This window comes from Pseudoxanthomonas sp. JBR18, assembly GCF_028198165.1.
In the GTDB taxonomy this organism is placed as follows: Bacteria; Pseudomonadota; Gammaproteobacteria; order Xanthomonadales; family Xanthomonadaceae; genus Pseudoxanthomonas_A.
Genome location: NZ_CP116339.1, coordinates 3375560 through 3484231 on the forward strand (window position 1 = coordinate 3375560; position 108672 = coordinate 3484231).

General features: G+C 66.7%; 115 protein-coding genes, 1 tRNA gene and 2 pseudogenes (1 of these 118 running past the window's edge). 65 read left to right on the plus strand and 53 right to left on the minus strand.

Annotated elements, in window-relative coordinates; genetic code table 11:
- Nucleotides 1-11 precede the first annotated feature (11 nt).
- Complete coding sequence (locus tag PJ250_RS15240) at nucleotides 12-1391, plus strand: formimidoylglutamate deiminase (RefSeq protein WP_271645409.1); 1380 nt, start codon at nucleotides 12-14, stop codon at nucleotides 1389-1391.
- Nucleotides 1391-2119 carry a histidine utilization transcriptional repressor HutC gene (gene hutC / locus PJ250_RS15245; protein WP_271645410.1) on the plus strand — a complete coding sequence of 243 codons (729 nt, stop codon included), beginning with the start codon at nucleotides 1391-1393 and terminating at the stop codon, nucleotides 2117-2119. Before PJ250_RS15240 ends, hutC begins: the two co-directional genes overlap by 1 nt.
- A 12-nt stretch (nucleotides 2120-2131) precedes the next feature.
- Here the strand turns inward: hutC and PJ250_RS15250 are convergent, their stop codons facing one another.
- From PJ250_RS15250 to PJ250_RS15260, 3 genes are all read right to left on the minus strand, one after another.
- A complete protein-coding gene (locus tag PJ250_RS15250; RefSeq protein WP_271645411.1) occupies nucleotides 2132-3109 on the minus strand; it encodes a restriction endonuclease in 978 nt (325 codons plus the stop codon).
- 223 nt (nucleotides 3110-3332) lie between these two features.
- Complete coding sequence (locus PJ250_RS15255; protein ID WP_271645412.1) at nucleotides 3333-3917, minus strand: phasin family protein; 585 nt, start codon at nucleotides 3915-3917, stop codon at nucleotides 3333-3335.
- A gap of 93 nt (nucleotides 3918-4010) precedes the next feature.
- On the minus strand, nucleotides 4011-4286 hold the full coding sequence (locus PJ250_RS15260; RefSeq protein ID WP_271648666.1) for a polyhydroxyalkanoic acid system family protein: 276 nt from the start codon (nucleotides 4284-4286) through the stop codon (nucleotides 4011-4013).
- A 95-nt stretch (nucleotides 4287-4381) separates the two neighbouring features.
- Here PJ250_RS15260 and PJ250_RS15265 point away from each other — a divergent pair, with 95 nt between their 5' ends.
- Nucleotides 4382-5176, plus strand: a complete 795-nt coding sequence (locus PJ250_RS15265; protein ID WP_271645413.1) for an FHA domain-containing protein — start codon at nucleotides 4382-4384, stop codon at nucleotides 5174-5176.
- Here the strand turns inward: PJ250_RS15265 and msrQ are convergent.
- On the minus strand, nucleotides 5058-5753 hold the full coding sequence (gene msrQ, locus PJ250_RS15270; protein WP_271648667.1) for a protein-methionine-sulfoxide reductase heme-binding subunit MsrQ: 696 nt from the start codon (nucleotides 5751-5753) through the stop codon (nucleotides 5058-5060). The genes PJ250_RS15265 and msrQ overlap by 119 nt on opposite strands.
- Nucleotides 5754-5815: 62 nt before the next feature.
- Nucleotides 5816-6784: a protein-methionine-sulfoxide reductase catalytic subunit MsrP gene (gene msrP, locus PJ250_RS15275; protein WP_271645414.1), complete on the minus strand. Its 969-nt coding sequence runs from the start codon at nucleotides 6782-6784 to the stop codon at nucleotides 5816-5818.
- 200 nt (nucleotides 6785-6984) lie between these two features.
- Between msrP and serC the strand changes: the two genes are divergently transcribed.
- Nucleotides 6985-8070, plus strand: coding sequence for a phosphoserine transaminase (serC, locus tag PJ250_RS15280; protein ID WP_271645415.1), 1086 nt, complete (start codon nucleotides 6985-6987; stop codon nucleotides 8068-8070).
- A 147-nt stretch (nucleotides 8071-8217) separates the two neighbouring features.
- Nucleotides 8218-9387 carry a prephenate dehydratase gene (gene pheA / locus PJ250_RS15285; protein ID WP_271645416.1) on the plus strand — a complete coding sequence of 390 codons (1170 nt, stop codon included), beginning with the start codon at nucleotides 8218-8220 and terminating at the stop codon, nucleotides 9385-9387.
- A gap of 134 nt (nucleotides 9388-9521) precedes the next feature.
- Here pheA and PJ250_RS15290 read toward each other — a convergent pair whose 3' ends face one another.
- Entirely contained in the window at nucleotides 9522-9851 is a 330-nt protein-coding gene (locus PJ250_RS15290) for a hypothetical protein (protein ID WP_271645417.1), read from the minus strand.
- 44 nt (nucleotides 9852-9895) lie between these two features.
- On the opposite strand from PJ250_RS15290, the gene aroA reads away from it, so the two are divergent.
- Nucleotides 9896-11203, plus strand: a complete 1308-nt coding sequence (gene aroA, locus PJ250_RS15295) for a 3-phosphoshikimate 1-carboxyvinyltransferase (protein ID WP_271645418.1) — start codon at nucleotides 9896-9898, stop codon at nucleotides 11201-11203.
- 178 nt (nucleotides 11204-11381) lie between these two features.
- On the opposite strand, the gene PJ250_RS15300 is transcribed toward aroA, so the two are convergent.
- Nucleotides 11382-11458 (minus strand) — tRNA-Pro (locus PJ250_RS15300).
- Between the two features lie 153 nt (nucleotides 11459-11611).
- On the opposite strand from PJ250_RS15300, the gene hisS reads away from it, so the two are divergent.
- On the plus strand, nucleotides 11612-12994 hold the full coding sequence (gene hisS / locus PJ250_RS15305) for a histidine--tRNA ligase (protein ID WP_271645419.1): 1383 nt from the start codon (nucleotides 11612-11614) through the stop codon (nucleotides 12992-12994).
- An 84-nt stretch (nucleotides 12995-13078) separates the two neighbouring features.
- Here hisS and PJ250_RS15310 read toward each other — a convergent pair whose 3' ends face one another.
- Nucleotides 13079-14191 carry a hypothetical protein gene (locus PJ250_RS15310; RefSeq protein WP_271645420.1) on the minus strand — a complete coding sequence of 371 codons (1113 nt, stop codon included), beginning with the start codon at nucleotides 14189-14191 and terminating at the stop codon, nucleotides 13079-13081.
- A gap of 62 nt (nucleotides 14192-14253) precedes the next feature.
- Nucleotides 14254-15534, minus strand: a complete 1281-nt coding sequence (locus tag PJ250_RS15315) for a hypothetical protein (RefSeq protein WP_271645421.1) — start codon at nucleotides 15532-15534, stop codon at nucleotides 14254-14256.
- A gap of 154 nt (nucleotides 15535-15688) precedes the next feature.
- On the opposite strand from PJ250_RS15315, the gene PJ250_RS15320 reads away from it, so the two are divergent.
- From PJ250_RS15320 to PJ250_RS15365, 10 genes are all read left to right on the plus strand, one after another.
- Complete coding sequence (locus PJ250_RS15320; RefSeq protein WP_271645422.1) at nucleotides 15689-16012, plus strand: YerC/YecD family TrpR-related protein; 324 nt, start codon at nucleotides 15689-15691, stop codon at nucleotides 16010-16012.
- Between the two features lie 11 nt (nucleotides 16013-16023).
- Nucleotides 16024-16938, plus strand: a complete 915-nt coding sequence (gene hisG, locus PJ250_RS15325; protein WP_271645423.1) for an ATP phosphoribosyltransferase — start codon at nucleotides 16024-16026, stop codon at nucleotides 16936-16938.
- On the plus strand, nucleotides 16935-18266 hold the full coding sequence (gene hisD / locus PJ250_RS15330; RefSeq protein WP_271645424.1) for a histidinol dehydrogenase: 1332 nt from the start codon (nucleotides 16935-16937) through the stop codon (nucleotides 18264-18266). The genes hisG and hisD overlap by 4 nt, the downstream gene beginning before the upstream one ends.
- On the plus strand, nucleotides 18263-19366 hold the full coding sequence (hisC, locus tag PJ250_RS15335; RefSeq protein ID WP_271645425.1) for a histidinol-phosphate transaminase: 1104 nt from the start codon (nucleotides 18263-18265) through the stop codon (nucleotides 19364-19366). The genes hisD and hisC overlap by 4 nt, the downstream gene beginning before the upstream one ends.
- A complete protein-coding gene (gene hisB, locus PJ250_RS15340; protein WP_271645426.1) occupies nucleotides 19363-20439 on the plus strand; it encodes a bifunctional histidinol-phosphatase/imidazoleglycerol-phosphate dehydratase HisB in 1077 nt (358 codons plus the stop codon). The genes hisC and hisB overlap by 4 nt, the downstream gene beginning before the upstream one ends.
- Nucleotides 20439-21038 (plus strand): imidazole glycerol phosphate synthase subunit HisH, encoded by a 600-nt coding sequence (hisH, locus tag PJ250_RS15345; RefSeq protein WP_271645427.1) that lies wholly within the window; start codon nucleotides 20439-20441, stop codon nucleotides 21036-21038. The genes hisB and hisH overlap by 1 nt, the downstream gene beginning before the upstream one ends.
- 22 nt (nucleotides 21039-21060) lie before the next feature.
- Nucleotides 21061-21819 carry a 1-(5-phosphoribosyl)-5-[(5-phosphoribosylamino)methylideneamino]imidazole-4-carboxamide isomerase gene (gene hisA, locus PJ250_RS15350; RefSeq protein WP_271645428.1) on the plus strand — a complete coding sequence of 253 codons (759 nt, stop codon included), beginning with the start codon at nucleotides 21061-21063 and terminating at the stop codon, nucleotides 21817-21819.
- On the plus strand, nucleotides 21813-22589 hold the full coding sequence (hisF, locus tag PJ250_RS15355; RefSeq protein ID WP_271645429.1) for an imidazole glycerol phosphate synthase subunit HisF: 777 nt from the start codon (nucleotides 21813-21815) through the stop codon (nucleotides 22587-22589). The genes hisA and hisF overlap by 7 nt, the downstream gene beginning before the upstream one ends.
- A 21-nt stretch (nucleotides 22590-22610) precedes the next feature.
- Nucleotides 22611-23294 carry a bifunctional phosphoribosyl-AMP cyclohydrolase/phosphoribosyl-ATP diphosphatase HisIE gene (gene hisIE / locus PJ250_RS15360; RefSeq protein ID WP_271645430.1) on the plus strand — a complete coding sequence of 228 codons (684 nt, stop codon included), beginning with the start codon at nucleotides 22611-22613 and terminating at the stop codon, nucleotides 23292-23294.
- Nucleotides 23295-23836: 542 nt separating this feature from the next.
- Nucleotides 23837-25168, plus strand: a complete 1332-nt coding sequence (locus PJ250_RS15365) for a carbohydrate-binding protein (protein WP_271645431.1) — start codon at nucleotides 23837-23839, stop codon at nucleotides 25166-25168.
- Between the two features lie 170 nt (nucleotides 25169-25338).
- On the opposite strand, the gene uraD is transcribed toward PJ250_RS15365, so the two are convergent.
- From uraD to PJ250_RS15390, 5 genes are all read right to left on the minus strand, one after another.
- Nucleotides 25339-25848 (minus strand): 2-oxo-4-hydroxy-4-carboxy-5-ureidoimidazoline decarboxylase, encoded by a 510-nt coding sequence (gene uraD / locus PJ250_RS15370; RefSeq protein ID WP_271645432.1) that lies wholly within the window; start codon nucleotides 25846-25848, stop codon nucleotides 25339-25341.
- Entirely contained in the window at nucleotides 25845-26780 is a 936-nt protein-coding gene (gene puuE, locus PJ250_RS15375; protein ID WP_271645433.1) for an allantoinase PuuE, read from the minus strand. The genes uraD and puuE overlap by 4 nt, the downstream gene beginning before the upstream one ends.
- A gap of 156 nt (nucleotides 26781-26936) precedes the next feature.
- Nucleotides 26937-29957, minus strand: a complete 3021-nt coding sequence (locus PJ250_RS15380) for a TonB-dependent receptor (protein WP_271645434.1) — start codon at nucleotides 29955-29957, stop codon at nucleotides 26937-26939.
- 413 nt (nucleotides 29958-30370) lie between these two features.
- Entirely contained in the window at nucleotides 30371-30853 is a 483-nt protein-coding gene (locus PJ250_RS15385) for a GNAT family N-acetyltransferase (RefSeq protein WP_271645435.1), read from the minus strand.
- A 22-nt stretch (nucleotides 30854-30875) separates the two neighbouring features.
- Nucleotides 30876-32234 (minus strand): nucleobase:cation symporter-2 family protein, encoded by a 1359-nt coding sequence (locus PJ250_RS15390; RefSeq protein ID WP_271645436.1) that lies wholly within the window; start codon nucleotides 32232-32234, stop codon nucleotides 30876-30878.
- A 419-nt stretch (nucleotides 32235-32653) separates the two neighbouring features.
- Here PJ250_RS15390 and PJ250_RS15395 point away from each other — a divergent pair, with 419 nt between their 5' ends.
- Both PJ250_RS15395 and PJ250_RS15400 read left to right on the plus strand, forming a co-directional pair.
- Nucleotides 32654-33151, plus strand: a complete 498-nt coding sequence (locus PJ250_RS15395; protein WP_271645437.1) for a hypothetical protein — start codon at nucleotides 32654-32656, stop codon at nucleotides 33149-33151.
- A 54-nt stretch (nucleotides 33152-33205) separates the two neighbouring features.
- The gene (locus PJ250_RS15400) at nucleotides 33206-33787 is read left to right on the plus strand and encodes a DUF4189 domain-containing protein (RefSeq protein ID WP_271645438.1); all 582 of its coding nucleotides are present in this window, start codon (nucleotides 33206-33208) and stop codon (nucleotides 33785-33787) included.
- 51 nt (nucleotides 33788-33838) lie between these two features.
- Here PJ250_RS15400 and PJ250_RS15405 read toward each other — a convergent pair whose 3' ends face one another.
- Nucleotides 33839-34399 carry a hypothetical protein gene (locus PJ250_RS15405; protein WP_271645439.1) on the minus strand — a complete coding sequence of 187 codons (561 nt, stop codon included), beginning with the start codon at nucleotides 34397-34399 and terminating at the stop codon, nucleotides 33839-33841.
- 328 nt (nucleotides 34400-34727) lie between these two features.
- Nucleotides 34728-35063, minus strand: a complete 336-nt coding sequence (locus tag PJ250_RS15410) for a solute carrier family 23 protein (protein ID WP_271645440.1) — start codon at nucleotides 35061-35063, stop codon at nucleotides 34728-34730.
- A 218-nt stretch (nucleotides 35064-35281) separates the two neighbouring features.
- On the opposite strand from PJ250_RS15410, the gene PJ250_RS15415 reads away from it, so the two are divergent.
- From PJ250_RS15415 to PJ250_RS15425, 3 genes are all read left to right on the plus strand, one after another.
- Nucleotides 35282-35815: a hypothetical protein gene (locus tag PJ250_RS15415; protein ID WP_271645441.1), complete on the plus strand. Its 534-nt coding sequence runs from the start codon at nucleotides 35282-35284 to the stop codon at nucleotides 35813-35815.
- Nucleotides 35816-35907: 92 nt separating this feature from the next.
- Complete coding sequence (locus PJ250_RS15420) at nucleotides 35908-37605, plus strand: Hsp70 family protein (RefSeq protein ID WP_271645442.1); 1698 nt, start codon at nucleotides 35908-35910, stop codon at nucleotides 37603-37605.
- Nucleotides 37602-38432 carry a J domain-containing protein gene (locus PJ250_RS15425; protein WP_271645443.1) on the plus strand — a complete coding sequence of 277 codons (831 nt, stop codon included), beginning with the start codon at nucleotides 37602-37604 and terminating at the stop codon, nucleotides 38430-38432. Before PJ250_RS15420 ends, PJ250_RS15425 begins: the two co-directional genes overlap by 4 nt.
- A 345-nt stretch (nucleotides 38433-38777) precedes the next feature.
- Here the strand turns inward: PJ250_RS15425 and PJ250_RS15430 are convergent, their stop codons facing one another.
- Entirely contained in the window at nucleotides 38778-39368 is a 591-nt protein-coding gene (locus tag PJ250_RS15430; RefSeq protein WP_271645444.1) for a LysR substrate-binding domain-containing protein, read from the minus strand.
- A gap of 291 nt (nucleotides 39369-39659) precedes the next feature.
- Here PJ250_RS15430 and PJ250_RS15435 point away from each other — a divergent pair.
- The 5 genes and pseudogenes from PJ250_RS15435 to PJ250_RS15455 form a co-directional block, all read left to right on the plus strand.
- Nucleotides 39660-40136 (plus strand): annotated as a pseudogene (locus PJ250_RS15435) (integrase core domain-containing protein); the annotation flags it as partial.
- A 304-nt stretch (nucleotides 40137-40440) separates the two neighbouring features.
- Nucleotides 40441-41433, plus strand: a complete 993-nt coding sequence (locus PJ250_RS15440; protein ID WP_271645445.1) for a pesticin C-terminus-like muramidase — start codon at nucleotides 40441-40443, stop codon at nucleotides 41431-41433.
- 29 nt (nucleotides 41434-41462) lie between these two features.
- Entirely contained in the window at nucleotides 41463-42086 is a 624-nt protein-coding gene (locus PJ250_RS15445; protein ID WP_271645446.1) for a hypothetical protein, read from the plus strand.
- A gap of 15 nt (nucleotides 42087-42101) precedes the next feature.
- Complete coding sequence (locus PJ250_RS15450) at nucleotides 42102-42872, plus strand: Stf0 family sulfotransferase (protein WP_271645447.1); 771 nt, start codon at nucleotides 42102-42104, stop codon at nucleotides 42870-42872.
- Between the two features lie 11 nt (nucleotides 42873-42883).
- Nucleotides 42884-43681 carry a Fic family protein gene (locus PJ250_RS15455; RefSeq protein WP_271645448.1) on the plus strand — a complete coding sequence of 266 codons (798 nt, stop codon included), beginning with the start codon at nucleotides 42884-42886 and terminating at the stop codon, nucleotides 43679-43681.
- A gap of 15 nt (nucleotides 43682-43696) precedes the next feature.
- Here the strand turns inward: PJ250_RS15455 and PJ250_RS15460 are convergent, their stop codons facing one another.
- Both PJ250_RS15460 and PJ250_RS15465 read right to left on the minus strand, forming a co-directional pair.
- Nucleotides 43697-44014 carry an IS30 family transposase gene (locus tag PJ250_RS15460; protein WP_271645449.1) on the minus strand — a complete coding sequence of 106 codons (318 nt, stop codon included), beginning with the start codon at nucleotides 44012-44014 and terminating at the stop codon, nucleotides 43697-43699.
- A gap of 349 nt (nucleotides 44015-44363) precedes the next feature.
- Nucleotides 44364-45323 (minus strand): LysR family transcriptional regulator, encoded by a 960-nt coding sequence (locus tag PJ250_RS15465; RefSeq protein ID WP_271645450.1) that lies wholly within the window; start codon nucleotides 45321-45323, stop codon nucleotides 44364-44366.
- A 126-nt stretch (nucleotides 45324-45449) separates the two neighbouring features.
- Between PJ250_RS15465 and PJ250_RS15470 the strand changes: the two genes are divergently transcribed.
- From PJ250_RS15470 to PJ250_RS15520, 11 genes are all read left to right on the plus strand, one after another.
- The gene (locus PJ250_RS15470; protein WP_271645451.1) at nucleotides 45450-46505 is read left to right on the plus strand and encodes a Rieske 2Fe-2S domain-containing protein; all 1056 of its coding nucleotides are present in this window, start codon (nucleotides 45450-45452) and stop codon (nucleotides 46503-46505) included.
- Nucleotides 46506-46528: 23 nt separating this feature from the next.
- Nucleotides 46529-47479, plus strand: a complete 951-nt coding sequence (locus PJ250_RS15475) for a PDR/VanB family oxidoreductase (RefSeq protein WP_271645452.1) — start codon at nucleotides 46529-46531, stop codon at nucleotides 47477-47479.
- 2 nt (nucleotides 47480-47481) lie between these two features.
- Entirely contained in the window at nucleotides 47482-48864 is a 1383-nt protein-coding gene (locus tag PJ250_RS15480) for an AtzE family amidohydrolase (RefSeq protein ID WP_271645453.1), read from the plus strand.
- Nucleotides 48864-50444, plus strand: a complete 1581-nt coding sequence (locus tag PJ250_RS15485) for a gamma-glutamyltransferase family protein (RefSeq protein ID WP_271645454.1) — start codon at nucleotides 48864-48866, stop codon at nucleotides 50442-50444. The genes PJ250_RS15480 and PJ250_RS15485 overlap by 1 nt, the downstream gene beginning before the upstream one ends.
- 53 nt (nucleotides 50445-50497) lie before the next feature.
- Nucleotides 50498-51538, plus strand: a complete 1041-nt coding sequence (locus tag PJ250_RS15490) for a nucleoside hydrolase (RefSeq protein ID WP_271645455.1) — start codon at nucleotides 50498-50500, stop codon at nucleotides 51536-51538.
- A gap of 44 nt (nucleotides 51539-51582) precedes the next feature.
- Entirely contained in the window at nucleotides 51583-52806 is a 1224-nt protein-coding gene (locus PJ250_RS15495) for an allantoate amidohydrolase (protein WP_271648668.1), read from the plus strand.
- Between the two features lie 37 nt (nucleotides 52807-52843).
- Entirely contained in the window at nucleotides 52844-54037 is a 1194-nt protein-coding gene (locus PJ250_RS15500) for a pyridoxal-phosphate-dependent aminotransferase family protein (protein WP_271648669.1), read from the plus strand.
- Nucleotides 54038-54042: 5 nt separating this feature from the next.
- Entirely contained in the window at nucleotides 54043-54432 is a 390-nt protein-coding gene (gene hpxZ, locus PJ250_RS15505) for an oxalurate catabolism protein HpxZ (protein WP_271648670.1), read from the plus strand.
- Nucleotides 54429-55850: an FAD/NAD(P)-binding protein gene (locus PJ250_RS15510; RefSeq protein WP_271645456.1), complete on the plus strand. Its 1422-nt coding sequence runs from the start codon at nucleotides 54429-54431 to the stop codon at nucleotides 55848-55850. The genes hpxZ and PJ250_RS15510 overlap by 4 nt, the downstream gene beginning before the upstream one ends.
- Complete coding sequence (gene uraH, locus PJ250_RS15515) at nucleotides 55847-56182, plus strand: hydroxyisourate hydrolase (RefSeq protein ID WP_271645457.1); 336 nt, start codon at nucleotides 55847-55849, stop codon at nucleotides 56180-56182. The genes PJ250_RS15510 and uraH overlap by 4 nt, the downstream gene beginning before the upstream one ends.
- Before the next feature lie 128 nt (nucleotides 56183-56310).
- Nucleotides 56311-56784, plus strand: coding sequence for a hypothetical protein (locus tag PJ250_RS15520; RefSeq protein ID WP_271645458.1), 474 nt, complete (start codon nucleotides 56311-56313; stop codon nucleotides 56782-56784).
- A 189-nt stretch (nucleotides 56785-56973) separates the two neighbouring features.
- On the opposite strand, the gene mtnC is transcribed toward PJ250_RS15520, so the two are convergent.
- From mtnC to PJ250_RS15540, 4 genes are all read right to left on the minus strand, one after another.
- A complete protein-coding gene (gene mtnC, locus PJ250_RS15525; protein WP_271645459.1) occupies nucleotides 56974-57681 on the minus strand; it encodes an acireductone synthase in 708 nt (235 codons plus the stop codon).
- Nucleotides 57681-58238 (minus strand): 1,2-dihydroxy-3-keto-5-methylthiopentene dioxygenase, encoded by a 558-nt coding sequence (locus PJ250_RS15530; RefSeq protein ID WP_271645460.1) that lies wholly within the window; start codon nucleotides 58236-58238, stop codon nucleotides 57681-57683. The genes mtnC and PJ250_RS15530 overlap by 1 nt, the downstream gene beginning before the upstream one ends.
- A gap of 96 nt (nucleotides 58239-58334) precedes the next feature.
- Nucleotides 58335-58976, minus strand: coding sequence for a methylthioribulose 1-phosphate dehydratase (locus PJ250_RS15535; RefSeq protein WP_271645461.1), 642 nt, complete (start codon nucleotides 58974-58976; stop codon nucleotides 58335-58337).
- Nucleotides 58977-59054: 78 nt separating this feature from the next.
- The gene (locus tag PJ250_RS15540; RefSeq protein WP_271645462.1) at nucleotides 59055-60602 is read right to left on the minus strand and encodes an amino acid permease; all 1548 of its coding nucleotides are present in this window, start codon (nucleotides 60600-60602) and stop codon (nucleotides 59055-59057) included.
- A 183-nt stretch (nucleotides 60603-60785) separates the two neighbouring features.
- On the opposite strand from PJ250_RS15540, the gene PJ250_RS15545 reads away from it, so the two are divergent.
- Nucleotides 60786-61343: an NUDIX hydrolase gene (locus PJ250_RS15545; RefSeq protein WP_271645463.1), complete on the plus strand. Its 558-nt coding sequence runs from the start codon at nucleotides 60786-60788 to the stop codon at nucleotides 61341-61343.
- A gap of 161 nt (nucleotides 61344-61504) precedes the next feature.
- On the opposite strand, the gene serA is transcribed toward PJ250_RS15545, so the two are convergent.
- Nucleotides 61505-62743 (minus strand): phosphoglycerate dehydrogenase, encoded by a 1239-nt coding sequence (gene serA / locus PJ250_RS15550; protein WP_271645464.1) that lies wholly within the window; start codon nucleotides 62741-62743, stop codon nucleotides 61505-61507.
- A 257-nt stretch (nucleotides 62744-63000) separates the two neighbouring features.
- Between serA and PJ250_RS15555 the strand changes: the two genes are divergently transcribed.
- Nucleotides 63001-63309: a DUF2388 domain-containing protein gene (locus tag PJ250_RS15555; RefSeq protein WP_271645465.1), complete on the plus strand. Its 309-nt coding sequence runs from the start codon at nucleotides 63001-63003 to the stop codon at nucleotides 63307-63309.
- A 35-nt stretch (nucleotides 63310-63344) separates the two neighbouring features.
- A complete protein-coding gene (locus PJ250_RS15560; RefSeq protein WP_271645466.1) occupies nucleotides 63345-65180 on the plus strand; it encodes a DUF7844 domain-containing protein in 1836 nt (611 codons plus the stop codon).
- 276 nt (nucleotides 65181-65456) lie between these two features.
- On the opposite strand, the gene yeiP is transcribed toward PJ250_RS15560, so the two are convergent.
- The 3 genes from yeiP to PJ250_RS15575 all read right to left on the minus strand — a co-directional run bounded on the left by yeiP (nucleotide 65457) and on the right by PJ250_RS15575 (nucleotide 67422).
- Nucleotides 65457-66023 (minus strand): elongation factor P-like protein YeiP, encoded by a 567-nt coding sequence (gene yeiP, locus PJ250_RS15565; RefSeq protein ID WP_271645467.1) that lies wholly within the window; start codon nucleotides 66021-66023, stop codon nucleotides 65457-65459.
- A gap of 48 nt (nucleotides 66024-66071) precedes the next feature.
- A complete protein-coding gene (locus tag PJ250_RS15570; RefSeq protein WP_271645469.1) occupies nucleotides 66072-66842 on the minus strand; it encodes an SDR family NAD(P)-dependent oxidoreductase in 771 nt (256 codons plus the stop codon).
- A 91-nt stretch (nucleotides 66843-66933) separates the two neighbouring features.
- Nucleotides 66934-67422 carry a GNAT family N-acetyltransferase gene (locus PJ250_RS15575; RefSeq protein ID WP_271645470.1) on the minus strand — a complete coding sequence of 163 codons (489 nt, stop codon included), beginning with the start codon at nucleotides 67420-67422 and terminating at the stop codon, nucleotides 66934-66936.
- Nucleotides 67423-67558: 136 nt separating this feature from the next.
- Between PJ250_RS15575 and PJ250_RS15580 the strand changes: the two genes are divergently transcribed.
- The 3 genes from PJ250_RS15580 to PJ250_RS15590 are packed head-to-tail and all read left to right on the plus strand — an operon-like array spanning nucleotide 67559 to nucleotide 69905.
- Nucleotides 67559-67804 (plus strand): FeoA family protein, encoded by a 246-nt coding sequence (locus PJ250_RS15580; protein WP_271645472.1) that lies wholly within the window; start codon nucleotides 67559-67561, stop codon nucleotides 67802-67804.
- Nucleotides 67801-69657 carry a ferrous iron transporter B gene (locus tag PJ250_RS15585; RefSeq protein ID WP_271645474.1) on the plus strand — a complete coding sequence of 619 codons (1857 nt, stop codon included), beginning with the start codon at nucleotides 67801-67803 and terminating at the stop codon, nucleotides 69655-69657. Before PJ250_RS15580 ends, PJ250_RS15585 begins: the two co-directional genes overlap by 4 nt.
- Entirely contained in the window at nucleotides 69657-69905 is a 249-nt protein-coding gene (locus PJ250_RS15590) for a DUF6587 family protein (RefSeq protein WP_271645476.1), read from the plus strand. Before PJ250_RS15585 ends, PJ250_RS15590 begins: the two co-directional genes overlap by 1 nt.
- A 134-nt stretch (nucleotides 69906-70039) precedes the next feature.
- Here PJ250_RS15590 and PJ250_RS15595 read toward each other — a convergent pair whose 3' ends face one another.
- The 5 genes from PJ250_RS15595 to PJ250_RS15615 all read right to left on the minus strand — a co-directional run bounded on the left by PJ250_RS15595 (nucleotide 70040) and on the right by PJ250_RS15615 (nucleotide 73447).
- Nucleotides 70040-70420, minus strand: a complete 381-nt coding sequence (locus PJ250_RS15595; RefSeq protein ID WP_271645477.1) for an FxLYD domain-containing protein — start codon at nucleotides 70418-70420, stop codon at nucleotides 70040-70042.
- Nucleotides 70417-70929: a bactofilin family protein gene (locus PJ250_RS15600; protein WP_271645478.1), complete on the minus strand. Its 513-nt coding sequence runs from the start codon at nucleotides 70927-70929 to the stop codon at nucleotides 70417-70419. The genes PJ250_RS15595 and PJ250_RS15600 overlap by 4 nt, the downstream gene beginning before the upstream one ends.
- Before the next feature lie 274 nt (nucleotides 70930-71203).
- Nucleotides 71204-71545, minus strand: a complete 342-nt coding sequence (locus tag PJ250_RS15605; protein ID WP_271645479.1) for a hypothetical protein — start codon at nucleotides 71543-71545, stop codon at nucleotides 71204-71206.
- A gap of 225 nt (nucleotides 71546-71770) precedes the next feature.
- Complete coding sequence (locus tag PJ250_RS15610) at nucleotides 71771-72121, minus strand: hypothetical protein (RefSeq protein ID WP_271645480.1); 351 nt, start codon at nucleotides 72119-72121, stop codon at nucleotides 71771-71773.
- A gap of 150 nt (nucleotides 72122-72271) precedes the next feature.
- A complete protein-coding gene (locus PJ250_RS15615; RefSeq protein WP_271645481.1) occupies nucleotides 72272-73447 on the minus strand; it encodes a thiolase family protein in 1176 nt (391 codons plus the stop codon).
- Between the two features lie 350 nt (nucleotides 73448-73797).
- On the opposite strand from PJ250_RS15615, the gene PJ250_RS15620 reads away from it, so the two are divergent.
- Nucleotides 73798-76548, plus strand: coding sequence for a S8 family serine peptidase (locus tag PJ250_RS15620; RefSeq protein WP_271648671.1), 2751 nt, complete (start codon nucleotides 73798-73800; stop codon nucleotides 76546-76548).
- Between the two features lie 86 nt (nucleotides 76549-76634).
- Here PJ250_RS15620 and PJ250_RS15625 read toward each other — a convergent pair whose 3' ends face one another.
- From PJ250_RS15625 to PJ250_RS15640, 4 genes are all read right to left on the minus strand, one after another.
- Nucleotides 76635-77735, minus strand: a complete 1101-nt coding sequence (locus PJ250_RS15625; protein ID WP_271645482.1) for a Glu/Leu/Phe/Val dehydrogenase dimerization domain-containing protein — start codon at nucleotides 77733-77735, stop codon at nucleotides 76635-76637.
- 232 nt (nucleotides 77736-77967) lie between these two features.
- Nucleotides 77968-78189, minus strand: coding sequence for a hypothetical protein (locus PJ250_RS15630; RefSeq protein ID WP_271645484.1), 222 nt, complete (start codon nucleotides 78187-78189; stop codon nucleotides 77968-77970).
- Nucleotides 78190-78557: 368 nt separating this feature from the next.
- Nucleotides 78558-79046, minus strand: a complete 489-nt coding sequence (locus PJ250_RS15635; protein ID WP_271645486.1) for a pyridoxamine 5'-phosphate oxidase family protein — start codon at nucleotides 79044-79046, stop codon at nucleotides 78558-78560.
- Nucleotides 79047-79182: 136 nt separating this feature from the next.
- Nucleotides 79183-80397 (minus strand): cation:proton antiporter, encoded by a 1215-nt coding sequence (locus tag PJ250_RS15640; RefSeq protein WP_271645487.1) that lies wholly within the window; start codon nucleotides 80395-80397, stop codon nucleotides 79183-79185.
- A 172-nt stretch (nucleotides 80398-80569) separates the two neighbouring features.
- On the opposite strand from PJ250_RS15640, the gene PJ250_RS15645 reads away from it, so the two are divergent.
- Together PJ250_RS15645 and PJ250_RS15650 are read left to right on the plus strand one after the other, a co-directional pair.
- Nucleotides 80570-81427, plus strand: a complete 858-nt coding sequence (locus PJ250_RS15645; RefSeq protein ID WP_271645488.1) for a PA4780 family RIO1-like protein kinase — start codon at nucleotides 80570-80572, stop codon at nucleotides 81425-81427.
- A gap of 159 nt (nucleotides 81428-81586) precedes the next feature.
- On the plus strand, nucleotides 81587-82288 hold the full coding sequence (locus PJ250_RS15650; RefSeq protein WP_271645489.1) for a phosphatase PAP2 family protein: 702 nt from the start codon (nucleotides 81587-81589) through the stop codon (nucleotides 82286-82288).
- On the opposite strand, the gene PJ250_RS15655 is transcribed toward PJ250_RS15650, so the two are convergent.
- Nucleotides 82282-83664 (minus strand): M28 family metallopeptidase, encoded by a 1383-nt coding sequence (locus tag PJ250_RS15655; RefSeq protein ID WP_271645490.1) that lies wholly within the window; start codon nucleotides 83662-83664, stop codon nucleotides 82282-82284. The genes PJ250_RS15650 and PJ250_RS15655 overlap by 7 nt on opposite strands.
- A 145-nt stretch (nucleotides 83665-83809) precedes the next feature.
- On the opposite strand from PJ250_RS15655, the gene PJ250_RS15660 reads away from it, so the two are divergent.
- Together PJ250_RS15660 and PJ250_RS15665 are read left to right on the plus strand one after the other, a co-directional pair.
- The gene (locus tag PJ250_RS15660) at nucleotides 83810-85579 is read left to right on the plus strand and encodes a M1 family metallopeptidase (protein ID WP_271645492.1); all 1770 of its coding nucleotides are present in this window, start codon (nucleotides 83810-83812) and stop codon (nucleotides 85577-85579) included.
- Between the two features lie 61 nt (nucleotides 85580-85640).
- On the plus strand, nucleotides 85641-86399 hold the full coding sequence (locus PJ250_RS15665) for an SGNH/GDSL hydrolase family protein (protein WP_271645493.1): 759 nt from the start codon (nucleotides 85641-85643) through the stop codon (nucleotides 86397-86399).
- An 18-nt stretch (nucleotides 86400-86417) separates the two neighbouring features.
- On the opposite strand, the gene PJ250_RS15670 is transcribed toward PJ250_RS15665, so the two are convergent.
- From PJ250_RS15670 to PJ250_RS15680, 3 genes are all read right to left on the minus strand, one after another.
- Nucleotides 86418-87077 carry a glutathione S-transferase family protein gene (locus PJ250_RS15670; RefSeq protein WP_333909528.1) on the minus strand — a complete coding sequence of 220 codons (660 nt, stop codon included), beginning with the start codon at nucleotides 87075-87077 and terminating at the stop codon, nucleotides 86418-86420.
- 98 nt (nucleotides 87078-87175) lie between these two features.
- Nucleotides 87176-87415, minus strand: a complete 240-nt coding sequence (locus PJ250_RS15675) for a DUF2789 domain-containing protein (RefSeq protein WP_271645495.1) — start codon at nucleotides 87413-87415, stop codon at nucleotides 87176-87178.
- A 54-nt stretch (nucleotides 87416-87469) separates the two neighbouring features.
- A complete protein-coding gene (locus PJ250_RS15680; protein WP_271645496.1) occupies nucleotides 87470-88471 on the minus strand; it encodes a cupin-like domain-containing protein in 1002 nt (333 codons plus the stop codon).
- A gap of 142 nt (nucleotides 88472-88613) precedes the next feature.
- Between PJ250_RS15680 and PJ250_RS15685 the strand changes: the two genes are divergently transcribed.
- Nucleotides 88614-88880: a DksA/TraR family C4-type zinc finger protein gene (locus PJ250_RS15685; RefSeq protein WP_271645497.1), complete on the plus strand. Its 267-nt coding sequence runs from the start codon at nucleotides 88614-88616 to the stop codon at nucleotides 88878-88880.
- Nucleotides 88881-88890: 10 nt separating this feature from the next.
- Here the strand turns inward: PJ250_RS15685 and PJ250_RS15690 are convergent, their stop codons facing one another.
- Nucleotides 88891-89463: a mechanosensitive ion channel family protein gene (locus PJ250_RS15690; protein WP_271645499.1), complete on the minus strand. Its 573-nt coding sequence runs from the start codon at nucleotides 89461-89463 to the stop codon at nucleotides 88891-88893.
- A gap of 95 nt (nucleotides 89464-89558) precedes the next feature.
- Nucleotides 89559-90089, minus strand: a complete 531-nt coding sequence (locus PJ250_RS15695; protein ID WP_271645500.1) for a DUF1993 domain-containing protein — start codon at nucleotides 90087-90089, stop codon at nucleotides 89559-89561.
- Nucleotides 90090-90218: 129 nt separating this feature from the next.
- Between PJ250_RS15695 and PJ250_RS15700 the strand changes: the two genes are divergently transcribed.
- Nucleotides 90219-90533: a hypothetical protein gene (locus PJ250_RS15700; RefSeq protein WP_271645501.1), complete on the plus strand. Its 315-nt coding sequence runs from the start codon at nucleotides 90219-90221 to the stop codon at nucleotides 90531-90533.
- Nucleotides 90534-90552: 19 nt separating this feature from the next.
- On the opposite strand, the gene PJ250_RS15705 is transcribed toward PJ250_RS15700, so the two are convergent.
- Together PJ250_RS15705 and sigJ are read right to left on the minus strand one after the other, a co-directional pair.
- Complete coding sequence (locus PJ250_RS15705) at nucleotides 90553-90999, minus strand: carboxymuconolactone decarboxylase family protein (protein ID WP_271645502.1); 447 nt, start codon at nucleotides 90997-90999, stop codon at nucleotides 90553-90555.
- 40 nt (nucleotides 91000-91039) lie between these two features.
- Nucleotides 91040-91927, minus strand: coding sequence for an RNA polymerase sigma factor SigJ (gene sigJ, locus PJ250_RS15710; protein WP_271645503.1), 888 nt, complete (start codon nucleotides 91925-91927; stop codon nucleotides 91040-91042).
- 105 nt (nucleotides 91928-92032) lie between these two features.
- On the opposite strand from sigJ, the gene PJ250_RS15715 reads away from it, so the two are divergent.
- From PJ250_RS15715 to PJ250_RS15730, 4 genes are all read left to right on the plus strand, one after another.
- Nucleotides 92033-93598: a fumarate hydratase gene (locus PJ250_RS15715; RefSeq protein WP_271645505.1), complete on the plus strand. Its 1566-nt coding sequence runs from the start codon at nucleotides 92033-92035 to the stop codon at nucleotides 93596-93598.
- An 83-nt stretch (nucleotides 93599-93681) separates the two neighbouring features.
- Nucleotides 93682-93957, plus strand: a complete 276-nt coding sequence (locus PJ250_RS15720; protein WP_271645507.1) for a hypothetical protein — start codon at nucleotides 93682-93684, stop codon at nucleotides 93955-93957.
- A 36-nt stretch (nucleotides 93958-93993) separates the two neighbouring features.
- Nucleotides 93994-94629, plus strand: coding sequence for a glutathione S-transferase family protein (locus PJ250_RS15725; RefSeq protein WP_271648672.1), 636 nt, complete (start codon nucleotides 93994-93996; stop codon nucleotides 94627-94629).
- Between the two features lie 30 nt (nucleotides 94630-94659).
- On the plus strand, nucleotides 94660-95022 hold the full coding sequence (locus PJ250_RS15730; protein ID WP_271645508.1) for a hypothetical protein: 363 nt from the start codon (nucleotides 94660-94662) through the stop codon (nucleotides 95020-95022).
- 3 nt (nucleotides 95023-95025) lie between these two features.
- On the opposite strand, the gene arsC is transcribed toward PJ250_RS15730, so the two are convergent.
- The 4 genes from arsC to PJ250_RS15750 all read right to left on the minus strand — a co-directional run bounded on the left by arsC (nucleotide 95026) and on the right by PJ250_RS15750 (nucleotide 98365).
- Entirely contained in the window at nucleotides 95026-95382 is a 357-nt protein-coding gene (gene arsC, locus PJ250_RS15735; protein ID WP_271645509.1) for an arsenate reductase (glutaredoxin), read from the minus strand.
- On the minus strand, nucleotides 95382-96548 hold the full coding sequence (locus tag PJ250_RS15740; RefSeq protein WP_271645510.1) for a phospholipase A: 1167 nt from the start codon (nucleotides 96546-96548) through the stop codon (nucleotides 95382-95384). The genes arsC and PJ250_RS15740 overlap by 1 nt, the downstream gene beginning before the upstream one ends.
- Complete coding sequence (locus tag PJ250_RS15745; protein ID WP_271645511.1) at nucleotides 96545-97810, minus strand: phospholipase D-like domain-containing protein; 1266 nt, start codon at nucleotides 97808-97810, stop codon at nucleotides 96545-96547. Before PJ250_RS15745 ends, PJ250_RS15740 begins: the two co-directional genes overlap by 4 nt.
- Nucleotides 97811-97918: 108 nt before the next feature.
- Nucleotides 97919-98365 (minus strand): DUF456 domain-containing protein, encoded by a 447-nt coding sequence (locus PJ250_RS15750; protein WP_271648673.1) that lies wholly within the window; start codon nucleotides 98363-98365, stop codon nucleotides 97919-97921.
- A gap of 273 nt (nucleotides 98366-98638) precedes the next feature.
- Between PJ250_RS15750 and PJ250_RS15755 the strand changes: the two genes are divergently transcribed.
- Complete coding sequence (locus PJ250_RS15755; RefSeq protein WP_271645512.1) at nucleotides 98639-98848, plus strand: cold-shock protein; 210 nt, start codon at nucleotides 98639-98641, stop codon at nucleotides 98846-98848.
- Nucleotides 98849-98947: 99 nt separating this feature from the next.
- On the opposite strand, the gene PJ250_RS15760 is transcribed toward PJ250_RS15755, so the two are convergent.
- Both PJ250_RS15760 and PJ250_RS15765 read right to left on the minus strand, forming a co-directional pair.
- Complete coding sequence (locus tag PJ250_RS15760) at nucleotides 98948-99430, minus strand: glycine zipper 2TM domain-containing protein (protein WP_271645513.1); 483 nt, start codon at nucleotides 99428-99430, stop codon at nucleotides 98948-98950.
- Nucleotides 99431-99608: 178 nt separating this feature from the next.
- Nucleotides 99609-100025: a hypothetical protein gene (locus tag PJ250_RS15765; RefSeq protein ID WP_271645515.1), complete on the minus strand. Its 417-nt coding sequence runs from the start codon at nucleotides 100023-100025 to the stop codon at nucleotides 99609-99611.
- An 86-nt stretch (nucleotides 100026-100111) separates the two neighbouring features.
- Between PJ250_RS15765 and PJ250_RS15770 the strand changes: the two genes are divergently transcribed.
- A complete protein-coding gene (locus PJ250_RS15770) occupies nucleotides 100112-100948 on the plus strand; it encodes a tRNA threonylcarbamoyladenosine dehydratase (RefSeq protein ID WP_271648674.1) in 837 nt (278 codons plus the stop codon).
- Here PJ250_RS15770 and PJ250_RS15775 read toward each other — a convergent pair.
- Both PJ250_RS15775 and PJ250_RS15780 read right to left on the minus strand, forming a co-directional pair.
- On the minus strand, nucleotides 100937-101701 hold the full coding sequence (locus tag PJ250_RS15775) for a TatD family hydrolase (protein ID WP_271645516.1): 765 nt from the start codon (nucleotides 101699-101701) through the stop codon (nucleotides 100937-100939). The two genes, PJ250_RS15770 and PJ250_RS15775, sit on opposite strands and share 12 nt — an antisense overlap.
- A gap of 3 nt (nucleotides 101702-101704) precedes the next feature.
- Nucleotides 101705-101929 (minus strand): DUF6116 family protein, encoded by a 225-nt coding sequence (locus tag PJ250_RS15780; RefSeq protein WP_271645518.1) that lies wholly within the window; start codon nucleotides 101927-101929, stop codon nucleotides 101705-101707.
- Between the two features lie 179 nt (nucleotides 101930-102108).
- Between PJ250_RS15780 and PJ250_RS15785 the strand changes: the two genes are divergently transcribed.
- From PJ250_RS15785 to PJ250_RS15795, 3 genes are all read left to right on the plus strand, one after another.
- A complete protein-coding gene (locus PJ250_RS15785; RefSeq protein ID WP_271645520.1) occupies nucleotides 102109-102927 on the plus strand; it encodes a glycine zipper 2TM domain-containing protein in 819 nt (272 codons plus the stop codon).
- Between the two features lie 184 nt (nucleotides 102928-103111).
- Complete coding sequence (locus tag PJ250_RS15790; RefSeq protein WP_271645521.1) at nucleotides 103112-103660, plus strand: GNAT family N-acetyltransferase; 549 nt, start codon at nucleotides 103112-103114, stop codon at nucleotides 103658-103660.
- A complete protein-coding gene (locus PJ250_RS15795; protein WP_271645522.1) occupies nucleotides 103657-104283 on the plus strand; it encodes a glutathione S-transferase family protein in 627 nt (208 codons plus the stop codon). Before PJ250_RS15790 ends, PJ250_RS15795 begins: the two co-directional genes overlap by 4 nt.
- An 8-nt stretch (nucleotides 104284-104291) precedes the next feature.
- Here the strand turns inward: PJ250_RS15795 and PJ250_RS15800 are convergent, their stop codons facing one another.
- Nucleotides 104292-105158 carry a CAF17-like 4Fe-4S cluster assembly/insertion protein YgfZ gene (locus tag PJ250_RS15800; RefSeq protein ID WP_271645523.1) on the minus strand — a complete coding sequence of 289 codons (867 nt, stop codon included), beginning with the start codon at nucleotides 105156-105158 and terminating at the stop codon, nucleotides 104292-104294.
- A 111-nt stretch (nucleotides 105159-105269) separates the two neighbouring features.
- Between PJ250_RS15800 and PJ250_RS20620 the strand changes: the two are divergent.
- The 5 genes and pseudogenes from PJ250_RS20620 to PJ250_RS15825 form a co-directional block, all read left to right on the plus strand.
- Nucleotides 105270-105350, plus strand: a pseudogene (locus PJ250_RS20620) (DUF1674 domain-containing protein); the annotation flags it as partial.
- A 72-nt stretch (nucleotides 105351-105422) separates the two neighbouring features.
- Nucleotides 105423-105818 carry a succinate dehydrogenase, cytochrome b556 subunit gene (gene sdhC / locus PJ250_RS15810; protein ID WP_271645525.1) on the plus strand — a complete coding sequence of 132 codons (396 nt, stop codon included), beginning with the start codon at nucleotides 105423-105425 and terminating at the stop codon, nucleotides 105816-105818.
- On the plus strand, nucleotides 105815-106198 hold the full coding sequence (gene sdhD / locus PJ250_RS15815) for a succinate dehydrogenase, hydrophobic membrane anchor protein (protein ID WP_271645526.1): 384 nt from the start codon (nucleotides 105815-105817) through the stop codon (nucleotides 106196-106198). The genes sdhC and sdhD overlap by 4 nt, the downstream gene beginning before the upstream one ends.
- Nucleotides 106199-106204: 6 nt before the next feature.
- Nucleotides 106205-107998 carry a succinate dehydrogenase flavoprotein subunit gene (gene sdhA, locus PJ250_RS15820; protein WP_271645527.1) on the plus strand — a complete coding sequence of 598 codons (1794 nt, stop codon included), beginning with the start codon at nucleotides 106205-106207 and terminating at the stop codon, nucleotides 107996-107998.
- Nucleotides 107999-108064: 66 nt separating this feature from the next.
- Nucleotides 108065-108672: the 5' portion of a succinate dehydrogenase iron-sulfur subunit gene (locus PJ250_RS15825; RefSeq protein WP_271645529.1), read on the plus strand. The gene runs 172 nt beyond the window's last position; 608 of the gene's 780 nt are visible here — the first part of the coding sequence; the start codon lies at nucleotides 108065-108067; its stop codon lies beyond the right edge, outside the window.

Sequence of the window (108672 nt, forward strand, 5' to 3'; positions counted from 1 at the left end):
AGGACGAACCGGTGACGACAGGCTTCCAGCACTTCTGGATCGACCATGCCCTGCTGCCCGACGGCTGGGCCCGGCAGGTTCGCCTGGCGGCCCGCGACGGCCGCATCGTGGAGGTGACGCCGGGACAGCGGCCTGGTCCGGAGGACATCCGCGTCGAGGTCGCCGTGCCGGGGCTGGGCAACCTGCACAGCCATGCCTTCCAGCGCGCCATGGCCGGCCTGACCGAGGCGACATCGGCCGGCGCGGTGGCTGCGGGGGGCGACAGCTTCTGGAGCTGGCGCGAGCTGATGTACCGCTTTCAGGACCGGCTGGACCCGGACAGCTTCCAGGCCATCGCCGAGCAGGCCTACGTGGAAATGCTGGAGGTGGGCTTCACCCGGGTGGGGGAATTCCACTACCTGCACCACGCGCCCGATGGCCGGCCCTACGCCGACCCGGCCGAGATGTGCGCCCGCGTGGCGGCCGCCGCGCAGGCCAGCGGGATCGGCCTGACCCTGCTCCCGGTGTTCTATGCCCATGCCGACTTCGGCGGCGTGCCGCCCAGTCCGGCACAGCGCCGGATGCTGCATGACCTCGACGGGTTCACCCGGTTGCTGGAGCGTGCGGGCGATGCGTTGGCGCCACTGGGCGATGCGGTCCTCGGCGTGGCGCCGCACAGCCTGCGCGCGGTGACGCCCGGGGAGCTGGCCGCGTTGCTGCCGCTGACCGAGGGACCGATCCATCTGCACATCGCCGAACAGCTGCGCGAGGTGCAGGCCTGCCTGGACTGGTCCGGCCAGCGCCCGGTGCAATGGCTGCTCGAGCACGCCCCAGTCGATGCGCGCTGGTGCCTGGTGCACGCCACGCACGTCGAGCCGGCCGAGTTGCAGGGCATCGTCGAGGCGGGCGCGGTGGTCGGGCTGTGTCCGATCACCGAGGCCAACCTGGGCGACGGGATCTTCCCCATGCGCGACTTCGCCCGGGCCGGCGGCCGGTTTGGCGTCGGCTCAGACTCGAATGTGCTGATCGACGCGGCCGAAGAACTGCGCCTGCTCGAATATGGTCAGCGCCTGGTGTCGCGCGGTCGCAACGTGCTGGCGCAGGGCGAGGGCGTGTCGAGCGGACGCTGGCTGTTCGACGGAGCGCTGCGCGGTGCAGTGCAGGCGCTGGGCGTCGCCGGTGGGCTGCAGGCCGGCGCCTCGGCCGATCTGGTGGCCCTGGATCTGCGGCATCCGGCCCTGCAGGCGCGCGAGGGCGACGCCTGGCTGGATGGCTGGATCTTCGCCGCGCGGCAGGGAGCGGTGCGCGATGTCTGGCGGCAGGGAAGGCACGTGGTGCGCGACGGCCAGCATCTCCAACGCGCGGGCGTGGCCAAGCGTTACGCCGCCGCGCTGGCGCATCTGCTGTCGTGATGAGCGAGGCCAGGCCGCCAAGCCTCCACCAGCGCATCCGGGGCGACATCGAGGGGCGGATCCGCAGCGGTGAGTGGCCACCGGGGCACCGGATCCCCTCCGAGCATGCCTTGATGGCGAGCTACGGCTGCTCGCGCATGACCGTCAGCAAGGTGCTGGCGCTGCTGGCGGACGCCGGGATGATCGAACGCCGCCGCCGCGCCGGTTCCTTCGTCGCGCGGCCGCATCCGCACATCGAGCAGGTGGCCCTGTCCATCCCGGATATTCCTTTCGAGGTCGCTGCGCGCGGCCACGTCTACCGGTTCGAACTGCTGGCGCGGCAGCGACGTCGACCACGACGGGGTGCGTCCGACGAGGCGGCGCTGGCTGGCGATGGCTGGGTCCTGGCGCTGCACTGTCTGCACCTGGCCGACGGGCGACCTTTCGCCGTTGAAGAGCGCTTGATCAATCCCGCGGCGGCGCCGGAGGCGATGGACGTGGATTTCAGCCAGGTCGTGCCGGGCAGCTGGCTGCTCCAGCACGTGCACTGGACCCGCGCCGAACATCGCATCAGCGCGATCGGCGCCGATGATGCGCAGGCGGGATGGCTGCAGGTTGCGGTCGGGACGCCGTGCCTGGTGATCGATCGCCAGACCTGGTGCGGCGAGCAGCCGGTGACCCGTGTGAGCCAGGCGTTCCTGGGGGATTCCTACGACCTGGTGGCCCGGTTCTCGCCCGGAACGCGCTGAGCGACCCCGGGTTCAGCGCGTAGCGGGCGTGTACAGCGGCTTGGCCTCGCACTGGCGCCAGCGCACGCGGGCGTCGCTGCCTGGGGCCGGGTTGAGCTGGATGCGCGACAGCGCCAGGTCCGGGTACTTGGCCAGTTCCGCGCACACCGTCGGCATCACCATGTCCTCTCCGGCCAGCATGTCCACCGACAGGGTCGAGCTGGAGATCCACACTGGCTGGCGCAGGCCGCCCGCCTTGGCCAGCGCCTTGGTGACCGCCACGCGCTGCAGGGCGACCTGTTCCTCGCTGGAGGGCGCGGCAGGCGGGGGCGCTGCCGGTGCCGGATTGTTCGGCATCGTCGTGGTGGCCGGGGCACTGGCGGGTGCGGGGGCCACCGCTGGCGCCGCCGTCTCCGGGGCCCCGGCGTGCAGCAGGCTGCTCACCAGCACGCCCAGCAGCAGGGCCAGGATCCAGCACAGGCCGATGTGCCGGCGCGCGCGCAGGTTGGCCTGTGTGGTGATGCGCTGAACGATGGCGCTGTCCAGCATCGGCTTGACCTGCAGCCAGAGCTTGCCACCGTCGAGCAGTTCCACGCTGGCGCGTTCGGCCTTCTCGCGCCCGGTGGCGTCCACCACGCCTTCGGTGGCCAGGATGCCGCGATGGGCGCCGCGCAGCCGCGCCTCGGACGCCAGTTCTTCCACTGCGACTGAGCTGATCCGGTAAGCCGAGCCATGCTTGCAGCTCAGCAGCCAATGCTTGCCTTCGGTATCGGCCAGTAGAAAGCTGGGATGTTGGTTGCGCACGTCTTCGGGCTCGAAGGACACCCGCTGCAGTCCGCGCAGTTGCAGGGACGTCAGCACCAGACTGGAGAAATCCCGCCAACGCAGGCCGGCCAGGGCCAGCAGCCCGGCTGAGATCTCATCGTCGCGACGACGGAAGGTCCAGAGATAAATGGTCGCAGCGAGACCAAGCACCAGGGCGAGGATTGCCCCGATCAGCCAGGAAGCCATGTTCAAGTCGTCCGGTGGATCAATGGAAGGAGTTTAAGGACAACGCCTTCTGACGCACACGGGGGAACGCGGCCAGGCACGAAGAGGCCCGCCAGGCTGGAATTCGTAAGGGGAGGGGAGCGAACGAATCGAGCCGGCCTGACGGGCCGACCCCGATTCTGCACACGGCTTGTGCTGCTTTGCAACAAGACCAGGCCTGGCAGGGCCGAGCGGGCGCCGGCGATCAAGGGGTGTCCGACCGGTCGGCCGGTGGAGCCCCGGGCGGAGGAGCAGCGGAGGCCGAACGCGTGCGTGGTGCCGTCTTGCGCGCGCGCTTGCGGGCAGTCGGGGCATCGGCGTCGGCGCCTGCCGCAGCGTTGCGCGGCGCCTTCGAGGCGCGCGCCTTGGGCGTTGGCGTCGCCTGGGCCGCGTCGTTATGCCGGCGCAGTTGCGCATTCAACGCATCGATGCGGTCGATCAGCGCGCCGAGTTCGCGCCGGGTCGGGGCTTCCAGGAACTTCAACGCATCGCCGACCCGCCCGGCTGCGCCGCTTGCCCGCTCGCGCGCTTCATTGAGGCCGGCCTCGACGGCATCGCGCATCTGCCGCGCGCCGGCGCCGGCGCGCTGCTCGAAACGGCCGCCTTCCTTGACCAGGGTGTCGAACAGGCGGCTGCCTTCGTTCTGTGCGCGCCCAAACGCGCCCACCCCGGCCAGCCAGATCTGCTGGGCCGATTCACCCAGGGCTTGCTGGAGCAGCTCGGCCTGCGCCTGGAGGCTGGGGCCGGCGGTGTCCTGTGTACGCTTGCGCGAGGTCTTCTTGGTGGTCATGGAAAGCCTCCTGTGATCGGCGCGCCCGCAACAGGCGCATCTCACAGTTTCCGCGCGGTCAGGTGATCGTCACGTCACCGCGAACGCGGAACGTCACGCGAAGCGCTCATCCAGGACGCGACGGATTTCCGCTTCGATCGGCGTCTTCATGGCCGACAGCAGGAATCCCAGTTCTGCGGTGACATGCAGCGCATCGGGCAGCATCGCGATCCTGCCGTCCACACCGCCGCCATTGAACGCCAGTTCGTCGCCTTCCCAGTGATGGCTCACCCCGAAGCGGCTGGCCAGCTTGGCGGCCACCTCCTCCAGTGCCACCCGGGTCTGCTCCGGGCTCTTGGTGTTGGGGTGGAGGATGTCGATGCTGGGCATGGTGTTGGCGAAGAGGCTGCAGGAAAGAAGCGACATTGTGCGCGGCCCGCGCGCGGTGCGCCAAGCGCGTGTGCTGCATGCTAGGCTCGCGCCGCGTGCAGAACCTCAGCCTCCATTTTCCGCAGGGACGTATCCCGGACCGTGCCCTTGGCACCGGTGTGCATCGCGTCGTGCGCGAAGCCAGCGGCACCATCGGGGTGGGGGACGCCGTGCCAGGGGCCTTGCTGGTGCAGTTCTGCCTGGATCGGCGAGGCCTGTGGCTGCAGGTTCCCTCCGGCATGCGCGGCATCCACGTCAATGGCAGGCCGGTGCGACGCATGGCCATGCTGCGACCCGGCGATGCGGTCTACGCCGACGGCGTCGAGGTGCTCGTACGTGGCCAGGTCGGCGAGGCGGCGCCCTATGCCACGCCGCGTGCCGGCGAAGAGGCCGACCCCCGCGTGGTTCTGCGCGGGATCGGCGGGCGTCACCATGGTCGCGCCTTTCCGGTCGGCAGCGGGTGCGTGGTCGGCGCCGGGCCGGAGGTGCAGATTCACCTGGATGCGGCCCATATCGGGGTCCAGCATGCGCGCCTGAGTCTGCAGGGCCAGGGCCTGCTGCTCCGCCACTACAGTGGCGCGGCCACCAGCGTGGTCAATGGCCTGCCCGTGCACGAAGCCCTGCTGGTGGCCGGCGACCAGGTCGCATTCGATCCGCAGGCACGCTTTGTGGTCGAGATCCCGTGGGGACGCCCCGAACGCCATGAATCCGGCATGCCGGAGGATGGCGTCATCACTCAGGCGAGCGCGCCGCCTCAGGAGGCTTCGCTGAAGCGCTGGCCGTGGCTGCTGCTGGCGGCCGCGGCGCTGGCCGGGCTGCTTTCGGCGCTGCTGCTGTTCGGCGCCGGCTGACCGCCTTCCAGGCGCGCCATCCCAGCAGGACCGCAAGAATGCCGGCGTAGAGTGCGGGCTCGCGGATGTCGGACTTCACCAGCCACCAGAAATGCAGCACGGCCAGCACGCCGATGGCGTAGATGGCCTTGTGCAGCCGGCCCCAGTTGCGGCCCAGCCGGCGGATCCAGCCGGTGGTAGAGGTGATCGCCAGCGGGACCAGCAGCAGCCAGGCGGCGAAGCCCACGGTGATGTAGGGTCGCTTGACGATCTCGGCAAAGATCTGGGTCCAGTAGCCACGCAGGTCCAGGCCCAGGTAGGCCGCCAGGTGGAAACACGCGTAGACGAAGGCGTACAGGCCCAGCATCCGCCGGAAACGGATCAGCACCGACTGGCCAGTGAGCTGGCGCAACGGGGTGATCGCCAGGGTGAACATCAGCAGCCGCAGCGCCCACAGCCCGGTGAAATGCTCCACCTCGGCGATGGGGTCGGCCCCCAGCGCGTCCGATCCGGTCTTCCAGACCTCCCAGAACCGCCAGCCCAGCACGGCCAGCGGCGCCAGGCATAGCAAGTGCACGACCACCTTGGCTGCGATCACGCCAGGCGGGGTCTTGGGTTTGGGACGGGCCGGGCGGGCCCGGCCTGTCGGGGCGGCGTCGCTCAGAACCACTTGCGCAGATCCATCCCGGCGTACATCGAGGCCACCTGGTCGGCATAGCCGTTGAACATGCGGGTCTGGATGCGCTCGGCGAACAGCTTGCTGGCGTTGCCGGCGATGCGGCGCTCGGTCTTCTGGCTCCAGCGCGGGTGGTCGACCTGCGGATTGACGTTGGAGAAGAACCCGTATTCGTTGGGCTGCAGGTCATGCCAGGCCGTCTCGGGCATCTTCTCGACGAACTTGATCTCCACGATCGACTTGATGCTCTTGAAGCCGTACTTCCACGGCACCACCAGACGCAGCGGCGCGCCGTTCTGCTGCGGCACCGGCTTGCCGTACAGGCCGGTGGCCAGGAAGGTCAGCGGGTGCATCGCCTCGTCCATGCGCAGGCCTTCGCGATAGGGCCAGTTGATGGAGCGATAGCGGATGCCGGGCATCTGCTGCGGATCGGCCAGGGTGGTGAAGGCCACGTACTTGGCCTTGGAGGTCGGTGCGAAGCCCTTGAGCACCGCCGCCAACGGGATGCCGGTCCACGGGATCACCATCGACCAGCCTTCCACGCAGCGATGGCGGTAGATGCGCTCTTCCGGCGAGGCCGCCTTGAGCAGATCCTCCAGGGCGATGGTGCCGGGCTTTTCGCATTCACCCGACACCTTGACCGACCACGGCGAGGTCTTCAGCGTCTTCGGCGCTTGCGAGGGGTCGGTCTTGTCGGTGCCGAACTCGTAGAAGTTGTTGTACGTGGTGACGTCGGCGTACTTGGTCAGCTCCTCATCGGTGCGAAAGCCCGACTTGGCCTGCTCGGGGGTAATGCTGGTCTTGGGCGCGTCGGGCGGATCGGCGTCGGCACAGCCAGCCAGGGCCAGCGCCGGGATCGCGGCGGCCAGCTTGAACAGGTCGCGACGGCCGCGATAGACGGCTTCGTCGGTGACCTGGTGGTCTTTGAGGGTCAGGGCATCGCGGAGGGACACGGGTTTCTCCTGCTTGAAAGTCACATTGGCAACCAATAAGACGCGCGACAGGACCAAAAATTCCAGGGATTGGTGCGCCTGTCCATGCTCATTGCGCCGGGTTTCATGCTCCTTACGCAGATCGCGTCAACGTGGATGCATGGTGGGGCACTTGCTGATTCAGCCTGCGGCATACTATGCGCCCCCAGGAAGAGGCTGCCATGTCCCGCGTCCACAACTTCAGCGCCGGCCCTGCGGCACTGCCCGAAGCCGTCCTGCGCCACGCGCAGTCCGAAATGCTGGAATGGAACGGCGTGGGCGCCTCGATCGTGGAGATCAGCCACCGCAGCGCCGAGTTCATGGAGGTCGCCGCGCGCGCCGAGGCCGATCTTCGCAGCCTGCTCAGCATCCCCGACGATTACGGCGTGCTGTTCCTGGCCGGTGGCGCCACGACCCAGCAGGCGCTGCTGGCGCTGAACTTCGCTGCGCCTGGCCAGACCGTGGACTACGTGGTCAGTGGCCACTGGGGCAAGACCGCGATCAAGCAGGTCAAGGACTACGTCAACGTGCATGTGGCCGCCACCAGCGAGGCCAGCGGCTTCACTGACATCCCGCCGCGTCGTGACTGGCAGCTCTCGAACGATGCGGCCTATGTCCACATCACCGCCAACGAGACCATCCACGGCGTGGAGTTCCGCGAGACGCCGGAGGTGGGCGCCGTGCCGCTGTTCGCCGACTTCTCCTCCTCGATCGCCTCCGAGCCGATCGAGGTGTCGAAGTACGGGGTGGTCTACGCCGGCGCGCAGAAGAACCTGGGCCCGGTCGGTGTAGCCGTGGTCATCGTGCGCCGCGACCTGCTGGAGCGCGCCGGCCAGCCGCGCGCGGACATCTTCAACTACGCCTCGCACCTGGCGCGCGACTCGATGCTCAACACGCCGCCGACCTGGAACTGGTACCTGACCGGGCTGATGTTCCGCTGGATGCTCGACCAGGGCGGCGTGGCTGAATTCGCCCGTCGCAGTGCGGCCAAGTCGCAGCTGGTCTATGACGCCATCGACGGCTCTGGCGGCTTCTACCGTAACGCGGTGGTGCCGGCGGCGCGCTCGCGCATGAACATTCCCTTCTTTGTGCCCGACGAGACGCTGACCGCGCGCTTCGTGGCCGAGTCCAAGGCGGCCGGGCTGATGGGCCTGAAGGGCCACAAGGCCGTCGGTGGACTGCGGGCCTCGCTGTACAACGCATTGCCGGTGGAAGGCGCGCAGGCGCTGGTGGACTTCATGCGCGACTTCCAGCAGCGCAACGGTTGAACCTCCATGCTCTGTAGCGCCGAGCTCGCTCGGCGGTCGCTCTCCCGGTGAGGGCCCTGGCCGAGCAAGCTCGGCTCTACGGAGGCAGGGGACATCGCCGCCATGGCGGCTCCCACGATAGAAACATCGCTTCATGGATCTTCGCGAATGACCAAGAAAACTCCCAAGCCGGCAGCAGCCAAGTCCGTGTCGGTCGCCAAGCCGGCCAAGGGCAAGGCCGCCAAGCCGACCGCGCCGCCGCTGGTGCTGTCGGACGTGCGCGCCAAGATCGACGGCATCGACCGCCAGATCCAGTCGCTGATCGCCGAGCGCGCCGGCTTCGCCCTGCAGGTCGGCAAGGCCAAGGGCAAGCTGGCCGCAGCGGTGGATTACTACCGCCCCGAGCGCGAGGCGCAGGTGCTGCGCATGGTGGTGGACCGCAACGAAGGCCCGCTCTCCGACGAGGTGCTGGTGCATGTCTTCCGCGAGATCATGTCCGCCTGCTTGGCCCAGCAGGAGCCGCTCAAGATCGGCTATCTCGGCCCGGAGGGCACCTTCAGCCAGCAGGCCGTGCTCAAGCACTTCGGCCGCTCGGCGCTGGGCGTGCCGATGGCGAGCATCGAGGAGGTCTTCCAGGAAGTGGAAAGCGGCAACGCCGACTTCGGCGTGGTGCCGGTGGAGAACTCCGGGCAGGGCACGATCCAGATCACGCTGGATATGTTCCTGACCTCCAACCTGAAGATCTGCGGTGAGGTCGAGCTGCGCGTGCAGCAGTTCCTGATGTCGCGCAGTGGGCGCCTGGAGGACATCGAGCGCATCTACGCCCATCCGCAGTCGTTCATGCAGACCGCTGGCTGGTTGCGCTCCAACCTGCCCAAGGCTGAGAAGGTGCCGGTGTCCAGCAACGCCGAAGGCGCGCGCCGTGCGCGCAACAGCGACGATGCCGCGGCGATCGGTGGCGAAAGCGCGGTCCACGCCTACAGCCTGAAAAAGGTCGTGACCGGGCCGATCCAGGACGACAAGGACAACACCACGCGCTTCTTGGTGGTGGGCCGCAAGATCTTCCCGCCGTCCGGTCACGACCGCACCTCGGTGCTGGTGTTCATTCACGACAAGCCCGGCGCGCTGTTCGATGTGCTCAGCCCGTTCGCGCGCCACGGCATCAGCATGAACCGCATCGAGTCGCGGCCTTCGCACCATGCCAAGTGGGAGTACGGGTTCTTCATCGACCTGGCCGGGCATGTGGAGGACGAGTCGATGAAGGCGGCGCTGGCGGAGCTGGAAGCGCACTCGGCGCAGATCAAGGTGCTGGGGTCGTATCCGGTGGCGGTGCCTTAGTTGTTTTTCCTTCTCCCTCCGGGAGAAGGTGCCCCGGAGGGGCGGATGAGGGTTCGGTACGCACATGACTCCTCCTTCCCCCGCATGCGGGGGAAGGATGCCCGGAGGTCAGGAAGGGGGGCTTTTGCTTGCTTCTAAACAAAAGCAGCGAAGCTTTCGCGCTTCTTCGAAGCATGAGTCACTTTTCTTTGCTTGTGCAAAGAAAAGTGACCAAAAGAAACACACCCGTCCTCGTGCCCTCCGCTGCGCTCCGGGTTCGCAACGCTGGCGGGAATGTCCGGACGCGGCTTCCATGCCGCGACCGGACACGACGTGCATCCATGCACGTCGCCCTGCGGGTTTGACCCGCCAGCGCCGCCGCTGCGGATGGGGCAGGGAAAGCCAATAAGCAGCAGCGACAAGCAAGAGCAACAGCGGAAAGCAAAAGCAACAGCAGCAACAACAACCAAATCAAGATCAACCACGCATTCGATGCACAACGCGGCAGGGCCGCTGGATGGACAACACGATGACTTCGCAATCCTGGATCGCTCACACTGGCTCGGCGCTGCAGGGCGCGCTGGCCATCCCCGGAGACAAGTCGGTGTCGCACCGCTCGGTGATGTTCGCCGCGCTGGCGGACGGCACCTCGCGCATCGAGGGCTTTCTGGAAGGCGAGGACACGCGCGCGACCGCGGCGATCTTCTCCCAGTTGGGCGTGCGGATCGAAACGCCGTCGCCGTCCACGCGCATCGTGCGCGGCGTGGGGGTGGATGGGCTGAAGGCGCCGAGTGCCGCGTTGGACTGCGGCAATGCCGGCACCGGCATGCGCCTGCTGGCCGGCCTGCTTGCGGCGCAGCCTTTCGACAGCACGCTGATTGGCGATGCGTCGCTGTCCAAGCGGCCGATGCGGCGGGTGACCGGGCCGCTGGCGCAGATGGGCGCGAAGATCGACACGTGCGATGACGGCACCCCGCCGCTGCGCATCCACGGCGGGCAGGCGCTGACCGGAATCGACTTCACCTCGCCGGTGGCCAGCGCGCAGGTCAAGTCCTGCCTGCTGCTGGCCGGCCTGTACGCGCAGGGCGAGACCACCGTGCGCGAACCGCATCCGACCCGCGACTACACCGAGCGCATGCTCTCGGCGTTTGGCGTGGAAATCGACTTCTCGCCCGGCTACGCCAAGCTGCGCGGTGGCCAGCGCCTGCGTGCGACCGACATCGCGGTGCCGGCGGATTTTTCCTCGGCGGCGTTCTTCATCGTCGCGGCCAGCCTCATCCCCGGCTCGGACGTCACCCTGAAGGCGGTGGGCCTCAACCCGCGTCGCACCGGCCTGCTCGAAGCGCTGCGCCTCATGGGCGCGGACATTGAGGTGCTCAACCCGGCCGAGCACGGCGGCGAGCCGGTGGCCGACCTGCGCGTGCGCCATGCCGTGCTCAAGGGTGCGCGCATCCCCGAAAGCGTGGTGCCGGACATGATCGACGAGTTCCCGGCGCTGTTCGTTGCCGCCGCTGCCGCGCAGGGCCAGACCATCGTCAGTGGCGCGGCCGAACTGCGGGTCAAGGAATCCGATCGCCTGGCCGCCATGGCCACCGGCCTGCGCAGCTTGGGCGTGCAGGTGGACGAGACCCCGGACGGAGCCACCATCCACGGCGGTCCGATCGGCGGCGGCATCATCGAAAGCCACGGTGACCATCGCATCGCCATGGCCTTCTGCATCGCCGGGCAACTGTCCACCGGGGAGGTGGTGGTGCTCGATATCGCCAACGTGGCGACCTCGTTCCCGGGCTTCGACACGCTGGCGCGTGGCGCAGGCTTCGGTCTGCGCGAAGGTTGACCAAGCCCCGGCGCAGGCCGGGCGTGCTGCAAAGCCGGTGCCTGCAGGGGCGCCGGCTTTGTCGCATCTGGGCGTGGAAGGGCAGGCGCGTGGCCGCGACGGCGTGGATCGTCTGGCGTGCGGACACAAAAAAACCGGCCAATGGCCGGTTTTTTCAGTCCCGACCAGCTTGAAAAGCTGGTCGGGGAGACAGGATTCGAACCTGCGACCTCTACGTCCCGAACGTAGCGCTCTACCAGACTGAGCTACACCCCGAAGGAGCCGCGCATTTTAGGGAACGCAGACGGGGAGGGCAAGAAGAATTTTCACTTTTCCTGCCGCGCCCCGGCCGAGCCTGGCCGGCCGGGCGCCGCAGCCCGCGCCAACGCTAGAATATGCGCCCCCCTTTGCATGTCTGGAGTCACCCGCTTGATCAAGCCGCGCACCCCACCGGGGGTCATGGAGCTGCTGCCCCGTGACCAGATCGCCTTCCAGCGCATGCTGGACACGATCCGCCGCAACTACGAGCGGTTCGGCTTCCTGCCGGTGGAAACGCCGGTGTTCGAGCTGTCCGAGGTGCTGCTGACCAAGTCCGGCGGCGAGACCGAGCGCCAGGTGTATTTCGCCCAGTCCACCGGCGCCCTGCAGCAGGACAACGAGGGCCTGCCCGAGCTGGCGCTGCGCTTCGACCTGACCGTGCCGCTGGCGCGCTACGTGGCCGAGCACGAACACGCGCTGGCCTTCCCGTTCCGTCGTTACCAGATGCAGCGCGTGTACCGCGGTGAGCGCGCCCAGCGTGGTCGCTTCCGCGAGTTCTACCAGTGCGACATCGATGTGATCGGCAAGGACGGCCTGAGCATCCGCTTCGACGCGGAGATCCTGGCGGTGATCCACGCGGTGTTCTCCGAGCTGCAGATCGGTGCGTTCACCGTGCAGCTCAACAATCGCAAGCTGATGCGCGGGTTCTTCGAGAATCTGGGCGTGGCCGACGGCGAGCAACAGATGCTGGTGCTGCGCGAGGTCGACAAGCTCGACAAGCGCGGCCCGGACTACGTGCGCGAGACGCTGACCGGCGAAGGCTTCGGCCTGTCTGCCGGCGTGGTGGAGCAGATTCTGGCCTTCGTTGCGGTGCGTTCCAGCGGCCATGCAGATGCGCTGGCCCAGCTGGACAGGTTGGGGCAGGGCAGCGAGGGCTTCAACGAAGGCATCGCCGAGCTGCGCGAGGTGCTGACTCTGGTCCAAGCCCTGGGTGTGCCGGAAAGCGCCTACTGCCTGAACTTCTCCATCGCCCGTGGCCTGGACTACTACACCGGCACGGTCTACGAGACCCAACTCAACGACTACCCGCAGATCGGCTCGATCTGTTCGGGTGGCCGCTACGAGAACCTGGCCAGCCACTACAGCAAGTCCAAGCTGCCGGGCGTGGGCATCTCCATCGGCCTGACCCGGCTGTTCTGGCAGCTGCGCGAGGCCGGCCTGCTGGTCGATGCCGAGGTCAGCAGCGTGCAGGCGCTGGTGGCCCTGATGGACGAATCCCAGCTGCCCGAGTCGCTGGACATCGCCCAGCGCCTGCGCGCCGGTGGCATCAACACCGAAGTGCAGATGGAGCCGAAGAAGCTCGGCAAGCAGTTCCAGTACGCCTCGCGTGCCGGCATCCGCTTCGTCGCCCTGGCCGGCGAGGACGAACTGGCGCGCGGCGTGGTCACGGTCAAGGACCTGATGCGCGAACAGCAGTTCGAAGTGCCGCGCGACGAACTGGCCACCACGCTGCGCGTGGAGCTGGCGCAGGTCAGCGCGCTGGCGGGGCGCTAGCTTGGACTGACGTTGAGAAACAAGAGGGCGCCGATGGGCGCCCTCTTTGTTCTGGCTGCCACAAGGTGTGCGTCGCGCGGACGTTCAAGGCAAGTCATGACGCTGCAGGAGGGCGGTCAGGGCTTCGGCGGCATCTGGCCAATGCTGCGCCTGCTCCAGCACCTCGCCGTTTTCGATCACCAGCAGGATGGGGTGATACCAGTCGTTCAGCGACAGGTCGGAGCGGTCTCCGATCGGCCATGCAGGCGTCCTGGGATGACGCAGATCCCAGGGCGCGCGTGCATCGAGGGGCTCGCCGCCAAGCGGCAACGTCAGCCAGCCGCCGAAGTGTCGGAGTGCCGGCTGCCATTGCGGCGCGTGCAGCATCAGCGCGAGCGCTTCGGCCTCTGCGGAAGAGGTAATGGCCGCACAGATCCACCACCGGCGCGCAGCCAGGTCGAGGTTTTCGCGCTGCAATATCTGTTCACCCGCCTCGACGATGGGCCTCCAGGCGCTGGGAGCCCGATGCGCTGTGCGTGCATCGCGCAGGCGCGGGAGGATAGGGAGCCCGGCCTTAGGGTGTCGCGCACTCAGCTCCCGGGCCTGCTCTGCGCAGCCAGCGCGCAGGAGGGCGCATTGGGCCATGCGCAGGCGCGCAGGCGTGGCCATGCGGCGTGCTTCGATCGCGGCCAGCGCATTGAACAGCAGCGGGCGTCGATCGCCACCGGTGAAAACGCAGTCCATCTCCATGTGGCAGGCGGCGACGAAGGCCGCCAGCAGATTCTCCTTGTGCAACTGGCGCAGCGTCTGCATGTCCCAGGGCGACGCCTGGACGCCGTCGATGATGAGGTTGTCGAGCGGGCCTGCCGGCTCAGGCCCGTCGTTCGGTGCTTCCCGGGTGAAGAGGAAGGATCCGCGGGTCTGGCTGGCATGGCGATGAGGGCGGGTGGACTGCTCGGCGAGCGTCTGTTCCAAGGTTGAATGCTGTTCCACGGGTGTCACCGAAAAGAGGATCTGCCGGAGCAGGTCCTGCATCGCGGCTTCGGGCAGCACATGGTGCAGTTCATCCAGGCTGAAGCCTGCGAGCTGGTCGCCCTCGAACTGCAGCTGCATGAGGAAGCGTTGCTGCGCGGCCGGACGCAGGCGCGAGAAGGCCTCGGCGGCCATCGGGAAATTTGCGAGCCAGCGTTGGCAGCGGGCGACGTGGTGCTCATCCATGGCGTGACGCTCCTTGTCCGTGTGACGGGCGGCGGCTCGGGCGCCGCCGCACGGCACCAAGGTCAGGGTTCCTGCGTGGCCTGTTTGTCCCCGGTGGTCATCAGGCCGTGGCGGCGGAGCATCTTTACCAGCGCCACGCGATTCTCCGGCGCGGCACGAAAAGACCCGCCAGTCTGGTCTACCACCTTGCCGTCTTTGACGATGGCATAGGTCGGCATGTCCCAATCGGGGAACATGTCCCAGTCGCTCTGCTTGGTGATCAGATGCATCGGCGTGTTCGGGAACTTCGTATTCCATTCTTTCCACACGCCAATGCTTTCGATGCCCGGGGGTTGGCCGAGCCAATGCGCATGCGCCGCAAACACGGGGCCAAGATCGGGATCGGCTTCGATGTCCTGCGCCGCGTCCACGGAAAAGTGACAACCCGCGAGGACCAGGATCTGCGTCTGGGACAAATCCGGAGACTCGGCGGTCATGCTCGCCTCGTCATCGGACAGGCGCCACCAGCCGGGCCCATCCGCGAGCTGTGAAACAGGCGTGGTCACGGCGGGAATGGCTTCAAGTTCGATCGAGGGATGCTTTGCTGCCAGTGCGCGAGCGTCGTCCATTCGACCGCTGGTCAGCAGCGCGCGTTGCGCGTCCTGTATCAATTCTCGACTCTCCAGACCGCGCTGCTCAAGTTGCGGAATCAGCGTGAAGAGATCCTGGGTCGAGGCTTCGCTACTGCTGCCAGTGGCTGCGTTGGCCGATGCGCGCGCAAGGATCAGCAGGTCCGGTTTCGAAAGTTCGTCGGCACGTGCGATCAGCGTCTCGGGGAACTGCTTTCGATAGATTTCGCCGATGTGTCGCGCGCGACGCAGGAAATCTTCTCTGCGGGTCTGATCGACAAGGGCGTTGTACTTGGTATAGCGCTGGTCGATCTCGCTGGGATGTTCCTTGTCGCCACGCCAGTCGAGGGGCGCAGGCTCGGTTCTGAGCCGCGTGGCGATTGGGTCATCGCCGAGGCCGATCAGATCGAAGACGGCCTTGGCCTGCTGTTGATCCAGCTCCCAGACCAGGTCCTCGGGTGCAACCGAGAAAATGCCACGTTCGGTGAATGTCAGGCCGCCCAGGAATCTTTCCCTGCCGCCGGCGGTGAAAGCATCGAATGGGGCGGCTTTGTCGGGGTTGGCCCTGAGCCAGGCTTCAAACCTGGAGCGACTGTCCAGCGGCGGCTGTGACGATGTTGGCGCGCTGGATGAAGGGGGCTGTTCGGATGCGTAAGTGTGGGCCGCAGCGCCCTGGCTGAGTAACACCCCCGCCAGCAGCGCGGACGAAAGCACGGTAGGACGGAAAGCACGCATTGACAGACTCCTTGTCGCAGATGGGCCGGCGGCGCCGGTGCCTCGGGCGATCCTAGCGCGGACCGGGCCGGGATTCATCCGGCGTGTCGGTCCGCAGTTGTCCGCGGCGTCGGCTTGTGCTAATGTGATAGCGCGTTAATACATTGAGACATCCATGAAGCGCCGCCCCGAGATCGATGAGAAGACCGCCAGCTTGGCCCAGCAGTCGCTGGCCCGCGCGCTGGCGGGCCTGTCCAAGCCGGAGGAGGTGCGTGCGTTCCTGGTGGACTTGTGCACGCCTGCCGAGCTGGAGGCCATGGCCGACCGCTGGCGCGTGGTGCCCCTGCTGCTGAAGGGCGTGCCATATCGCGAAATCCACGAGCTGACCGAGGTCAGCGTCACCACCATCGGGCGCGTCGCGCGCACGCTGGAGACCGGTACCGGTGGCTATGCCGCCGCCCTGCGCCGCCAGCAGACACGTACCGCCGCCTCTCACTGAAGTTTCCTGCCATGCCTCCCATCGTTGCCAACGCGACGCGTGATCGTCTGCGTATCGCCATCCAGAAATCCGGCCGTTTGGCCGAACCGGCGCGCAGCCTGCTCGCCGCGTGTGGCCTGAGTTGGCGCGAGAGTCGCGACAAGCTGTTCTGTTATGGCGAATCGCTGCCGGTGGATCTGCTGCTGGTCCGCGATGACGACATCCCCGGCCTGATCGCCGACGGCGTATGCGATTACGGCATCGTCGGGCGCAACGAGCTGGACGAACAGGCCAACGCGCGCGCCGAGATCGGCCTGCCGCAGGCCTACCGCGAAGTGCGCGCCATGGGCTTTGGCGGCTGCCGGCTGATGCTGGCCATCCCGGAGAGCTGGGAGTGGAGCGGCCCGCAGCAGCTGCAGGGCCTGCGCATCGCCACCAGCTATCCGGCGATCCTGCGCCAGTGGCTCACCGCGCAGGGCGTGGACGCCTCGGTGGTGGAGCTCTCCGGCTCGGTGGAGATCGCGCCCAAGCTCGACACCGCCGACCTGATCTGCGACCTGGTGTCCAGCGGCGCCACGCTGCGCGCCAACCAGCTCAAGCCAGTGGAAACCCTGCTGGAGAGCCAGGCGGTGCTGGCCGGGCCGACGCGCAAGTTCGACGATGCCCGCGCCGACCTGTCGGCCATGCTGCTGCGGCGCATGGACGGGGTGCTCAAGCTCAAGGACAGCAAGCTGCTGATGTTCCGCGCCGCGCCGGACACCGTGCCGGCCTTGACCCGCCTGCTGGCCGATGCCGAGCCGCTGGTGCAGCTGCCGGGCGAGCACGCCGAGGGCATCTCGCTGCAGACCATGTGCCACACCGCCATAAGCTGGCAGCAGTTGGAGGAACTGGAACGCGCCGGCGCACGCGGTCTGATGGTCCTGTCCGTGGAGCGCTCGCTGGCATGAACGCCTCGCTCAAATCCGAATCCCTCAGCGTCCAGCGCATCGTCTGGGCCGCACTGGATGCGCAAGCACAAACCCAGACGCTGGAGCGCCCGGCGCAGACGGTCGCGGCCGAGACGCGCCGCACCGTCGCCGCGTTGATCGACGAGGTCCGCAGCGGTGGCCTGGAAGCGCTGCGCGCCATCACCGCGCGCTTCGATGGCGCCGCGCCCGAGTCCTTCGAAGTGGGCGAGGCCGAATTCGCCGCCGCCGAACGCGCCATCGACCCGGCGCTCAGGCAGGCCATGGTCGAGGCCGCCGCGCGCATCACCGCCTTCCACAAGGCCGGCATGGCCCAGCCTTATGCGGTGGAAACCGCCGCCGGCGTGGTCTGCGAACGCATCATTCGCCCCATCGGCCGCGTTGGCCTGTACGTGCCGGCCGGCAGCGCGCCGCTGCCGTCGACCGCGTTGATGCTCGGCGTGCCGGCTGGGCTGGCCGGCTGCCGCGAGGTGGTGCTGTGCACGCCGCCGCGCAAGGACGGCACTGCCGATCCCGCGGTGCTGGTCGCCGCGCGCCTGACCGGGGTGGACCGCGTGTTCGTCCTCGGCGGTGCGCAGGCGATCGCCGCGATGGCGTATGGCGCCGGCCCGGTGCCGGCCTGCGACAAGCTCTTCGGCCCGGGCAACAGCTACGTGACCGAAGCCAAGCAGCAGGTCGCGCAGAGCGGCGCGGCGGCCATTGACATGCCCGCCGGTCCGTCCGAAGTGCTGGTGATCGCCGATGCCGGCGCCAACGCGGACTTCGTCGCCGCCGACCTGCTGTCGCAGGCCGAGCACGGCCCGGATTCGCAGGTGCTGCTGCTGTCTGACGATGCCGGCCTGCTGGACCGTGTGGAAGCCGCGCTCGAGGCGCAGCTGGCCGTGCTGCCGCGCGCGGACATCGCGCGCAGGGCGCTGAGCGCCTCGCGCCTGGTGCTGACCACGTCGCTGGACGAAGCCTTCGCCATCAGCAACCGCTATGCGCCCGAGCACCTGATCCTGGCCCTGCGCGAGGCGCGCCGGTGGCTGGACAAGGTGGAGGCGGCCGGCTCGGTGTTCCTGGGCGACTACACGCCCGAGGCGCTGGGCGACTACTGCAGCGGCACCAACCACGTGCTGCCCACCAGCGGCGCGGCGCGCGCCTACAGCGGCGTGTCGGTGGCCAGCTTCCAGAATTTCGTCAGCGTGCAGTCGGCCAGTGCGGCCGGCATCCTGGCCATCGGGCCGTCGGCGGTGACCCTGGCCGAGGCCGAAAGCCTGGAGGCCCACGCCAACGCCGTGCGCCTGCGTCTGCAGGAGGCCGCCCGATGAGCGCCCCCGATCTGAAACCACGTGACCTGCTCGACCTGGTCCGCCCGGACCTGCGCGGCTTTGGCGGCTATAAGTCGGCCCGCACCGAGGCCATGCGCGGCGATGTCTGGCTCAACGCCAACGAAAGTGCGTGGAGCAATGCTGCCGATGCCAACGCGACCTCGCGCCGCTATCCCGATCCGCAGCCCGCCGCGCTGAAGACCGCGCTGTCGGGCCTGTACGGCTGCGCGCCGGAGGAACTGCTGATCGGTCGCGGCAGCGACGAAGCCATCGACTTGTTGGTGCGCACCCTGTGCGTGGGCGGGCGCGATGCGGTGGTCGCCACGCCGCCGGTGTTCGGCATGTACGCGGTCAGTGCGCGCCTGCAGGATGCGCGGCTGATCGAAGCGCCACTGGTCGATGGGCCGGAGGGGTTTGCGCCGGATTTCGATGCGATTGCGAAGGCCGTGCTGGAGCAGGGCGCCAAGCTGGTGTTCCTGTGCTCGCCGGCAAACCCGACCGGCGCGTCGATTCCGCTGGCGCAGATCGAAGCCCTGCTGCAGACGCTGCAGGGCAGTGCGCTGGTGGTGGTGGACGAGGCCTACGGCGAGTTTTCCGACACGCCTTCTGCGCTGAGCCTGCGCGCTCGCTATCCGGAAGTCGCGGTGCTGCGCACACTGTCCAAGGCGCACGCGCTGGCCGCGGCCCGGGTGGGCGTGGTGATCGCCGATCCGCGCCTCATCTCGGTGCTGCGCGCCTGCCAGGCGCCGTACCCGGTGCCCACGCCGTGCGCGGAGCTGGCCGTGGCTGGCTTGTCCGCATCCGCCCTGGCGGCCACGCAGGCGCGGATCGCCATCGTGATCGAAGAGCGCGCACGGCTGGCCGCCGCGCTCTCGGCGCTGCCCGGCGTGCGCCGTGTTTACCGCTCCGACGCCAACTTCCTGCTGGTGCGCTTCGCCGATGCCGAACGCGCATTTCGTGCGCTGCTGGCTGCCGGCGTGGTCGTACGCGACCAGCGCGCCGCGCCGCAGCTGGACGACGCGCTGCGCATCACCATCGGCACGCCCGAGCAGAACGCCCGCGTGCTGGCGGCCCTGAGCGCACAGGCGGAGGCCGCATGAGCCAGAAGATCCTGTTCGTCGACCGCGACGGCACCCTCATCGAGGAGCCGGCCGATTTCCAGATCGACGCCTACGAGAAGCTGCGCTTCGTCAAGGGCGTCATCCCGGCGATGCTCAAGCTGCGCGATGCCGGCTTCCAGTTCGTCATCGTCACCAACCAGGACGGGCTGGGCACCGAAGGCTATCCGCGCGAGAGTTTCGACGGCCCCAATGACCTGATGCTGCAAATCTTCGAAAGCCAGGGCATCAGCTTCCGCGAGGTGCTGGTGGACTGCAGCTGGCCTGCCGACAAGGCGCCGACCCGCAAGCCTGAGCTGGGCTTGGTAATGCACTACCTGCGCGATCGCGGCATCGACCTGGATCATTCGGCGATGGTCGGCGACCGCGAGACCGACATCCGCTTCGCCGAGAACCTGGGCATCCGCGGGTTCCAGTTGAAGACCGCGCAGTTCGGCGGCGGATGGGACTGGGCTGGCATCGCCCATGCCCTGGCCGATGCGCCGCGCACGGCGAGCGTACGTCGTAAAACCAAGGAAACCGACATCCGCGTCGAGGTCGACCTGGACCGGGTCGCCGATCCCAAAGTCAGCACCGGCCTGCCATTCTACGACCACATGCTGGAGCAGATCGGCAAGCATGGCGGCTTCGCACTGGAGATCCAGACCACCGGCGACCTGCACATCGATGAGCACCACACCATCGAGGACACCGCCCTGGCGCTGGGCGAGGCCCTGAAACAGGCGCTGGGCGACAAGCGTGGCATCGGCCGCTATGGCTTCACCCTGCCCATGGACGAGACGCTCGCGCAGGTCGCGCTGGACTTCTCGGGCCGGCCATACTTGGTGTTCGACGGCAGCTTCCAGCGCGAGCGCGTGGGCGATATGCCGACCGAGCTGGTCGAGCACTTCTTCCGCTCGCTGTGCGATTCGGCTGGGGTGAACATCAACGTGCAGGTGCGCGGCGACAACGACCACCACAAGATCGAAGGCAGCTTCAAGGCGCTGGCCCGCGCCCTGCGCCAGGCGATCAAGCGCGAGGGCTCCGAGCTGCCCTCGACCAAGGGCGCGCTGTGATGCGCCTGGCGATGATCGATGCCGGTGGCGCGAATATCGGCTCGGTGCGCTATGCGCTGGGCCGCCTGGGCGTGGAAGCGGAACTGACCACCGATGCCGAGGTGATCCGCAGCGCGGACCGGGTGATCCTGCCGGGCGTGGGCGCGGCCGCGCAGGTGATGGGCCGGCTGCGCGAGCTGCAGCTCATCGAGACGATCAAGGCGTTGCAGGCGCCGCTGTTGGGCGTGTGTGTCGGCATGCAGGTCCTGTTCGAGCACTCCGAGGAAGACGGCACGCCGTGCCTGGGTCTGCTGTCGGGCAAGGTCGCCAAGCTGCCTGTCAGCCCCGGCATCCGCGTGCCGCACATGGGCTGGAACACGCTGAGTGCCCGGCGTGAGGCTTCGCTCACTGCCGGGATCGGCGCGCAGGACCAGGCCTATTTCGTGCACAGCTACGCCGCGCCGGTGAGTGAGGACTGCCTGAGCAGCGCCACGCACGGGCAGGAATTTTCCGCGGTGATCCAGCGCGGCCGGGTGGCGGGTGCGCAGTTCCATCCTGAGCGCTCGGCCGCGGTCGGCGCCCGCCTGCTGCAGAACTTCATTGAACACGGCCTGGCCTGAGGCCACCCCCGTAGGACGCCTGATGTCTTCCAAGCCTTCCTTCCAACTCTTTCCGGCCATCGACGTGCGCGGCGGACGCGTGGTGCGCCTGGCGCAGGGCGATTACGACCGCGAAACCACTTACGGCGACGATCCGCTGGCCGCCGCACAGGCCTATGCCGCGCAGGGCGCAAATTGGCTGCACCTGGTCGACCTGGATGCCGCGCGGGCCGGCGGCTACACGCTGGCGCCGCTGTTGCAGCAGTTGCGTGCGACCACGGGCCTGCAGGTGCAGACCGGCGGTGGCGTGCGCAGCCGCGATGACGTGGTCGCACTGCTGGAGGCTGGCGCCTCGCGCGTGGTGGTCGGCTCGCTGTCGGTGCGTGCGCCCGAGCAGGTGCTGGGCTGGCTGGCCGAGTTCGGCGCCGAGCGCATCACCGTGGCGCTGGATGCGCGCCAGGACGAGGCCGGTATCTGGCAGCTGCCGATCCACGGCTGGACCGAAGGCTCCGGCGTGGCCCTGGATGCCTTGGCCAGCCGCTATGCGCAGGCCGGCATGACCCACCTGCTGTGCACCGACATCGCCCGCGACGGCATGCTGACCGGGCCGAACTTCGCGCTGTATCGCCATCTGGTCGCGCTGCTGCCGCAGGTGCAGGTGCAGGCGTCCGGCGGCGTGCATGCGGTGACCGACGTCAGTGCCGCCAAGACCGCCGGCTGCGGCGGCATCGTGCTGGGTCGTGCATTGCTGGAAGGGCGCTTCACCCTGGAACAGGCCTTCGCGGAGGCCGCCTCATGCTGAGCCGGCGCATCGTGCCTTGCCTGGATGTGCGCGGCGGTCGCGTGGTCAAGGGCGTCAAATTCCGCGACCACATCGATATGGGCGATATCGCCGAGCTGGCGCTGCGCTATCGCGATGCCGGCGCCGACGAGCTGGTGTTCTACGACATCGGCGCCAGCCCGGAAGGGCGCTCGGTCGACTACGGCTGGGTGGAGAAGGTCTCGCGCCTGCTGGACATCCCGTTCTGCGTGGCCGGTGGCATCCGCAGCGTGGAGACCGCGCGTGCGGTGCTGCACGCCGGCGCGGACAAGGTCTCGATCAACACACCGGCGCTGGAACGCCCCGCCTTGATCGGCGAGCTGGCCCAGGCCTTCGGCGTGCAGTGCGTGGTGGTGGGCATCGATTCGGTGCGCGAGGACGATGGCCAATGGCGCGTGCGCAGCTATACCGGTGATCCATCAAAGACCCGTGCCGAAACGTTGCGCACCCTGGATTGGATCGAGCAGGCGCAGGCGCTGGGTGCCGGCGAAATCGTGCTGAACTGCATGGACAGCGACGGCGTGCGTCGCGGCTACGACATCGAGCAGCTCAAGGCCGCGCGGGCGCTGTGCCATGTGCCGCTGGTGGCCTCCGGCGGCGCGGGCCTACCGGAGCATTTCACCGCGGCGTTCAAGGACGCCGACGTGGACGCGGCGCTGGCCGCCAGCGTCTTCCACAGTGGTGCCATCGCCATTCCCGATCTCAAGCGCACACTGGCCCAGGCCGGCATCGCCGTGCGCCAGGCCGCCTGAGCGGTCGCAACAGGAACCGACATGAGTCAGATCGAAGCACTGGACTGGGCCAAGGGCGATGGGCTGCTGCCCGCCGTGGTGCAGGACGCCGACACCCTGCGCGTGCTGATGCTGGGTTACATGAATGCAGAAGCGCTGCAGGTCACGCGCGAGTGCGGCCATGTGACCTTCTTCAGCCGCAGCAAGCAGCGCCTGTGGACCAAGGGAGAGACCTCCGGGCATTTCCTGGATCTGGTCGACATCCAGGTCGACTGCGACGCCGACACCCTGCTGGTGCTGGCGCGTCCGAATGGGTACACCTGCCACCTGCAGCGACCCAGCTGCTTTCCCGAGGCGCCGGGCGTGGTGGGAGCCGCCATGGCGGCAAAGGACCCTTCCCAGGAAAGCCCAATCGCCGCCATGGCGGGTCCCACGGAAGGCATCGCCTTCCTGGGTGAACTCGACGCCCTGATCGCGCAGCGTCACGCACAGCGTCCGGAAGGCAGCTACACCACCCGATTGTTCGAGGGTGGGATCCGCCGCATCGCACAGAAGGTGGGCGAGGAGGGCGTAGAGACCGCCCTGGCCGCTGTCGCGCAGGACGATGCGGAACTGCTCGGCGAGAGCGCGGATCTGCTCTATCACCTCACCGTGCTGTTGCGCGCGCGCGGCCTGTCGTTGGGTGATGCCGTTCAGCTGCTCTCGGAGCGTCATCGGCCAGCCTGAGGCCGTGGCGACGACCCTCGTTTCTTCCCGTCGGAGCTGAAGCGCTGTCCGCCGCGGTGTCCCATCCCGGACATCCCGTGCACGACAGTGCCCCCCACACGGCGTTCCTTGCGCCGCGGCTGGAGTCGCGGCTGACCCTGGGCCAGCGCCCTCACTGGGCGCTGCAACAGGGAAGCGGTTTCTGTCTTGCGCCAGGACCGATGCGCGCATCGCGTGTCGGTGGAAGAGCGCATTGGTGGGTCTCGATCGCGCCATTTGAAGACCTGCATCGCCTTGTCTGCAGCGCGTTGTGGGTCAATCGCTTGGGTCGACCGACGCCTTTGTGGTCTTGCGCGTGGTCATTGGGACCGTGCACTCAGTTTCAGTTTCTCTCCGTTGACAACGTTGTCTTCGCTCGTGGACGGTGCAGTGGCGGTCGTCGACACGCGTCGGCCATCGCAGCCACGCAGTCCGGATGTCTGCTGGAGCCTCGACGGGAGCGGCAGGCCAACTACGTCACGGCATGGGGCATGCGCCACCGTGCCACCCAATGGAGAGAGACGATGACCCTCAGGAAATCCACCTTGTGGTCCGTAGTCACCGCAGGCACATGCACCAGCCTGATCGGCAGTCTGGCCACCGCAGCCGCGCTTTCGGTCCTACCCATCGCCCCGGCCCATGCCCAGACCGCCTGCGCGCCGGCCTGGAGTGCGGGCACGGTCTATACCGGTGGCAACACCGCCAGCGAAAACGGCATCAACTATCTGGCCAACTGGTGGACCCAGGGCGACGAGCCAGCTACCCACAACGGAGGTGCCGGCTCCGGCCAGCCCTGGACGTCGCAGGGCAGCTGTTCCGGCGGCGGCGATGATGGTGGCGGCGACACGGGCGGCGGGGACGACGACGGCGGCAATGGCGGCACGCCGACCAATCCGAGCTACGAGAGCTTCGTTTTCAGCCCGTACAAGGACATCACCATCAACCTCAACTGGAACAACAACGTGATGCAGACCAAGGTGACCGGCAGCGCCATTCCGGTCGCCGGTGCCGGCAGCCTGCTGTCGACCCAGTTGAGCAATCTGGACACGCTGACCCTGGCGTTCGCCACTGGCGAATGCGGCAGCGAAAGCTGGGGCGGGGTCTCGGCCAACGCCTTCGCCAATGCCAACATCCCCACGCTGGACAGCAGCGGGGTGAACTACATCATCTCCACCGGCGGCGCCTCGGGGACCTTCACCTGCGGCAGTGCGGCGGGCATGAACGCGTTCTTGTCACGCTACGCCTCACCGCACCTGGTCGGGGTGGATTTCGACATCGAAGGCGGGCAGACGCCTGCGCAGACCGATTCGCTGATCGCCGCGGTCAAGGCGGTCGAATCGCAGTATCCGAACCTGCGCTTCTCGTTCACCCTGGCGACCCTGGCCGCTTCCGATGGCAGCTACGGCGGCGTGAATGCCCTTGGCGATCGTGTGATCCGGGCGGTCCAGGCCTCTGGGCTGCAGCACTACACCATCAACCTGATGGTCATGGACTTCGGCCGGGCGCAGGCGTCCAACTGCGTGCTGGGGAGTTCGGGGCTGTGCGAGATGGGGCAGTCGGCCATCCAGGCGGTGCAGAACCTGCAGCACACCTACGGCATCAGCGCCGACCACATCGAGCTGACCCCGATGATCGGGCGCAATGACACGGCCGATGAGATCTTCACGCTCAACGACGTGGACATCGTCTCGCTCTACGCCGCGCAGAACGGCCTGGCCGGCGTGCACTACTGGTCGCTGGATCGCGACACCCCGTGCGCGACCCCGTCGGACTACGCCTCGCCGATCTGCAATTCCTATAGCGGCCCTGCCGCGCTGGAGTACACGCAACGCTTCCTCAACGATCTGGGCTACTGAGTGGGCTTGGCTGCCAGGGAAGGCGGCCCTTGTTGAGCGAAACGGCGCGCAGCGATGCGCGCCGTTGTCGTGTCTCTTGTTGTTGGAGTCGCCATGGCGGCGATGAGGTTTTACGCGGGAAAGCCCGATCGCCGCCATGGCAGCTCCCACACACAATCGAAGTGCGAGCGCTATTCGGCGATCAGGTCGCACAGCCGCAGCAGGGCGATGCGCTCGATCTGCGCCAAGCAGGTGGCAACTTCCTCGCCGCGCTCGTGCGTCAGGCGGGCGCGCAGGGCGGCGATGACGCTCGCGCGGGTATGACCGCGCACGGCCAGGATGAAGGGGAATCCGAAACGTTCCCGATAAGCGGCGTTGAGGTCCAGCAGCTCGGTGTATTCGGTCGGGCTGCACTGGTCCAGGCCGGCGCCGCGCTGTTCGCTGGCCGAGGAAGCGGTGAGTTCACCGGCAATGGCGGCCTTGCCGGCCAGTTCGGGATGGGCACGGATCAGGGCCAGTTGCGCGGGCTCGCCGGCGTTGGCCACCACCTCGCACATCGCTGAGTGCAGGGCGGCGACATCGGCGTAGGGGCGACCCGCCGCCGCGCCTTCGGCCACCCATGGCGAATGCTCGAAGATGCCGCCCAGCGCGGTGATGAAGTCCGTCTCCGGCAGGGCGTTGAGTTCGGTCAGTGTAGTCATGCGGATTCTGCCTTGAACGGATGGCGCTGCTGCCAGTGCCGGGCGATGTCGATGCGCCGGCACACCCAGACCTTGTCGTGCCGGGCGAGATGGTCGAGGAAGCGCTGCAGGGCGACAAAGCGCCCCGGTCGCCCGAGCAGGCGGCAGTGCATGCCGATCGAGAGCATCTTCGGTGTGTCCTCGCCCTCGGCGTAGAGCACGTCGAAACTATCGCGCAGGTAGGTGAAGAAGTGATCGGCGGTGTTGAAGCCCTGCGGCGTGGCAAAGCGCATGTCGTTGCTGTCCAGCGTGTAGGGCACCACCAGGTGCGGCTTGTGTTCGCCGCCCGAGGTTTCTACCTGCGTCCAGAACGGCAGGTCGTCGCCGTAATAGTCCGCGTCGTAGGCAAAACCGCCGTGCTCGACCACCAGCCGCCGCGTGTTGGGACTGTCGCGGCCGGTGTACCAGCCCAGCGGCGCGCTGCCGGTCAGGCGGGTATGCAGGTCGATGGCGCGCGCCAGGTGTGCGCGTTCGGTGGCCTCGTCCATGTCCTGGTAATGGATCCAGCGCCAACCGTGGCTGGCGATCTCGTGACCCAGTTCGACGAAGGCGGCGGTCGCCTCCGGGTTGCGCTCCAGCGCCATGGCCACGCCGAACACCGTCAGCGGCAGGCCACGCCGCTCGAACTCGCGCAGAATGCGCCACACGCCCACGCGCGATCCGTATTCGTAGATCGACTCCATGCTCATGTGCCGCGCCGGGTAACTGGCCGCACCGACGATCTCGGAGAGGAACTGCTCGGAGCCGGCATCGCCATGCAGCACGTTGTTCTCGCCACCTTCCTCGTAGTTGAGGACGAACTGCACCGCGATCCGCGCGCCACCGGGCCAGTCGGCGTGCGGTGGATTGCGGCCATAGCCGGTGAGGTCGCGGGGGTAGGGCGTGGAGAGCATCGGCAAGCGCCACCATGGGGATGCGGACCACTCTAGAAACAAGTCCGCGCCTTGGAAAGCATCCCGTGCACGCATCCGCGACAAATGAAAACGCCTGGCGGGTGAGCGCCAGGCGTCTTGGTCCACATCAGGCCGTCGGGGCCGTGGGGGTGTGGCTTACCACTCGTACATCAGCTGCAGCCGGGCGTAGCGCGGCTCCTGGTAGTACTGACCCAGGCCATAGGTGGCGTAGTGGGTGGTGCCGTTCTGCTGGACCGACTCGTAGTGCTGGTACACCTGCAGCGGCTTGTCGTTGTTGAACAGGTTGAGGATCGACAGCTGCGCGGTCAGGCCCTTGATGGCCGCCGGCTTGTAGACCAGGTTGGGGCTGAGCTCGAAGGTCCACGGGGTGCGGCCCTGCGTGCCTTCGTCACTGATCTCGCCGTTGCAGTAGTGGAACTGGCCGGTGTAGCCGTATTCGGTCCCCAGGGTGCCGTAGCCACCGCCGAAGCAGCTGATCGGCGCTCCGGACTGGACCTGCAGATTGGCACCGACCTGCCACTCATCGCTGAACTTGTACGCACCGTACAGCTTGAAGCTGTGCATGTGGTCGTTGGGCAGGAAGCCATAGGCGCCTTCCATGATCTGCGCGAAGTCGAAGTCCGCCGTGGTGCCGGTGTCGTCCTGGCCGTTGTTGGACTTGACCAGTCCCTCGTAATTGCCCTTGCTCTGCGACCAGGTGTAGCTGGCGTTGACGTACCACTTGTCGGTGCCCTTCTGCGCGCTCAGGGTCAGCGCCTTGTAGGTGCGCTTGGCCTTCGGGCCCAGGGAGTCGGCCGACATGGTGATCGTGTCGGGATTGCCGTCGCCGTCCACGTCCACCGCGATGGTCGAGGAGCTGCCCGGGTTGTACAGCCAGCAGCCCGAAGACCCGTCCGGCGTGACCCACGGAGACGGATTGCCATCGCTGTCCAGGCCGGACCAGCCATAGCCATCAGCCGTGGCCGCGTCGTACAGCGCCTGCGAGGAGCAGCTGTCGTCGATGGCGTTGTGGATCTCGCGGTAGGTGCCCTTGGCGCCCAGCACCCAGCCATCCATGAAGGCATTGTCGCTGGTCAGACGGTGCTCGAAGCCCAAGATCGCTTCATCCTGCGTATAAGGCTTGAGCCCCTTGCTGGCGGCCGAGGACGCCGACGGCGTGGTGCCGTTTTCGCCGTTGAAGTACACCGTATCGCCCAGGGCCACCGGATCGATCGGCGAACCATCGGCGGTCACCCCGCTGTAGCTGTAGGCGGTTTCCGAATAGATCGAAGCGCTGGCCCCACGCAGGGCGACGTTGGCCGCGATCGGCAGCGCATAGCGGCCCAGGTTGCCGTACAGGCGGCTGGTGCCGTCGCCGAACATGTCCCAGGAGAAGCCCACGCGCGGCTGCCAGATGTTGTCCTGCTTGACGAACACGCCGCCGGAGGTGTTGTAGTTCTTGAACGAGTCGTTGCGCACGCCCAACGACAACAGGAAGTCGTCGGTCACGTGCCAATGGTCCTGCACGTACCAGGAGTTCTGCTTGATCTCCACCGCGCCGCCGGTGGCGTAGATGTCGTCGTACACGAGCTGGTTGCCATCGCTGTCGGTGGTGTAGTCGTAGTGATGCCCACCCGAGTACGACTCGCCCTGCTTGGCGTTGAAGTCGTTGTAGTCGTAGCCAAAGCTCAGATCATGGTCGCCCAGCGTCCAGTCGAAGTCGGCACGGTAGTCCTGGCGCTGGCTATAGCCGTTGCTCACGCCCAGCGTGGAGTCCAGGAAGCAGCTGTTCTGCGCGCCGACATAGTCGGATTCGTACGACACGTAGGGGCAACCGGTGGCCGGCGCGTTGATGTTGCCGGCGTAGGTGGAGCGCGAACCGTCCGGCGACACCGCGACCTGTTCGCTGACCGTCTTCATCTTGCCGTACTGCAGCGACATGGTGAAGTTGTCGGCCAGGTTGCTGGTCCACTTCAGGATGCCGGTCGGGCCACCGCTCTTGGAGATGAGCTGCCCGTTGTAGCTGTCCTTGTAGGCCTTGTTGGCCTCGAAGCCGATGTTGCTGTAGTCGTAGGTGGTGCGGCTGCTGTTGTTGAAGCCGGTGAATTCCAGATGGTTGTTGTCGTTGAGGAACCAGTCCAACTTGACCAGTTCGTAGGGCTTGCTCTCGTTGTAGTCGTTCTGGCTGGCGGTGGTGCCGGAGGGAGAGGAACGACCGTCCCAGGTGCTGCCGGTGGTCTTGTTGTATTGGGCGATGGCAAAGACGAACAGCTTGTCCTTGATCAGCGGACCGCCTTCCCACAGGGCCCAGGTGTTGCTGTTGGAGCGGTTCTTGCTGAGCGGGCGATAGAGGCTGCCGTCGCCGAAGTATTCGTTGTCGGTATGCGCGGCCAGCGCGTCCGGGGCCGAATCCCAGCTGATGCCGCCGTGCCATTCGTTGGTGCCGCGCTTGACGTTGACGCTGGTGACGCCGCCGGTGGAGAAGCCGTACTTGGCGCCGTAGCCGCCAGTCTGCACGTCCAACTGGTCGATCGCCTGCCAAGGCACCTCGCTGAAGGACAGGTTGTCGTAGGAGTCGGTGATGTTCATGCCGTTGACGTAGTAGCTGTTCTCCGCCACCGACGCGCCGCCAAACGAGTTGAGGCTGCCAAAGTAGCCGCTGCCGGTGGCGGTGCCCGGGGTCAGCTCGGCCACGGCATTGACGTCGCGCGGCACCGGCAGCTCATTGAGCTGGCCGGCGGTGAAGGTGGTGCGCGACTCGACGCTGCTGGTGTCGATGTCGTTCATCACCATCGGGCGCTTGACCATCACCGTGGTCAGCGTGGTGGCATCGCTGCCATCGCCGAGGTTGACCTGCGCGGTCTGACCGGCCAGCACAGTGGCGCTGCCGGTGGAGACGGTGCTGCCGTCTTCGACCAGGGTGACCTGATAGTGGCCGGTGGGCAGGGCCGGCACGCGGAAGCGGCCATCGCTGCCCAACGCCACGGTGCGGCTGATGCCGGAGCTCGGGTCTTTGATCTGGATCTGCGCGCCGGCCGCGTAGGGCGCGGTGCCGACGATATCGCCGGAGGTGGCCTGCGCGAACGCGCTGGGGGCCTGGGAAAAGCACAGGCCCAGGAGCGCTGCGGCCAGCGCGTTGCGCTTGAGGGAGCGGGAAGAGGAGGGAGCGTGGCGCATGAGATGCCTTCAGGTTCTTCGACAAAAGCCCACCCGCACGGATCGCATTGGATCCGCGTTGTGATGCGAGCGGTGGTCACCGGTGGCCGGTCCTGACATGCGACCGTGACAGCGGCTTGGCGCGTATTTAACGATTCGATTACACCGGGAATTTTTCATCCGGCACGCGACGTTGACCAAAACTGACAAACAAGACAGCTTGCCAAACGGGCCGTAGGACGCCTCTGCATCCCACGTTGCTGCCGCAGCGAGGCTCGGGAACACGCAGGCGGCATTCAGCGGCTTCCCACTGGAGCGCCACATGCCGGCACATGGCGTTCAGGCTCGCGGCGCGCGACGGATTCCTGGACAGCCACGCTTCATGAAGCTCAAGGGGCAGGCGTGCGGATCTTCCCCAGCGCCCCTGTCATTCGCTAGGACGTGCCCAGCCGACGCAGGAAGAAACGTGAGTCCACCGCCATGACCGGGAAGCTGCCCGGCAGCGCCTCGCGCGGCAGTTCGGTGAAGCCATGCTTGGCGTAGAAGCGGTGCGCGGCCAGGAAGCGCTCGGTGGTCCCCAGGTAGATGGCCCGCAGCCCGCGCGCGATCGCGTGGGCGAGCAAGGTCTCCAGCAGGGTGGCGGCCACGCCGCGCCCGCCGCCTCGGTGCGAGGCCGTCACGAACATCTTGCGCAGGGCCGCCTCGCCCTGGCCGATGTCGCGCAGGCCGATGCAGCCGACGATGGCGCCATCGTCCTGCGCCACCCAGAACCCGCCATCGCCATGGAAGTAGAAGTCATCGACCGCCACCAGATCCGGCTGCGTGGCCAGATCGATGTCCAGGCCGTATTCGCCGCGCTGGATGCCCAGGATCAGTGCGCTCACCGCCTCGCGGTCGGCCGGGCGCCAGGGTCGCACCCTCAACGTCTCCATGCGCCGCTCAGCCCGGCGGGGGTTCGGCACCCAGCGGTTCGGATGCATCGCCGCGTGCTGTGCCAATGCCGTTGAACCACAGGTTCAAGGCCACGCAGGCCAGCGTCGCCAGCAGAATCCCGCTATGCAGCAGCGGCGCCAGCGTCTTGGGCAACTGGTCGAAGACCGTGGGCGCCACCACCGGCGCCATCGCCAGGCCCACGCCCACCGCGACGATCAGCAGGTTGTGCCGACGCCCATGGAAGTCCACCAGCGACAGCACGCGGATGCCGTTGGCCGTGACCATGCCGAACATCACCAGCCCCGCGCCGCCCAGCACCGCCGGCGGGATGGCCGCCACCAGCACCGCCAGCTTGGGCACCAGCCCCAGCGCGATCAGGATCGCCCCGGCCAGCACGCACACCCAGCGGCTGCGCACCCCGGTGATGCTGACCAGGCCGATGTTCTGCGAGTAGGAAGTATCAGGGAAAGCGTTGAACACCCCGCCCAGCAGCGTGGCCAGCCCGTCCACGCGCAGCCCGCGCACCAGGGCGGGGCGCTCCACCGGGCGCTCGACGATGTCGCCCAGCGCCAGGAACATGCCGGTGGACTCCACGAACACGATGAACAGCACCACGCACATGGTCACGATGGACCACGGCTCGAAGCGCGGCAGTCCGAAGTGGAAGGGCATCACCGGCGCCAGCCACGCCGCGGCGCCCAGCCCGCTGAAGTCCACTCGCCCCAGCAGCGCCGCCAGCACCGTGCCAGCCGCCAGCCCCAGCAACACGCCGATGTTGGCAATGAAGCCGCGCCCGTGGCGCAGCAGCGTCAGCACGCCCAGCAGCACCACCGCCGCAATCGCCAGGTTGGCCGGCGCGCCGTAGTCGGCCGCGCCCAGGCCGCCGGCGGCCCAGTTCACCGCCACGCCCACCAAGGTCAGGCCGATCACCGTGATCACCGTACCGGTCACCACTGGCGGGAATAGCCGCAGCAGCCGCCCGATCAGCGGCGCGGCCAGGATGCCGATCACGCCGGCAGCGATGTTCGCGCCAAACACGTAAGGCAGGCCCAGCGCCGGGTTGCCGCCGATGGCGATCATCGGCCCCACGCAGGCGAAGGTCGCCGCCATCACCACCGGCAGGCGGATGCCAAAGCCCCCGATGCCCAGCGACTGCACCAGCGTGGCCAGCCCGCAGCAGAACAAATCGGCACTGACCAAAAAGGCGGTATCGGTCCGGGAAAGATGCAGCGCCCCGGCCACGATCAGCGGCACCGCCACCGCCCCGGCATACATCACCAGCACATGCTGCACGGCCAGCAGCAGCCACGGCCCGGCCGGCGGCACCGCATCGATGGGCGAAGGCGAGGGCAGGGCGCGTGACATCGGCAGGCTCGGCAGGGGCGAGCGTTGAACTTAGCCGGAGGTTGGTGCGGCGCACAATGCCTGCGTGCCGGTGCTAAGAAGGCGATTGCCCTGCGATGGCCGATAAAGGCGGCGGCCTGGAAAGGCAATGCGGCTTCGAGCTATCTGCTTCTTCTTGAAGGAATGATGGATCTTTGATGGCCGCCCTAGCCAAGGGGCGACGAAGGCAATACAACGATGTCGGAAGAGCCAGATCTCGCGTAGGCTTCGGTCAGCATCATTTCCAATCTTCTTTGCTTTTTGGAGAAACTGGCTCACAAGAGGGCGCCATGCGGGATTATTCACTCTCACTTCTCGTGCTGGGCACGCTCTCCCTCTCTGCCTGTGCCCAAACCATTAAAGCGCCTGTCCAACCGTCGTCTACACGCAAGGAGCCCCAGATGACCGCGATGAACCATCAGACCGCCCAGACAGAAGCAGGCAAGCTCATCTCTGGGTTGCTGGCGCTGATCAATAGCAGCAGATCCATCTCCGATTTCACTGCGGAGCGTCTTGGCAACGCAATGGATGGCGAGGTCAAGTCGTTCGGTCCCGGGCATTTCGGATACGGCGGCAAGCTGACGGAACAGTGGGCGTATGCGCTTGAAGTTATGCAGGAGAGCATGCATGGGCCCAGGCTCGATCTTGAATTCATGAATCAAAGCCCCTCGAAAGATGCCAGTGCGACCGGGATCTGCGAGGTGGATTTCGATCAGGTTTCCAGAGATCTCCAGGCCCACGGATTTTCGCAGGAGCCGGCATACGGCGAGCATGGGAATATCATTGCCTACGACTTCGACCGCCCCGGCTTGAGTGTCACCACCGTGGTGATTGGTGAGGCTTCCGACCCCATCGAGAAGATCAGCCACCAGTGCGTTCGCGCCATGACCATCCAGTGATAAGGACATCAAGAGTGGGAACCGATGCTGCAAGTGAAATAGAAGGAACTCGGGATGAACTGGATAAAAAGACTGATGTGCGGGTTGCTACTAGTGGCGATTGCGGGTGACGCATTGGGGCAGCAGCGCCCTGGTGGAAATGGACCGTTGCCGGGCGACCCTGGATATGGGAGGGGCGGGAATCAGCCAGAAGTCCCGATGCCGCCGCTAAAGATGCTCAGTCCTGAAGAAGAAGCATCTCTGGAAAATGAGATCGTCAGCGGGTATGCGGCGGCGATGGGTACCGGCAGTGGTGGTCTTCCTTCCTTCGGTGCCATCGCCATTGAAAGGCGTGGGACTCACTACGGCACCATGGTCAAGCAAATCACGAAGGATTCTGCCGAATACGGGGCTCTCCAGTATTGTCAAAGCGCTGACAGCAAGAAATGCAAGGTTGTACTTTCCTTCCGGGATAGCTGCGGCGCCCTGGTTGCGGGCTTCGAGCCGAAGGGCGCAGCCGATGACGTAAGACAGTGGTTCCCCAAGATCGGGACGACCCTTGATGCGGCGCGTTCAGCCGCCATGGCTGACTGCCAGGCCACGGGCAACAACTATGAGTGCGTGGAAGTCACAAAGGTGTGCTCAGCCAGCGGCTGAGGCCCGGGCGTCAGGAAGACCTGCCGGGGATAGGTGGATCTTGGATGTGCGCTAGGGCGATTTCGTGCTGGTCGAGGGCTTGTCGCAGGCAGATTTTTCCGGCGGAGGCGGCGGTTGGAGCACGGTCCGGCCGGCCACGAACGGGCCGGGGAAGGCGGAGTCGAGCGGGGTCCGCGTATAGAGGTGGCGGATGACTGGCGCGATCAAGAAGGAACGCAGGTTGCTGCGCTTGTCCTGGGGGTCATAGAAGCCCTCCAGGTCGATGATTGAGCCGTCGGCCTGCACCAGCTCCATGGTGGGGCCGGCGTCATGGGTTGCGATCAGGTAGTGATGGCCCACGACGAGGTTCACCGCGCCGCACCACGCAGTGGGGAACTGGATGCGGGCGTACTGGTTGCCGTCGCCCTTCAAGGTCTGGAGGGGTCGAATCTTGCCTTCGACCCAATCCGTGTAAGCAAGGCGACCAAGCGGCTGCTTGATATAGCGCGCCTCCACCAGCTGGAACACGAAAACATTGCTCGCCGCGTCCAGCGCCTCGCGAAAGGTTGGCGGTGGCGGGTACTGGCAGGCCTGGGCCGTCAGGCCGGTCGGTAGCATCAAGGCCAGGGTCAAGGCCAAGCGGGAAAGAAGGTTCAAGTGCGTACTCCTTGCGGGGTGCTTGCCCTAGCTTTGCGGCTCTAGCTTGCGTCAGTGCTCAAGCTGGTTGGGGCGTCTAAGTGGACCTGACCCCGTCACCGTTTACTGAGTGAGCGACTCGTGGCGTCTTCCCGGCTCGGCTGTTACGGCGTCACGGCGTACTGCCAGTTTTAACGGAGGGTATGCCTTCATGTCGATGATCGCGCGGTCAACCAGCACCAGCGAGAGGGGCAAGCACGCGTCATAAGTGGTGCGATGTGCCTGCCGTGGCCTGTGTGAGGCGTCTGGCTGATTCGGGCTTCGGTCAAATGAACGGGAACCTGATGCCGTTACCGTCAAGCGAGTTAGGGCGGCTAAGCGAACCCAACCCGTTACTGGCCGGCATCACCACCGGCAGGCGGAGGCCGAGGCCCTCGATGCCCAGCGACTGCACCAGGGTGACCAGCCCGCGGCCGAACAGATCGGAACTGACCAAAAGGGCGGTATCGGCCCGCGACAGATGCAACGCCCCGGCCACGATCAGCGGCACCGCCACCGCCCCGGCATACATCACCAGCACATGCTGCACGGCCAGCAGCAGCCACGGCCCGGCCGGCGGCACCGCATCGATGGGCGAAGGCGAGGGCAGGGCGCGTGACATCGGCAGGCTCGGCAGGGGCGAGCCTTGGACTTAGCCGGAGGCTTGTGCGACGCGCAATCCTCCGGGACGAGACTCTCAGGCGGCCAAAGACAAGCGCACGTCAGAGACGCTTGTTGCTCAGGTGAAACCGCGTTGTGTCTGACGCTGACGTCTGCGGCCAAAGCCTGCTTCGGATTACACTGCGATCCGTCAAGGAAAATTGGATCGCACGGATCAGCATGTCTACGCGCTCGCTTATCTCTCGCCCGGCACGCATTGCCCTTTCCTGGCTGCTCGCGATTCCCGTGTCGATTTGCGCGAACACAACGCAACAGAGCACGCCTGAGGCCGTGACAGCGGATGTCCACGCGTTCTGGGGGCAGCTGCGCCAGGCCCTTCTGGATGCCGATGCGATCGCGAGACCGTCAGGCGGGCACTTGGTCACCTTCCACTTCGACGTGGTGGATATCGAGCGCCCGTGTGAGCGCAAGGCGCTTGAGGCCCATCTGCGCAGGCTGTTGGATTGGCAACTTGCCTCAGGCAAGACCTGGCGGACTTTCCTCAAGGAACATCCAACACTGAACCTTCGGTCAGGCTCGTGCATCTACTGGAATACGGCGGACGAGGTGCCCGTCGCGCTGCAGGTGCGCTTTGATCAGCTCGGGCCGGATGGGCAGTGGCAGGTCACTGACCTGCTGCACGACGGGGATGATCTATTCCGATACTCCGCCCAGGCTGGAGGCCCCTCCGACTGTGGGCCGGGCGCCGGCTGAGGCTTTTCAGCGCCCCGGGTGCGCTCAAAGGCGTATCAATGAATCGATCTTGGGAAACTTCAACGCTACGAAAAATGGTAGGGGGGGGATGGATGATCGTAGGTATTGATCTAGGGACAACAAACTCGCTCATCGGAATCTACGAGGATCACGGCGTACGACTGATCCCTAATGTACTGGGCGCGTTCCTGACGCCATCTGTTGTGAGCCTTTCGGGGGAAGGCATGCTGCTTGTAGGACAAGCGGCCAAAGACCGCCTTGTCAGCCATCCGCATGAAAGCGTTGCCAGTTTCAAGCGCTGGATGGGGACAAAGCGCGAGATCCGATTAGGCAAGCGTGTCTTCCTGCCAGAAGAGCTTTCTGCGCTGGTGATCCGGGCATTGCTTGACGATGCTGAGGCCGCCCTTGGCGGTAGACCTAATGAGGCAGTGATCAGCGTTCCAGCCTACTTCAGCGACGCTCAACGGCGCGCAACGAAAAGAGCTGGAGAGCTCGCTGGACTGCGCGTGGAACGCCTGATCAACGAGCCGACCGCAGCCGCACTCGCCTACGGTCTGACTGAAAGACTCGACGACGCACAGGTCATGGTCCTCGATTTGGGAGGAGGGACTTTCGATGTCTCCATTCTGGAGTTATTCAGTGGCGTCGTTAAAGTTCATGCCAGTGCCGGAGATAACTATCTTGGTGGCGACGATTTTACCATTGCGCTTGAGGAGTATTGGATACGTGCCAATACGATCAATCGCGAAGCGCTCAAGCCCGAAGAAGTCGGCCAACTGCGCAGGCGAGCAGAAGCAGCTAAGCGCGAGCTGGCCTCTGGTCGGGGCGCCAATCTTATAGCCAGCATCGGCCAAACGGAGTATGTCGCTCACATCGATCAAGATGAATTCGAGGCGTTGTCGGACCATCTGATTCAGCGCATGCGCCGTCCGATTGAGCAGGCTTTGCGGGACGCTCGATTGAGAGGAAGCGAGCTTTCCGAGGTGGTGCTGGTTGGCGGGGGCTCACGACTGCCCCAGGTAGCCAAGCTGGCAGCGCGAGTGCTGGGTCGTCTGCCTCTGCGGCACATGGCGCCTGACGAGGCCGTAGCTCAGGGTGCATGCGTGGCTGCGGGCCTCAAAGCTCGTCACGTCTCGCTGCAGGAGGTGGTTCTTGCGGATGTTTGCCCTCACTCAATGGGGGTTGAGGTGAGCATGGGCATCGGAGGCGGTGAGCGCAGTAGCGGGCATTTCGATCCGATCATCGAGCGAAATAGTACTGTTCCGGTTAGCCGCATGCGTGAGTATTTTCCCGTACATGAGCGCCAGACGTTCATGGAGTTGCAAATATTTCAAGGGGAAAGTCCATTCACGCGTAACAACATCTTGCTCGGCTCACTTAAGTTTCCGATCTTGTCTGGGAATAAAAGGGATCCCGGAGTCGAAGTGCGATTTACTTACGACATAAATGGGGTTTTGCAGGTTGAGGCAAAGGGTCTGGCTAGTGGTCTCCGCCAGGAGTTAATTTTCATCCAGGAGGGCAGTGACATCAGTGAGGCGGAAGCAAGGCGGCGAATGATCGAGCTGGCGAATCTGAAAACGCACCCGCGCGATGACCAGCAAAGTATTGCGGCGATCGCACGTGCAGAGCGGCTGTACTCTGAAGCGTTGGCAGAAGATCGCCAGATACTGCAGCAAATGTTGATCAAATTTCAAAGCGTACTGAGTACGCAGGATAGAGACCTCGTCGCTGCCCACCTGGAAGCATTCTCGAAAGCGCTCGACGAATTTGAGGAGGTCAGGTTCCGATGAATGGGACCCCGTGGGATGTCCTGGGAATCACGCGTACTGCCGATGCGAAAGTCATCCGCAGGGCGTACGCAGCCGCGGTAAAGAAAGCACGGCCTGACGAAGATGCCGAGGGATTTCAACGTTTGACCGATGCTTTTGAGTGGGCAATCGAGCAAGCCCGCCAAGCGGTCGACGCGCACGAGCAGATCCATGAATGCAAGGCGATGACTTCCAGATCAATGGGTCCCGGCGTTGAACCGAACGGACCCTGCAACTCAGAGCTGGATCAAATTCAGCCAAGGCCGGAGAACGAGCCCGAAAGAAGCATGAGCGGGACAAATACGGACGCGGATCACTCACAGAATTTTGAGTTCAAATTTTTTTTTAAACAGCTGGTGGAGCAGGTGCAAAGGCGAAGTCCGCCAGCCCTCAGGAAGTGGTTGCAGGAGCATCCGGATCTTTATTCAGCTGAGCTCAAGTGGTCGCTGATTGTTCCTCTCTTCAGCGCACTGGCCAATGAGGCTCCCACGATCGGTCCGCAACGTGGTCATATCAACGTCCTCATTGAATTTTTCGAAGTGGACATAAGATCGCGCAAGGATCCCAATTTGGGGCCCATCCTTGACTATTTGGAAAGCGGTCATTGGCGGAGCCAGTTTCACACGTCATTGTCTTCAGAGCCGAAGATGTCAGGTGGCTGGGGTGATCTAGGCGGCCTCGTCCCAGATCAACCGCGCACGAATCGCCTGAAATTCACCAGATTCCAGCGTTTCAAGCAAAAGGCGCTCGAGATTTTGCTTCTCGCTCTAGCGGTCACCCTGTTGTTTTGGTACGCGCTTAGCAGGTAGGCCGGCTTGCGTCTGCGCAGGACCGCTGTAGGGAGTGATAGATGGCGCCCGCGCACGCAAGGTGTGCGTGGGCCCAGTGCATCACCCAGGCACCTCTGCAATACATCACTGGCGCGCATGGCTCGCAGTCCTTCTTGGGGTTTAGTCACCTTGAAGACTGCGCCATGCGCGCACTGCTTTCCATTCGATCAGGCCGCAACTGACTGATCCATCTCGGGAAAACATGGGGATACTTCGGATACTTCAGGGTCAGAGTGCAGTTTCCTCGTCTATCTCCAGGGACTAGTCAATGCCTCTGGATTCCCGAGCGCGCGGAATGACGAACGGAGAGGGAACTGGCAGCTTTCAGCTGCTTCGCGTCCTTCGGGCACCGACCTTCTTCGGCTGCCTCCCCACCAACCGCTCCGGCAGCCCCAGCAACGCCGCCACCATCCGCGCCAGCACCAACTGCGCCGCACGACTCGGCTGACGCCTGGGCGCGGTACACACCGCCAGCTGCAGCGGCCGGGCCTGCCAGCCGTGCAGGGGGACGAAGGCGAGCTGGCCTTTTTCCACGTCATGCGCCACGTCGACCAGGCTCAGGATGCCGACGCCGCCGCCATCGCGGATGAGTGAGCGGATCAGGCGGGTGTCGTTGCAGGTGGTGACGCGGCGCGGGTCGACGCCGTGGCGGACGTACAGGCTGCGGGTGCGTTCCTCGATCACCAGCGGGGCGGCGGGCACCAGCAAGCGTTCGTCCAGCAGGCGACTCATGGCCAGGGTGGTTTCGCCAGCCAGGGCGTGGCCGGGCAGCAGCACGGCGCCGACGGGGATGTCGATGGCCGCGCGGACCTCCAGGTTGCCGTGTTCCACCGGGTCCAGCAGCAACCCGAAGTCGACCTCGGCCGCGGCGACCTGCTCGCTGGCGTAGCGGTTGCCCACCACGCGCAGGTCCACCTAAGTGAACCTGACCCCGTTATCGCACCGCCACCGCCCCGGCATACATCACCAGCACATGCTGCACGCCAGCAGCAACCACGGCCCAGCTGGGGGCACCGCATCGATGGGCGAAGGCGAGGGCAGGGCGCGTGACGTCGGCAGGCTCGGGAGGGGCGAGCGTTGAAGTTAGCCGGAGGGTGGTGCGGCGCACAATGTTCGAGATGGTTGCTGTGCGTGGCTCGATGCCGCTGCACCAGCTCACAGAGCGAAGTGCTTCATCAAAAAACCGCACTCTGACCCCTGTTTTCGGACTTCATGTCCGATGCACTGTGGTCTGGGCATCGCTTTCGCACTTTCAACATCAACGATGACTTCAATCGCGAATCGACGAAGATCGAAATCGACACCAGCCTGCCCTCGGCACGGGTCATCCGCGCATTGGACGAGTTGGTCGAGCTGCGTGGTGCCCCAAGGCGACTGCGCCTAGACAACGGCCCGGAGTTTATCAGCGCCGCGCTCAGGCAGTGGGCACAGCAGCACGGCGTCACCCTGATCCACATCCAGCCCGGCAAGCACACCCAGAACGCCTACATCGAACGCTTCAACCGCACCTTCCGCACCGAAGTGCTGGACCGCTTCATGTTCACCACGCTCGATGAAGTGCGTCGCATGGCCGAGGACTGGCGCCATCGATACAACCACCAGCGACCACATCGGTCGCTCGGCGGGTTGCCGCCCATGCGATTGGCAATGGCACAATCAACAACTACCTCTGCTTCTGAGTGACTCGAAGGAACGAGGGCGCTTCAAGTTCAAGTTATTTTTGAGACACCACACTAGGTGCGACTGGAACGCGGATTTGGGCATGTCCCAAGCGGTCGAGATGTCAAAATTCCCAGGGCACAAGCGCGCTTTGAACTCAGCCGGCGCAACTACGACCATCATCGTCATAGACGCTTACCCCATTGCATTTATTGCTCGATGTGTTGCACCGCGCCACATCGAGGCAACGCAAGGAAAAGAAAGCACATTACAAAAATGTCAGGGAGGATCCGGTTGAGCTCGCTCAACTCAGACAAAGGAGTTGTTAATGGATAGGCGAAAATTATCAGTAGCAATACTGATAGCTATTGCAGGTTTTATTGAAGCATCATCCTCAGAAGCTTCTCAATCTGAAATAAAGCAAAATATTCCAAGCACGAACGTCGCTCAAAACACTACGAGCGACCAAGTATCTTTAGACCCCGAAACCTCAGCGCTCGGGACCGAGATGCGTCCCCTGACCGTGGAGGAGGTCGAGCTTATAATGGGGGCTAACGATACGTCGGATCTTCCCCCGGTTGTCGTGACGACTGCGCCACCTGGTGGCGATCCAGGCGGGCCGAGTGGCCCTGGAGATGGTAGTGGTAACCCGGGAAGTGGTGGTGGTGGTTCCTTTGACCCCGATCACTGTTATACGCCGCTCGCCAGTGCCATCAGAACAGATTCTTCCTACATCTTCGCAAATGAAGGCGGGGTTAAAACCGACGGCTATACTCTATCGGTGACTGACTACCCCAATTCGGGTGTCACCATTGGCGCCGGCGTTGACTTGGGGCAACAAAGCGCCGCTGGACTAACAGCCTTGAATGTCCCGCAAAACATCATCAACACCTTGACGCCTTTTTTTGGATTGAAAGGACAAGATGCGGTCAACGCAATCGCCGCAAATGGCGGCCCTCCTGTGCTTACGACTCCAGACGCAACGACGCTGTCGAACATCCTAATGGCCTCCACAACAACAACTGTATCAACCAACTTTGATGCAGCGACCTCTGGAATGACTTTCGGACAGCTTCCCGAGCCGGCTCAAACAGTGATTGTGGACGCTTCGTATCCAAGCGGACCCAATCTAGCGTCATCCGCTCCAAATTTTTGGGGAGAAATAACATCTGGAAGGTGGGCCGATGCTGAGAATGAGCTCAACCATTGGTATTCCAATGGCACCACGGATCCGCGCCACGCCGGTGATGCAACCAAGCTTGGCAGCGCGATTACTGCAAAATCATTGCCTAGTGATTCCATCAACGGCCAGTGCCCCTGAAACACGACCAATAGTCGGAGATAGCGATAATGAATAAGCTCAGGATAGCTTCCACTTCTCTCATAGTACTCATGGGCCTGTCATCTCACCCTGCCATTTCTGGGCAGGCGCAGGTCAACAGCAAAGTCGACAACACAAAATGGGCAAGCGATGGAACCCGACAGGACCTGTTGAACAACTCAGAGAATTTCTTCTGGGGCAAGAAAGGCAAGATTAATACTTCAAGCCAGATCCAATCCACTAGCAAGAACGCCAATATTAGCGCGTCAGATGACGTATCTCAGCAGTTCAAAAAAGTGTTCGCTGGCGTACCTGGTGCCGAATATTCGGTATCGAACGGCCAGAGGATTTATAGCGGTTGCGAACCACACAATTGCGCAGCGAATAAAGCCTTTGCTGTGACAGACGCGACCGGTGCCAACATCCTTGCCGCGGGATTTTTGGCAGTCAGGTGTGGCGAAACGAAAGAATCTGATGGCACAACCACCTCAGCCAACTATTGCGACAACTTACCGACGCTCACGATATTCTATCGTGACTCGAAGTCCAAAACATCGGCAACGTCGGTGGGCGCGCTCAAGTGGGCCAATAGCGTGATCTCGGCCGATCACCATTACACAAAATTCAAGATTGAAGAGAAATACGTTAACTAAAGATCAACTATACGCATGTCATCGCATAAAAGCCATCTCGCCAACTTGTACTATGACGAGCAAATGGATTTGGGTGAGGCTACAAGAGCAGACAAGCGATATATGCTCGCAACAGTGCCACGCTCAGGGAGCACATACTGCGCACTAAGGATGTGGCGTTCAGGTGCCCTGGGCGCGCCTATGGAGTATTTGAACTTTAGAGCATCGGGCCGGCTTTTGAAGCGACTTGGCTATGGAGGCGATATTGGTGGGACAGACTTATCTTCTTATTGGGAGAAGGTCATGAGCTTGCGGACAACAGCGAACGGCGTTTTTGGATTCAAGATGTTCACGTCGAACTACGTTGATATCGCAAAGCGTGCCCCACTTTTTTTATCCACTTTGAAACCGAACTATGTCATTTATCTCACTAGGGAGGATGAGCTTGGTCAAGTAATTTCATATTCAAAAGCCATTCGATCAAAAGTTTGGTTCGCAGATGTTCCCAATACGCCGATTGTCGAGTACGACTACGAGCACATCTGCTGGTGCATGCGCTTGATCAAACAGCAGAAGTTGGCATGGGAACGGGCATTTGCCGTGACAGGCGTCCTGCCGCTAAGAGTGACATACGAATCCTTCCTTTCGTCCGAGCAGAGCGTACTGAGCGCGATCAAGTCTTATCTCGATATTTCTAGGCGCCAGTTTAAAGCGATCAATATCCCGCTTATATCTCGCCAAGCCGATCATTCCTCCATCGATTGGCGTGAACAATTCATTAGGGATGCCAGGCTGCTAGGTTCCTAGGGCTTCCGGACATGGACATCAAGGCCAAATTAATTGTGTTCCCCGCGATTGAAGCATTGCCACCTGAAGTATTGATTGAAGCTGACTTTTTAGAAGCACACTTCCGTAATGCCGACCATGCCTGCATGGAGCGCGCTGCTCATTGGGTGAGCTTAGACGCTCGACAGCGCATTGAAACAGGACTATTTTCGAAGGCGGAGCTCGCTCATCGACTATCTCCCTTCGTTGCATCCAACAAAACGGAATTCAAAGATGATTCTAGAACGCAACTAGAATATTCGTTCTTGAACAGCAACGTATTTCCCAGAGCGGCGACCTTATCTGCCGATGTCCCTCTTGGGTTTATGGAATTCTGCCTGTGGTTGCGCGCAAGCCTAGGTGATCTTGAGGATGGCTTTCGAACTCGGTCAGTGACTACACTCCCGGACCGAATTGGCTCCAAGATCGTGTACCCGGACGCTGGTTCAATTGCAGCCTCTCTTGAGGAAGTTGCCGCTACTTGGTCCAGAATCAACGAAGTCAGCGCGGGACTGGCAGCTGCCTATTGTCTTGTGGCGCTAATGACGGTGCACCCATTTCTTGACGGCAATGGGCGGTTGGCAAGGGTATTTTTCAACTGGCATCTGAATGACGCCAGGGTAAACAAAGTCTACCTGCCCATCTACGAGACCAGCGCCATCTCCGATGGTGGCTATATTTTGAGGGTCAGGGAGGCTCAGTACCACAACAACTGGCTTCCTTTACTGCGGTATCTGAACCTGATCTCGGAAAGGTTCTTTTCGACAGAAAGGCAAGGTAGTCGGTCCTGAAGAACCCCGGCGGATTCAACCTTGAAGTGCAACGCGTTGGTGATTGAAGAAGACCTCGGCCGGGGTCAGATATTTCAATCGCTTCCGAGGCCGGTTGTTGAGCAGGTTTTCCACGCGCTGGATTTCATCCGGCTCGATCGCACTGAAGTCGCGCGAGCGCGGGAAGTATTGCCGAAGCAGCCCATTGAGATGCTCATTGCGCGCCCGCTGCCAGGGGGCGTGCGGGTCGGCCATGTACATCGCCGCACCCAACATCCGCTCGATGAAGGCGCCTTCGGCAAACTCGCTGCCACGATCACTGGTCAGGGTCTGGACCTGCTGCGCCAGCGGCACGTCCGCAAGGGCTCCAGCCCAGCCGTAGCAGGCCGCCGACCCGCTCGTTCATGGTCACCAGCACCCCGCCGCTGACCCACCCCCGGAAAACCGGGACTCTAAAAAGCCCCGCTACTGAAGGCGGGGGGGACGTCGCAGCCAGCCTACGGCGCCTGGCCCACTTCGGTCATGGGAAATTGCACTTCAAAGGTGAATCTGCCCCCCCCCCCCCCCCCCCCCAAAAAAAAAAAAAAAGTTGGTTGGCGAAACATGGGGCAAACTGCACTTTCCTCATCTATCTCTGTGGCTAGTTACAGTCGCTGGATTCCCGCCTTCGCGGGAATGACGAACGGAGCGGGCGCTGGCGCTTTCAGCTGCTTCGCGTCTTTCTGACACCGATCTTCTTCGTTGGCTTCCCCACGAGGCGCCCCGGCAACCCCTGCAACGCCCCCACCATCTGCGCCAGTACCAACTGCGCCGCGCGGCTCGGCTGACGCCTGGGCGCGGTACACACCGCCAGCTGTAGCGGCCGCGCCTGCCAGCCATGCAGGGGGACGAAGGCGAGCTGGCCTTGTTCCACGTCATGCGCCACGTCGACCAGGCTCAGGATGCCGACGCCGCCGCCGTCGCGGATCAATGAGCGGATCAGGCGGGTGTCGTTGCAGGTGGTGACGCGGCGCGGGTCGACGCCGTGGCGGACGTACAGGCTGCGGGTGCGCTCCTCGATGACCAGCGGGGCGGCGGGCACCAGCAGGCGTTCGTCCAGCAGGCGGCTCATGGCGATAGTGGTTTCGCGGGCCAAGGCGTGGCCGGGCGGCAGCACGGCGCCGACAGGGATGTCGATGGCCGCGCGAACCTCCAGGTTGCCGTGCTCCACCGGGTCGAGCAGCAGGCCGAAGTCGACCTCGGCCGCGGCGACCTGCTCGCTGGCGTAGCGGTTGCCCACCACGCGCAGGTCGAAGGAGAAGCCGGGGTACTCGCGGGTCAGCTCGGCCAGCAGCTGGGGCACGAAGCCTTCGCTCAGGGCGTCGATCAGGGCGATGCTGACGTGGCCGCGGCGCAGGCCGCGCAGGTCGCCCACGCGCTCCAGGGTGCGGGTGTGCTCCTTGCGCCAGCGGCGCAGGTCGCCCAGCAGCAGCTCGCCGGCGGCGGTGAGCTTCATGCCGGTGGGCAGGCGCTCGAACAGCTCCACCTCCAGCTGCTGCTCGGCGCCCTGGATCTGTCGGTGGATGGCCGAAGGCGAGACATGCAGCACCTCGGCGGCCTTGCGCAGGTTGCCCAGGCGGGCGACCTCGATGAAGTAGCTGGCGAAGCGGGAGAAGGGCAGCACGGGGTTGGCCTGTTCTGTTTTTTGCAACGCATGATTGAAAAATCTTGAATGGACTGCAACAAGCGCCGCGTCGCAAGGTAGGGCCGCAACCCCGCACTCCCGCGTTTTTCGCCAGGTCGCCGCGCCATGTCCGCCGTTCCCCATCCCGCCAATCCGCACAGCCCGTTGCCGCCGGGCAGCACCTTCACGCCAGGCGACTGGCAGCTGCTGGCCCGCCAGTGGCACCCGGTGGCCAACGCCAGCAAGATCACTGGCGCGCCGTCCAAGGCCACGCTGCTGGACGAGGCGCTGGTGGTGTACCGGGTCAAGGGCGAGGTGGTGGTGGCGCGCGATGTGTGCCCGCACCGCGGCGTGCCGCTGAGCATGGGCAGTCACGACGAAGAAGGCGTGGTGTGCCCGTACCATGGCCTGCGTTTTGGCGCGGGCGGGCGCTGCAACCGCATTCCCTCCAGCCCCAATCAGGCGATCCCGGCCAAGTTGAACCTGGCCACGTATCCGGCGGTGGAGCGCTACGGCCTGGTCTGGGTGTGCCTGGCGCCAGACGCCGACAGCCCGGCGCCGTTGCCGGTGATGCCGCACTGGGACGATGCCGGCTTCCAGCAGATCAACTGCCCGGGCTTCGACATCAACGGCTTTGCCGGCCGCCAGGTGGAAGGCTTCCTGGATGTGGCGCACTTCGCCTGGATCCACACCGACACCTTCGCCGATCCGGACAACCAATTGGTGCCCGATTACACCACGGTGGAGACCGAGCACGGCTTCCGCGCCGACTACATCAGCAGCGTGAGCAACTACAGCGAAGGTTTCCGCCACCTGGCGCCGGCCGACTTCGCCTGGCTGCGGCGGTTCGAGACGCACCTGCCGTTCACCGCCTCGCTGACCATCCATTTCCCGGGCGAGCAGCGGCTGGTGATCCTCAACTGCGCCTCGCCGGTGTCGGCGCGCAAGACACGGCTGTTCGTGCCGATCGCGCGCAACTTCAACCTGGAGCAGCCGGTGGAAGAGGTGCACGCGTTCAACCTGTGCATCTTCGAGGAGGATCGGGCGATGGTGGAGTTGCAGCGGCCCGAGCGCCTGCCGCTGGACATGGCGCTGGAAGCGCACATCCCCGCCGACCGCAGTTCCATCGCCTACCGTCGCGGCCTGAAGAAGATGGGCTTCGGCGAGTTCTTCCTGGTCTGATGGCGATGGAGGCGCTGGAGGTCGTGATCGACGCCATGAGCCGCCAGGGCGCGGGCAACGTGGCGGTGGAACTGATGCGCGCCGATGGCGCGGCGCTGCCGGCGTTCGAGGCCGGCGCGCACGTGGACGTGCATCTGCCGGGCGGATTGATCCGCCAGTATTCGATCGCCAGCCCGCCAGCCGACCGCTCGCGCTACGTGTTGTGCGTGCGCCGGGAGCCGGCCTCGCGCGGGGGTTCGGCCAGCGTGCACGAGCGCCTGCGCGTGGGCCAGGCGCTGACCATTTCCACACCGCGCAACCTGTTCGCGCTGATGCCCGGCGGCCACCACGTGCTGGTGGCCGGCGGCATCGGCATCACCCCGCTGCTGGCGATGGCCCACCAGCTGCTGGCGGGCGGGGCATCCTTCGAACTGCATTACTACGTGCGCAGCCGACAGGAGATCGCCTTCCTGCGCCAGCTGCAGGGCGAGCTGGGCGATCGCGTGCACCTGCACAGCGCCGAGGAAGGCCGCGACGCGCGCCAGGTGCTGCCCGGGGCGCTGGACGGGGCAGGGAACGACCATCAGCTCTACCTGTGCGGGCCGGCGGCCTTCATGGACCACATCACCGCCGCCGCGCAGGCGCGGGGGTGGGACGCGTCGCGCATCCACAGCGAGGCCTTCGCCCCAGTGGTGCCGGTGCCGTCGGCCGATGCGGCCGCGCAGGATGCGGCGTTCGAGGTGCAGCTGGCGTCCTCCGGGCAGGTTTACTGCGTGCCGGCCGATCGCACCATCGCCCAGGTGCTGGGGGAGGCCGGTGTGCCGCTGAGCCTGTCGTGCGAGATGGGGATCTGCGGCGCCTGCCTGACCGACGTGGTCGAAGGCATGCCGGACCATCGCGACTCGGTGCAGAGCGAGACGGAGAAGGCGGGCAACCGCCAGATCACCGTGTGCTGCTCGCGCAGCCGCAGCCCGCGTCTTACATTGGCCCTGTGAACATGACAGACCCTTCGACGCGCCCCGGCGTGTCCCAGAACCTTGAATTGCTGGCCGGCTACGTGGACGCGCTGGCCAGCTTTGATTTCTCACCGGTGCCGGCGGCGGGCGATGTGGCCGCCGACCAGCGCGTGGAGTTGCCCGGGCTGGTCGCCACGCTGCACGCGCGCAACCCGGAACTGGTGGCCTTTACCCGCATCTTCGAGGCCGGCAGTACCTCCAATGCGAGTACCGAGGCGCCGCTGGCCGGCGTGCCGTTCGCGGTCAAGGACCTGTTCGACGTGGCCCGTCTGACCACCACCGCCGGCGCGGCGATGCGGATCGACGCGGCGCCTGCCACGCGCGATGCCGAAGTCGTGCGCCGACTCAAGCAGGCCGGCGCGGTGCTGGTGGGCACGACCAACATGGACGAATTCGCCTATGGCTTCGCCACGGTCAACGCGCACTTCGGCACCACGCGCAATCCGCATGATGTGCAGCGGCTGGCGGGTGGCTCGTCGGGTGGTTCTGCGGCGGCAGTGGCAGCGGGGCTGGTGCCGTTCGCGCTGGGCTCGGACACCAACGGCTCGATCCGCGTGCCGGCCGCGCTGTGTGGCGTCTATGGCTTGCGCAGCACGCATGGGCAGGTGCCGCTGGAGGGGGTGTTTCCGTTCGTGGATGCGCTGGACGTGGCCGGGCCATTCGCGCGCTCGCTGGACGTGCTGCAGACCGTGCATGAAGTGATGGCCGAGGCGGCGCTGGCGCCGGTCGAGGTGGCGGGCCTGCGCATCGCGCGGCTGGGCGGTTGGTTCGACGCGAACCTGGATCCGGACCTGCGTGCCGGGCTGGATGCCATCGCGGCGGCGTTGAATGTTCAGGACACGCTCGAACTGCCAGAGGCGAGGCACTCACGCATGGCGGCCTTCGTCATGACCGCGATCGAGGGCGCGTGGCTGCATCGACAGGCGCTGCAGGATCATCCGGATGGCTTCGATCCGGCCGTGCGTGACCGGCTGCTGGCGGGAATGTTGCAGCCCGCCCCGGTGCTGGCGCAGGTCCAGCACTTCGCGGCGTGGTTCCGCGCGGCGATGGCGCGGCTGTGGGACCAGGTGGATGTGCTGATCGCCCCGGCCGTGCCCTGCGTGGCGCCACGCATCGACCAGGCCACCATCGAGATCGACGGCCAGCCGGTGTCGGCACGCGCGAACCTGGGCATCTTCACCCAGCCGCTGGGCCTGGCCGGATGCCCGGTGCTGGCCGCGCCGCTGTGGCGCCCCGGGCAGCTGCCGCTGGGCGTGCAGCTGATTGCCGCGCCCGGGTGCGAGGACCGGCTGTTCGCCGTGGCCCGCACGCTGGAGGCCCGCGGCCTCACCGGCGTGCATGCCCCGGCCGGAGGGATCGCCTGATGCTGCACACCTTGCGTGCCCGTCGCGGCATGGCCGTGGCCCCGCACCATCTGGCCGCGCAGGCCGGACGCGATGTGCTGCGCGACGGCGGCACCGCGGTCGAAGCCTGCGTGGCCATCGCCGCGACGCTGGCGGTGGTGTATCCGCACATGACCGGGCTGGGCGGCGATGGCTTCTGGCTGGTCCGCGAAGCCGATGGCCGCATGCACGCCATCGATGCCTGCGGGCGCAGCGCACAGGCGGCAAGGCTGGCGTTCTATGCCGGCCAGGAGACGATCCCCTGGCGCGGCCCGGGCGCGGCCAACACCGTGGCCGGCACGGTCTCTGGCTGGGCCAAGGCGCTGGAAGGCGAGGGCAACCGCCTGCCGCTGGCGCGCCTGCTGGAAGATGCCATCCACCACGCCCAGGCCGGCGTGCCGGTCACCGCCGGCGGCGCGCAGATCGCGGCGAGCAAGGGCGCTGAACTGCGCGTGCAGCCCGGCGCCTACGCGGCCACCTTCGAACCTGAAGGCCGCCCGCTGCGCGAAGGCGAGCTGCTGCGCCAGCCCGCGCTGGCCTCCACGCTGCAACAGCTGGCGGGCGCAGGCCTGGACGATTTCTACCGTGGTGCGCTGGGCGAAGATCTCGCCACCGACTTGCAGGCGCTGGGCAGCCCGCTCACGCTGGACGACCTCAAAACGCATCGCGCAGAAGCCAGCGTGCCGCTGCAGGTCCGCCTGCGCGCGGCCACGCTCTACAACCACGCGCCACCGACGCAGGGCCTGGCCTCGCTGCTGATCCTGGCGCTGTTCGAGCGGCTGGACGTGGCCGAAGGCGAGGGCTTCGCGCACCTGCACGGGCTGGTCGAGGCGACCAAGCAAGCGTTCCTGATCCGCGATCAACATGTTGGCGATCCGGCGTGGATGACGCTGGATGCGCAGGCGCTGCTCGACGATGCAGCCGCGCTCGATGCGCTGGCCGCGCGCATCGATCCGCGCCAGGCGCTGCCATGGCCGCAGCCCTCGCAGGCCGGCGACACCTGCTGGTTCGGCGCCATCGATGCGCGCGGGCAGGCGGTGAGCTGCATCCAGTCCACCTATTTCGAATTCGGCTCCGGACTGGTGCTGCCGGGCAGCGGCATCACCTGGCAGAACCGTGGCTGCAGCTTCCGTTTGGCGCCCGATGGCTGGAACGCGCTCAAACCCGGACGCAAGCCGTTCCACACGCTCAATCCCGCGCTGGCGGTGTTCGACGATGGCCGGGTGATGAGCTACGGCACGATGGGCGGGGAAGGCCAGCCGCAGACGCAGGCGGCGGTGTTCAGCCGCTACGCGCGCTTCGGCATGCCACTGCAGCAGGCGGTCAGCGCGCCGCGCTGGCTGCTGGGCCGTACCTGGGGCGAGGACAGCACCTCACTGAAGCTGGAGGACCGCTTCGATCCGGCCGTGGTCGAAGCGCTGCGCGCCGCCGGCCACCACGTCGAACTGCTGCCGGCCTATACCTCGGTCATGGGCCATGCCGGCGCGTTGGTGCGCGAAGCGGACGGCACACTGAGCGGCGCGAGCGATCCGCGCAGCGATGGTGCGGTGGCCGGATGGTGAGCCTGACGCCCGCAGCGCATCATGGCCGGCCCGCCGTTTCCTCGATGCAATCCATGTCCTTGAATTCCTTTCGTTCCAACTCCGGTATGCGCAACGTGCGACCGCGCCGTGGCCTGCAAGCGCTCGCCCTTGCGGCTGTCCTGCTGCTGCATACAAGCTTGGCCTGCGCGGCCGAGGCGGCGAAGCCCGCGCCGATCCCGGTGATTGTGGATAACGACTTCGGCACCGACATCGATGACGGCTTCGCGCTGTCGCTGGTGCTGGCCTCGCCACGCCTCAAGCCGTTGCTAGTCACCACCACCTACGGCGACACGCAGACCCGCGCGCAGTTGATCGCCCAGCTGCTGCATGACACCGGGCATGCGGATGTCCCGTTGGCCGCTGGCCCGGCCATCGGCACGCGCGAAGGCGAGATCGGGCAGGCCGGCTGGCTGCGCAGCCCCGCGCCGCAGGTGCGCAGCGATGGCGTCGATGCCCTGCTGGCGACCCTCAAGCGCGCCCCTGCCGGCACGGTGACCCTGCTGGCGCTGGGACCGCTGACCACCGTCGATGCCGCGCTGAAGCAGGACCCGCGGACCTTCGCGCGCCTCAAGCAAGTGATCCTGATGGGCGGCTCGATCCATCGTGGCTACGGCCCGCAGGCGGGCACCAACTCGGACACGCCCAGCGCCGAATACAACATCAAGCTGGCGCCGCAGGCCCTGCGCGACCTGCTGGCCAGCGGAGTGAAGGTGGAAGTGCAGCCGCTGGACTCGACCGAGATCGCGCTGCCGGCGCCGCTGCAGGCGCGGATCTTCGCCGCGCACACGCCGTATGCCGCGCCGCTGTCGGCGCTGTACGCGCTGTGGGCCGAGCGCAGCCCGTGGGGCACCACGCCCACGCTGTTCGACGTGGTCCCGGTCGCGCGCCTGCTGGCGCCGTCGGTGTGCAAGCCGGTGCCGCTGCATATCACCGTGGAGGATGACGGCATGACCCGCGTCGGCGCCGGTGCACCGAACGCCACCGCCTGCCTGGACGTGGACAAGGCTGGTGTGCTCAAGCTGGTGGAAGCCGCCCTGGCACCCGCTGCGGTGCCGAAGCAGGCGCAGCCATGAGTGCCGCGCCCGCCCTGACGCACGCCGAGGCCGGCGCGCGCGCCATCGCCCGCTGCGATGCGCTGGGCGTGGCGCCGTTCACCGATTCGGACACCGGGCTGTATCGGGCCTGGCTCACGCCGGCCCATCGCGCCGCGCAGGCCCGAGTGGCCGAATGGATGCGTGAGGCCGGCATGGCCGTGCGCATGGACGCGGCCAGCAACCTGATCGGCCGCTACGAAGGCGATACGCCACACGCGCCGGCGCTGCTGATCGGCAGTCACCTGGACAGCGTGCGTGACGCCGGCCGCTATGACGGGCCGCTGGGCATCGTGCTCGGCATCGAGTGCGTGGCCTGGCTGCAGGCCGAAGGCATTCGTCTGCCGTTCGCCATCGAGGTGATCGCCTTCGGCGACGAGGAAGGCTCGCGCTTTCCCGCCTCCATGTTCACCAGCCGCGCGGTGGCCGGCACGCTCGCGCCAGATGCCATCGACGGGGTGGCCGACGCGGCCGGCGTGTCGGTCGCGCAGGCGCTGCGGGCCTGGGAGCTCGACCCGACCCAACTCGGGCAGGCCGCGCGCCGCAGCGATGAGGTGATCGGCTATCTCGAGGCGCATATTGAACAGGGCCCGGTGCTGGAGGCCGAAGGCCTGGCCCTGGGCGTGGTCACCGGGATCGCCGCGCAGCTGCGCTTCGAAGTGAGCGTGCGTGGGCGCGCTGGCCATGCCGGCACCTCGCCGATGCCGCTGCGCTTGGACGCGCTCACCGCCGCCGCTGAGTGCGTGTTGGCGGTCGAGGCGGTGGCGCGCGAGGCGGACAGCGACCTGGTCGCCACCGTCGGCCGCCTGCAGGTGTTGCCGGGCGCGACCAATGTGGTGCCAGGACGGGTGACGTTTTCGCTGGACGTGCGCACGGGGGACAACGCCACGCGTGATGCCGGCGCGGCAGACATCCTGCGCCGCTTCGAGGCCATCGCCGCTGCGCGCGGTATCCAGGTCGAAGCCACGCAGGTGCAGGACCTGGCCGCCAGCCCCTGCGATGTGCATCTGATCGAGCTGCTGGCGCAGGCGGTGCAGGCGCAGGACATCGCGCCGCGCCGGCTGGTGTCCGGTGCGGGGCACGACGCGATGGTGATGCGCGCCCTGTGCCCGACCGCGATGCTGTTCATCCGCTGCGACGGCGGCATCTCACACAACCCGGCCGAGCGCGCGCGCGCGGCCGACGCCGGCGCGGCCGTGGCGGCCATGCTGGATTTCATCGAACGATTGGGAGCAACCCGTGGCAACTGACGTTTTTGGCGAGATCGATCCCCCCCAGCGCCTGCTGATGGGCCCTGGCCCGGTCAACGCCCACCCGCGCGTGCTGCGCGCCATGTCCGCCGACCTGCTGGGGCAGTTCGATCCGGAGATGACCGCGTACATGAACGAGGTCATGGCGCTGTACCGTCCGATCTTCGGCACGCGCAACGCACAGACCTTCCTGATCGACGGCACCGCGCGCGCCGGCATCGAGGCGGCGCTGGTCTCGCTGGTGGCGCCGGGCGACACCGTGCTGGTGGTGAACTTCGGCCGCTTCGGCCTGCTGCTGGGGGAGATCCTGGGCCGCATCGGCGCGAAGATCGAAACCGTCGAAGCGCGCTGGGGCGAGGTGGTGCCGCTGGACGTCATCGAGGACGCGCTCAAGCGCGTGCGGCCCAAAGTCGTGGCGACCATCCATGGCGATACCTCCACCACCATGGCCCAGCCGCTGGAGGGCTTCGGCGCGCTGTGCAGGCAGTACGGCGCGCTGTCCTACGTGGATGCCACCGCGACCATCGGTGGCATGGAGATCGCGGCCGATCGCTGGGAGGTCGACGTGGTCAGCGGCGGTCTGCAGAAGTGCCTGGGCGGACCGTCGGGCTCGGCGCCGATCACCGTGTCCGAGGCGGCCGCTGCGCACATCTTCGCGCGGCGTCATGTCGAGCGCGGCATCGCGCGCGATGACATCGACGATGGCGATGGCCCGCGCATCCTGTCCAACTATTTTGACCTGGCGATGGTCATGGACTACTGGTCGGACAAGCGCCTGAACCACCACACCGAGGCTACCAGCATGCTCTACGGCGCCCGCGAGTGCGCGCGCGTGGTGCTGCAGGAAGGCCTGGAACGCCGCTACACGCGCCATCGCGCCGCCGGTGCGGCGGTCACCGCGGGCGCGCGGGCGCTGGGGCTGGAGGTGTTCGGCGACGATGCCCATCGCATGACCAACGTCACCGGCCTGGTGATCCCCACCGGCGTGGATGGCGAAGCGGTGCGCAAGCGCATGCGCGAGGATTTCGAGATCGAGATCGGCACCGCCTTCGGTCCGCTGCAGGGCAAGGTCTGGCGCATCGGCGCGATGGGCTACAACGCGGCCAAGCACAAGGTGCTGATCACCCTGGGCGCGCTGGAGACCGTGCTGCGCATGGAGGGCTTCACCTGCCCGCCGGGCGCCGGCGTGGAAGCCGCCTTGGCCGCCTGGAACGCGGAACTGGCCGCATGAGTGCAATGGGCGAGCCCACGATCAATGACCCGGCCATCGTGGCCGAGGTCCGCGCCGCCTTCGACGCCTACGAGCAGGCGCTGATGGCCGACGACATCGCCGCGATGGACCGCCTGTTCCATGCCGCGCCGACCACGGTGCGCTACGGGGTGGGCGAGGTGCTGTACGGCATCGAGGAGATCCGCGCGTTCCGCGTCGGGCGCGGCGGCTCGCCTCAGCGCAGGCTCGGACGGGTAGAGATCGCCACGTTCGGGCGCGACTTCGCCACCGCCAACGCGGAGTTCTTCCGCGAAGGCGCCACCCGGCGCGGCCGCCAGAGCCAGAGTTGGGTGCGCTTTGCCGAGGGCTGGAAGGTCGTGTCCGCGCACGTCTCGCTGGAGGGCACGCACGCGTGAGCCTGGCCGAGCTGGAACGCCGTGTCGCCCATGACCTGGCCTGCCTGGACCACGGCAAGCCCGACTGGACGCGTCCGCGCGCCAGCGACGCGGGCCATGTCTTCGACGTGGTCATCGTCGGCGGTGGACAGAGCGGGCTGGGCGCCGCGTTCGCGCTGATGCGCGAGCGGGTCTCCAACCTGCTGGTCATCGACGAGTGTCCGGAAGGCCGCGAAGGCCCCTGGGTTAGCTACGCGCGCATGGTCACCCTGCGCACGCCCAAGCAGATCACCTCGATCGACCTGGGGATTCCATCGCTGACCTTCCGCAGCTGGTGGGAGGCCCAGCACGGCGCCGCCGGCTGGGAGGCGCTGGACAAGATCCCGCGCGAGGACTGGATGGCCTACCTGCGCTGGTATCGGCGCGTTCTGGAGCTCCCGGTGCGCAACGACACGCGGCTGGTCCGCGTCGAGCCGCTGCCCGAATCCGGCCTGCATCGCCTGCACCTGGACGGTGGCGGCGTGCTGCTGGCGCGCAAGGTGATCCTGGCCACCGGCATCCAGGGCGGCGGGCAATGGGTGGTGCCCAGGTTCGTGTCGGACAACCTGCCGCCCACGCTGTACGCCCACACTTCCGGTCCGCTGGACTACGACAGGCTGGCCGGCAAGCGCATCGGCATCCTCGGCGGGGGCGCGTCCTCGTTCGACAACGCGCAGTACGCGCTGCAGCGGGGTGTCGCGCAGGCGCATGTGTTCGTGCGTCGCGCGCAGCTGCCGCGGGTCAATCCGATCCGGCACATGGAACAGGCCGGCATCATCGCGCGCTTCCCCGCGCTGCCCGATGCCGACAAGTACGCGCTGATGGCGAGCTTCTTCGCCCGCAACCAGCCGCCGACCAACGACACCTACGCCCGCGCGGTGGCGATGCCAGGCTTCCACCTGCACCTGGGCGCGCCGTGGCTGTCGGTTGCAGAACGCGACGGCAAGGCCGTGGTAACCACGCCGCAGGGCGAGCAGGTATTCGATTTCCTGGCCATCGCCACCGGACTGGTGACCGATCCGGATCTGCGTCCGGAGCTGGCCGAACTGGCGCCGGGCATCGCCCGCTGGCGCGACCGCTACACGCCGCCAGCGGAGCTCGCCAACCCGCTGCTCGATGCGCATCCCTATCTGGGACCTGGCTTCGAGCTGCAGCCGCGCGAGGCGCAGGCCGCGGCGCACTTGCATGGCCTGTTCGCGTTCAACTATTCGGCGCTGATCAACCTGGGGTTGTCGGCTGCGGCGTTGTCGGGCCTGAAGTACGCGCTGCCGCGGCTGGCGCAGGCGGTGGCCAACCAGTTGTTCGTCGATGATCGCCAGGCTGTGGTGCATGACTTCCTGGCCTTCGACGAGGAAGAATTCACCGGCCAGTGGCCGCCCCTTCAGGAGTCCGCGGCATGACCTCGCTTTCCACCCATGTGCTGGACACCAGTCGCGGAGGCCCGGCGGCGGGGGTGGCCGTGCAGTTGCTGGATGGCGCCGGCACCGCGCTGTGGCAGGGCGTGACCGACGCCGATGGCCGCTGCCCGGCGCTGCGCGAGCATGTCCTGGCGGCGGGGCGCTACCGGCTGGTGTTCGCGGTGGCCGACTATTTCCGCAGCGCAGGCGCCACACTGCCGGAGCCGCCGTTTCTCGACGTCATCGCGCTGGATTTCGGCATCACCGGGGAGGGCCACTACCACGTGCCGCTGCTGGTGTCGCCGTTCGGCTATTCGACCTATCGCGGCGGTTGAGGGCAAGGCCGCGCGGGCCGTCGAGGTGGCGGCCCGCTAAACTGATGCCACGCCTGACCGTGCGCTCGCGCCGACGGTGGTGATGTCCTTCCCGTGTTCGCGATGCCCCTGTCTTCGAAGTCCTGCCCATGGCCATTGGCCTGACCGTCCTTGCCACGCTGCTCGCATTCGCGCTGCTGGCGTGGTTCGCGCTGCGCTGGCGCCGTGGCCGTCGGACCTGGGCACTGCCGATGATCGCCGTGGGCCTGGTCGCCGTCGTGTTCGTATGGGAAATCGCAGCGCCGCAGGACGCGCCAGTCCCGACAGCGCAGCCGATGGCGGCCAAGTCCTTGACGCCGGAGCAGCAGGCGGTGATGTCGATCGTGGTGCAGCACTGCCAGGCCTGCCATTCCAGCCACGCCATGCAGATGGTCTATGCATCCTGGGTGCTGAAGCTGGACACCTTCCAGCAGGTCCAGGACAACGCGGAGCGGATCAACCGTCAGGTGGTGGAGCTGCGCAACATGCCGATGGGCAATGCCACGCAGATGACCCCGGACGAGCGCGAAGTGATCGCCCGCTGGTATGCCGGGCGCCCGCACCGGGCGAGGCGACCGCAATGACGGGGCAGTAAATGCGAAACGCCCCTTGCGGGGCGTTCGAAGCGGTCGGCTGGCTGGCTGAAGCTGGCGGGCGGTGACCGGTGCGCGTCCTCGCTGGCAGGCTGCTGGCGGAGGACGCGGTGCGCAGTCTAGGCCATCACATCGATCGATGAAGAAACGCGAATCGTTCTCGAAAAGCGGTGGTCCGCTTTATTCCAAGGCCGGTGCGATATGGCTGAAATCGGTGACCCGGGGATGCCCGCCGGTGGCCTCGCCGGTGCGCGGCTGCGCGTAGTCCTCGAGGCGGTCGACCAGGACGGTCTGCAGCCCCGCCTGGCGCGCGGCGTCCAGCTCCTCGACCACGTCGGACAGGAACAGGATCTCCTCCGGCGCATCGCCGATGGCCTGTGCGATCGCACGGTAGCTGGCGGTGTCGCGCTTGGGCCCGGTCGTGGTGTCGAAGAAGCCGGAGAACAGTGGGGTCAGGTCGCCGGCGTCGCTGTAGCCGAACAGCAGCTTCTGCGCGGCGATCGAGCCGGAGGAATACACGTACAGCGCCACGCCTTCGGCATACCAGCGCTGCAGGGCCTCGACCGCGTCCGGGTACATGTGCGAGGTGAACTCGGCCTCGCGATAGCCGGCCTCCCAGATCATCCCCTGCAAGGTCTTGAGCACGGTGTGCTTGCGGTCCTCGTCGATCCAGGTCTGCAGCAGTGCCACGCGTGCCGCGTCATCGGCGGCCTCGGGCACTTCTTCGGTCAGGGCATCGAGCAGGGCGCGAACGTCGGGTTCCTCGGCGTTGCGTGCCACGAAGTCGGGGAGCGCCTGGCGCGCATAGGGAAACAGCACGTCCTTGACGAAGGTGATGCTGCTGGTCGTGCCTTCGATGTCGGTGACGACGGCCTGGATCGTTGTCATCAGCGCGAAGACTCCGGTACGTAGCGGGGGAAGCGTGCGGCGATGGTCTCGCCGGTGAAGTGGCCCACCCAGCCATCCGGCTCGGTGAAGAAGCGGATCGCCACGAAACTCGGCGACTCGCCCATGTCGAACCAGTGCCTGGTGCCGTCGGGCACGGCGATCAGATCGTTCTTCACGCATTCGATCTCGTAGACCTTGTCCTCCACGTGCAGGGTGAACAGGCCCGAGCCGGCGACGAAGAAGCGGACCTCGTCTTCCTTGTGGAAGTGCTCGTCCAGGAACTTGGTGCGCATCTCGGCGCGCGCCGGATGGTCGGGGGCGATGCTGACCACGTCGACGGACTTAAAGCCGCGTTCGGTCACCAACCGGTCGATGTCGGCGCGATAGGCGTCCATCACCTCCTGCGGCGAGGCACCGGGCTCGATCGGCTTGGACGCCTGCCAGCGCTCGAACAGCACCCCGATCTTCTCCAGCTCGGTGGCGATGAAGTCCGGGTCGTAGCTGGCGAAAAGCGGGGTTTCCGGCTGCGCGTGATCAAAGATGCGAAGGCGGCTCATGGGGGACTCCAGGCGGAAAGGGAGCAGGGCGCGAAGCGTAGCAAGCCGGCCCGACGGGCGGCGTGGTGCAATGCAGAACGCAGTGATCGGGTGTCGTCAGCTGCGACAGCCGAGCTTGCGCAGCTCCAGCTCGCAGTGGAACAGGAATTCGAACGCCTCCAGGTGGCGCCGCGCCTCGGCCATGGTCCGGCCCCAGGCATACAGGCCGTGGCCATCGATCAGGTAGCCCCACAGCGGGCGCTCGTCCAGCAGCGCGTCCACCTGCGCGGCCAGCACCTGCATGTTCTGGGTGTTGGCGAACACCGGCACGTCCACGGCCATCTCATGGGTGCTGTTGCCGTGGAAGGCCTTGAGCAGCTCGTAGCCTTCCAGGCGAAGGTGGCCGGCGCCGGCATACAGGCGCGAGGCGATGGTCTGCACCGGCGAGTGGGTGTGCAGCACGCAGCCCACCTCGGGGAAGCGCTTGTACAGCTGGGTGTGCAGCAGGGTCTCGGCCGAAGGGCGCTTGTCGGTCGCCACCGGCGCACCTTCGAAATCCACCACCATGATGTGCTCGCGGCCCATGCGGCCCTTGTCCGCGCCGGAGACGGTGATCGCCGCATGGCGATCGTCCAGGCGTTCGGAGAAGTTGCTGCTGGTGGCCGGGGTCCAACCCAGGCGCGCCAGCTCGGCGACGTTGGCGGTGATCTCGTCGGCCAGCACGTCCAGGCGCGCGGCATCGTAGGGCAGGGCGTTCATGCGCGGAATTTTACCCGCATGTGGAAACGGCGCGGGTGACCGCGCCGTTTCCATTCATGCGTTGCCGCGTTGGACCGATCAGGCCTGGGGGCCTTCGTGGAACTTGGGCTCCGGGGGCATCGACTCGCCGTCGTCCGGCGGCTCGTTGCCCGGGATCATGTGGCTGCGGCGATAGCCGTACAGGTAGTACACGACCAGGCCGATGACCGCCCAGCCGAAGAACAGCGCGATGGTGTAGCCGGAGAGGTTGACGAACAGCAGCAGGCAGCCGGCGATGGCCAGGATGCAGATCGGCCACGCCAGCGGCGTCTTGAACGGACGCGGGCGGTTGGGCTGCTTCACGCGCAGCACCAGCACGCCCACGGCCACCATGATGAAGGCGAACAGCGTGCCGGAGTTGGAGATGTCCGCCAGGATGCCGACCGGGAACATCGCCCCGAACAACGCCACGAAGATGCCGGTGATCAGGGTGATGCGGTGCGGGGTGTGGAACTTGGGATGCACCTTGGCCAGCCACTGCGGCAGCAGGCCGTCGCGGGACATGGTGAAGAAGATGCGGGTCTGGCCGAAGATCATCATCAGGATGACCGTCGGCAGGGCGAGGGCGGCGACGATGCCGATGGCGTTGCCCAGGCCGGCGAAACCCAGCACGCGCAACACGTGGGCCAGCGGCTCATGGCTGCAGACCAGGGCTTCAGCGTGCTCGGGCAGGGCGCAGGCGGCGGCGAACTCGGTGCTGCCCGGGGCCAGGGCGGCGCCGGTCGCGTCCATCAGCGGCTGCGCGCCCATCGAACCGACCGCGCCGTAGCCGACCAACAGGTAGAACAGGGTGCAGATCACCAGCGAGCCGATCAGGCCGATGGGGATGTTGCGGTTGGGGTTCTTGGTTTCCTCAGCGGCGGTGGAAACCGCATCGAAGCCCACGTAGGCGAAGAAGATCGAGGCGGCTGCCCCCAGCACGCCGATGCCGCCCATGGGGCTGCCCCAGCCGGTCGGCAGGAACGGCTGGAAGTTGGCGTCCTTGGCCGCGGGCACGGACACGGCGATGAACAGGATCAGGGCGACGATCTTCAACGAGACCAGGATCGCGTTGACCCAGGCGCTCTTGGAGGTGCCCAGCACCAGCAGGCCGGTCACCACCAGCGAGATCAGGAACGCCAGCAGGTTGAAGGCGCCGCCGGCCTGAGGGCCGACCTGAAGCGCCTCGGGCAGGCCGAACCCGGCACTGTTGAGCAGGCCATTCATGTAGCCCGACCAGCCCACCGCGACCGCGCCGGCGGCCACCGCGTATTCCAGCACCAGGGCCCAGCCCACGATCCAGGCCAGCAGTTCGCCCAGCACGCCATAGGTGTAGGTGTAGGCCGAACCGGATACCGGGATCATCGAGGCCAGTTCGGCATAGGCCAGGGCGGCCAGTGCACAGACGACCGCGGCGATCACGAAGGCGATCATCAGGCCGGGGCCGGCCTTCTGCCCGGCTTCGGCGGTCAGCACGAAGATGCCGGTGCCGATGACCGCGCCGATACCCAGCATGGTCAGCTGGAAGGCGCCGAGCTGGCGGGTCAGCGCCTTCTTCTCGGCGGTTTCGAGGATTTTCTCAAGCGGCTTGACGCGCCAGAACAGCATGCGGTGTTCCCCTAGGACGAGGCGAAAAAGCGGATCTGAACCCGCTGTTGCCCCCTCGGCGCGGCGGATACGACCGCCGAACCTTACCCGTCATACTGTCAGTTGCACAAGTTACCTTGGACCCTTGTCGGGACCGCCGCAGCCCCTGTCACGACGGGGCGCCCGGCGCCCGCTTTCATTGCCATGACCCAGCTTCCCGCGTTGACGGCCCAGTTGGCCGCCTACCGACGTCAGCGGCCCACCGAGGCCGATGCCTGCGATCACTTCGAGGCCTTGCTGGCGCACACAGATGCCTTCGTGCGCGGGCGCCTGAGCGGGCACTTCACCGCCTCGGCCTGGCTGGTCAGTGCCGACGGCACACGGACTCTGCTGATGCATCACGCCAAGCTGCTGCGCTGGCTGCAACCCGGCGGGCACGCCGACGGCGACATCGACCTGGCGCGGGTGGCGCTGCGGGAAGCCGAGGAGGAAACCGGGCTGACCGGGCTGGTGGTGGAGGACGCGGCGATCTTCGACCTGGACCGGCACTGGATCCCCGAGCGTGGCGAGGTGCCTGGGCACTGGCATCACGACGTGCGCTACGTGGTCCGGGCGCTGGGAGGCGAGGACTTCGTCGGCAACCACGAGTCGCTGGGTCTGGCTTGGCGGCCGGTGGCCGAGGTGGCGGAGGATCCGGATGCCTCGCTCAACCGGATGGCGTGCAAGTGGCTGGCGATGAACACGCATCCGGCGGCCGGGTGAGCCGTGTGGGAGCCGCTACAGCGGCGATGGGCTTTCCTGGTGCAGCCCGATCGCCGCTGTAGCGGCTCCCACAGAATCCATCGATGGAGCAGACTTGGTACAGGACGCGTGCACGTGGCCTTACCGGTCAAGTCCTTCGCCGCCTTGGCGGCTCCCACGGATCAGTAGAGGACGCGCACGCGCAAGGTGCCGTCGATCGCGGCCATCGCGTCCTTGAGTTCGCCGGCCTGTTCCTCGCTGGCGGTCACGTCGATCACCACGTAACCGACCTGCGGATCGGTGCGCAGGAACTGGCCGTCGATGTTGACGCCCTGCTGGCGGAAGACTTCGTTGATCTGCGACAACACGCCCGGCACGTTGCGATGGATGTGCAGGATGCGGCGGCTGCCTTCGTGGCCGGGCAGGGTGACCTCGGGGAAGTTCACCGCCGACAGGGTGCTGCCGTTGTCGCTGTAGCGCACCAGCTTGGCCGCGACCTCCACGCCGATGTTGTCCTGCGCCTCCAGCGTGCTGCCGCCGACATGCGGAGTCAGGATGACCTGGTCCAGGCCGGCCAGCGGGGACACGAACGCATCGCCGTTGCCCTTGGGTTCGACCGGGAACACGTCCACCGCCGCGCCGCCAACGTGGCCGGACTTCAGGGCCTCGGCCAGGGCGTCGATGTCCACCACCGTGCCGCGCGAGGCGTTGATCAGGTGCGCACCCGGCTTCATGCCCGCGATCTGCGCCGGGCCGAACATGTCCTTGGTCGACGGGGTCTCCGGGACGTGCAGGGTGACCACGTCCGACTGCGCCAGCAGTTCTTCCAGGCTCGCCGCCGGCACGGCGTTGCCGAGCGAGAGCTTGGTTTCGATGTCGTGGAAGACGACCTTCATGCCCATCGCCTCGGCCAGCACGCCGACCTGGGTGCCGATATGGCCGTAGCCGATGATGCCCAGGGTCTTGCCGCGCACCTCGTGGCTGCCGGTGGCCGACTTGGACCAGCCGCCGCGATGGCACTGGGCGCTCTTCTGCGGGATGCCGCGCATCAGCATGATCGACTGGGCGATCACCAGTTCGGCCACGCTGCGGGTGTTGGAATAGGGCGCGTTGAAGACCGGGATGCCGGCCAGTTCCGCCGCCTCGGTATCGACCTGGTTGGTGCCGATGCAGAAGCAGCCCACCGCGATCAGCCGGCGCGCGTGCGCGAGCACGTCCTGCGTCAGCTGGGTGCGTGAGCGGATGCCGATGATGTGGGCCTCGGCGATGGCCGCCTTCAGGTCGTCTTCGGGCAGGGACTTGGTGTGGTAGTCGATCTGCGTGTAGCCGGCCGCGCGGAAGGTCTCCACGGCGGTCTGGCTGACGCCCTCGAGGAGCAGGACGCGGATGTCTTCCTTCGGGAACGAGGTCTTCTTCGACATTGGGGGACGGCATGGGTCGGGCGAAGCGGGGCGCCACTATGCCACGCACCTGCCCAGGCTGCGTGATGCGCCCGAACGACGTGGTGTTGCGCGATTGGCACACCGAAAGCCCTGTTTTCATGCGGTTTCAGACGCAACCGTCGCAATGCCGGTGCACAGGTCCTGCGGCGGAGGATGGCGCGCTGGCGGTGGCCTGCAGTAGCCTGCGCAGCTTCGGCAGCCGGCCGCTGCCCTCAATGACAGTGGAGTGATTGGACATGCGTAGATTCCTCGCCACGGCGATGCTGCTGGCCTGCAGCGCCCCGGTCTGGGCCTCCTCGGCCGGTGGCACCTCGGCCGGCGCCTCCTCGGCGGGCTCGGCTGGCTCATCGGCCTCCTCGGACAGCTCGTCGGACGACGACAAGCTGGTGCTGGATGCACGCGGCGACGCGGCCAGCTTCGTGGCCAGTGACGGCGCCATCCGCGGCGCCCGCCTGGAGGCGGCGCTGCGCAATCTGCGCGCGCGCAACGTGGCCGCGCGCGAGGCCTCGGACCTGCAGCTGGCCCAGGCGATCCTGGCGCTGTGAACCGGACGCGCCGGCCGCCGCGCTGGCGGTGGCTGGTGTTGTGCTGGCTGGCCTGCGGTCTGCCTGCCCGCGCGGAGCTCTACTGGGGGCTGGACGCGCAGGGGCTGACCGGGCCTGAACAGCAGGTGGCGCAGGCCGCGCTCGATGACGCCGTCGAACGCCTCCCGCCGGCCTGGCGTCAGGCGCTGGGGGCCGTGCCGGTGCAGTGGCGAGACGATCTGCCGGCCCGGGTCCACGGGCGCACCACCGGGGCGGGACGCGTGCTGTTGCCGCGCTCCCTGCTCGATGGCGAACCTCGCGCGGCCCTTGGACCTGATGCGCCGCTGCGTGCCGCACTGATTCATGAATTGGCGCATCTGCTGGATCGCAGTGCGGTCGGGGGGCTGTCGCGTGATCCGCGCCTGCTCGACCTGGCCGGTTGGCAGGTGGGCACCTGGCCACGTCTGTGGCTGCGCCAGCGGCACAACGCCTTCACCGACCGCTCGCCCGATCCCTACGAGCTGGCATCGCCGCGTGAATACGTCGCGGTGAACCTGGAGCATTTCCTGCTCGACCCGGATTACGCCTGCCGTCGCCCCGCGCTGGCGGCGTATTTCGCTGAACGCCTGTCGATGCCGGTGCCAGGCCGCACGTCCTGCGCGCCCGGTCTGCCGTTCTCCGAGGAGACGGCCAGGCAGCCGTTGCAGATGCTGGATCCGGCGCGTGTCTATGCCGTCGACTACCTGCTGGCCGAAGGCAACGACCAGCCGATGAGTCGCTGGGGCCACAGCATGCTGCGGCTGGTGATCTGCGCACCGGGGCGGCCACCTGGTCCCGATTGCCGGCTGGACCTGCAGTTCCATCGGGTACTGTCGTTCCGTGCGTTTGTGGACGATGTGCAGCTTTCCAGCTGGGGTGGACTGACCGGGCGCTATCCCGCGCGCTTGTACCTGTTGCCGCTCTCCCAGGTCATCGACGAGTACACGCAGGTGCAGCTGCGCGGCCTGCGCTCGGTGCCGCTGTCGCTCTCACGCGCGGAGATCGCCACCCTGCTGCAGCGTGCCGCGCAAGTGCATTGGAGCTACGACGGGGGCTACCGCTTCATCTCCAACAACTGCGCGGTGGAGACTTTCAAGCTGCTCCACGACGGTGTGCCGCGGTTGGCGGAGGCGGACCTGTCGGGCATCACGCCCAAGGGCCTGCTGCGCCGCCTGGAACGTGCCGGCGTGGCCGATGCCTCGGTGCTGGAAGACGCCCGCCAGGCCGAGCGCGAAGGCTATTTCTTCCCCGCAGCCAGCACGCGCTATCAGGCGATGTTCGAGGTGGTGCGCCGCGCGTTGCCAGTGCGCCAGCGGAAGGTGGAGGCCTGGTTGTCCGCGCCGCCGGACCAGCGCGCCGGTTGGATCGATCGGGGCGACCTGCGCACCACCGCGGCCCTGCTGGTGCTGGAGCAGGCCGCGCGCCGGCAGCAGGAACAGACCGCGCGTGATGCCCTCAAGCATCGCTTCGCGGGGATGCGGCAGGATGCGGCCATGCGCGAAGGCGGCCAGCGCCTGCAGGCCTTGCTGGACGAAGAAGGCCTGTTCGCACAGCCGTCGCGGTTGCTGGCGGGACAGGCCGGCTATGGACTCCCGCAGCAGGCCGAGCGCGAGGCGCTGATCGCCGACGCGGGACCGCGTGCGCAGCGGCAGCGGCAGGCGCGCGATCGCCTGCAGGCCGATGCGCTGCAGTGGCTGCCGGGGTCACTTCGGGCGCAGATCGAGGGGACCGAAGCCAACCTCACCGCGCTCGGGTCGCGACTGCGGACCCTGAATCGTGAAGCGGGCGGGCTGGAACTCGATGGCGGCGCCGATTCGTTCAACGGCGGCGCGAATCCGACCCTGCGTCCGTAGTGCTCCGCCGGATGGCGCCTGCTTGCGACGCGCAAATCGACCGAGGGTGTCGGCGCGGTCGGGACACTCCGATTGCATCGCGGCGCCGGCTTCGGTCTTGTGCCCGGCTTCATAAAGCCGCGTGCTGGAGGGATGCACGCGGGCTGGACGCGGTGCGGCCAGCGTGCGGATTCCCATCGGCGTACGAACTCGTTGTCCAGTGTGGTCGGGCCCGGTGCAGGGCGGCGTAGCCGCCGCTGCACCCCCGCTCAGGCCCGGGACGGGCCTGGACGACGATCAGTCGGCGCGCCCGCCGAATTCGCCGGTGGTGGTGTTGACCAGGATGCGTTCGCCGGTGCCGATGTACTCGGGCACCATGATCTCGATGCCGGTGCTCAGCGTGGCCGGCTTGGGGCGCTTGGTCGCCGTGCCGCCCTTCAGCTCGGGCGGGGTCTCGATGACTTCCAGGGTCACGTGTTGCGGCAGCTGCAGGGCCACCGGCTGCTCGTCGATGACCTGCACATAGCAGCCGCTCAGGCCTTCGGTGATGTAGCCGGCATCGTCGCCCAGGACGTCCGGGTCCAGCGTGTACGGGGTGTAGTCCTCGTCGTCGAGGAACACGAACGCCTCGCCATCCTTGTAGGAGAAGGTGGCCTGGCGACGCAGCAGTTCGACCTCGGTGAGGTTGTCGTCGGCGTCGAAGCTGGCATCGAGCTTGTTGCCGCCCGGCACGCTGTACATGATGAAACGGAAGCGAACGTTGCCGCCGCGGCCCTGGGGCGAGGAGCGTTCGATGTCGCGGATCTGGTAGACGCCGTTGTTGTATTCGACGACGTTGCCCTTCTTGATGTCACCAGCTTTCATGGATTTGGCTGTGTTGGGTTGGTGGGTGGTAGGGAGGTGCGACGGCGCCTACTTGGGCGCCAGGCGGGTGGCGCCATCCAGGCGGATGGTTTCGCCATTGAGATAGGGCGAGTCCAGGATGAAGGCCACCGTGTCGGCGTATTCGCCCGGCTGGCCCAGTCGCGAGGGGAACGGGATCGAAGCCGACAGCGACTGCTGCACGGCCTCGGGCATGCCGTCGACCATCGGGGTCCAGAAGATGCCCGGCGCGATGGTCATCACCCGGATGCCGAAGCGCGCCAGCTCGCGGGCCATGGGCAGGGTCATGGCGACCACGCCGCCCTTGGACGCGGCGTACGCGGCCTGGCCGATCTGGCCCTCATAGGCGGCGATGGAGGCGGTGTTGACGATGACGCCACGTTCGCCGTCGGTGCCGGCCGGGTTGTGCTGCATGATCGCCGCGGCGGCCTTGGCCACGTTGAAGCTGCCGACTAGGTTGACCATCACCGTGGTGCTGAAGGTCGCCAGTGGCATGGGGCCTTCCTTGCCCAGCACGCGCCCGGCGCCGAGGATGCCCGCGCAGTTGATCGCCGCGTTGAGCCCGCCCATGAACTGGTTGGCGGCGGAGATCGCCGCGGCGGTGACACGCTCATCGGTGACATCGGTGTTGATGAAGCGCGCGCGGCCCGCGCCCAGCGCCTCGACCGCGGCTTGGCCCTTGTCGTCGTTGACGTCCAGCAGGGTGACCTTGCCGCCGGCGGCGACGATGCGTTGCGCGGTCGCCAGGCCCAGGCCGGAGACGCCGCCGGTGATCACGGCACGGGTGTCGGATAGCTGCATCGCGGGCCTCGTGGGGATCGTGGAAAGGCCGCCCAGTTTACGGGATGGCCGGCCGAGGCCTTGCGCGCTGCACCAGCGCCCGCCCGAACGGTCAGAGCGCCAGTGCGTACCAGCGATCGCAGCCGCCGTGCCCGGTGGCGCCCAGCGGCGCATCAAGCCGGGTGAAACCAGTCCTCTCGTACAGGCGCATCGCGCTCTCCATGCCGTCCAGGGTCTCGATGTAGCAGCGGCGAAAGCCGAAACCCCGGGCGGTCTCCAGGCAACGCGCCATCATCGCCCTCCCGGCACCCAGGCCACGCGCCTGCGACAGGAAGTACATCTTGCGCAGTTCGCAGGTGTCCGCGTCGCCGCCTTCCAGCGGGGCCACGCCGGCACCGCCCAGCACCTGTCCATCGACTTCGACCACGAAGTAGGCGCTGCGCGGCGCGGCATAGGCGCGGCTGAGCCAGTCCACCTCCGGGTCGTTGATGGCAAAGCCCGCGCCGCCGGCCCCGAACTCGGGCATCACTCGGCGGATGATGGCGGCCATGGCCGCGTCGTCGTCGGAGGTGATCGGGCGCAGGGTGAAGGCGGTGGACATGGTGGCGCGGGTCGAGGCGGGCGCGCATCGTACGCCAGCGGCGGTCCGCAGCGTCCTGTCCCATGACTTGCCCGACATACGATGCCAGCGAGGGGAGTGATACTATTGAGAACTGTTTTCATTTGAGCCCGCTCGCGTGATGCTGTCCGAACTGCCAAGACGCACCCAGGCCATCGTCGAATCGGTCGAGGATCGGGGTCCCAACGATGGGATCGCCAGGCGCCTGCGGGAGCTGGGCTTCGTGGCCGGCGAGCAGGTCGAGGTGGTTGCCCAGGGTCCGATGGGTGGCGAGCCGATCCTGGTCCAGGTGGGCTTCACCCGATTCGCGTTGCGCCGGTCCGAGGCCGCCCGCGTGCGCCTGAGCGGGGAGCGTCCCGCGTGAACGCTGTCGTCAAGCCGGCCCGCCTGGCGCTGGTGGGCAACCCCAATTGTGGCAAGACCGCGCTGTTCAACCTGCTGACCGGCAGCCGCCAGAAGGTGGCCAACTACGCCGGGGTGACGGTCGAACGCAAGGAGGGCCGGTTCACCGGTGCCGATGGCCGCAGCTACGTGCTGTTGGACCTGCCTGGGGCCTACAGCCTTAATGCGGCCAGCCTGGACGAGGCGATCACCCGCGACCTGTGTCGGGGCTTCCTGCCCGGCGAGCCGGCGCCCGATGCGCTGGTGTGCGTGGTCGATGCCACCAACCTGCGCCTGCATCTGCGCTTCGTGCTGGAGGTGCTGGGCCTGGGACGGCCGGTGGTCGTGGCGGTCAACATGGCCGATGCCGCGCGGCATCGCGGGATCGCCATCGACCTGGAGGTCCTGCAACGCGAACTCGGCGTGCCGGTGGTGGAGACCGTGGCGGTGCGCTCCAACGGCGCGCGCAGCCTGCTCGATCAGATCGACCGGATGGTCGACAACCCACAGCCGCCCCGCCATGTGCCGCCCGAAGACGCGGACCTGCATGCCGAGGTCCGTCGATTGCTGGCGCTGGCGGTGACCATGCCCACCCGCACCGCGCGGGTGGATGATGTGCTGGACCGCTGGCTGCTGCACCCGGTCTTCGGCCTGGTGGCGCTGGCCGTGGTGATGTTCCTGATCTTCCAGGCGGTCTATGCCTGGGCCACGCCGGTCATGGATGCCATCGATGCCGGGACCGCCTGGCTGGGTGCCTCGGTCGGGGATGCCCTCCCTGCCGGGCCGCTCAACAGCCTGCTCACCGACGGCATCATCGCCGGCCTGGGCGGGGTGATCGTGTTCCTGCCGCAGATCCTGATCCTGTTCTTCTTCATCCTGGCGCTGGAGGAATCGGGCTACCTGCCGCGCGCGGCCTTCCTGCTGGACCGGCTGATGTCACGGGCCGGGCTGTCCGGGCGCTCGTTCATCCCGCTGCTGTCCTCCTTCGCCTGTGCGATCCCGGGGATCATGGCTACCCGATCCATCCAGGACCCGCGCGATCGCCTGGCGACCATCCTGGTGGCACCGTTGATGACCTGTTCGGCGCGTCTGCCGGTCTACGCACTGCTGATCGGGGCCTTCATCCCGGCGCGGCCGGTGTGGGGCATCTTCAACCTTCAGGGGCTGGTGCTGTTCGGCCTGTATTTCGCGGCGATCGTCAGTGCACTGGTGGTCTCGTGGGTGATGAAGCGCTGGCGTCGCGACAAGAGCGAGCATGCGTTGCTGCTGGAGCTGCCGTCTTACCGCATTCCGCAGCTGCGCGACCTGGCCATCGGCCTGTACGAGCGCGCGATGATCTTCCTCAAGCGCGTCGGCGGCATCATCCTGGCGTTGACCGTGCTGCTGTGGTTCCTGCTGTCCTTCCCGGGCGCGCCGGCCGACGCGACGCTGCCGGCCATCGATTACAGCCTGGCCGGACGCATCGGCCATGCCATGACCGCGATCTTCGCGCCACTGGGCTTCAACTGGCAGATCTGCATCGCGCTGATCCCCGGCATGGCCGCGCGCGAGGTGGCCGTGTCCTCGCTGGCCACGGTGTACGCATTGTCCGGCGATGACGCGGTGACCTCCGAGGCGCTCAAGCCGCTGATCCATGGCGGCTGGTCGCTGGCCACCGCGCTGTCGCTGCTGGTCTGGTACATCTACGCGCCCATGTGCCTGTCCACCCTGGCCACGATCAAGCGCGAGACCAACTCCTGGAAGCGCATGGCGGTGTCGGCGGGCTATCTGTTCGGCCTGGCCTACCTGGCCTCGCTGGTGACCTACCAGGTGGCCGTGATGCTGGGGGGCGGCTGATGGACGCCGGCCTGCTGCTTCAATATCTGGTGATCACGCTGGCCGTGCTGGTCAGCGCCTGGGTCGTCGCGAAAAAGCAGTTCCCCAACGCCACGCGCCGCGCCCGCACCGCACTGGCCTTGCCGATGCTGCGCGAGGGTCGGCCGGCGTGGCTGCGCCGCCTGGGGCGCTCGCTCGCGCCGCCGGCAAGATCCGCCGCATCGGCCTGTGGCGGCTGTAGCAGCTGCGGGCCGGACGCGCGGAAGTAAGCGCGACAGGCGCGTTCAACACCCCGCGGCTGGCGCGGTTTTTGGCACCTGCAAGCCCCGACCTGCAGGCAATGAGAGAGAGAAGCGCACGCACGGCGAGTCGCCGCGCGTGTGGAAGACACCCTCCTGTGGCCTCAGGACAGCCTGCGCTTGCCGCGGGGGATGACGCCGCCGCTATGCGGGAACATCTCCACCGCGAGCGAGAAGGTGCGCTCATCGCCTGGCAGCAGGGCACCAACGCCGACCACGTGTCGTTCGACCTCGCGTCCACGCTCGTCGCGGATCACCACCACGGCGGTGTATTCGTAGGCAGGTGCGTCCTGCGGGTGATGCACCGTGCCCTCGACCTTCAACGGTACCTGCCGGCTGGCTTCGCGCTGGCTGACCGTTGCCGAGTCATCGAAGCGCAGGTGGTGCCGGCAGGACGGGCAGACCGCCGCCGTCTCCAGGATCATGGCCTTGCAGTGCGGGCAGGCGCGGGTGGCGCCCGCCATGCCGGGACGGGCCGTGCTCACGCCGCGTCGGGATCCCGGTCCTTCTTCTTCGGCTCGCTGCCATCCCAGCCGAAGTCGGCCTGACCGCGCATGCGCGCGCCGGTGGCCACGGTCATGCTGCCGCACTTCACGTCGCCGGTCAGCGCGCCGGAAGCGAGCAGTTCGACCTGCTTGGCGGCCTCGATGTTGCCCTCGAGCTCACCAGCAATGACGACCTTGTTCGCCTTGACCCCGCCCGAGAGTCTGGCGCCCTGTTCGATGGTGAGGTCGCCCTGCACGTTGACGTCGCCCTTGAACGTGCCGGCGATGCGGACATGTCCGGTGCCTTCGATCTTGCCCTCGATGGTCAGGTCCGAAGCGATCAGCGATTCCTTGACCTCGCGCGCGGCAGGGCGGGGAGCCGGGGTTGGCGTGCTGGCGACCGGCTCGGGCGTGAAGGGCGCCGGGTTGGGCGTCGTTGGCGGCGTGGCTTCGGGGAGCGGGCCGGGCGCATCCTTCTTGCCGGACAGTTGATCTTTCCACATGGACATGTCGCACGATCTCCAGGTCGGGGGAATCAAGGGACTATCGCGGCAAAGCCCGCAGGCGCGTTGTGACTGGGCTCACCGATTGGCCGGTCTTTCCGCGGTACCGGCGTGCTCCGATCCTAGCGCCGGACGTGCCGGCCTGCATGTCGGTGCGCAACATCGGCACGAGTCGCGTTGTGTCGCGCTGACCCGATGTCCACGGATGCGCAAAAGAAAGGGCCCGCACAAGGCGGGCCCCAAGGCTGCGCGACGCGTCGGCCGCGTCAGCGCGATCGGCTTACTTCTTCGAAGCGTCCTCGGCTTCCTTGGACACCTCGGCCGCCTTGTCGGCAGTGGCATCGGCACCTTCGGACACGGCCGCAGCGGCGTCGGCGGTGGCCGACTGCGCAGCGTTCTCGGTGGTCTCGGCGGCCTGGCTGGCGGCATCGGCCGCGTTGTCGGCAGCCGCAGCAGCCTTGTCAGCGGCGTTATCCGCAGCCGCGGCGGCGTGGTCGGCGGCGTGGGCAGCGTCCGAAGCGGCGCTGTCAGCGGTGGCCGCGGCGTTGTCCTGCGTCTTCTGCGAGCACGCGCCCAGAGCCAGGACAGCGGCGATCAGCGCGATATTGAGCTTGTTGTTCATAGCGTTCCCCTTCAACGGAATGGATGGATGGGTCGTACTTGCAACGTAACCGACCCAAACAGTGGGAGACCGGAGCCGCTGCAGCGGGCGGATTCTACCGGCGTGGATGTCAATTGAAAGTCGCGTCGGACTTGCGCGGCATCGACTCTCATAAAAAAAGGCCGCCGGGTTTCCACGGCGGCCTTTCGCGTCGCGACCGGAGAAATGCTCCGGTCGCTTGGCGGATTACTTCTTGTCAGCGTCCGAGGCAGCCTGATCAGCCGTGTCAGCGGCGTCCTGGGCGGTGTCCTTGGCGTTTTCAGCGGTGTCGGCGGCGGCGTCGGCAGCCTTGTCCGTGGTCGCGGCGCTGGCGTCGGCAGCAGCGTCGGCAGCGGTGTCAGCGGCGGTCGCGGCGGTATCGGCAGCGGCCTGAGCCGAGTCGGCAGTCGCGGTGGAAGCGGCGGTGTCGGCGGCAGCCTGGGCTTCGGTCGCGGCCTGCTTGGCGTCGGTGGCGTCGTCGGCAGCCTGTTCCGGCTTCGAGCAGGCCGCCAGGGCCAGGCCCATTGCCAGCGCGATCAGCGTCTTGTTGATGCTCATTCGGTAAATCCTCGTCGATTAGTTTGGCAACGCGCTGTTGCGCGCCGGGCGACATCATGACAAGCCGGTTTCCACTGTCAAGCATTCGCTCGCGTACGGCTTAGATTCGTCAACTTTGCGTTAATAGCATGCGACGGCTGCGCGAACGCGTCAGGGCACCTCGATCGCAATGGCGGTCGCCTCGCCGCCGCCGATGCACAGCGTGGCGACGCCGCGGCGCTTGCCGGTGGTGCGCAGCGCGTGGATCAGGGTCACCACCAGGCGCGCGCCAGAGGCCCCGATGGGATGGCCCAGCGCACACGCACCGCCATGAATGTTGACCTTGTCACGGGGGATGCCCAGCTCCTTGATCGGGACCATCGCCACCACGGCGAAGGCCTCGTTGATCTCGAACAGGTCCACGTCCTCGACGGCCCAGCCTGCTTTGTCCAGGACGCGGCGGATCGCACCCACGGGCGCGGTGGTGAACCACTCCGGCGCCTGCGAGTAGGTGGCATGGGCCACGATCTTCGCCAGCGGGGTCAGGCCGCGACGTGCGGCGTCCTCGGCGGTCAGCAGGATGGTGGCGGCCGCGCCGTCGGAGATACTCGACGAACTCGCGGCGGTCACCGTGCCATCCTTCTTGAAAGCCGGCTTGAGCGAAGGGATCTTGCCGACATCCGAGCGGCCGGGTTGCTCATCGCTCTCCACCACCACCTCGCCCTTGCGCGTGGTGAGCGTCACCGGCGCGATCTCATCGGCAAAGGCATTGCTGGCCTGCGCGGCTTTCGCGCGGGTGACCGACTCGATGGCGTAGGTGTCCTGATCCTGGCGGCTGAAGCCATACTTCTCTGCGGTCGCCTCGCCAAACACGCCCATGGCCTGCCCATCATAGGGATTGACCAGGCCGTCCCAGGCCATGTGGTCGACCGCCTTGAAATCGCCGAAGCGGTTGCCGGTGCGCGAGTTGGGAATCATGTGCGGCGCGTTGGTCATCGACTCCATGCCACCGGCCACGATGACCTCGGCCGAGCCTGCTTTGATCAGGTCGTGTCCCAGCATGATCGCCTTCATCCCCGAGCCGCAGACCTTGTTGATCGTGGTGCAGCCGGTCGAGGTGGGAATGCCAGCGGCCAGGGAGGCCTGCCGTGCGGGAGCCTGGCCCAGGTTAGCCGGTAGCACACAGCCCATGATGACCTCACTGACCTCTTCGGCGGGAATGCCGGACTGCGCCAGCGCAGCCTGGATGGCCGTGGCACCGAGCTGGGGGGTGGGTACGCCGGTGAACTGGCCAAGGAACGAGCCGATGGCCGTGCGCTTGGCGGCGGCGATGACGATATCGCGCATGAAGAAGGGTCCGTGAATGCGAATGTGGCGGCATTATCCGGGGCGCTCGCAAAGCGGAGCAACACGACCATCGGAGGCGCCGGGCCTAATGCGTCGGCAAGAGCCGTTCTCGCGAATCCGGGCCGGAATCACCTGTCAAGAGCTGTGATTGACATGGCAGCCTGCGCCCGCGACTTGCCGCCTGCGTGGAACGCCGGCAGCGGCGATCGGCTTCCGATTGCGATAGATTGCATCCGGGTGGCGCAATGTGTTGCGCCGGGCAATTAAGAGGGGAAGAAATGAACATCAGGGAATGGGGGCGGGGCCGCACGGGCGGCCGGCTGGCGTTGAGTACGCTGGCATGCGCGGTGATGGCGGCATGCGGCGGGGGCGGGGGAGGCGGCAATGTGCGCGAGACGCCGCCGCCAGTCACCACGCCGCCCGACCCAGTCACGCCGCCACCGGTGACCTCACCGGTGGTGTCCACGCCGGATCCGGCATACAGCAAACACCTGACGTTGACCCACGCCGATGTCGCCCGGGCCGCTGGCTTCACCGGTGCCGGGACCGCTATCGGCATCGTCGACACCGGCGTGAACAGCAAGCACCCGGCCCTCTCGCCGCGGGTCACAGCCAACCTGACCTACGTCAACAGCACCGACAACGACCTGGCCAAGCAGGACGTGGTCGGACACGGCACGGCCGTGGCACAGGTGGCCGCCGGGACCGCGTTTGGTGCCTGGCCAGGTGGCGTGGCGCCGGGCGCCACGATCGTGTCGGCGCGCATCATCTCCGACAAGGAGCCAAGCGACGACGGCTCCGGGCAAGGCAACCAGACCTCCGGCGCGCTCGGTCTGGCCAGCGTGCACCAGGCCCTGATCGCACGCGGGGTCAAGGTCATGAACAACTCCTGGGGTGGGGTCTATTGGACCGATCCGGCCGCCACCGCACCCATCGCGCAGGAGTACCGTCCTTTCGTGATCGGCAACGATGGGATCGTGGTCTTTGCCACGGGCAACGACGGCAACGCCGAGCCCACCGATACCGCCGCGCTGCCTAGCAAGCAGGGCCCCAATGGAAGCCTGCCTGCGGCGGACCTGGAGCGGGGCTGGCTGGCGGTGGCGGCGCTGGACACCGACAACCCCACGCAGCTGGCTTCCTATTCCAATGCCTGTGGCGTGGCGATGCACTATTGCCTGGTCGCGCCTGGGACGGTCGTGGTCACCGGGACCGACGATGCGCCGACCGCGCCGTCCTACTGGCAGTGGACCGGCACCTCGCTGGCAACGCCGCAGGTGTCCGGTGCCGCGGCCGTGGTCTGGCAAGCCTTCCCGTATTTCAGCAACGACCTGGTGCGCCAGACCCTGCTGGGAACCGCCACCGACCTGGGCACGCCCGGGGTCGACGCCGTCTTTGGCTATGGCCTGCTGGATGTCGGCAAGGCCATCGGCGGTCCGGCCAAGCTCGACTGGGGGACGGTGGCGGTGAGCTTCACTGGGGCATCGACCTGGTCCAACGACATCAGCGGTGCCGGTGGCATCCGCAAGTCCGGCGACGGGACGTTGACCCTGTCCGGGCAGAACAGCTACCTCGGGACGACCGAGGTGCAGGGCGGCAGCCTGGTGTCCCGCCACGGCGTCCCTGGAGCGGCCACGATTGCGGCCGGCGCGCGCATGACAAGCTCGGGCGGCATCGGCGGAAACCTCAGCAACGCGGGCAATGTCCGGTTTGATGGCGCGGCGGGGACCCGGATCATCGACGGCAACTTCGTCCAGGCCGGCAGCGGCACGCTGGAGTACCAGGTCGGCACCCCGCTGAAGGCGACGGGGACGGCGTCGCTGGATGGGACGCTGCAGGTCTTCGGGGTCGCCAGCGGCTACGTGCGCAGCAGCCGGGAGTCGGTGCTGTCGGCCGATGGCGGCCTGAGCGGCACCTTCGCCAGCCTGACCGCCGGCTCCGGGGTGTTCCTGGAGGCCTCGCTGGACTACACCAGCACCCAGGCCTGGCTGGACATCACCCGGCTGGACATCACCGCGACCGCTGCCTCGCTGGGCATGAGCCCGGCTGCGGTCGGCAGTGCCCAGCGCGTGGACCAGGCGCTGGACCAGATCGATGGTGGGGCGGCAGTGTCCGGGGATTTCGTCGGCCTGGCCGGGGACTTCCTGCACTCAGCCAGCACGGCGGCGGCCCAGCGCTCGTTGGAGAGCCTGTCAGGCCAGGCCCATGCCGCGGCCGACATGTTGACACTGGACGTGCTGGACATGCGTCGGCGCGCACTCTCGGTCCGCGAAGCGGCGCGTACGGGCGGCGCGGGGAGCTGGTTTGCGTCCCTTGACGATCGCCAGGCGCGTGGCCTGGGGGTCAGCGCCTTCGATGTCGGCGGCTGGATGCTGGGCAACGAAGTCGCGTTGGCACCGGGACTGGTGTCGGGCGTTTCGTTCGGTCAGGTCGACGCGGGTGGGCAGTTCGCCCTGGCCGGCGACAGCAGCCGTGACCGGCAGACCCATATCGCCTTCTATGCGGCCCAGCACTGGTCCCACGGCTACGCGCTGGCCCAGGTCGGCACCGGGTTCTATACGCGCCAGTTGCAGCGCCAACTGTTCCTCGGGGACGCCGCCTATGGGGTCGGCAGCCGCGAGCGCGGGGCCATGCAGTTTGCCAGTATCGAGGCCGGGCTCCCGGTTTCGTGGGCGGATGCGACGCTCACGCCGTACGTCGGCGGTGACCAGGTGTCGCTGTCGCGCGACGGGTTTTCCGAGACGGGTGCGCAGGGGTTCGGGCTCACCGCCGATGCCAGCGACGCGCGCCGCAGTCAGCTCATCGCGGGCCTGCGCGTGGAGCAGCCGTTGACGTGGCGCGGCGCGGCCCTGTCCTTGCGTGGTCATGCCGAGTGGCAGCAGGTGGTGTCGGCGGACGGCTTTGTCCGGCAGGCGCGGTTCACCGGCATCGATGCCTGGGGCGCACTGTGGAACGGGGACGCCCAGGCTTCCGGTGGCCAGTTCGGGGTCTCCCTCGACGCGGATCTGGGCCTCGGCCAGGTGATGTCCTTCGGCATGGATCGCCGCTTCGGGCCGCGTGGCACGCTGGGTGTGGTCTCGGCGCAGTATCGGGTCGGCTTCTGAGGTGTCGCCGATCCGTGGGCTGAACGCAACGATGCCGGCGCAAGGCCGGCATCGGTTACGCTCAGCTTGGGCGGACGGCCCGTGGTTCAGTGGTCGCCGCGCAGGTGGCTCATGTAGCGCGGCGCCGTCCGGCCCAGCGGCAGCTTGAGTTTGCCGATCGAACCAATGCGCGCCTCGGCGATGCGGTCGGCGGCGTACTGCGGCGCGATCTTTTCCTTTTCCGCCAGATCGAAGATGCGCCCGATGTTGTGGTAGATGTTGCGCATCAGGCGCATGGCACGCTCGCGGTTGTAGCCGTCGATCTCGAGGGAAACGTTCATCACGCCGCCGGCGTTGACAGCATAGTCCGGCGCGTAAAGGATGCCGCGACGCATGGCGTCCTCGCCGACCACATGCGACATCTGGTTGTTGGCCGTGCCGCAGATGACCTTGGCGCGCAGCCGCGGCAGCGTCTCCTGGTTGATCGAGCCCTCCAGCGCGCACGGCGAAAATACATCTGCCTGCACGTCGTAGATCTCATCCGGCTTGACCGCCTCGGCGCCGTACTCTTCCACCGCGCGCTCGACCAGTGCGGGGTTGAGATCGGTCACGAAAAGCTTGGCCCCGCGCTCCTTGAGCAGCTTCACGAACTCCATACCGATATGGCCCAGGCCCTGCACGGCATAGCTGTACTTGCCGATTTCCTCGTTGCCGAACCGGCGGTTGAGCGTGGCCATCAGTCCCTGCAGCGCGCCGTAGGCGGTGAACGGCGCCGGATCGCCCGAACCCCGGTGCACCTGATGGACGCCGACCACGTACTCGGTCTCGCGGTAGACGTGCTCCATGTCGTTCACGTCGGTGCCCACATCCTCCGCAGTGATGTAGCGGCCGCCCAGCGAGTCGACATAGCGGCCGAACATGCGAAACAGCGCCTCGGTCTTTTCCTGCGACGGCTCGCCGATGATGACTGCCTTGCCGCCGCCGACGTTGAGCCCGGCCAGGGCGTTCTTGTAGGTCATTGTTCGGCTCAGGCGCAGCGCATCGGTGAGTGCCGCCGCGCTTTCGGTGTAGGGACGCATGCGCACGCCCCCCAGGGCTGGACCGAGCACCGTGCTGTGGATGGCGATGATCGCCTTCAACCCGGCATCGGGGTTGTGGCAGAACACAACCTGCTCATGGCCGGAGGTGTCGAGGGTCTCGAAAATCATGGTGGGCTCCAATCCGCGCAAATCCTCAGTTGCGGAGGCTTGCGTGGAACGTTTCCTAAGTGGCTGATGCAAAAAACAAAAGACGACGCCGCCCAGGATTGGGCGGCGGCGTCGCGCGGGCACAGTCTAACGATACGGGCGTCCAGTGGCGGCGGATGCACGCAATGCAGAAGGTTTGACCCCTGGTGGCCCGGAAGGGGATCGTCCGGCATTCGGCCGGACTGAGCTGGGTTCAGCGCTGTTGTTCGCCCGCCCCGGATGCGGATGCGGATGCCTGGGCTTCATCAGGCTGGCTGGTCTGGAGACCGGCGGTCTGTGCGGCTTCCTCGGCCGGTGAGACGGCGTCGACGGTGCGGACGATGGAGTGTTCCTCACGCTCACTGATGGCGCGGGACAGGGGAATGCTGGCAGCGAGCAGGATTACGGCAGCAAGCAGGGCGATCACGACTTTCATGCGGCGTCTCCAGGGCCCGGCGTCCGGCGGGCAACGCGCACCACGGCGTGGCAACACCGCGGACTATCGCGGCGGCGCGGGGCGAGGTCACGACGCGTCGCACCATCGGGACCGAACTTCCGCACCAAGGCTTTCCAGACGCGCTTGCGTCGCACCCGAGAAGGCGTGTTCTACCCAGTGTGATGAAAGCAGGCGCTCTCTTTCAATCTGCCGGACGCATGTTCGAAGCTCCGACATCCAGTACCGCCTTGTATGCGATATCTCTACGCACCGGATCTACTTTTGGGCACTGGCGCCCGAAGCTGATAGACCGTCACCCTGCGAGCCCGCCTCGAGGAGGCGGGACTTCTGCAGGGATCGGCGGCGCCTTAGCGAAGCTGGACTTCGGCGACCTTGTCCTTGTAGTCCTGCTTGGGATCACGGCCAAGCAACAGCTTGATTCCCGCCAGCAAGCTCGAGCCGTTTTCCCAGATCTCAGCGTGTTCGGCGTCCAGGCGCAGCAAGGACAACTTCGGATCATCCTTGCCGCCCTCGTACCAGGCGGCGATGAAGGGATTCCAGAGACGATCGATGACGGCGCGATCCTTGTCGGCGACTAGGGTGCCGCGGATGCTGGCAAAAACCTCGTGGTTCTTTGAGGCAAACGCCGCCACTGCCCGATGACCTGCGTCGAGCTTGCGCACCATTTGGTTGTCGGTGGAGGTGAAGAACCAGACTGGCCCGCCTTGGTCACCTTCGATCAGGGCGGTCATGGGTCGCGTGTGGCCATCCTCGGCGCCTTCCAGGCCCAGCATGACGGTGCGATCGGACTTCAGGGCTTTCCAGAACTTCTGTTCCAGTGCTTCTTCCTTCGACATGCGGAACTCCCGTGCGTTTGAGTCCCTGAAGTCTGGAACACCGCGCGCTTGCCCAATGTCAGCGCGGCGGCACCATGGTGTTGACGCGCGGGCAACACCTGTCGAAATGCTGCCCGCCGTGAGCGCCGTTCGCGGGTCAGCCGCCCGACGTATCCGTGTGACACGCGCCGAGCCGGCGCAGGCGCGGGGTCGCCATCGGGGTGGAGAGCATCGTGCTCATCACTGCCATCAACAGCAGCGCGGTGAAGGTGGCGCTGGTGATGATGGCCTTGTCCAGCAGGATATTGGCGAAGATGATCATGATCAGCGCCTTGGTCTGCAGCAACCAGCCGATCAGCGAGGCCTCGCCAGGCCGCCACTTCAACAGGCGCCCGGCCAGCTGCACGCCGGCCAGTTTGCCGGCGACCGCGGCAAGCAGCAGCAGGAGCGCGGCGGCGAACACGACCGCGCCGCCGACATCCCACTGGGTACGCAGCCCGGTGCTGAGGAAGAACACCGGCATCAGCACCAACAGGACGTTGTGGCGCAGCCGGTCCATGGCGTCCTGATCGAACCAGTGTCCGTCGATCACCACCCCGGCCAGGAACGCGCCGACCATGTAATGCAGTCCGGACCAGTCAGCGCCGAACGCACACAGCGCGAGCCAGACCAGCATCGCGTACCAGCGGTCGCGCTCGGGCAGGGCGCGCATCATCCGCCGGAACAGCACGCAAGCCACCGCGAAGGCGAGCAGGAAGCCCAACTGCCGGCCGATCCGCTGCCAGTCCATCAGCACCAGCGCCAGTACGCCCCAGATGGCGATATCGTCCAGGCTGGCGTAGCGCAGGATGCGCTGACCCAGCGGCTGGCGCAGGATTTCCAGCTTCTCCATCAGCAGGATCAGGATGGGCAGTGCGGTGACCGCACAGGCCATGCCGACGCCAACCAGGAATTGCCACCGCTGGCCCTGCGCGCCCAGCCAGCCAGGGAACTGCAGCAGGATCAGCGCCGCCAACGCCCCCATCAGCAAGGGCGCGCCTAGCGCCAACCCGGCGGTGATCCCGCTTTCGCGTCGATTGGCCCAGGCCCGGCTCAGGTCCAGCTCGATCCCGGCGATCAGCACGAACAGCATGACCGCCCAGCCGCCCAGCCCGTTGAGGATTTGCACGACCTGGGGGGTGAACACGAACTGGTAATAGCCGGGCAAGGCCGCCCCCAGTACACCCGGCCCCAGCACGATGCCGGTGATGATCTGGACGACGACCAACGGGGCGAAATAGTCGGTGCGTCCCAGGCGCCAGACCAGGTAGGGCAGGCAGAAGATGATCGCCATGGCGATCAGGAAGACTTCCATGGTGCTGAGGGAATGCATCGATGCGTGACCTGGACGCGCGTTGCGGACGAGGCCGCGGCGGGCGGCATTATGGCGGGCCTGCGGGCGTCCGCGGCAAGGTGCCGGCCATGTCATGCCGCGCGGGAAACAATGCGACACTGCTCGCATGCGACCCGGCGGCGGGGCGCTTCCCCTCACGGCACAGGATGGCATGAAGACACCACAAGGCTTGCAGGCGCTGATCGATGATGGCGTGATCGACGAGGTGCTCCGGCCGCTCAAGAGCGGCAAGGAGGCCTCGGTCTACGTGGTGCGCAGTGGCGGGGAAGTGCGCTGCGCCAAAGTCTACAAGGACATGGCCCAGCGCAGTTTCCAGCAGCGTGTGCAATACCAGGAAGGGCGCAAGGTCCGTGGCAGCCGCGAGGCACGGGCCATGGGCAAGGCCAGCCGCTATGGGCGCAAGCAGGCCGAGGCGGAGTGGAAGAACACCGAGGTCGATGCGCTCTATCAGTTGCGCGAGGCCGGCGTACGCGTGCCCGAGCCTTTCGGATATTTCAACGGCGTGCTGGTGATGGAACTGGTCACCGATGCGGATGGATTCTCGGCGCCGCGCCTGGGGGAAGTGGACCTAAGCCCGGAACAGGCGCGCGCCTTCCATCAGGTACTGGTCCGGCAAGTCGTCAGGATGCTGTGCTGTGGTCTGATCCACGGGGATCTGTCGGCGTACAACGTCCTGGTTGGTGCCGACGGCCCGGTGGTGATCGATTTTCCGCAGGTGGTCAGCGCCTCGGGCAACAATGCGGCCCGGCGCATGCTCTTGCGCGATGTGAACAACCTCACGGCCTCGCTGGGGCGGGCAGCGCCTGAGTTGTTGGACACGTGGTACGGCGAAGAGCTGTGGGCGCTGTACGAAGCCGGTGCACTGCAGCCGGACACGGCCCTGACGGGGCGGTACAAGGCCCCCGCGCATCAGGCCGACGTCGACGGCGTGCGCCAAGCGATCGAGGAGGCGCGCTTTGAGGCAATGATCCGCCAGCAAGGGCGTGAGGCGGCCGACGAGCAGGCGTGACGCGGCTGGCTGATGAAGATGTCATTTTCATGACATGATCCAGGTCACAGTTCATCCAGGAACCTGACAGGGGATTGGGCGTCGGCGATGCCGTGCATCGGTCATTGCGGCGGTCGAGCGGTCCGTGTCGTTTCCGGACGCGCCACCCCTGGAGCCGCCTTGAACACGTTCGATCAGACCTTCATCGACACGGTGAATCATTACGCCCGCCATTCCTGGGCGCTCGATCGATTCGTCGGCGTCGTTGCGATCAACCACCTGATCAAGGGCGGTGTGTTCGCCCTGCTGATCTGGTGGCAGTGGTTCCGCCTGTCGCCACGGCAGCAGGAAGACCGGGCGCGGGTGCTGGCGACCATCATGAGCAGTGTGGCGGCCATGGCCCTTGCCCGGGTCCTGGCCATGCTGCTGCCCTTCCGCAACCGTCCGATGCACGAGCCGAGCCTGCATTTCGTCCTGCCCTACGGGGCTGCGCCGGACATGCTCGATGGCTGGAGCTCGTTTCCCAGCGACCACGCCACCCTGTTTTTCGCGCTGGCCACCGGGCTGATGTTCGTCTCCCGGCGCGTGGGCCTGGCGGCGCTGGCCTACGCCACGGTCTTCGTGGCGCTGCCGCGGTTGTACATGGGCCTGCACTATCCCACCGACCTGTTGGCCGGTGCGGTGCTGGGCGTGGTGGTGGTCACGGCGGGCAACGCGCTGCTGGTCCGCACGCCGCTGCCTGACTGGCTGGTGGACTGGTGCGACCGGCATCCGGGCTACTTCTATCCAGGGATGTTCCTGTTCACCTACCAGATCGCGGATAACTTCGAGGCCGCCCGTGCGCTGCTCAAGGCGGCCTGGGGCGCGGTCTCCGGTCAGTAGTCGCCAAAGCTGCCGGCCGCACCCGGGAACACCACCGGGCTTTCGCTGCCGTCCTGGGCGACGGCGGCCACGCCGAAGTAATAGTTGTCGATCACCACGTCCTGGAGCGTGTGGTGATCGGCCTTGCCCACGTAGACGCTGTGGGTCCACTGCGGGTCGGTGGTCAGTCGCCAGTAGACCTTGTAGCCGGCCAGGTTCGGCGCCTGAGCGCTGGGCGGAAGCTGCCAGGTCAACGTCGTGTCGGCACTGACCGCGCCGCTGATCTTGACTCCAGCCGGCGGCGGCGGCGCCCAGGCCATGCCGGCCAGGCTCACCGCGTTCAGTGCGGTCAGGCGCGCGGCATAAGGGAAATCCATCCCGTCGATCGTGTCGCCGTAGACACGCCCGTCCTCGGTATGCAGGTCCTGGTGCTGGCGGTCGTAGTGCTCGTTGGTCTCCATCACCCGGACGGCCGGAAAGCCCGCCTCGTTGAATGGGCTGTGGTGGCCGCCGCGGCCGAAGCGATCCAGTCGATAGACCATCATCACGTCCAGGTTGGGCACGTAGCGCGACATGCTGGCGATGTAACGGCCCAGGTTGCGCGAAGGCGAATCCAGCTCGCCACCGGTGAAGCGGCGCGCGCGGGCATCGGCCTCGGTCTCTGTGGCGCGGGTGCCTTCGGAGAACACGCGGGCGGTATGGTTGTCGGTCACGCCATTGATGCCGGCGATGTTGCCGATCATGTCGTTGTTGAGCATGCCCTCGATGCGCCAGCCTTCCTTTGTTGCCTGCGCAGCGACGATCTTGCCGCCGAACAGGCCCTGCTCCTCGGCCGACAGGCCCATGTAGACGATGCTGGCCGGGAACCGGTAGCGGGTCAGCACCCTCGCGGCTTCCAGCGTGCCGGCCAGGCCGGAGGCGTCGTCATTGGCGCCGGGGGCATCGTCGATGGCGTTCATCACGTCCGACACGCGTGAGTCGATGTCGCCGCTCATGATCACGTAGCGACCCGGGTCGGCGGTGCCGCGCTGGATGGCGACCACGTTGACGACCTCGGTCGGGTCGGGAATGCGCTTTTCGCCCGAGACCGTGCCGCTGATGTAGCGCACCTCCAGGCAGCCGCCGCAGTCGCGCGAGATCTGCTGGAACTGTGCATAGACCCAGCGTCGCGCCGCGCCGATGCCGCGCGTGTCCGAGGTGGTGTCCGACAGCGTGTGCCGGGTGCCGAAGCCGACCAGCGTGCGCACGTCCGCCTCGATCCTGGCGGCCGAGGGGGCGGTGCCGATCTCCTGCAGGCGGGTGTCGGCGGATTGCGGCGCGCTGGCTTGCGCACAGGCGAGCGCCGGCATGAGGGCCAGGGGCAGCAACAGCGTGCGGGTGGTCAGGGGAGCAGGCATCGTTGCATCGGGGCTGGCGCGCCGACAGCGCGGGACCTGCGATGTTCGCACGGGGGCGCCATACCGGCGCATGACTTCGGACCGATGCGGTGGCAAGCGCGCAATGGCACGCTAATGCACTTGTGTCCTGTACGTTGGTCCCGCCATGTCCCATTGCCGCCCCGTCCTGTCCATGCTCGCGCTGAGCCTGGCCGTCCTCACCGCACCGGCCTTCGCCGCCGAGCCCCCTGCCGACCAGCCGCCACTGGGTGCGTTGACCCGCGAGACCGGCCTGCCGCGCACGCCCGAGCAACTGGCCGTGGTGTTCGAGCACGCGGACCTGGGCTTCAAGGTGATCCCCGACCAGCGTCGGATCGAGGGCGATGCCACCTTGACCTTCAAGGCCACCGCGCCCCTGGCGGCCGTGGTGCTGGACCTGGATACGGAATACGCGATCAGCCGGGTCGAGATCGACGGACGCGCGCTGCCGACCAGCGCCTGGACCAATCCGGACGGACGTCTGCGCGTGACGCTGCCCAAGGCCCTGACCCCCGGTCGGCAGGTCAAGGTGCGCGTGGTCTACGCCGGCAAGCCGCACGTGGCCAAGCGCGCGCCCTGGGACGGCGGCTTCGTCTGGTCCACCGCGCCGACCGGTGAGCCGTGGGTGGCTTCGGCGATCCAGGGCGAGGGCTGCGACCTGCTGTGGCCGTGCATCGACCATCCGCAGGGCGAGCCACTGCGGGTGGACGAGCACATCACCGTGCCGGCCCCGCTGGTGGCGCCGGGCAACGGCGTGTTCGTCGGCATGCAGGAAAAGGCCGGTTGGCGCACTTACCACTGGCGCGCGCGCAGCCCGGACACCTATGCGGTGGCGATCAACGTCGGGCCCTACGAGGCGCTCAAGGCCGACTACAAGAGCCGGTTCGGCAACACCATTCCATTGGCGTATTGGCACCTGAAGGGCGAGGGCGACAAGCCGGCGGGCCTGTTCGCCGAGCTGCCGAAGATGCTGGACTTCTTCGAGGCCCAGATCGGCCCGTATCCGTTCGGTGACGAGAAGGTCGGCATCGTCGAGACCCCGTACCTGGGCATGGAGCACCAGACCATCAACGCCTACGGCAACGACTACAAGAAGGACAAGTACGGCTACGACTGGCTGATGCAGCACGAGTTCTCGCACGAGTGGTTCGGCAATCAGCTGACCAACGCCGACTGGGACGACATGTGGCTGCATGAAGGCTTCGGCAGCTACATGCAGCCGCTGTACCTGCAGTACCTGCGCGGGGAGATGGAATACCACGCGGCCCTGCTGGATCAGCGCGCGGCGCTGACCAACAAGGTGCCGATCGTCAGCGGCAAGCCGCAGACCGAGGAATCGGTGTACAGCCGCGAGCACGGCCCCGGCCTGGACATCTACTACAAGGGCTCGCTGATGCTGCACATGCTGCGCGGGCTGATCGGCGACGAGGCGTTCTTCAAGTCGATCCGCCTGGCCGTGTACGGCACCGACACACCGAGGCCGGGCAATTTCAAGCCGCGCTACGTCTCGACCAAGGATTACATCGAGATCGTCAACCAGGTCACGGGCAAGGACTACGACTGGTTCTTCGACGTATACCTATATCGCGCGGCCCTGCCGCAGCTGCTGGCCACCCATGATGCCACCGGTCTGGCGCTGCGCTGGAAGACGCCGGACGACGTGCCGTTCCCGGTGCCGGTGGAGGTACGCGTCGGGCCCAACAGCGGCCGAACGGTCACCGTGCCCATGTCCGATGGACAAGGCCATGTCGATCTGCCCGCCGGCGAGGTCTACACACTGGACCCGCAGTCCAAGCTGCTGCGTGACGAGCCGCGCTTCCCGGCCGCGGTGGCCGATGCCGCGGCCCGCAAGGCAGCGGAAAAGGCGGCTGCGGACAAGGCGCTCCAAAAGCCCTGATCGCAAGGCGGGCACATCGCCGGCGTAGACTGCCTCGCTCACCCTTTGGAGGAAGGTCCTGATGATCGACACCCCCCTGATCCGCCGCAGCCTGCTGGTGCTGGGCTTGCTTGGTGCGGCTGGCCTGTCGGGTCCGGCTCTGGCCGATGGGCAGCCCACTGTCGAGCAGGTCGCCGGGATGCAGAAGCAACTGGCCGACTGGCCGCAGCTGGCGCGCTACCGAGCTGACAACGCGACGCTGCCCGCGCCGACGGCGGGCAAGCCGCGGGTGGTGTTCTATGGCGATTCGATCACCGATGCCTGGGGCCGCAACCACAACGGAAGCGTGTTCTTTCCGGGCAAGGACTACGTCAACCGGGGGATCTCCGGGCAGACCACCGCGCAAATGCTGGTGCGCTTCCGCCAGGACGTGATCGATTTGAAGCCGGCCGCCGTGGTGATCCTGGCCGGGACCAACGACATCGCCGGCAACACCGGCGAGGCGACGCCTGCGATGATCGAGGACAACCTGCGCTCGATGACCGAACTGGCCAAGGCCAATGGCATCAAGGTCGTCCTGGCTTCGGTGCTTCCCGCTAGCGATTACCCCTGGCGTCCGGGGCGCGAACCGGCGCCCAAGATCCGCGCCCTCAATGGCTGGCTCCAGCAGTACGCCTCGCAAGTCGGCGCGACATATCTGGACTACTACAGCGCCATGGACGACGGGCAGGGCGGTCTGCCCAAGCGCCTGTCCGCCGATGGCGTGCATCCCAACGCCGCTGGCTACGCGATCATGGCGCCGCTGGCCGAGCAGGCGGTGCAGGCGGCCCTGGCGCGCTGAAGGTTGGCGCCACGCGCGTCAGTCGCGGTCCGGCGCGCCCAGCGGGAAGTAGTGGCGATAGGGCCGCGCTTCGTCCACCGCGCGCCTGACCGAGGGCCGCGCCAGCAGCCGCGCGCGGTACGCATGTACGCGGGTGAAGCGCGGGGCAATGGCGCAGGTCCAGTCGGCGTAGAACAGGAACGGCGCGGCGCCGCAATCGGCCAGGCTGAAGGCATCGGCCACCGCCCAGGTGCGGCCCTGCAGGTAGCCTTCCAGCCAGATATAGGCGGTCTCCAGCTGGGCCCGGGCCTTTTCCACGCCCAGCGCATCGTGCGTGCCGGCTTCGCGCAGACTGTCGAACACGATCGCCTGCTGCGGCGTGGAGATGTAGTTGTCGAAGAACCGGTCCAGCAGCCGCACCTCCAGCGCGGTCATCGGATCGTCCGGAATCAGCCTGGTCGGGCCGGGATGGGCCAGCTGCAGGTATTCGATGATGACGCTGGCTTCCATCCACTGACGTGCGCCATCGACCAGCAGCGGGAAGCGCTGGATCGGCCAGCGCCGCGCCAGTTCCTGCAGGTTGGCCGGCGCGGCCTGGTCCAGCAAGCGCAGGGTGAAGGGCGTGCCGTGCTCGTACAGCGCGATCAGAACCTTCTGGCTGTACGAGGAAAAAGGATGGGCAAACAGTTCCAGCGGCATGGCATCGGCCCGGTCAGTGGCGGTATCGACACGACGAAGCGGCGGGGCCTGATTCGACACGCCGCGGCCACGCCGTCAGCGTGTCGCCCGCGCCGGGCTCACGGCGTGGCGTGCAGCGCCAGGTTGAGTTGGTCGACCACCTCGGCCCAGTCGGCGTCGTCGATGCGCTCTTCGCGCAGCAACTGGGCCTGGGCCGGTGACCAGAACGGGGCTTCTTCCAGGCGCATGTTGTCGGGCAGCGGGGCATGCTGCGCAATAAAGGCCCGGATGCCGGCTTCATCGGATGCCAGTCCCAGCTGTGCGAAGAGTTCGGAAAACGGGTGGACGGTCTGTTCCATGGCAAGCCTCCAAAAAGGTCAGAGCAGAGTGACGTCGGCAACGTCAACGCAGGATCACAGCGAGCCTGCGATGCGTCGGCGCAATGCGGCGGCGGCCGCTTCGTCCAGTGGTCCCAGCACGCCCCGCCTGTCCTGTGGCAGGTGCGCGCCTGGGTCCCGGTCGCCGAAGACATAGTGGTCCATCAGCGTGCGCCACGCGGCGCGTTCGTGCGCGGGCAGGCTGGCGAAGGCCAGGCGCGCATGCAGCAGGGCGGGCAGGCCGGGGCTGGGAACGCGGCCGTCGCTGGTGGTCGAGGACCACCAGAAGTTCACCAGGGCGTTGAGGTCCTCAAGTGACTCGACATGGTGCCACCACAGTGGCGGCAGATAGAGCGCGTCGCCCGGGCCGAGTTCGGCGACAAAGGCCGCATCGCGGGCCTGGGCCAGGCGCGGGAACCGCGCGTCCTCGGCGTGGAGGTCGGCGATGCTGATCGCCGCACCGGTCGGCGCGAAGTCCAGTGGTCCGATGTAGAGGTCGCCGACCTGCGAGGGTGCGAACACGGTGAAGCGTCGCTGCCCGCAGGCCACCACCGCAATGTTGTGGAAGGCATCGAAGTGCGCCGGTGTGGTGACACGGTTGCCGAGCCACAGGCGCGGCTGAGTGCCTTCCGGCAGGCCCTCGAGCGCATGCGTCGCAAGCAGGCCGGGCAGGCAGGCCGCGATGGGCGCGCTCTGCAGCGCCACGCCGTGTGCAGGCCCTTCGCGCCGGCTGTAGTGCGCCAGCCGCTGCAGGACATCGGTGACCGACACCTTGAAATGCTCGTAGTTGAAGCCGTCCAGCGCGGCGTTGTAACCCACCCGTCCATTGGCTTGCGGCGGCATCAGCAGGGTGTCGACGGCGGTGCCGCTGTCGTGCGCCGCCAGCAGCTTGGCGAACTCGGTCTGCGAGCGTTGCGCGGCCCGCACCATCGGCCAGTCCGCGCACAGCCCGCGCAGGACCAAGGGCGCGCCTCGGCCGGTCAGCGTCTCGAGGGCGTGCGTCCCGGGCGTGCGTGATTCTTCGATGGCGGCGGGCATGGCAGGCCAACGGCAGGCGGTGTGGCCGTGCATGCTAGCCAATCGGCCCCGGGTCGGGGGCGGAGGTGCACGATGGGCGTCCCGCGCGGATTCACGCAGATCGGCGTAGCGTGGTGCATTCCCTCATCATCAGGAGTTCGCCATGGCGACCGGATGGGCCAACGATGGCGCGGTGCAGGACCAGATCGACGCGACGGTGTCCGATGCGATCCAGCGTGCGCGTCGCAAGCTTCCGAGCGGGCCAGGACTGACCCACTGCGAGGAGTGCGATGCGCCGATCCCGGACGCGCGCCGCCAGGCGGTGCCGGGCGTGCGCCTGTGCGTGCAGTGCCAGGCCGCGCAGGATGCGGAGCAGGGCGCTGCCAGTGGCTACAACCGTCGCGGCAGCAAGGACAGCCAGCTGCGCTAGTGCGTACGCGCTACGAGCCGAGCACGCGCGGGGAGCCGCGCCAGCGCCGGATACCGCGCAGGAAGAACCAGCTATTGGGCACCTGCAACGAGGTGGGCGCCTCGCCGGTGCCGGCATCGGCTTCCTGCAGCGTTGTATAGAGCAGGTTGATGTCCACGACCTTGCCCTTTAGCCCCGTTTTTTCCCCGTCCTCATGCAGTTCGACCATCTCGTAAAGGCGGAATGGGCGGGTGATGAAGATCAGGAATGTGCAGAAGATGTTGGACAGCACGCTCCACGCAGCGAAGAACGCCACCGCCGCGACGGTCGCAAACCCGGTGAAGGCGGCCCACAGGACGCCGGCCGACACGCCCAGCCGCGCCAGGATCAGCAAGGTGACGGCCACCAGCAGCAGGGTGCCGAAGGCGCGGCGCAAGCCCATCGCCAGTTCCGGCGGCAGGTCGTAGCGCTCCACGGCGCGTCGGATCAAACGACGGACCAGCAGCTGCACCAGGCGCGCCAGCAGCAGGATGAGCAGCACGTGCAGGCCGGGCACGATGACGTCGAGCCAATCGTGCAGCCAGGAGGGAAGGTGTTCTTTCATCGCGGGGAAAGGGGGAGCGAACAGCCCACCATGATGCCGGCGCACCCGAGACGGAGCAAAGTCCGTCCGGGTGGGATCACGTCACGGCCGGTGCTTCAGCCTTCCACGGGCAGGGGCGTGCCGATCTGGCCGAGGAAATCCCGCTTGCCCAGCGGCGCGCCCTGATGGCGCAGGATCGCGTAGGCGGTCACCAGGTGGAAGTGGAAGTTCGGCAGGCCAAACTGGATCAGGTAATCGCTGCCCGTGAAGCGAGCCCCCATCGGGCCGAACTTCAGGGTGATCTCGCGCGTGGCGCCGGCATCGACCTGGTCGTCGGGCAGGGACTCGAGATAGTCCAGCGTCGCGGCGACCCGTGCCTGCAGTTCGTCGAAGCTGCGTTCGGTGTCGGCCAGCTTGGGGGCGGGAATTCCCGAGAGGCGCTCGCCGGTGGCCTTGGCCGTGTCGCTGGCGCGCTGGACCTGCGCGGCCAGATCGAGCATGTCCGGGGCCAGGCGCGCCGTGATCAGGTTGGCCGGATCCAGGCCGGTCTCGGCGGCGTGGCGTGCCCCGACCTCCAGGATATGGGACAGCTGGCGCAGGCCATGGGTCAGCGACGGGAGGACGAGGGCATGCAGAGGCAGGGACATGGAAGGCATCACTGGGAAAAGGAGCAGACAGCCTACGTGGGCCGCACCGGCGCAGTGACCCCGCTGGCAAGGACGCGGCGTTGCACCGATGCGCCCTTGTGCCGGCGCCGGTCCGGCAGGACCTCCGACATGCGCGCTGCCGGCGCCGGGCAGGCACAATCGGTCGGGATGAAACCGATCATCCCCCTGTTCCTCAACGCGTTGGCGCTGCTGCTGTTTGGCATCGGGCTGACCGGACCCCTGGTGCCGGCGGCCGGGGCGCCGGGTCGCTGGCCGCTGTTGCTGTTTGGCGCCGCGCCGATCGCCTGTCTGGTGGTGTGCGGTTATTCGGCCAAGGGCTGGCCGTCACGGGTGGCCTTTGTCCTGCAGGCGACCGCGCTGCTGGCCGTGCTGCTGGCCATCCTGTCGATCGAATCCGGCGCACTGGGCCCGCGCCCGGGTTGAAGACGCGGGCTGGCGTTGGTCACGGCAACTGCGGCAACAGGCCGACGCCAAGCCGGTTCCATGCGTTGATGATGGCCACGGCCATGGTGAGCGTAGCGATGCCTTCGTCGTCGAAATGCGCGTGCAGCGCCTCGTACAGCGCCGCTTCCGGTTCGCCCGAGGGCAGGGTGGTCAGCGCTTCGGCCCAGGCCAGCGCCGCGCGTTCGCGTGGATCGAAGAAACGACTGTCGCGCCAGGCTGCGACCGTGTCCAGCTTGCGCGGCTCCACGCCAGCCTTGTGCAGCGCGGTGGCGTGCATGTCCAGGCAGTAGGCGCAGCCATTGAGCTGGGACACGCGCAGGAAGATCAGCTCCACCAGGGTATGTTCCAGCGTGCCGGCGTGGACGCGCTGGCTGGCGGCATACAGGCCCTTGAACGCTTCCGGCAGGTGCTGGGTGTAATCGACGCGGGCGAATTGCACTTTCATCGGGAAATCCTTGGCAATGTGGCGGCCGACCGGGCCACCTTCATTGCAAGGACGGACCAGCCTGCGGGCCTGTGACAACCGCGGCCAGCTTGTCGGGGTTCATCAGCGTCAGGATCTCGCTGATGGCCTCGCCGTCGCTGACGATGACCGTGAACGAATGCAGGCGATCACCGGCAAGCCGCACGATCGCCGGCTGTCCGTCCACTCGGCCCAGGACCGCCGGCATGCTGCCGCCGCGACGCGCGATGGCCCAGTACAGCCGCGCGATGCGCTCGGCGCCGACCAGCGGACGCAGCGCCGCGGTGACCTTGCCACCCCCGTCGGAGACCAGGCGCGCATTGGCGCTGAGCAGGGCGGTGATCGCAGCCTTGTCGCCGGACTGCGAGGCCGCCATGAACCGCTCCAGCAGATGTCGATGGCGATCCGGGGCGACGTCGAACCGCGCATGTCCGGCCTGCAGCCGGGCGCGGGCGCGATGCACCAGTTGCCGGCAATTGGCCTGGCCGTGGCCCAGCAGCGCGGCGATCTGGCCGTAGTCGTAATCGAAGACCTCCTTGAGCAGGAAGGCGGCGCGCTCGTCTGCGCCCAGGCGTTCCATCAACGCCATGAGCGCCCATGACACCGTCTCGGCGACCTCGTGACGTTCGGCCGGATCGGGCGCCAGCTCCACCCGGAGTGGCTCGGGCAGCCACGGTCCCACATAGTCCGTGCGCGCGTTGCGTGCCGCACGCAGGCGATCCAGCGCCAGCCGCGTGGTGGTGGTGACCAGCCAGGCCTCATCGTCGCGGATGCCGTCCGGCGCGGCGCCATGCCAGCGTAGCCAGGCGTCCTGAAGGACATCCTCGGCCTCGGCACGGCTGCCCAGCAGGCGATAGGCCAGCGAAAACAGGCGGGAACGATGGGTTTCGAAGCGCGAAAGCGTGTTCATGCGTCCCAGGACGTGGGAGGGCGCCGCCCTGTGACAAGGGGCGGCCTGGCAGTTTGGCCTAAAATGGCCGGATTCCGCCTCCCCACCGCTAGCGCCGAGCCAGCCATGAACCTCCACTCCCACACCGCCGCGCCTGCATCCACCGATCCGGTGTCGATCAAGCAGGAAGACCTGATCGAGTCCATCGCCGATGCGCTGCAGTACATCAGCTATTACCACCCGGTCGATTACATCAAGAACCTCGCCGCCGCCTACGAGCGCGAGGAGTCCCCGGCGGCCAAGGACGCCATCGCCCAGATCCTGATCAACTCGCGCATGTGCGCCGAGGGTCACCGGCCGATCTGCCAGGACACCGGCATCGTCACCGTGTTCCTGGAAATCGGCATGAACGTGCGCTGGGATGACGCCACGATGGGCGTGGAGGACATGGCCAACGAGGGCGTGCGCCGCGCCTACCTGCACCCGGACAACAAGCTGCGCGCCAGCGTGCTGGCCGACCCGGCCGGTAAGCGCCAGAACACCAAGGACAACACCCCGGGCGTGGTCAACGTCAAGGTCGTGCCGGGCAACAAGGTCGAGGTGATCGTCGCGGCCAAGGGCGGTGGCTCGGAAGCCAAGTCCAAGTTCGCCATGCTCAACCCGTCCGATTCCATCGTCGACTGGGTGCTCAAGACCGTGCCGACCATGGGCGCCGGCTGGTGCCCGCCGGGCATGCTGGGCATCGGCATCGGCGGCACCGCCGAGAAGGCCATGTTGCTCGCCAAGGAAGCGCTGATGGAGCCCATCGACATCGTCGACCTGCAGGCCCGCGGCGCGTCCAACCGGGCCGAGGAACTGCGGCTGGAGCTGTACGAGAAGGTCAACGCGCTGGGCATCGGCGCGCAGGGCCTGGGCGGGCTGACCACGGTGCTGGACATCAAGGTCAAGGACTATCCGACCCACGCGGCCAACCTGCCGGTGGCGATGATCCCCAACTGCGCCGCCACCCGCCATGCGCACTTCACCCTGGACGGCAGCGGTCCGGTGATGCTCGACCCGCCCTCGCTGGAGGACTGGCCGGAGCTGACCTACAACCCGGACGGTGCGCGCCGCGTGGATCTGGACACCATCACCCCGGAGGAAGTGACCAGCTTCAAGCCCGGCGAGGTCCTGCTGCTCAACGGCAAGCTGCTCACCGGCCGCGACGCCGCACACAAGCGCATGGTCGACATGCTCAACCGGGGCGAGCGCCTGCCGGTGGACCTCAAGGGCCGCTTCATCTACTACGTGGGTCCGGTCGATCCGGTGCGCGACGAGGTCGTCGGCCCGGCCGGCCCGACCACGGCCACGCGCATGGACAAGTTCACCAACCAGATCCTCGAGCAGACCGGCCTGCTGGGCATGGTCGGCAAGGCCGAGCGCGGCCCGGCGGCGATCGAGGCGATCAAGACGCACAAGTCGGTCTACCTGATGGCGGTCGGTGGCTCGGCCTACCTGGTGTCCAAGGCGATCAAGGCCGCCAAGGTGCTGGCCTTCGAAGACCTGGGCATGGAGGCGATCTACGAGTTCGAGGTCAAGGACATGCCGGTGACCGTGGCGGTGGATTCGACCGGCGAGTCGGTGCACAAGACCGGCCCGCGCCAGTGGCAGGCCCGGATCGGCAAGATCCCGGTGGTGGTCGAGCCGGCCTGAGCGCCGGCGCCAGATTGCGGACATCAGCAGGGCCGGCGTGCATACTCCGGCCCTGTTTGCATGTGACGGACAAGGAGCGCCGCATGGCAGGACGCTGGATCACGATGGGCGCGCTGCTGCTGTTGACGAGCTGTGCGACACCTTCCACGCCGACCACCTTGCTGCGTCCGGCCACGGTGCAGGGCCAGGCCTGCGCCCATCAATGCGACCGGATTCGCGCCGCCTGCGCTGGCACGCCATCGCCGCCTGCACCCGCCTCGCTGGGCGGGGGGGGCGATCCGCGCCCCAGCGCGGCCTCCTGCAGCACGTCCCACGCCGACTGCGTGCTGGCTTGCGGTGGTCGTCTGGTCGGCGACTGATATCGTGCTTTCCCCCTCCCGCGAAAGATTCCGATGATCGACGCCGTCCTGTACTACAGCCCCAGCACCGCCAGTCTGGTCGTGCATTGGCTATTGATCGAACTGCAGATCCCGCATCGCCTGGAGCTGGTCGATTTCGAGACCCGCGCGCAGCGGTCGCCCGAATATCTCAGGCTCAATCCGCAGGGACGCGTGCCCACGCTGGTGCTGGATGGGCAGGTCCTGACCGAGTCGGCCGCCATCGCCATGCACCTGGCCGACCTGCATCCGCAGGCAGGCCTGGCCCCGGCCGTCGGCACGCCGCAGCGCGCCGCTTATTACCGCTGGATGTTCTTCTGCGCGTACACGCTGATGCCTGCTTACCGCAGCTGGTTCTATCCGGATGAACCAGCGGGCGAGGCCAGCATCGAAGCTGCCAAGGCCGCCGCGCGCGGCGTGCTGGAACACGCCTGGCAGCAAGTGGCCGAGCATCTGGAGGCGCACGGGCCGTACCTGCTGGGCGCGCAGTGCTCGGCCGCGGACTTCGTGCTGACGATGCTGATGCGCTGGTCGCGCAACATGCCGCGGCCGACCGACGACTGGCCGGCGCTGAAGGCCTTCGCCGCGCGGATGAAGGCGCGTCCGGCTTTCCATGAGACCTATCGGCGCGAAGGCATTACCGACTGGGTGTAGCATTGAGGCAGGCACGACAGGAGTAGTGCGATGCGCACGGAAGCATTGACGATGGCGTTGGTCTGCATCGCGCTCAGCGGCTGCTGGGCGCCAGTGGTTCACCGTCCGCCTACCGCCGCCGGCGCGATCTGCGCCGAGCAGTGCGACCAGCAACGCGTGCAATGCAACGACATGGCCGAGTTGGCCGTCAGCGGCTCGCGAGGCAGCTGCCAGGCACGGCAGGACCATGTCGAGCGGCGCTGCGCCCCCTGGGTCAAGGACTCGGACAAGCAGCGTTGCGAGTCGGTGAACAATCCGCGCGGGCCGAGCTGCATCGAACCCACGCCCAACTACAGCGCCTGCACCAGTACCTGGCGCAGCTGCATCGTCTCGTGCGGTGGCTGGTTCGAATAGCCCTCAGGCCGGCAGGAGCTCCAGCACCCGTTCCGGCGGCCGACACAGGCGGGTGCCGCGCTCGGTGATGACGATCGGCCGGTTGATCAGGGCCGGGTTGCGCATCATGGCCTCGATCAGGGCGGCATCATCGATGCCCGGGTCGTCCAGGCCGAGCGCCTTGTAGTCTGGCTCCTTGTGGCGCATCAGCTCACGCAGCGGCAGGCCGGTGGCCGCGAGCGTGGCGGTGAGCGTTTCGCGGTCGGGTGGATCGGCGATGTAGTCCACGATCTGCGGCTCGATGCCTGCGTCGCGGATGAACTGCAGGGCGCCGCGTGAGTTGCTGCAGCGCGCATTGTGCCAAATGGTCACCGCCGCCATCAATACCATTCCAGCAGCGAGATACCCACGCCGACATAGGTGGCCTTGTGGTTGTAGTCGATCAGGCTCTCGCCATAGCCGTGGAAGACCTCGATGTGGCCGCGCAGGTTGCGGTCGATCGGAAAGCCCCATGCAGCCTTCAGCGCGCCATGGGAACGATCGCCGGTACGCAGGGAGTGGCGGCCCATGAGCGAGAACTCCTGGCCGTTGTTGCTGTAGACCAGCGTGGCGTCGCCACGCCCCATGTAATCCTCGATGTCCGGATTGTCGTCGTCATTGCCGTCGGGAATCCGATACCACGGGCGGACCGTCAGGGCCCAGTGGTCACGATCGAAGCCCACCATGCCGATCACCCGGTTCCAGCTGCGGGAGAGCGGATCGCCGCGTCCATTGGACTGGTGGTTGAGGCTGAGGCCGGCCATGCGCCCGTGCCAGCCGCCGAGCGCATAGTTGGTGCGGAACACCATCATGATCTCGGGTTCGTAGTTGGTTTCGCGGAACGGGCGCGAGGCATCGCCGTTGTAGACCTGCCAGCGCGAACTCTGGGTGTAGCCGCCCCAGATGTCGCCGTTGTTGCCGAACACGTTCTCCACGAACTTGGTCTTGAAGCTCAGCTGAAACTTGGCTTCCACGCTTTGCAGGTCCTGCGGCGTGGTCACGGTGTTGTCCGGGTTCGGAGAGGAGGGCATTTCGTTCTTTTTGCTGGTCCAGAAGGCCGGCAATAGGTAGACCGGCTTGTAGGCGCGCATCTGGAACACGCCAAGCTTGGAGTCCGCCGCGAGCTCCCAACGGCTGTCCAGCAGCGATCCCTTGCCGGCGTTGGCGCGCACGGCGTCGTAATCGTCATCGGCAAACATGGCGCCGGCGCGATGGCGCAGGCGCTCGCGCAGGGGGGCATCCTCAGGCGGCGCGGACTGTTCTTTCTGCTCCTTGGCCAGTGCCGCGGCGCGGTCCGCCGCCGCGTCGGCTTCACTGGTGCTGGGTGCGATGCGCTTGATCGCCGTGTCGTAGCAGGCCAGGCGCTGGGCATCGATCTCCACCAAGGCGCAAGCCTCGACTGAGGAGGGGTTGATGGTCGGCTTGCCGTCTTGGGCGGCGGCCACGCCGGGCAGCGCGGCTACGCACAGCAGGGGAAGCAATCGGGGTAGGGGGCGGCGCGGGCTCATAGCTGGGACCTGATGGGAAGGACGAATTTCTCGAAGAGTTTCTCGCGCAGCGGCCGGTTCTGCCAGCGCGCCAGGTCATATCGCTGCGTGTGCTCCAGGTCCTGCTCGAAGATCTGGGTCATGTGTGCGGCAAGTTCGCGGTCGTAGACATTGAGACTGGCCTCGTCGTTGAGGCGGAAGGAGCGGATGTCGAAGTTGGTGGACCCCACCGAGACCAGCAGGTCGTCGATGATCAGCAGCTTGGTGTGCAGCATGGTCGGCTGGTACTCGTAGATCTCCACGCCGGCTTCCAGCAACGGTCCCCAGCTGGCCTTGGACGCCAGGCGCACCGAGTCCGAGTCGATGTGAGGCCCGGGGAGCATGACGCGGATGCGGACGCCGCGCTGGCGGGCCTCCAGCAGGGCCTGGGTGATCAGCTCGTCGGGGACGAAGTAGGCCGCCGCCAGGTCGATGCGGGTTTCGGCCGCGGCGATGGACAGCAGATACATCAGGTGCATGCTCTCGCTGCCACCTGCGGGCGAGGCCAGGAACAGCTGCGCGTCGCTCTCACCGGCCGGCGACAACGCCGGGTAGTAGTGATCCCCGTTGAGGACCCGCCCGGTCGTCTTGATCCAGTTGTCATTGAAGGCGGCCTGCACCTGGCTGACCACCGGCCCCTCGATCCGATAGTGGGTGTCGCGCCAGTGCTTGGGGTCCTGTGCGTGGCCCATCCACTGGTCGGCCACGCCCACCCCGCCGGTGAAGCCGATCCGGCCGTCCACGACCAGCAGCTTGCGATGGGTGCGGTTATTGACACGGTGGAGCGTGTACCAGGCCAGCGGCCGGTAACGATGGATCTTGACCCCTGCTTGTTCCATGGACTCAAGCAGGCTCTGATCCATTTTCAGGCTGCCGCCCCAGTCGATGGTGACGTTGACCTCCACGCCCTCTCGCGCGCGATCGGACAGTGCGTCGCTGAATTCACGGCCAATCTCGCCGGACCAGTAGATATAGGTCTCGAAGGTGATCGTGTACTTGGCCGCCTGGATCGCCTCAAGCATCGCCGGGAAGATTTCCTGGCCATTGTTGAGGACCTGGACGCGGTTGCCGGGGAGAATCGTGGGACCGAGCAGCACGGACATCTCGCGCTTGAACTCGGGATCTTCAATGCCGTGCCGATGGGGGGGGACGTGCTCGAGTTCCTTCTCGGGTGTGGAGAAATTCAGCGCGACCAGTCCCGCCACCAAGGTGGCCACCACGGCCGCAACGATGATCCATGTCATCCGCCCAAATCCCCATCTCCGCGCCATCTCGGCCTCCCCGTCGAACCGCGATTCTTGCAAAGCCCGTCGCACGCGATACGTGAAGACGGGGAGGGGGAGGGGGCGCGGTCAGTAGAACCAGGCCACGAAGAACAGCCCCAGCATCGCGAATGCCAGGCCGACCTTGAGCACCATGCCGGCCACCAGCCCGACCCAGGTCGCCAGTCCCACCTTGGTGGCCATGCCGACCTTGCGGCCGTGCAGCAATTCGCCGGCCAGCGCACCGGCGAAGGGGCCCACGAACAGGCCCAGTGGCAGGAAGAACAGCCCGGCGAAGGTGCCGATAACCGAGCCGAAGATCGCCAGCCGGCTGGCGCCGACCCGCTTGGCCCCCAATGCCGTGGACAGAAAATCCACGACCACCGACAGGAGGGTGAGCAGGCCCAGCAGGCTGAGCGACACCCAGCCGACCTGCTCGAATCCGCCAGCCCAGGCCGCCAATACCATGCCGGCGAAGGTCAGCGGGAGTCCCGGAAGTACCGGCAGGACCACGCCGGCCACCCCGACGACCATCATCAGCGCCGCCAGGACATAGAGAACGGTCTGTAATGTCACTTATTTTCCATTGCAAACAGGGGGTTAGTCGAAGATGAACCGGCGTTGAAGTGCGTTGCAATTTAAAATTTGAAGGGTTACTGTCAAGCCGCTGCGTTTGCCAGGGTCACCGTGAATCGTGGCCTGATGCGGTAGATCCACCGATCCGCTACATCGTTGTACCTCGTTTCCTCCTTGCAACCAGCCGCCCGTCCAAGGTGTCAACAAACCCCCTGTTCCAAGGAGTCAACGACAATGGCAGACCGCGAGTCCGGTACCGTGAAGTGGTTCAACGATGCGAAGGGATTCGGCTTCATCAGCCGCGAGAATGGCGAGGATGTCTTTGTGCATTTCCGCGCAATCCAGACCCAGGGCTTCAAGAGCCTGAAGGAAGGGCAGAAAGTGTCCTTCACCGTGGTGCAGGGCCAGAAGGGCCTGCAGGCTGATGCGGTGACGCCCGAGTAAGCCGTCGCTGTAATCGCGCAGCCATCGATCCCCCGGGGTGGCGCGCAAAGAAAAACCCGGCCTGCGTGCCGGGTTTTTCTTGGGTTGCTTCCGCTGGCTTCAGCGAACCACGACGCGTCCGTTGACCACGCGCACGTAGGTGTTTTCCGTGACGCCGCCGAGATCGCGCTGGTTGATCACGATCGTCCGGCCGTCGTCCATGCGCACGGTGACATCGTAGGTGTCGCTGGTGACCCGGTTCTGGATCGCGTTGCCGGCCAGGGCACCGCCCGCCGCGCCCGCGACCGTGGCGACGTTCTTGTTGCCCTTGCTGCCGCCGGTCTCCTTGGAGATCTGGCGGCCGGCCACCGCACCGACGATGCCGCCGAGCACCGCGCCGGTGCCGGTGGGGGCGCTGCGGTTGGAGGACACCGCGTCGATCCGGGTCACGATCCCGCAGTCCGCGCAGGTGCGCGATGACGGTGCCGGATAGCTGGAGCTGCGGCTACCGCCGTAGCCGTAGCCGCCGTTCGGCGAGGTGGTTGCGCAGCCGGCCAGCGTCAGCGCGCCAGCGGCCATCAGGGTCAAGGTTCGAAGTTGCATGCCGGACTCCCTCGCCGTGTCGGCGAATCGAAAACGAAGACGGCGCGGCTGCGCCATGTGCCAGCATCGTGTTCGGGTCGCTATGAATGTGGCGTCAACCGACGCGACACGTTGCAGATGGAGCCTGGCGACATCGACAGCCGGTCAGGTACAGGCGTCCTTTCGGGTACAGGCGTCCTTAGTGCGCGAAGTCGTCGTGGCACGCCTTGCAGGCCTCACCGACCTTGGCCAGGGTGGCCTTGGTATCGGGACAGCCGACCGGCGGTGCCGACAGCGCACCATCCAGCGTCGCGCGCAGCTGACTGGCATGGGTCACGAAGCGCTGGTCCTCGGCCAGATCGGGAAATGCGGTTTCCAGGTCATTGCTGACTGCGCGCAGGGTCTGCAGCCGGGGCAAGGCGTCGCTGCTGGTGCAGCGATTCTGGGCGAGGTTCTGCTTGAGCATGTCGGTCTGCTTGCTCATCACATGCATCACGCTGTCCGGGAACGGATCCTTCCGCGCCTGCAGAGCACGCATGGCCATGACCGTGGCCACGGCGCCGACCAGCAGCCCGAGCAGGAAAAGAAACAGGAAACGTGATGCCTGGCTTGCCATAGGGCGCGCTCCATCGAAGGGGTGGTGCTGGATGGTACGACGCCCGGCGTCAATGCGGCGCGCCGTAGAATGACGCGATGAACGCCATGACCTCGCCCCAGCCCCCTGTCGCCAGCGCCGTTTGGAAGGAGCGCTTTGCCGGCGTGGACCGGCTTTACGGCGTGGGATCGGTCCAGCACCTGGCCGCGCGCCGGGTCGTGGTGGTGGGGCTGGGTGGCGTTGGATCCTGGGTGGCGGAGGCCTTGGCGCGGTCCGGCGTCGGTGGCCTGCGCCTGATCGATGCCGACGACATCTGCCTGTCCAACACCAACCGCCAGCTTCCGGCGCTGGATGGGCAATACGGGCGCAACAAGGTGGCCGTCATGGCCGAGCGCTGCCGGGCGATCAATCCGGAGATCCAGGTGGAGACGGTCGAATCCTTCCTGACGGCCGGCAATCTGGAGACCCTGCTTGGCGATGGGCCGGATCTGGTGATCGACGCCTGCGACAGCTTCCGGACCAAGGTCGAGTCCATTGCCTGGTGCAGAAGGCGCAAGCTGCCGGTGATCACCGTGGGATCGGCCGGTGGGCGCACCGATGCGACGCAGGTGCGGGTGCGCGACCTCTCGCGCACCGAACACGATGCGATGCTGGCGCTCGTGCGCAAGAAGCTGCGCGCGGAGTTCAACTTCCCCCGCAATCCCCAGCGCTACTTCGGCGTGTCTGCCATCTATTCGCTGGAGAACGTCAAGTATCCCCAGGCCGATGGCACCGTCTGTGGCCTGCGCCCCTCGCTGGATGCCGATGCGGCGCTCAAGCTCGACTGTGGTGCGGGTCTCGGCGCCGCCACGCACGTGACGGGCACCTTCGCTTTCGCCGCGGTGGGACGGGCGTTGGAACTGCTGTTCAAGTCCGCGCGTGGCGCTGCCGGTTCACCCGGGTAGGGCGAACAGCCGAGTCGCGTTGTCCGAGGTCGCCTTGGCGATGTCTTCGGGGGACTGCCCGCGCAGCTGCGCGATCACCTCGCAGACCCGAGACAGTCTTGCCGGCTCGTTGCGCTGCCCCCGATGGTCGGCGTCGGGCTGGTCCGGGGCGTCGGTCTCCAGCAGCAGGGAATCCAGCGGCATCTGGGCGGCCAGGCGACGCAGGCGTTGGGCCCGGTCGTAGGTCACCGGGCCGCCCAAGCCGATGAGAAAGCCGTTGTCCCACAGCTGCCTGGCCTGCTCCGGGCTGCCGGCATAACTGTGGATCACCCCGCGCAGGCCCCCGACGCGCCGGATCGCGACGATCACCGCTTCCACGGCACGACGCGCATGGATGATCAGGGGCAGGTCGAAGTCCCGGGCCAGACGCAGTTGGCCTTGGAAGTAGTGTTGCTGGGCATCCGGGTCCAGCGCCTGGACATGAAAGTCCAGGCCGCACTCACCGACGGCGACGGGTTGCTCGCGCTCGATCCAGTCAGCCAGGGCCTGAAGATCGGCAGGCTGGTGCCGAGACAGGAACATCGGGTGCAGGCCGTACGCCGGGAACAGCCCCGGCGCCATCTGGCACGCCTCGCGCAGGCGAGGCCAGCTGGCGGCGTCCACCGCGGGGACGATCTGGCGCATCACCCCGGCCTGGCGCGCGCGAGCGATCACCTGCGCGCGATCGGCATCGAACTCCGGGGCGTCCAGGTGGCAGTGACTGTCGGTCAGCATCGATCAGCGGGTCGGCCGGTGCGACGGCATCTCCACGGGCGCACGCTTGCGATCCTTCCAACTGGCCAGCAGCAGGGTGCCCAGACCGAGCAGGATCTCATCGGCGAACGGGACCGCGTCGGGGATCGCCAGATCCAGCACGAACAGCGCGGCGGTGATCTTGAACAGGGTCGGATAACGGAGCTTGCGTGCCCAGTGGAGTAGGGGCATGGTCATCGGGGACGGCATGGCGGCGTCACCTCGGTACAGGGGAGTCCAGACGCTAGCACGGCCCGGGCCGACGCCACGTCGTCCATCGCGTTCATCGCACGTGCGGGTAGACGGGTGTCAGTCGATGCCTTGTTCAGCTTGATAGGGCAACAATCCCGCCACGTCAGCACGCGGGTCCACCCGCCCCGGAGGCTTCCATGAAAAACACCACCACCATGATTCTGGTTGGCGCTGGCGCGCTGCTGTTCGGCGGCGTCGCAACGGCGGCCTATATGAATCATCACCAATCCGCGCAGACCCTGGCGACGACGGATGAGGCGTCCGTTTCCAGCGCTCCGCTGGAAGACGCGCTCCCCGCCAACGATGTCCCCGCCGGGGCTCAGCTTCAGTACGCCGATGTGGTGAGCGTCGAGCCGGTGACCAAGTCGGGAACCTTGTACGCCACCGTCATCGGCACCGATCCGGTGCGGGAAACCACCACGACGACCACGCCACACGAAGTCTGCGAGGACGTTGTGGTGAATGAGCGCCTCCCCGAGCGGGATGGCAACGTCGGCGGCACCGTCGCCGGTGCGGTGATTGGCGGCCTGATCGGCAACCAGATCGGCGGTGGCCACGGACGCGATGCAGCCACGGCCGCCGGTGCGGTGGCGGGCGGCTTCGTTGGTAACCGGGTGGATCGCAACCACGTGGGCGGCCGCCAGGTGCAGCGCACTGAACGCCAGTGCCACACCGAGAACGCGACTTCCGAGTCCTCCCGTGTGACCGGCTACAACGTGACCTATCGCAACCCCGATGGCACCACCGGCACCATGCGGATGGACAGCAAGCCGGGCAGCCGCATCGCGATGGGCAAGTCCAAGGAGGTCGCCGGCTACAACGTGACTTATCGCTACGACGGCCAGGAGAAGACCGTGCGCCTGGACCAGAAGCCGGATTCGGACCGTCTGCCGGTGATCGACGGGCGCGTGGTGACCCAGACCGCCTCGCTGGATGCCGGAGATGGGAAGGGCTGATCATCTCCTGGATGCAGGTGGTTCGAGAGCCGGCGCAAGCCGGCTCTCTCGTGTCAGGTGCCGGCACGACGCGTGCGGGTTGCTTCAATGCCGGTGCGACATGCGCTTTGGCATGTTGCATCGGGCGCACGGGATGACGGTGTGCCTGGGTAAACTGCCGCACTGACTTCTCGACGGGCTCCCCATGGACGTGTCCAAGCTGCAACTGCAGACCGAGCGGCTGTTGCTGCGTCCGCCGCGTGCAGAGGATTTGGAGGCATGGGCCGCTTTCACGGCCGATGCAGAGGCCATGCGCCACCTGGGGGGCACGCTGCCGCGCCCGATGGCGTGGCGCAGCCTGGCCACGGTCGCCGGTGGTTGGCAGCTGCAGGGTTTCGGCTTCTTCTTCGTGTTTGAACGTGCGACCGGCGAGTGGGTGGGGCGGGTCGGTTCGTGGTGGCCGGAGGGCTGGCCCGGGAGCGAGGTGGGTTGGGCCATCCGCCGCGACCGTTGGGGCAGGGGCTACGCGACCGAGGCGGCCGTGGCCGCCATCGACTGGATCCTGGAGCACCATCCTTGGAATGAGGTCGTCCACACCATCGCACCGGACAATCTGGCCTCCAAGGCCGTGGCGGCCCGGTTGGGGTCCGGCCTGTTGCGGATGGACACCTTGCCTGAGCCCTATGCGGGGCAAGTGGTCGAGGTCTGGGGCCAGCGTCGTGCGCAGTGGCTCGCCAGGAAGGGGCCTGCATGATCGCGGTCTACGGAATGTCGGCGTCGGGCAATTGCCACAAGGTCCGCCTCACGCTGGACCTCTTGGGGCGGCGATGCGAGTGGATCGAGACCGACAGCGCGGCCGGCCAGACACGGACGCCGGCGTTTCTGACGCTCAGCCCGGCTGGCCGGGTGCCCCTCCTCGTGCGCGATGACGGACAGGTGCTGGCCGAATCCAATGCGATCCTGTGCTGGCTGGCCGACGGAACGACCTTGCTGCCGGCCGACGCCTGGCAGCGCGCGCAGGTGCTCTCCTGGATGTTCTTCGAGCAGTACAGCCACGAGCCCTATGTCGCCGTGGCGCGCTTCATCTGCGGTTGGCTGCCCGATGATTCACCGCGACGCGAGGAGCTCCCGCGACTGCACGCCCGGGGGCGCGAGGCGCTGGCGGTGATGGAGCGGCATCTGGCCGAACACACCTGGTTTGGTGCACCGTCCCTGTCCGTGGCAGACCTGGCCCTGTATGCCTATACGCACTGCGCGGGCGATGGCGGCATTGGGTTGGATGACTTTCCCGGGGTGTTGGGCTGGCTTTCGCGCATGCAGGCTGTGCCGGGCATCATCCCGATGCCGCCGCCACCCGGGCTGCGCAACACGGATTGAGCGCGATCTCAGCGCGCCAGGCCGTCCAGCAGCGGGGCGATACGTAGCGGCGTGCCGTGGCTGTGCACGGCTTCGGCACTGTGGTCCAGCGGCAGGACCGCCAGCGCCAGGCCTGGCGCGTGGGTGCTCGACACGACGATCTGGCCCAGCAGCCGATCGGCCTGCTCGACCGGCGCGCCCGGTTGCAGCAAGGCATCGCACTCGAACAACACCAGGCCGCGCTTGGCCTTTCCCAGAAAATGCGTACGGGCCACGATCTCCTGACCTGGATAGCAGCCCTTCTTGACGCTGAAAGCGCGTAATCGCTCGAGCGAGAGCTGTTGCGGCGTCCACTGCTCGCGCTGGGAGGCGTCCAGGCGGATCAGGCCGTGGCGCAGGTCGATGTCGCGCCATCTGCCAAGTTCCGCCAGTCCCTGTTCACCGGCGCGCAGCCCGACATGCAAGGTCCGCGGCTGTTGTGCGGTGCCAAGGTCCAGGGTGACCTCATCCGTGGTGCCCAGGTCGATCAGGGCGCCCTGGGCGCGTGCGGGCTTGACGAAGGCCGCGCTGACCGACAGATCCGGTGGCACCTCGATGGTGACCTTCTTGCGGAACACGAAGCGCTTGAGGGCCGTGGCCAGCTCGGCGGCGGGCGTGTCGGGAACCACCATCAACAGCTGGTCGTGGGCAATCCGGAGCAGGGCGAAGACCGCGATCACCCGGCCCTTGGGCGTCAGCCACGCGTTCCACTGCCAGCGGCCATCCTCAAGTGCGTTGAGGTCATTGGAGAACTGGGCTTGTGCAAAGGGGATCGCATCCGCACCCTGCAGCCGCACCACGCCGTGGTCGGACAGGGCAAAGACCCGTTCACTGGGATTTTGACGGTTGTCAGTCAAGATCGTGAGGATTAACATTTTGTGCGTTGCGAGATACACATGATAGGCCAAACACCTCCCATCCCCGAACCCGATCCTGAAACGCTGCAGCCCGAACCGGTGCCAGCGCAGAAGGAGATCGGTGGGCGCGACGGCCCGGAGCCGACCCGCTACGGAGATTGGGAAAAGAACGGGCGCTGTATCGACTTCTGATGTCGAGTAGCACAGCGCCTTCCAGCCAACGCGGCCTTAGCTGACCGCCCAGCCGAGACAAAGAGCCACGCAATGGCGACACGTCAACGTCCGCTTTCCCCGCACCTGCAGGTGTATCGCTGGCAGATCCAGATGGCCACGTCCATTCTGCATCGCGCCACCGGCATCATCCTGGCGCTCGGCGCCCTGCTGATCGCCACCGCCCTCGTCACGCTGGCCACCGGGCCCGATGCGTGGAACTGGATCAGCACCCAGGCAGGCACCTGGTACGGCCTGGTCTTCCTGTTCCTGTGGACCTGGGCGTTCACCTATCACCTGCTCAACGGCATCCGCCACCTGGCGCAGGACGGCGGCCTAGGGTTTGCCGTGTCGGCGTTCGTGCGCAATGGCTGGCTGGTGAGTCTCGGCAGCCTGGTCGTCGCGGTGCTGATCTGGGGCGCCGTGTACGCCAAGGGGGGCCTGGCATGAAGCAGTTCCGCACACCGCTCAAGACCGCCCGCGGCCTGGGCTCGGCCAAGCAGGGCCTGCATCACTGGCTGGTGCAGCGCTATACCGCCGTGGCCCTGGTCTTCCTGGCCCTGTGGTTCGTCTACTTCGTCGTGGGCCTGATCCACGCCGATTACCTGGCCGCCACCGACGCCATCGCCAAGCCGTGGAATGCCACGCTGCTGGTGGCCTTCCTGGTGGCCATGTTCTGGCACGCCCAACTGGGCGTCCAGGTCGTCCTGGAGGACTACGTCCATGCGCCGCTGACGGCGATGGTCACGCAGCTCCTGGTCCGTTTCATTTGCATCCTCGGGGCGCTGGCCAGCGTATTTGCCGTGGTCCGCATCGCATTGGGGAACTGAGTACTCATGGCTTCCGCATACAAGATCACCGAACACAAGTACGACATGGTCGTGGTCGGCGCCGGCGGCGCGGGCCTGCGCGCCACCTTCGGCCTGGCGGCCAAGGGCCTGCAGACCGTGTGCCTGACCAAGGTGTTCCCGACCCGTTCGCACACCGTGGCCGCGCAGGGCGGCATCTCCGCCGCGCTTGGCAACATGGGCGAGGACGATTGGCGCTACCACTTCTACGACACCATCAAGGGCTCGGACTGGCTGGGCGACCAGGACGCCATCGAGTACATGGTGCGTGAGGCGATCCCGGCGATCATCGAACTGGAGCACTACGGTGTGCCGTTCTCGCGCACCGAGGGCGGCAAGATCTACCAGCGCCCGTTCGGTGGCATGACCACCAAGTTCGGCGAAGGCCCGGCGGCGCAGCGCACCTGCGCGGCGGCCGACCGCACCGGCCACGCCATGCTGCACACGCTGTACCAGCAGTCGCTGGCGCACAACGCGCGCTTCATGATCGAGTATTTCGCGCTCGATCTGATCTTCGACGAAGAGGGTGTCTGCCGCGGCGTGCTGGCCCTGGACATGGCCGAGGGCACGCTGCACCTGTTCCGCGCCCATGGCGTGGTGCTGGCCACCGGCGGCTACGGCCGCGCCTACTTCAGCGCCACCTCGGCCCACACCTGTACCGGTGACGGCGGCGGTCTGGCGATGCGCGCCGGCCTGCCGATGCAGGACATGGAGTTCGTGCAGTTCCATCCCACCGGCATCTACGGCGCGGGCTGCCTGATCACCGAGGGCGTGCGTGGCGAAGGCGGCATCCTGCGCAACGCCAGCGGCGAGCGCTTCATGGAGCGCTACGCGCCGCACTACAAGGACCTGGCCTCGCGCGACGTGGTGGCCCGTTCCATGACCATCGAAATCCGCGAAGGCCGTGGCGTGGGCGAGCACAAGGACCACATCCTGCTCGATCTGACCCACCTGGGCCCGGAAGTCATCCACGAAAAGCTGCCCGGCATCGCCGAAAGCGCGCGCATCTTCGCTGGCGTGGACGTGGCCAAGCAGCCGATCCCGGTGCTGCCGACCGTGCACTACAACATGGGCGGCATCCCGACCAACTACCACGGCGAAGTGGTACGCAAGGTCGGCGACGACCCCGATGCGGTCGTGCCTGGCCTGTACGCCATCGGCGAGGCGGCGTGCGTCTCGGTGCACGGCGCCAACCGCTTGGGGTCCAACTCGCTGCTGGACCTGGTGGTCTTCGGTCGTGCCGTGGCCAATCGTTGCGCCGACACGATCAAGCCGAACCAGCCGCACAAGAACCTGCCGTCCGACGCCTGCGACAAGGCCCTGGGCCTGCTCGACAAGCTGCGCAACGCCAATGGCGATACGCCGACCTCGGTCATCCGCGACAACATGCAGCGCACGATGCAGGCCGATGCTGCGGTGTTCCGCACCAGCAAGACGCTGGCCGAGGGCTGCGAGAAGATGGCCGGGGTGTTCGACAGCTTCCAGGACGTCAAGGTCTCCGACCGTTCGCTGGTCTGGAACTCGGACCTGATCGAGACCTACGAGCTCAACAACCTGCTGCTCAATGCCGTGGCGACCATCAACTCGGCCGAACAGCGCAAGGAAAGCCGTGGCGCCCACGCGCACGAGGACTTCCCGGACCGCGACGACGAGCACTGGCAGAAGCACACCCTGGTCAACGTCGACGACAAGGGCAAGTGCAGCTTCGACTACCGTCCGGTGCACATGTACACGCTCACCAAGGACGTGGACGTGGTCCCGCCGAAGCCGCGCGTTTACTGATCAATGCCGTGAACCGGTGGCGCTGCCAGCGCCGCCGGCTCCCCAATCCACTATCGGACCTAGGCCATGGCTGAGTTTGCACTCCCCAAGAATTCCAAGATCGGCAAGGGCAAGCATTTTCCCGCCCAAGGTGCCAAGAACACGCGCACCTTCAAGATCTACCGCTGGAGTCCGGACGACGACCAGAATCCGCGCACCGATACCTACGAGGTCGACTTGGACAAGTGCGGTCCGATGGTCCTGGACGCGCTGATCAAGATCAAGAACGAGATCGATCCGACGCTGACCTTCCGTCGCTCCTGCCGCGAGGGCATCTGCGGTTCGTGCGCGATGAACATCAACGGCACCAACACGCTGGCCTGCACCAAGGCCATCGAGGATTGCGGCCGTGGCGAGGTGCCGATCTACCCGCTGCCGCATATGGACGTGGTCAAGGATCTGGTCCCGGACCTGACCCATTTCTATGCCCAGTACGCCTCGATCAAGCCGTGGCTGCGCACCCAGACCCCGGCGCCGGATCGCGAGCGCCTGCAGTCGCCGGAAGACCGCCGCAAGATCGACGGCCTGTACGAGTGCATCCTGTGCGCGTGCTGCTCGACCAGTTGCCCGAGCTACTGGTGGAACGGCGAGCGTTACCTGGGCCCGGCGATCCTGCTGCAGGCCTATCGCTGGAT

What these genes read in the sequence shown, in the direction of transcription:
- PJ250_RS15750 (WP_271648673.1), bottom strand. Translation starts at nt 98,365, where the DNA reads ATGATGGTCGTCGGGGTGGCCGGCGTGGTCCTGCCGGTACTTCCGGGA.
- PJ250_RS15700 (WP_271645501.1), top strand. Translation starts at nt 90,219, where the DNA reads ATGCGCGCTGCCGGCGCCGGGCAGGCACAATCGGTCGGGATGAAACCG.
- hisF (WP_271645429.1), top strand. Translation starts at nt 21,813, where the DNA reads ATGCTGAGCCGGCGCATCGTGCCTTGCCTGGATGTGCGCGGCGGTCGC.
- PJ250_RS15445 (WP_271645446.1), top strand. Translation starts at nt 41,463, where the DNA reads ATGAATAAGCTCAGGATAGCTTCCACTTCTCTCATAGTACTCATGGGC.
- PJ250_RS15250 (WP_271645411.1), bottom strand. Translation starts at nt 3,109, where the DNA reads ATGGCTTCCTGGCTGATCGGGGCAATCCTCGCCCTGGTGCTTGGTCTC.
- sdhD (WP_271645526.1), top strand. Translation starts at nt 105,815, where the DNA reads ATGAAGCAGTTCCGCACACCGCTCAAGACCGCCCGCGGCCTGGGCTCG.
- PJ250_RS15625 (WP_271645482.1), bottom strand. Translation starts at nt 77,735, where the DNA reads ATGATTTTCGAGACCCTCGACACCTCCGGCCATGAGCAGGTTGTGTTC.
- hisC (WP_271645425.1), top strand. Translation starts at nt 18,263, where the DNA reads ATGAGCGCCCCCGATCTGAAACCACGTGACCTGCTCGACCTGGTCCGC.
- PJ250_RS15760 (WP_271645513.1), bottom strand. Translation starts at nt 99,430, where the DNA reads ATGCAACTTCGAACCTTGACCCTGATGGCCGCTGGCGCGCTGACGCTG.
- PJ250_RS15665 (WP_271645493.1), top strand. Translation starts at nt 85,641, where the DNA reads ATGATCGACACCCCCCTGATCCGCCGCAGCCTGCTGGTGCTGGGCTTG.
- PJ250_RS15755 (WP_271645512.1), top strand. Translation starts at nt 98,639, where the DNA reads ATGGCAGACCGCGAGTCCGGTACCGTGAAGTGGTTCAACGATGCGAAG.
- PJ250_RS15720 (WP_271645507.1), top strand. Translation starts at nt 93,682, where the DNA reads ATGGCAGGACGCTGGATCACGATGGGCGCGCTGCTGCTGTTGACGAGC.
- PJ250_RS15540 (WP_271645462.1), bottom strand. Translation starts at nt 60,602, where the DNA reads ATGCTGTTCTGGCGCGTCAAGCCGCTTGAGAAAATCCTCGAAACCGCC.
- PJ250_RS15775 (WP_271645516.1), bottom strand. Translation starts at nt 101,701, where the DNA reads ATGCTGACCGACAGTCACTGCCACCTGGACGCCCCGGAGTTCGATGCC.
- PJ250_RS15365 (WP_271645431.1), top strand. Translation starts at nt 23,837, where the DNA reads ATGACCCTCAGGAAATCCACCTTGTGGTCCGTAGTCACCGCAGGCACA.
- hisG (WP_271645423.1), top strand. Translation starts at nt 16,024, where the DNA reads ATGCCTCCCATCGTTGCCAACGCGACGCGTGATCGTCTGCGTATCGCC.
- PJ250_RS15695 (WP_271645500.1), bottom strand. Translation starts at nt 90,089, where the DNA reads ATGTCCCTGCCTCTGCATGCCCTCGTCCTCCCGTCGCTGACCCATGGC.
- PJ250_RS15635 (WP_271645486.1), bottom strand. Translation starts at nt 79,046, where the DNA reads ATGTCGAAGGAAGAAGCACTGGAACAGAAGTTCTGGAAAGCCCTGAAG.
- PJ250_RS15675 (WP_271645495.1), bottom strand. Translation starts at nt 87,415, where the DNA reads ATGGAACAGACCGTCCACCCGTTTTCCGAACTCTTCGCACAGCTGGGA.
- PJ250_RS15765 (WP_271645515.1), bottom strand. Translation starts at nt 100,025, where the DNA reads ATGGCAAGCCAGGCATCACGTTTCCTGTTTCTTTTCCTGCTCGGGCTG.
- sdhA (WP_271645527.1), top strand. Translation starts at nt 106,205, where the DNA reads ATGGCTTCCGCATACAAGATCACCGAACACAAGTACGACATGGTCGTG.
- hutC (WP_271645410.1), top strand. Translation starts at nt 1,391, where the DNA reads ATGAGCGAGGCCAGGCCGCCAAGCCTCCACCAGCGCATCCGGGGCGAC.
- PJ250_RS15440 (WP_271645445.1), top strand. Translation starts at nt 40,441, where the DNA reads ATGGATAGGCGAAAATTATCAGTAGCAATACTGATAGCTATTGCAGGT.
- PJ250_RS15780 (WP_271645518.1), bottom strand. Translation starts at nt 101,929, where the DNA reads ATGCCGTCCCCGATGACCATGCCCCTACTCCACTGGGCACGCAAGCTC.
- PJ250_RS15410 (WP_271645440.1), bottom strand. Translation starts at nt 35,063, where the DNA reads ATGTCACGCGCCCTGCCCTCGCCTTCGCCCATCGATGCGGTGCCGCCG.
- PJ250_RS15315 (WP_271645421.1), bottom strand. Translation starts at nt 15,534, where the DNA reads ATGCGTGCTTTCCGTCCTACCGTGCTTTCGTCCGCGCTGCTGGCGGGG.
- PJ250_RS15770 (WP_271648674.1), top strand. Translation starts at nt 100,112, where the DNA reads ATGACCTCGCCCCAGCCCCCTGTCGCCAGCGCCGTTTGGAAGGAGCGC.
- PJ250_RS15740 (WP_271645510.1), bottom strand. Translation starts at nt 96,548, where the DNA reads ATGAGCCCGCGCCGCCCCCTACCCCGATTGCTTCCCCTGCTGTGCGTA.
- PJ250_RS15620 (WP_271648671.1), top strand. Translation starts at nt 73,798, where the DNA reads ATGGCGGCATGCGGCGGGGGCGGGGGAGGCGGCAATGTGCGCGAGACG.
- PJ250_RS15690 (WP_271645499.1), bottom strand. Translation starts at nt 89,463, where the DNA reads ATGAAAGAACACCTTCCCTCCTGGCTGCACGATTGGCTCGACGTCATC.
- pheA (WP_271645416.1), top strand. Translation starts at nt 8,218, where the DNA reads ATGACCAAGAAAACTCCCAAGCCGGCAGCAGCCAAGTCCGTGTCGGTC.
- PJ250_RS15320 (WP_271645422.1), top strand. Translation starts at nt 15,689, where the DNA reads ATGAAGCGCCGCCCCGAGATCGATGAGAAGACCGCCAGCTTGGCCCAG.
- PJ250_RS15535 (WP_271645461.1), bottom strand. Translation starts at nt 58,976, where the DNA reads ATGAACGCCCTGCCCTACGATGCCGCGCGCCTGGACGTGCTGGCCGAC.
- PJ250_RS15400 (WP_271645438.1), top strand. Translation starts at nt 33,206, where the DNA reads ATGAACTGGATAAAAAGACTGATGTGCGGGTTGCTACTAGTGGCGATT.
- PJ250_RS15610 (WP_271645480.1), bottom strand. Translation starts at nt 72,121, where the DNA reads ATGAGCATCAACAAGACGCTGATCGCGCTGGCAATGGGCCTGGCCCTG.
- PJ250_RS15390 (WP_271645436.1), bottom strand. Translation starts at nt 32,234, where the DNA reads ATGTCACGCGCCCTGCCCTCGCCTTCGCCCATCGATGCGGTGCCGCCG.
- puuE (WP_271645433.1), bottom strand. Translation starts at nt 26,780, where the DNA reads ATGCTCTCCACGCCCTACCCCCGCGACCTCACCGGCTATGGCCGCAAT.
- mtnC (WP_271645459.1), bottom strand. Translation starts at nt 57,681, where the DNA reads ATGACAACGATCCAGGCCGTCGTCACCGACATCGAAGGCACGACCAGC.
- PJ250_RS15530 (WP_271645460.1), bottom strand. Translation starts at nt 58,238, where the DNA reads ATGAGCCGCCTTCGCATCTTTGATCACGCGCAGCCGGAAACCCCGCTT.
- PJ250_RS15545 (WP_271645463.1), top strand. Translation starts at nt 60,786, where the DNA reads ATGACCCAGCTTCCCGCGTTGACGGCCCAGTTGGCCGCCTACCGACGT.
- PJ250_RS15795 (WP_271645522.1), top strand. Translation starts at nt 103,657, where the DNA reads ATGATCGCGGTCTACGGAATGTCGGCGTCGGGCAATTGCCACAAGGTC.
- PJ250_RS15715 (WP_271645505.1), top strand. Translation starts at nt 92,033, where the DNA reads ATGAACCTCCACTCCCACACCGCCGCGCCTGCATCCACCGATCCGGTG.
- uraD (WP_271645432.1), bottom strand. Translation starts at nt 25,848, where the DNA reads ATGACTACACTGACCGAACTCAACGCCCTGCCGGAGACGGACTTCATC.
- hisA (WP_271645428.1), top strand. Translation starts at nt 21,061, where the DNA reads ATGTCTTCCAAGCCTTCCTTCCAACTCTTTCCGGCCATCGACGTGCGC.
- PJ250_RS15660 (WP_271645492.1), top strand. Translation starts at nt 83,810, where the DNA reads ATGTCCCATTGCCGCCCCGTCCTGTCCATGCTCGCGCTGAGCCTGGCC.
- arsC (WP_271645509.1), bottom strand. Translation starts at nt 95,382, where the DNA reads ATGGCGGCGGTGACCATTTGGCACAATGCGCGCTGCAGCAACTCACGC.
- hisD (WP_271645424.1), top strand. Translation starts at nt 16,935, where the DNA reads ATGAACGCCTCGCTCAAATCCGAATCCCTCAGCGTCCAGCGCATCGTC.
- PJ250_RS15645 (WP_271645488.1), top strand. Translation starts at nt 80,570, where the DNA reads ATGAAGACACCACAAGGCTTGCAGGCGCTGATCGATGATGGCGTGATC.
- yeiP (WP_271645467.1), bottom strand. Translation starts at nt 66,023, where the DNA reads ATGAAAGCTGGTGACATCAAGAAGGGCAACGTCGTCGAATACAACAAC.
- PJ250_RS15395 (WP_271645437.1), top strand. Translation starts at nt 32,654, where the DNA reads ATGACCGCGATGAACCATCAGACCGCCCAGACAGAAGCAGGCAAGCTC.
- hisB (WP_271645426.1), top strand. Translation starts at nt 19,363, where the DNA reads ATGAGCCAGAAGATCCTGTTCGTCGACCGCGACGGCACCCTCATCGAG.
- PJ250_RS15310 (WP_271645420.1), bottom strand. Translation starts at nt 14,191, where the DNA reads ATGGATGAGCACCACGTCGCCCGCTGCCAACGCTGGCTCGCAAATTTC.
- PJ250_RS15730 (WP_271645508.1), top strand. Translation starts at nt 94,660, where the DNA reads ATGCGCACGGAAGCATTGACGATGGCGTTGGTCTGCATCGCGCTCAGC.
- PJ250_RS15615 (WP_271645481.1), bottom strand. Translation starts at nt 73,447, where the DNA reads ATGCGCGATATCGTCATCGCCGCCGCCAAGCGCACGGCCATCGGCTCG.
- hisH (WP_271645427.1), top strand. Translation starts at nt 20,439, where the DNA reads ATGCGCCTGGCGATGATCGATGCCGGTGGCGCGAATATCGGCTCGGTG.
- PJ250_RS15655 (WP_271645490.1), bottom strand. Translation starts at nt 83,664, where the DNA reads ATGCCTGCTCCCCTGACCACCCGCACGCTGTTGCTGCCCCTGGCCCTC.
- PJ250_RS15630 (WP_271645484.1), bottom strand. Translation starts at nt 78,189, where the DNA reads ATGAAAGTCGTGATCGCCCTGCTTGCTGCCGTAATCCTGCTCGCTGCC.
- PJ250_RS15555 (WP_271645465.1), top strand. Translation starts at nt 63,001, where the DNA reads ATGCGTAGATTCCTCGCCACGGCGATGCTGCTGGCCTGCAGCGCCCCG.
- PJ250_RS15255 (WP_271645412.1), bottom strand. Translation starts at nt 3,917, where the DNA reads ATGACCACCAAGAAGACCTCGCGCAAGCGTACACAGGACACCGCCGGC.
- uraH (WP_271645457.1), top strand. Translation starts at nt 55,847, where the DNA reads ATGACCTCGCTTTCCACCCATGTGCTGGACACCAGTCGCGGAGGCCCG.
- PJ250_RS15455 (WP_271645448.1), top strand. Translation starts at nt 42,884, where the DNA reads ATGGACATCAAGGCCAAATTAATTGTGTTCCCCGCGATTGAAGCATTG.
- PJ250_RS15575 (WP_271645470.1), bottom strand. Translation starts at nt 67,422, where the DNA reads ATGTCCACCGCCTTCACCCTGCGCCCGATCACCTCCGACGACGACGCG.
- PJ250_RS15680 (WP_271645496.1), bottom strand. Translation starts at nt 88,471, where the DNA reads ATGCCCGCCGCCATCGAAGAATCACGCACGCCCGGGACGCACGCCCTC.
- PJ250_RS15590 (WP_271645476.1), top strand. Translation starts at nt 69,657, where the DNA reads ATGGACGCCGGCCTGCTGCTTCAATATCTGGTGATCACGCTGGCCGTG.
- PJ250_RS15260 (WP_271648666.1), bottom strand. Translation starts at nt 4,286, where the DNA reads ATGCCCAGCATCGACATCCTCCACCCCAACACCAAGAGCCCGGAGCAG.
- aroA (WP_271645418.1), top strand. Translation starts at nt 9,896, where the DNA reads ATGACTTCGCAATCCTGGATCGCTCACACTGGCTCGGCGCTGCAGGGC.
- PJ250_RS15570 (WP_271645469.1), bottom strand. Translation starts at nt 66,842, where the DNA reads ATGCAGCTATCCGACACCCGTGCCGTGATCACCGGCGGCGTCTCCGGC.
- PJ250_RS15600 (WP_271645478.1), bottom strand. Translation starts at nt 70,929, where the DNA reads ATGTCCATGTGGAAAGATCAACTGTCCGGCAAGAAGGATGCGCCCGGC.
- PJ250_RS15640 (WP_271645487.1), bottom strand. Translation starts at nt 80,397, where the DNA reads ATGCATTCCCTCAGCACCATGGAAGTCTTCCTGATCGCCATGGCGATC.
- PJ250_RS15425 (WP_271645443.1), top strand. Translation starts at nt 37,602, where the DNA reads ATGAATGGGACCCCGTGGGATGTCCTGGGAATCACGCGTACTGCCGAT.
- PJ250_RS15380 (WP_271645434.1), bottom strand. Translation starts at nt 29,957, where the DNA reads ATGCGCCACGCTCCCTCCTCTTCCCGCTCCCTCAAGCGCAACGCGCTG.
- PJ250_RS15470 (WP_271645451.1), top strand. Translation starts at nt 45,450, where the DNA reads ATGTCCGCCGTTCCCCATCCCGCCAATCCGCACAGCCCGTTGCCGCCG.
- PJ250_RS15705 (WP_271645502.1), bottom strand. Translation starts at nt 90,999, where the DNA reads ATGAAAGTGCAATTCGCCCGCGTCGATTACACCCAGCACCTGCCGGAA.
- PJ250_RS15485 (WP_271645454.1), top strand. Translation starts at nt 48,864, where the DNA reads ATGCTGCACACCTTGCGTGCCCGTCGCGGCATGGCCGTGGCCCCGCAC.
- PJ250_RS15790 (WP_271645521.1), top strand. Translation starts at nt 103,112, where the DNA reads ATGGACGTGTCCAAGCTGCAACTGCAGACCGAGCGGCTGTTGCTGCGT.
- PJ250_RS15450 (WP_271645447.1), top strand. Translation starts at nt 42,102, where the DNA reads ATGTCATCGCATAAAAGCCATCTCGCCAACTTGTACTATGACGAGCAA.
- sdhC (WP_271645525.1), top strand. Translation starts at nt 105,423, where the DNA reads ATGGCGACACGTCAACGTCCGCTTTCCCCGCACCTGCAGGTGTATCGC.
- hisIE (WP_271645430.1), top strand. Translation starts at nt 22,611, where the DNA reads ATGAGTCAGATCGAAGCACTGGACTGGGCCAAGGGCGATGGGCTGCTG.
- PJ250_RS15605 (WP_271645479.1), bottom strand. Translation starts at nt 71,545, where the DNA reads ATGAACAACAAGCTCAATATCGCGCTGATCGCCGCTGTCCTGGCTCTG.
- PJ250_RS15415 (WP_271645441.1), top strand. Translation starts at nt 35,282, where the DNA reads ATGTCTACGCGCTCGCTTATCTCTCGCCCGGCACGCATTGCCCTTTCC.
- PJ250_RS15420 (WP_271645442.1), top strand. Translation starts at nt 35,908, where the DNA reads ATGATCGTAGGTATTGATCTAGGGACAACAAACTCGCTCATCGGAATC.
- PJ250_RS15745 (WP_271645511.1), bottom strand. Translation starts at nt 97,810, where the DNA reads ATGACATGGATCATCGTTGCGGCCGTGGTGGCCACCTTGGTGGCGGGA.
- PJ250_RS15500 (WP_271648669.1), top strand. Translation starts at nt 52,844, where the DNA reads ATGGGCCCTGGCCCGGTCAACGCCCACCCGCGCGTGCTGCGCGCCATG.
- hpxZ (WP_271648670.1), top strand. Translation starts at nt 54,043, where the DNA reads ATGGGCGAGCCCACGATCAATGACCCGGCCATCGTGGCCGAGGTCCGC.
- PJ250_RS15685 (WP_271645497.1), top strand. Translation starts at nt 88,614, where the DNA reads ATGGCGACCGGATGGGCCAACGATGGCGCGGTGCAGGACCAGATCGAC.
- serC (WP_271645415.1), top strand. Translation starts at nt 6,985, where the DNA reads ATGTCCCGCGTCCACAACTTCAGCGCCGGCCCTGCGGCACTGCCCGAA.
- PJ250_RS15520 (WP_271645458.1), top strand. Translation starts at nt 56,311, where the DNA reads ATGGCCATTGGCCTGACCGTCCTTGCCACGCTGCTCGCATTCGCGCTG.
- PJ250_RS15785 (WP_271645520.1), top strand. Translation starts at nt 102,109, where the DNA reads ATGAAAAACACCACCACCATGATTCTGGTTGGCGCTGGCGCGCTGCTG.
- PJ250_RS15490 (WP_271645455.1), top strand. Translation starts at nt 50,498, where the DNA reads ATGTCCTTGAATTCCTTTCGTTCCAACTCCGGTATGCGCAACGTGCGA.
- PJ250_RS15480 (WP_271645453.1), top strand. Translation starts at nt 47,482, where the DNA reads ATGACAGACCCTTCGACGCGCCCCGGCGTGTCCCAGAACCTTGAATTG.
- sigJ (WP_271645503.1), bottom strand. Translation starts at nt 91,927, where the DNA reads ATGAACACGCTTTCGCGCTTCGAAACCCATCGTTCCCGCCTGTTTTCG.
- serA (WP_271645464.1), bottom strand. Translation starts at nt 62,743, where the DNA reads ATGTCGAAGAAGACCTCGTTCCCGAAGGAAGACATCCGCGTCCTGCTC.
- PJ250_RS15670 (WP_333909528.1), bottom strand. Translation starts at nt 87,077, where the DNA reads ATGCCGCTGGAACTGTTTGCCCATCCTTTTTCCTCGTACAGCCAGAAG.